The sequence below is a fragment of the Streptococcus sp. FDAARGOS_192 genome (assembly GCF_002073815.2).
In the GTDB taxonomy this organism is placed as follows: Bacteria; Bacillota; Bacilli; order Lactobacillales; family Streptococcaceae; genus Streptococcus; species Streptococcus salivarius_H.
In genome coordinates, this window is record NZ_CP020431.2 from 2,015,343 (window position 1) to 2,130,685 (window position 115,343).

Below are 115,343 nucleotides of genomic sequence, written 5' to 3' on the forward strand. Positions count from 1 at the left end.
TAAACGTCACTTTGGCGTTAAAGACTCAGGCAATCTCATTCCTGGACACGGTGGTGTTTTGGACCGTTGCGATAGCTGGATCTTCGTTTTCCCAATCATGCACTTCCTAGGACTTTTTTAAGAGTGGAGGTGTCTAGATGAAAGCTATTATTACCTTTTTACTGATTTTCTGTGTGATTGTCGTCTTCCATGAGTTTGGTCATTTCTTTTTTGCCAAACGCTCAGGAATTTTGGTTCGTGAATTTGCCATTGGTATGGGACCGAAAATTTTTGCACATACAGGTAAGGATGGTACCGTTTATACTATCCGTATCCTCCCTTTGGGTGGTTATGTCCGTATGGCTGGTTGGGGTGAAGATACAACTGAGATTAAAACAGGTAGCCCTGCCAGTCTAACGATTGGATCAGATGGTAAGGTAAGACGTATCAACCTTTCGGATCGCCAGGTTGACCAGACGGCTTTGCCTATGAACGTCACTGCCTATGATTTGGAGGATAAGTTAACCATTACAGGTCTAGTCCTAGATGAGACCAAGACCTATGAGGTTGATCATGATGCCACTATCGTTGAGGAGGATGGTACAGAACTTCGTATCGCTCCTAAGGATGTCCAATATCAAAATGCAAGCATTTGGGGACGTTTAATTACCAACTTTGCTGGTCCTATGAATAACTTCATTCTTGGGGTGCTTGTCTTTATTATCTTAGCCTTTGTTCAGGGTGGCGTTCAAGATACATCGACCAACCGTATCCAGGTAGCCGATGGAGGCGCTGCCCAGGTGGCAGGCTTGAAAAATGGTGATGCCATCGAGGCTATCAATAAGGACAAGGTTACTGATTGGGACAGCTTGAAGGAAGCATTGACAGAGAATACCCAGAAATTCTCCAAAGGTGACAGCCTTTCTGTGACAGTTAAGAGAAGTAACGGTCAGGAAGAAACAATCTCTGTTAAACCTCAGGAGAACCAAGGTAGCTACTTTTTGGGTGTTTCTCCTGCTTTAAAAACAGGTCTTAAAGATAAGATTTTTGGTGGTTTCCAAATGGCTTGGGAAGGGGCCTTCAAAATTCTCGTAGCACTTAAGGGACTTATCACCAACTTTAGTTTGAATAAACTTGGTGGACCGGTTGCTATGTTCCAGATGTCTGCCCAGGCTTCAGAAAATGGCTTGATTTCCATTCTTAACCTTATGGGGATGCTCTCAATTAACCTGGGAATTTTCAATCTTATCCCAATTCCAGCCCTTGACGGTGGAAAAATTGTTATGAATATTATTGAAGCCATTCGTCGTAAACCACTTAATCAAGAAATTGAAAGCTATATTACACTTGCAGGTGTTGCCATCATGGTTGTTCTTATGATTGCAGTCACTTGGAATGATATTATGCGTGCTTTCTTTTAATTAGAAACAAAGAAACGAAAGGAAGTCTAAGGGACTTGACCCAAGGGCCAGCCTCCTTAGTATGTAAATGATGAAACAAAGTAAAATGTTGATTCCAACACTTCGTGAAATGCCAAGTGATGCTCAAGTTATCAGTCATGCCCTTATGGTACGTGCGGGTTACGTGCGTCAGGTTTCTGCTGGTATCTATGCTTATATGCCATTGGCAAATCGTGCTATCGAGAAATTCAAAACCATCATGCGTGAGGAGTTTGAAAAAATCGGTGCGGTTGAAATGTTGGCGCCAGCGCTTTTGACAGCAGATTTGTGGCGTGAGTCAGGCCGTTATGAAACTTACGGTGAAGACCTTTATAAACTTAAAAACCGTGATAAATCTGACTTTATCCTCGGTCCAACTCACGAAGAAACGTTTACAGCCTTGGTTCGTGATGCGGTTAAATCATACAAACAATTGCCACTTAATCTCTACCAAATCCAATCAAAATACCGTGATGAAAAACGTCCTCGTAACGGTCTTCTTCGTACACGTGAATTTATCATGAAGGATGCTTATAGTTTCCACCAAAACTATGAAGATTTGGATGTCACTTATGAAGACTACCGTAAAGCTTATGAGGCTATCTTTACACGTGCTGGCCTTGAATTTAAGGGTATCATCGGTGATGGTGGTGCCATGGGTGGTAAGGATTCTCAAGAATTCATGGCGGTTACTCCTGAGCGTACAGATCTCAACCGTTGGGTAGTTCTTGACAAGTCAATTGCTTCATTGGATGAGATTCCAGAAGATGTCATGGAAGAAATCAAGAAAGAATTGACATCGTGGTTGGTATCTGGTGAAGACACAATTGCCTACTCTACAGAGTCAAGCTATGCAGCTAACCTTGAGATGGCAACAAACGCCTACACACCAGCGACCAAGGTTGTGACTCAAGAAGAAGTGACTCGAGTTGAAACACCAGATTGCAAGTCAATTGATGAAGTTGCTGCTTTCTTGAATGTTCCAGAAGAACAAACCATCAAGACTTTGCTTTTCATTGCTGATGATGAACCAGTGGTGGCCCTTCTTGTCGGTAATGATCAGGTTAACGATGTGAAGTTGAAAAACTACCTTGCTGCTGATTTCCTTGAACCAGCTACAGAAGATGAAGCACGTCAAGTCTTTGGCGCTAACTTCGGTTCTCTTGGTCCAGTTAACCTTCCTGAAAATGTTCGTATCGTTGCGGACCGTAAGGTTCAAGACGTGGCTAATGCGGTCGTTGGAGCTAATGAAGATGGTTACCACTTGACAGGGGTTAACCCAGAGCGTGACTTCAAGGCAGAATACGTGGATATTCGTGAAGTTAAAGAGGGTGAAATTTCACCAGATGGTCAAGGTGTCCTTCAGTTTGCGCGTGGTATCGAGATTGGTCATATCTTTAAACTTGGGACACGTTACTCTGAAAGTATGGGTGCTAACGTTCTTGATGAAAATGGCCGTGCTGTTCCAATCATTATGGGATGTTACGGTATCGGTGTTAGCCGTATCTTGTCAGCTGTAATCGAACAACATGCACGTCTCTTTGTTAACAAGACACCAAAAGGTCAATACCGCTATGCATGGGGAATTAACTTCCCTAAAGAATTGGCTCCGTATGATGTTCACTTGATTACAGTTAACACTAAGGATGAGGAAGCCAATGCTTTGACAGAACGTTTGGAAGCTGCTCTTATGGCTGAAGGCTATGATGTCTTGACAGATGATCGTAATGAGCGTGTTGGTTCTAAATTCTCTGACAGTGACCTTATTGGACTTCCAATTCGTGTGACAGTTGGTAAAAAAGCCAGCGAAGGTGTTGTCGAAGTTAAAATCAAGGCAACTGGTGATACTATTGAAGTTAATGCCGATAACTTGATTGAGACACTTGCTATCTTAACAACAGAACAAGATGCTTAATATAAAAAAATCTTTTCTTGCAAGAGCAGGAAGAGATTTTTCTTTTGCAGTGACAATGATAAATTGAGAGAAAAGAGAGTAAATTCCAATTTGACAGAATTGTCTAAATAGTGTAAACTTAAAACTATCATAACTACGGAGGCATCACATGCTTAACAAAGCGACCCATTTGGGAAATCTTAAAGCTTTTTATTACTTTAGTTTCTTTAGATAGGACGTTTGTGTTTCAGGATACAAGCGTCAGTCAGTTTGTATCTATGAAGCTAAAGCATTTTGTGATGGATTAGCCGATTAGATGAATAGGTCTAACCGGTGACATAAGCTAGCTTGTGCTAGTCAAGATGCATAAAACCAGTTGGGCCTGTCCTAACTGGTTTTTTTCATACCGTGGTCTATTTTTAATTTTCATTTGACTCTATCGTCTCGGAAAAAAGATGAAAGAAAATTGGAAATAGATAGAATAAAAAATAGAGGTATACAAGATGAAGAAATTCTTGGTCAGTATGATGGCTGTTATTACAGCTGTCCTCTTGGTAGCATGTTCCAATGCTTCTAATAAAGATTTGGTTCACGTCGGTGTGCTCCAATATGTGGAACATCCTTCCTTGTCAGCGACACGTAAAGGGTTCATTGAAGAACTCAAAGAGGAAGGTTACGTCGACGGTAAGAACATCAAAATCGATTATCAGAATGCACAAGGAGATCAGTCTAACTTGCAGACGATTTCTCAGTCGCTTATTGAAGATAATGATGTCATGTTAGCTATCGCAACCCCAGCAGCCCAGTCTTTGAGTAGTTTGACAAAGGACAAGCCAATTCTCTTTACAGCTGTTACAGATCCAGTTTCAGCTAAATTGGTTAAGTCTATGGACAATGTTGGAGGAAATGTGACAGGGACAAGCGACATGTCACCAATCAACAAACAAGTCGAGTTGTTGAAAAAGGTCCTTCCAAATACTAAAAAAGTTGGGATTATGTACACGACCAGTGAGCGTAACTCAGAAGTTCAGGTTGAAGAAGCCAAGAAATACTTCAAGGAAGCTGGTATTGAAACGGTTATCAAAGGAATTTCATCAACCAATGATATCCAAGACACAGCCAAGAGCTTGATGAGTCAAACCGAAGTGATTTTCATCCCAACTGATAATACTATTGTTAGTGCTATTAATACCTTGGTAGATCTTTCTAAAGAGACTAAGGTTCCAGTTGTTGGTAGTGACGCTGGTAGTGTAGAAAAAGGTGTCCTATTCACTTATGGAACCAACTATGAAGCGCTTGGCCGTCAAACAGGTAAGTTGGCAGGCCGTGTTCTCCGAGGTGAGAAGGTCAAGGATGTCGATGCAGAGTATCCTAAAACCCTAAATGTTGTGGTTAACCATGACATGGCTAAAGAACTTGGTATTGATGTTTCTAGCATTAGTGACGAGGAATCTAAAGCATCAACACAAGATGACAAACCAATTGCTAAAAAAGATAAGGGTGTTATTAAGCTTAAGGTCAATAAGTCTTCTAAAAAAGGATTTTCAAATGTGGTACTAACAGCCATTTCTCAGGGACTCCTCTGGGCTATTATGGCTATCGGGGTCTTCATTACCTTCCGTATTTTGGACCTTGCTGATTTGACAGCTGAGGGGGCCTTCCCACTTGGTGCTGCTACGACAACTATCATGATTATCCGTGGGATCAATCCAATCTTTGCGACTCTAGGTGGTTTTGTAGCTGGTATGCTTGCTGGAGCTGTGTCTGGCTTTATGCATACGAAAATGAAGATACCAGCACTCTTAACAGGGATTATTACCTTAACAGGGCTCTATTCAGTTAACCTTTTGGTTCTTGGAAGTGCCAATGTCTCTCTTTCAGGACATAATACGCTTGTGACTATGGTGATGGATCTTGGTCTATCTAAGCTGAATGGTGTGATTCTATTAGGACTGATTTTTGTTAGTCTGGTAGTACTTATGTTGGTTGTTCTCCTTAATACACAGGTTGGACTTGCTCTTCGTGCAACAGGTGATAACCTTGCCATGGGTGAAGCCAATGGTATCAAGGTTGACCGTATGAAGATTCTTGGCTACATGATTTCCAATGGTTTGATTGCCCTATCAGGTGCCCTCCTAGCTCAAAACAATGGCTATGCGGATATGAATATGGGTACTGGTACAATCGTAAATGGCTTGGCTGCAATCATCTTAGCTGAGGTTATCGTCAAGTATCTACCACTTGGCAAACGCCTCTGGTCAATTGTCGTAGGAGCTGTTCTCTACCGTTTGGTCTTGGTTATTATCCTTGCCATGAACGTTGATGCTCAGATGTTGAAATTGGCTTCAGCCATCTTGCTTGCTATCATCCTTTATGTGCCAGAAGTACGACAAAAATTGAAAATCAGACCTAACAAATCCTTGACTCCAGGAGGTGACAAGTAATGGCTTTACTTAGTTTACAACAGATTCATAAAACCTTTGAAAAAGGCACAGTCAATGAAAATCACGTCCTTCGTGGTTTGGATCTCGACATTGAGCAGGGAGATTTTATCTCTGTCATTGGGGGAAATGGTGCTGGTAAATCAACTTTGATGAATTCAATTGCAGGTGTTCTTAGCATTGATGAGGGGGATATCTTGTTGGAGGGGCAATCTATTAAGAAAGCATCTGTAGATGAGCGCTCTAAAGACATTAGCCGTGTTTTCCAAGATCCTCGAATGGGGACAGCGACAAACCTTTCTATCGAAGAAAATATGGCGATTGCCTATCGTCGCGGTAAGAAACGTAGCTTCTTTAAAAAGTCTATCACTGAAAGCGAGCGTCAAGTCTTCAAGGAAGCCTTGGTAGATCTAGGTCTTGGACTTGAGAATCGTATGAAGACCGATGCTAATTTCTTGTCAGGTGGACAACGTCAGGCCTTGACACTTGCTATGGCAACCTTGGTGCGTCCAAAAATCTTGCTTTTGGATGAACATACGGCAGCCCTAGATCCTAAGACAAGTGACATGGTCATGAATTTGACACGTAAGATTGTTGAAGAACAAGAATTGACAACCCTTATGATTACCCATAATATGGAACATGCTATCGAATATGGGAACCGTCTGGTCATGCTCTATCACGGAAAAATCGTCGTCGATGTGCGAGGTGAGGAAAAGAAAAACCTCACTGTTGCAGAACTTATGGACCTCTTCCACAAAAATAGTGGACAAGTCCTCAATGACGATGCCTTGGTGCTCGGTTAACAAACAAAAAAAGAAACTATCCAAAGTTCAGATTTTGGGTAGTTTTTTCTTGACTATTTTTGACCAAGTGCTAAAATAAATATATGGATTAGCACTCGTGGTTTATGAGTGCTAAAAATGACGTTTCACACGTTACTAATAATAAATAACATTTGGAGGTAATTGGTATGGCATTGAAACCATTGGGTGATCGTATCGTTGTCCGTTTTGAAGAAACAGAAGAAAAAACAGCTAGTGGCTTTGTATTGGCAGGAGCTAGTCATGAAGCTACAAAGACTGCTGAGGTTTTGGCAGTAGGTGAAGGAATCCGTACTCTTACTGGTGAATTGATTGCACCTAGTGTTGCAGCAGGCGATAAAGTTCTTGTTGAAAATGGTGCAGGTGTCAATGTTAAAGACGGAGATGATTCCGTTTCAATTATCCGTGAAGCAGATATTTTAGCAGTCCTAGCTTAGGTCTATGCTAATCAGATATAAAGTAAGATAAAGAAGGAGTAACTATGGCAAAAGATATTAAATTTTCATCAGATGCACGCGCAGCAATGGTCCGTGGAGTTGATACTTTGGCTGATACAGTTAAGGTAACGCTTGGTCCTAAAGGTCGTAACGTGGTTTTGGAAAAAGCTTTTGGCTCACCTCTTATCACTAATGATGGTGTGACAATTGCTAAAGAAATTGAACTCGAAGATCACTTTGAAAATATGGGTGCTAAGCTCGTCAGCGAAGTGGCTTCAAAAACGAATGATATTGCCGGTGACGGAACAACGACAGCTACTGTTTTGACACAGGCTATCGTCCGTGAAGGTCTTAAAAATGTAACGGCTGGTGCTAATCCAATCGGTATCCGTCGTGGGATTGAAGCAGCTGTAGCTACAGCTGTGGAAGAGCTTAAAGCCATTGCTCAACCAGTTGCTAATAAGGAAGCTATTGCCCAAGTCGCAGCGGTTTCATCACGTTCTGAAAAAGTTGGTGAATACATTTCAGAAGCTATGGAACGCGTTGGTAATGACGGTGTTATCACTATTGAAGAGTCTCGTGGTATGGAGACTGAACTCGAAGTGGTTGAAGGTATGCAGTTTGACCGTGGTTATCTTTCTCAGTACATGGTTACTGATAATGAAAAAATGGTCGCTGACCTTGAAAATCCATTTATCCTTGTGACTGACAAGAAAATTTCAAATATTCAGGATGTCCTTCCACTCTTGGAAGAAGTGCTTAAGACAAGCCGTCCACTCTTGATCATTGCTGATGATGTGGATGGTGAAGCTCTTCCTACACTTGTTCTTAACAAGATTCGTGGAACTTTCAATGTCGTTGCTGTTAAGGCACCTGGCTTTGGTGACCGTCGTAAAGCGATGTTGGAAGACATTGCCGTATTGACAGGAGCAACTGTCATTACTGAAGATCTTGGTCTTGAACTTAAGGATGCAACTATGGCAGCACTTGGTCAAGCTTCGAAAGTAACTGTGGATAAAGATAGCACAGTTATCGTTGAAGGTGCAGGAAGCACAGAAGCGATTGCTAACCGTGTTAACCTCATCAAGTCTCAATTGGAAACAACAACATCTGAATTTGACCGTGAAAAACTTCAAGAACGTTTGGCTAAATTGTCAGGTGGGGTTGCAGTTGTTAAGGTTGGTGCGGCCACTGAAACAGCCCTTAAAGAAATGAAACTTCGTATCGAAGATGCCCTTAACGCTACTCGTGCCGCTGTTGAAGAAGGTATCGTAGCAGGTGGTGGTACAGCCCTTGTTAACGTCATTGCTAAGGTTGCTGAACTTGATCTTGAAGGTGACGACGCTACAGGACGTAACATTGTCCTCCGTGCCTTGGAAGAACCAGTTCGTCAAATTGCTTATAACGCTGGTTATGAAGGTTCAGTTATCATCGATAAATTGAAGAACAGCCCAGTTGGTACAGGCTTTAACGCTGCTAACGGTGAATGGGTAGATATGGTCGAAGCAGGAATCATTGATCCAGTTAAGGTCACACGTTCTGCTCTCCAAAATGCCGCTTCTGTAGCTAGTCTTATCTTGACAACTGAAGCAGTCGTTGCCAACAAACCTGAACCAGAAGCTCCAGCAGCACCAGCTATGGATCCAGGAATGATGGGCTACTAAGAGTTTAAAAAGCAAAAGAAAAAACCTAGGAAAAGTTGAGAAACTTTTTCTGGGTTTTCTTTTTTTCATTTATTTGTTGTTAATTACTGAAAAGGGTTAAATGTATCAGAACTTCCTTGTTGACCTGCCATTTGCATCATCATTTGTTGCTGTCTAATGCGTTCTGCTTCCTTATTCGTATTGATAGAAACAGCAAGAAGGATGATCCAACCGATGAATGTCCAGCCTAGAAGAAAGGATAGGATAAAGATTGGCCATTTTTTATCTGTTTTATTTAGAAGAGCTGGTAATATAAGAAGTACAACCAAGGGGAAATTAATGATGACGGAGAGAAGAGCCGTGATCAATCCGGCACTAAGATCATCACTGGCAATTCCTAAGAGTATCATTCCAAGAGCCCAGAGGATAGCTGGGATGGAAGCGACGGCTAACATGATGAGGTTTGTTTGGGTTTTCTTGTCTTGTTTCTTCCAAGTTTCATTTAGATTTTTGCTTGCTTGTTGGAAAGTTTCACCAGTTTGATTCGCAAATTGGTTAACAGTCTGACTGGCAGTTTCTACAACAGGTTTAACTTGTTCCTGGAAGGTCTTTGATTGATTTTCTTGAGCTAGGTTAGTTGCTTGGAAAGTCTCTTCTTCATCTACCATAGAGTTAGTGAGTGGCTCTTCAGCAACATCATAGCTGTCAACATCTTTTTCGGCAGTTTCTACAACCTCTGTTGATGGTACAGGTTTTGTAGGCTCAACGACTTCTGAGCCGTTCGTTGTTTCTACAGTCTCTTTTTGTGAGACAGTTTCTGTTACTTCTACAGTCTGTTTGGGAGTTTCTCGGACAAACTCGCCTTTCTGAGCTGCTTCAGCCATTTCTTGAATACTTGGATTACGACCATTAACTGCTTGGAAAAAATCGATCCAATCTTGTTGCTTCATGTGTATAACCTCCAGATATCTTGATTATAAAAATTTCAATAATTACAATTATAGCAATAGTGTAAGGGGACTGCAATGGGAGTGGGATAGTAGTCTTTACTTTATTTCCTTATAATCTTCTTATCACTAAAGATGGGGAAGAGAAAGAAATAGGTTAGGATATAGACCACTAGAGGATATATCAGTGGATTATAGTCCCAGGCTCCCTGCCAATCTAAGTGTAAGAGTCTGATACTAGCGCGTGTTAGGCCTGCACTCCAACCTTTAAGGCCAAATGGTCTTAGGATTAAACTGAGTGGTGTTGGAAGATGTAAAAGGTAGACTCCATAAACTGCCACTGAAACTAAGAGATATAATCTAAAAAAACGCTGGTGGTAGGCCCACAAGCGTGTAAAATAGTTTTTCATTAGCCAATAACTGCAAAGAGTTTTTGAGCGTTTGATTGGCGAGTAGCATCCATGATAAGGAACCAGTCAACGATTGTCCAGATACCACAGCCACCGCATGTCAATAGTTTACCAACACCTAAGCCAACGTGTCCTAAGATAAAACGGTCAATTCCAAGAGAACCACCGAAAAGTGAGATAACCAACATCATGGTTGGGTCTTGAAAACTAAGTGTATAGAGTAATTGGACTTGTGCCTCTGGAAGAGCTTCAATACGTTGGCGAATATATTGGATTTGTTCTGCTGGAAAATACTTGGCATTGATAGCTAACCATTGATCTGCTGGATTCATAATTAAATACTCCTCTAATTTATATGATATGTAAAGCTTAACATAATGTCCAGGGAGATTCAAGGTGGTCAAGTCTTTTGAAGTCAATAAAAGCAACTTATTTGCAAGCTTCCACTGTGTCATAACTAGAGGATCATTAGGATAATCCTTCCGCACTATGCTTGAGAATGAGCCTACTTCTATTATTTGTGATTTCTTAACCCTTGTTCAAAACTGTCTGAGCTCGCCTTAACAGTGATTTTGTCGAGTGTTAAGGGATGGGTGAAACTAAGGGTGTGAGCGTGGAGCATGAGTCGAGATGCGGGGCGGTGGCTATAAAGAGGGTCCCCCAGAATGGCATGCCCATGGTGGGCCAGATGCACACGAATTTGGTGGGTTCGGCCGGTTTTTAGTTGACAGTTGACCAGACTAGCTCCTTTGAAGGCTTTGAGGCGCGTGATGGTTGTATAGGCAACCTGCCCTTTTCTAGGATCAACCACTCGTTTTCTACGGTCATGGCGGTCGCGTCCAATCTTGTCTTTGTACACAGTCTCCTTGGTCTGAAATTTACCTTCAGCCAAAGCCCAGTATTGACGCTGAATCTTCTTATCTTCCAAGAGTCTATTGAGAATTGGCAGGATAAACGGATTTTTTGCGAAGAGTACAGCCCCACTAGTTTCCATGTCTAGTCGATGAACGACGTAACAGGTTTGCCCACAATAGGCCGAAACATGGTTAAGTAGAGCAATTTCTGTGGGTTCATTACCATGCGTCTTCATTTCTTCAGGCTTATTGACCACGATGAGATGCTGATCCTCATAAAGAGGCTCTACCAGACTGGCATTTCCCATAGGGATAATTTTTTCAGGGTAGTCCTCTGTATCAAAGGTCAGGCTAATCTTATCACCTTTTTCAACAGGACTCTGCCAATTAATAGTCTTTCCATTGATGAGGACGTGCTTTTTCGTACGTAGGAAATGACGAATCTTACGAGGAATGAGGAGCTTAGTTTCGAGCAAGTCTTTGACAGTTGTTGCAGGATAGGGATTGATAATTTCTACGTGTAAAGTCATGGTTTCATTATATCATGAACGTTTAAAAGAGGACAGAATCTGTAAAAACTTGGTATAATAGGGTTATGACATTTTTTGATAATCTAAAAAACAAACTTTTTAAAGAAGAAAATAGCGGAAAGGGCAAGGATTCCCAGCCTGCTGAAAAATCGAAGAATTTACAAAATAAGATAAAGGGACTCTTTGCTAAGAAACCTGATGAGGTTGAACAAGCTGTTGAAGACCTAGATATGTCTCAGGAAAGTCAAGAGACGTCACGTTATCAACGTTCTAAGCAAAAGAAACCTATTGATACCACCAAACCTTTAGGTAAGTTTCAGGCGTTCTTGAGCAAGTTTACACTTTCACCAAGAAATCCTATTCGTCGTTTCTGGCGTCGTTATCATATTGGTAAAATTCTCTTTATCATGGTAGCAGTGCTGGTTCTGACAGTAGGTTCCTACCTTTTCTATATTGCCAAGACGACCAATGTTTCAGATCTTCAAGATGCCTTGAAAGCTACGACGGTTATCTATGACAAAGAAGGTAATCAAGCTGGTTCTTTGTCAGGGCAAAAAGGGACTTATGTGGAGCTAGATGCCATTAGTGATAGCCTAGAGAATGCTGTTATAGCAACTGAGGACCGTACCTTCTATGAAAATAGCGGTGTTAACGTCAAGCGATTCCTCTTGGCCATTGTATCTATGGGACGCTTTGGTGGTGGTTCGACCATTACCCAACAGTTGGCTAAAAATGCCTTCTTGACACAAGAACAGACAGTCACTCGTAAGGCCAAGGAATTCTTCCTCTCTTTGGAATTAACCAAGAAATACAGCAAGCAAGAAATCCTTACCATGTACCTCAATAATGCCTACTTCGGAAATGGGGTTTGGGGTGTTGAAGATGCTAGCCAAAAATACTTCGGGACAAGTGCTGCCAATCTAACCGTTGATGAAGCAGCGACCCTCGCTGGTATGCTTAAGGGACCTGAAATTTATAACCCAATCGATAATATCCAAAATGCGACCAACCGTCGAAACACTGTCCTCGCCAATATGGTTGATGACAAGAAGTTGAGTCAGGCAGATGCCGACAGTGCGGCTGGAGTTGATATGGCTAGTCGTCTGGATGATACCTATCAAGGGACTGGCGATGACTACAAGTATCCGTCTTACTTTGATGCCGTCATTGAAGAAGCTACGAAAACTTATGGCTTGAGTGAGGATGAAATCGTTAAAAATGGTTACAAGATCTACACAGAGATGGATGCCAACTCACAAGCTAACATGCAGCAAACCTACGAAAATACCTATCTCTTCCCTACATCAGAAAGTGATGGTAGTACAGCTCAGTCAGCTAGTGTGGCACTTGATCCAACAACTGGAGCTGTCCGTGGTCTGGTAGGTCGTGTAGGTGGTACCAGTGATACAACCTTCCGTAACTTTAACTATGCAACCCAAGGGAAGCGTAGTCCTGGTTCAACTATCAAACCTTTAGTGGTCTATGCCCCAGCTCTGGCTTCAGGATGGAGCATCAATAAGGACCTTCCGAATAAACCAATCGACTATAATGGCTATACCCCAACCAACTACGGTGGTGTTGAGACAGAGGATGTGCCCATGTATCAAGCTTTGGCCAACTCCTACAATATCCCAGCAGTTTACCTCTTTAACCAAATCGGTATTCAAAAAGGGATCAGTTACGGTCAAAAATTCGGTCTTAACTTTGACAATGTTCCAGAAGAACTGGGAATTTCACTTGGTGGTGGTGTGACAGCCAGTCCTCTTCAAATGGCTCAGGCTTATGCGACCTTTGCTAATGGTGGTGAGATGAACACAGCTTATTTCATTACTAAAATTGAAAATGCCAGTGGTGACATTATTGCTACCCATAGTAAGAAGTCTAAACGTGTTATCAGCCAGTCAGTAGCTAACCAGATGACCAGCATGATGCTTGGTACCTTCTCAAATGGTTCTGCTGTGAATGCTAACTACACAGGTTACACGATGGCAGGTAAGACAGGTACTGTGCAGGCTGAATTTAACAAGGATTTGACTAGTGACCAGTGGGTGATTGGTTATACTCCTGATGTGGTTATGACGACCTGGATCGGCTTTGATAAGACTGACGAGAGTCACTACCTAACAGGAGCTAGCTCGGGAACAGCTTCGACAATCTTCAGCTATATCGCTGCGGATGTTTTGCCAAATACACCAGGGACTGAGTTTACCGTTGAAAATGCCTATGCAGCTGACGGTCAAACACTAGACTATACGGCAGATCCAAATGACTCGCGCAATAGCAGTAACAAGTCATGGACAGACAAGGCGTCAGACGTTGTGAATGACGTTAAAGATCAGGCAAGCAGCCTTTGGGATAAGATTACAGACTCCTTCTCAGGTCTATTCAGATAGCTTGTCAATTGCATTTAAAAGTGGTAAGATAAAAGGAACGGAGGCGTTATGGCACAGAAAAAAGCAAACCTAGCGTGTGCTGAATGTGGGAGCCGAAACTACTCAATTAATGTGAGTAGCACTCCCAAACCAACACGACTAGAAGTTAACAAATTTTGTAAACATTGTAAAAAATACACCTTGCATAAGGAAACAAGATAGGAGACACCGTGAGACAAACTGGAAGTATTTTCAAAGTCTTGAAAGACACGACTTGGCCAGACCGTAAACAACGCTGGCACGATTTTATTTCAGTTCTTGAGTATACTGCGTTCTTCACTGTCATCATCTATGCGTTTGATGAATTGTTGAGTCGCGCTATGTCAGCACTGATTAACTTTTTCTAAAGAAAACACAAAAAGAGTGGGAATGCCTGCTCTTTTTTGTTATAATAAATGCAGATAAAAGCGAGAAGAAGGGCCACCAGGCTTTTTTATTACGCTTTGAATTAAACCTTAGACATTCATTTACATTTAACACTTGCATCTAGAAGATAGCTAGCCGAAGGTGTTTAAATGTCATTTAGAAAAAAGAAAGGAATCCTAAAATGCTAGATTCATTCGACAAGGGCTGGTTCGTCCTTCAAACCTATTCAGGATACGAAAACAAAGTTAAAGAAAACCTTTTGCAACGTGCCCAAACTTATAACATGCTTGAAAATATCTTGCGTGTTGAAATTCCAACTCAAACTGTTAATGTTGAGAAAAACGGTAAAGTTAAAGAAGTGGAAGAAAACCGCTTCCCTGGTTACGTTCTTGTTGAGATGGTGATGACAGACGAAGCATGGTTCGTTGTTCGTAATACTCCGAACGTTACTGGTTTCGTTGGTTCTCACGGTAACCGTTCTAAACCAACACCACTTTTGGAAGAAGAAATCCGTCAAATCTTGATTTCAATGGGTCAAACCGTTGATGTCTTTGATACTAATATCAAGGTTGGTGACGTGGTTCAAATCATCGATGGTGCCTTTATGGGTCAAGAAGGCCGTGTTGTAGAAATTGAAAACAACAAGGTTAAAATCATGATTAATATGTTTGGTTCAGAAACCGCTGCTGAACTTGAACTTTACCAAATCGCTGAACTTTAAGATAGACAAAAAGAGGTTGGACTAAGAGACTTCAACCTTGGAAGACTATCTCATTAAACTTGAGGGGAGAGGCTAGATGCTAGATTTTTGAAATTTAGTTCTGTGTCACTCCCTTTTTTTCTAACGGATGATGATGAATTACAAACGATTTTACGATAGGATTAGCGCTCCTTTGCGTTCTTACGCTAAGGTTTTAGAAGGGTTGAACAAGCTTATAACTAGGACTTTTTACCTGCTTTTTCCTATATTTCTTATTTGGGTTTGGCTAAGGAATGGTTGGTTTGTTCTCTCTACGACGGTGCTTATTATGGGGGGAGGCTTTTTCCTTCTTTCTCTTGGTCGTAGCCTCTACAATCGACCGCGTCCATACCAGACCTGGGCTATTCAACCCCTTATTAAGAAGGACAGTCTGGGTAAGTCCTTTCCCAGTCGGCATGTTTTCTCAGCGACTGTCATTGCTATGTTGGCACTGATGCTTAACCCCTGGCTAGGTGGGGCTATGCTTTTTCTGGCGGGGGCTCTAGCTTTTTTGCGCGTGCTAGGTGGTGTTCACTATCCTAGTGATGTTTTGGCAGGCTATGCCATTGGGATTCTTGTAGGTCTCCTTCTTTATCTTTAGAAAATTTGGGTCTTCTTCGAGAGAGGAAGGCTTTTTGCGTTGAAAAAGGAAAGGCACCTCTAGGGCACCTTTCCTTTTGTTCTAAAATTCGAGTTGGCAATTAAAGGCTGTTCCCACCATTAGATATTAGCTTAGTTTAGGACATGTTCTCTAATAGCTTGAGCGACTCCATGCTCATCATTTGAAGCCGTTACTAAGTTTGCAGTTTCCTTAACCCCTTCAGGTGCATTGCCCATAGCAATTCCTAGACCAGCCAGAGCTAGCATAGGACTATCGTTGAAGTTATCTCCGATAGTCATGACTTGTTCAAGAGGAAGGTCATAATATTTGGCAACTTCAAGGAGAGCGTGTTCTTTAGAAACATGTTTGGCAGTGACTTCTAAGTAGTTATCTTTGGATAAGTAGAAGGCTGTCTGTGGAAAATCCATGCTTAGGAGTTTTTGGTGGAGGTCCTGGATAACTTCAGGCTCATCAATCAACAATAGCTTGTGGATAGGTGGTTCTGAGTCTGAGACCGTGTCTTGTAGTTCCTTCATGATAGGAGATTCACCCGTGATACTTCCTTCCAACTGAGACCATTTGTCTAGTTCGTTGGTAATCCAGTCCTTGCCAGAGTAGATATTCACAGAGACACTTGGATAATCTGTGGATAAGTAGCTAAGAAGTTCTTGAATCTCAGATTTATCCACAGGGTGCTGTATGATAGTACGATCACCCTCAAGTACTAGGGCACCGTTGTAGCAGGCGATAGGATTGTCATGAAGTCCCAGTTTATGAGCAATTGGTTGCATCCCTAGTGGCGAACGGGCAGAAGCTAAAACAAAGGGAATATTTGCCTTTTCAAGCTCTGTCATTACCTCAATCAGTTGCTCATCCACCTGGTGGTTACTAGTGAGAATGGTGCCATCAATGTCACTGATAATCAAACGAATATTACTCATAGTCGCTATCCTTTCCATCGTATAAAATCGTTACTTTATCTTTAAGAGACTCGACCAAATCAGGATCTGGTTCCTTATCTGTAATCCAGTAGTCAAAGTCTTCAATCTTGCCCAAGATATATTTGGAGTGCTTTTCATATTTATCAGATTCAGCAATAAGTATCTTGGTTCGAGCAGCTTGCATGGCTAGTTGTTTGACAGCAACGTCCTCTTCATCTTCATAGCTGACCACTCCTTGACTGAGACTAGCCGCTCCGAAGAAGGCTAAGTCAAACTGTAGATGTTGCAAGAGCTGGGCTTCGTGAAGCGAATAGTAGAAGCGGTTTTTGCTGTAAAATCTTCCTCCCAAGAGATGAAAGTCGACGCCTTCTTTACCGCTTAGGACCAAGGCATTGTCCAAAGAGTGGGAGTAGACAGTGACCTTCTTAGTCAATTTTTGTGAGACTTCAAGCATCAAGGTAGAGACATCGAAGAAGAGTAGAGATTGGTCTTTGACCAAGCTAAGCGCTAGGTCTGCCATTTTTTTCTTGTCTTCAGTGAGTCCTTTCTGACGTTCCTGGAAGCCAAGAACAGTGGTATTTTTTACTGGGAGAATGCCACCATGGGTACGCTGAGCCAGATTCCTCTGGCTGAGGCAGTCGAAATCTCTTCTGACGGTATCTTTGGAAACACCTAATGCGTCAACCATTTCCTTGACAGATAGGTTTCCGCGCTCCTCCAAAAGTGTTAATATTTTCTCTAATCGTTGTTCCTGATACATGAGTCACCTACTTTCTGATACTAGTATAGCATCTTTTTGCTTTTTTGTTACATAAAAGCGCAAAAAAACTTAAAAAGAATGAAAAAAGTACAAAATAGATTAAGGTGAATTTGCCTTTTAAAGTTCCTTTATCATCTTTAAAAATCCTTCAAAAATGCTATAATAGAAGCATTACGAATATTGGAGAGAAACCATGAGTTTTTACAATCATAAAGAAATCGAGCCTAAGTGGCAAAAATACTGGGCTGACAATCACACTTTTAAGACAGGAACAGATGCCTCTAAACCTAAGTTTTATGCGCTTGACATGTTCCCTTACCCATCTGGAGCGGGTCTTCACGTAGGACACCCAGAAGGCTATACAGCGACTGATATTCTCAGCCGTTTCAAACGTGCGCAAGGCTACAATGTCCTTCACCCAATGGGATGGGATGCCTTTGGTTTGCCTGCAGAGCAATACGCTATGGATACAGGAAATGACCCAGCAGAATTCACAGCAGAAAACATTGCCAACTTCAAACGCCAAATCAATGCGCTTGGCTTCTCTTACGACTGGGACCGTGAAGTCAATACTACAGATCCGAACTACTACAAGTGGACACAATGGATCTTCACTAAGCTTTACGAAAAAGGCTTGGCTTATGAAGCTGAAGTACCAGTAAACTGGGTTGAAGAATTGGGAACAGCTATCGCCAACGAAGAAGTTCTTCCTGATGGAACGTCTGAGCGTGGAGGCTATCCAGTTGTCCGCAAACCAATGCGTCAATGGATGCTTAAAATCACTGCCTATGCTGAGCGTTTGCTCAATGACTTGGATGATCTTGATTGGCCAGAGTCTATCAAGGACATGCAACGCAACTGGATTGGTAAATCAACTGGTGCCAATGTCACTTTCAAAGTAAAAGGGACAGACAAGGAATTCACAGTCTTTACGACACGTCCAGATACTCTTTTTGGTGCGACCTTCACTGTTTTGGCTCCTGAGCATGACTTGGTAGATGCTATCACAACACCTGAACAAGCTGAGGCTGTAGCTGATTACAAACATCAAGCTAGCCTTAAATCAGACTTGGCCCGTACAGACCTTGCTAAGGAAAAAACAGGAGTTTGGACTGGTGCTTATGCCGTCAACCCTGTCAATGGTAAAGAAATCCCAATCTGGATTGCGGACTATGTTCTTGCCAGCTACGGAACAGGTGCTGTTATGGCCGTACCTGCCCACGATGAGCGTGACTGGGAATTTGCAAAACAGTTTGACCTTCCAATCGTAGAAGTCTTGGAAGGTGGAAACGTTGAAGAGGCTGCTTATACAGAAGATGGCCTTCACGTCAACTCTGACTTCTTGAACGGTCTCAACAAAGAAGAAGCGATTGCTAAAATCGTGGCTTGGTTGGAAGAAAAAGGCTTTGGTCAAGAAAAAATCACTTACCGTCTTCGTGACTGGCTCTTTAGCCGTCAACGTTACTGGGGTGAACCAATCCCAATTATTCATTGGGAAGATGGTACTTCAACAGCTGTTCCAGAAAGTGAACTCCCACTTGTCTTGCCAGTAACCAAGGACATTCGCCCTTCAGGTACTGGTGAAAGCCCATTGGCTAACTTGACAGACTGGCTTGAAGTGACTCGTGAGGATGGTGTCAAAGGTCGTCGTGAGACGAATACTATGCCACAATGGGCAGGCTCAAGCTGGTACTACCTCCGCTATATCGATCCACACAACACTGAGAAATTGGCTGATGAGGACCTTCTCAAACAATGGTTGCCAGTAGATATCTATGTGGGTGGTGCAGAACACGCCGTGCTCCACTTGCTTTACGCTCGTTTCTGGCATAAATTCCTCTATGACCTTGGTGTTGTACCGACTAAAGAGCCATTCCAAAAACTCTTTAACCAAGGAATGATCTTGGGAACAAGCTACCGTGATCACCGTGGAGCTCTTGTGGCAACTGACAAGGTTGAAAAACGTGATGGTTCATTCTTCCATGTGGAAACAGGAGAAGAATTGGAGCAAGCACCAGCCAAGATGTCTAAATCCCTCAAGAACGTTGTCAACCCAGACGATGTGGTGGAACAATACGGTGCTGACACCCTTCGTGTCTATGAAATGTTCATGGGACCACTCGATGCTTCAATCGCTTGGTCTGAAGAAGGATTGGAAGGAAGCCGTAAATTCCTTGACCGTGTTTACCGTTTGATTACAAGTAAAGAAATCGTTGCGGAAAACAATGGCGCTCTTGACAAGGTTTATAACGAAACTGTTAAATCTGTTACTGAGCAAATCGAGTCTATGAAATTCAACACAGCCATTGCTCAGCTCATGGTCTTTGTTAATGCTGCTAACAAGGAAGATAAACTCTATGTGGATTACGCCAAAGGATTTATCCAATTGATTGCTCCATTTGCGCCTCACTTGGCAGAAGAACTCTGGCAAACAGTCGCAGAAACAGGTGAGTCTATCTCTTATGTAGCTTGGCCAACATGGGATGAAAGCAAATTGGTTGAAGACGAAATCGAAATCGTCGTTCAAATCAAAGGTAAAGTCCGTGCCAAACTCATGGTTGCTAAAGACCTTTCACGTGAAGAGTTGCAAGAAGTAGCACTTGCTAACGAAAAAGTCAAAGCAGAGATTGATGGCAAGGAAATCGTTAAAGTGATTGCGGTACCTAATAAACTCGTTAATATCGTTGTGAAATAAAAATAAATCCTTCGGAGCTTAGCTCTGGAGGATTTTTTAGGTTCAGCTTGACAAGAAATAGTAGTTTTGTTAATGTTATTAACAAAAAGAGGGACACTATGAATAAGAAAGAACTGCATAAGTTTAATAATCGTTTTAACAGTTTTGTTTTAGCCTTTGAACAGTTGAAAAAGGATCAACATCGGAACAGTATTGATAAATCAATCACTATTAATGAAGTCCATTTGATTGATCTAATAGGCCGCAATCAGCCTGTGAATCTAGTGAAATTATCTGAGTTACTTGAAGTATCTAGGAGTGCCATTACTCAGAGTGTTAGACGTTTAATCAAGAAAGACCTCGTTTCTTTTGAATTTGCACCGGATAATGAAAAAAATAAATATCTGATATTATCCCAAAAAGGGGTTGACGTTTTTAACATTCATAAAGAGCAGCAAGAACATATTGAGACAGCCATTTTTTCAGTTTTAAAAAACTATAGTGATGAGGACCTTCAAATGGTTATGAAATTGATGGATGATGTTGAAAAGGTATGGCAAGAATTACCGTGGTAAAAATCACGGTAATTTTAAAGCTATATTGTTAATTACATTAACAAAAAAGAGGAAGATATGAATATACAAATTGAACTGATCTCAGAGTCTGATTTAGCAGACGAATCTTTTAATATTGTCATTGATGGCTTAAAACCAAGAGAAATCTATCGAGTCGAAATGTTTCTATCCGATTATTATTGTATCAATGCTCCCATGCTTTTAACTCATGATGTTTTATGGAAATCAACAGCGATTTTTGTATCAGATAAGAATGGTATTATTGATATTTCACAAACTCCATCTTGTTCTGGCTCTTATGAAGACATTGCAACAATGGGGTTATTCTTTAATGCCAAACCTTTGACCAATAGGAAAAAGAAACTTCCAAACTCTCTTTCTAAAATTCCCTTATTAGATCACTTTTTTGTGGAAATCAAAATTATACAAGGTAATACTGTCGTCGCAGAGAGAACTTTCACAAGACATTACATGAGTTCGCAAATTAGTCATCAAGATATTTACGGGAAACATTTTCAAGGGAGACTCTTTTATGATAAAAAGGCAATAAAAGCACCAGCATTGATTATTGTGAGCGGTAGTGAAGGAAGGATTGAAAAGGCACAGAATATAGCTCAGCTTCTATCTTCTAGAGGTTATATTTGCCTAGCAGTTGCCTACTTTGGTTTAGAGGGGTTGCCAAAACATTTGGAACGTATTCCTTTAGAGTGCCTTGTGGAAGCAAAGGATTATCTACGTCAGCATCCTCAAGTAGATAGTGAAAGAATTGGAATCTATGGACGGTCTAAGGGAGCAGAGTTAGTTTTAGCTGAGGAGAGCATTTTTAATGACGTTCAATGTTTGGTACTAAATTCACCCTCTGATGTGGTGTATGAAGGGATAAAAGGAAAATGGAACTCCCATACTTCTTCTTGGACGTATTTGCAAAAAGAACTTCCTTATCAAAAGTTTCGACTTAGAGATTATCTGTTCAGCAAACTTTTAAAAAAATCCTTCCCTAAAGATTGCTCTGCTAGGATAGATATTGGTCAAATGCACTCACCAATCTTATTGCTCGGAAGTACTGTTGATGAAATATGGGATGCCTCGTCAGCAATTGATGATATTGTTTCATATTATAAAGGACCCCACATTACATTTAAAAAATACCATGAAACAGGTCACATGTTGACAGTGGCTTATCAACCAAATCATCGCTATCGAAAAGATTGGCGTTTATTGATGAAAGAGAGTAAGGGTTCTTGGTTGGCTACAATTCATTTTTTTGATAGGCATTTGAAGAAGCAATAACATAAGATTATAAATATGCTATAATAGTCCCAACTAAGATAAAAACACAGTTCTGGTTGGTAGTCCAGACGTAGGCAATCCTATCAGTAACCTTCCTCCTTGGTTGTCCATTCTTAGGGATAGATATAAGGAGGTGCTGTCGTGGAAACAATTTCAATTGGATTGACAGTTTATTTTGAAGATGGATTTTGGCATGGTTTGTTCGAACAAGTGTATCGAGAATCTTATCAAGTTTGTCGTGTGACATTTGGTCAGGAGCCAAAAGATGATGAAATTCTAGAGATTTTACAGACTCAGTTTACCCAATTATCTTTTAGTCCAGAGACTGCAGCTAAGCAACATGTAAAAATTAAGAATCCTAAACGATTACAGCGAGCTGTGAAGAAACAAGTAAATCAGAAAGTTTCTTCCAAGTCGAAAGAACTATTGCAGTTGCAGTACGAGGAAAGGAAAAAGATTTCAAAACATCAATCTAGTGTCCAAAAGCAATTGCTCAAACAAGAGAAATTTGAACGCAAACAGCAAAAACGAAGAGAGAAGCATAAAGGACATTAATGTGTTTCTCTTTAAAGAAACAGCTCTTTTCTAAATAGAAAGGAGCTGTTTTACTAGTATTGAAGAATAGATTTTAACTGTTTCCAAATCTAGTTACTTATCGCCAAAAGGTTTACCGATGATAGTTTCAAATTCAGGACAATACTTACTTGCCTCAAATTCAATGACATCATATTGGGCAACCTCATTTTGATAGAATGGATCGTGTATAATGATTTCTTGAACAGCTTCTTTATTTTTAGCTCTCACGAGAATGATACCGCCGGTTCTTGGATTTTTCCTTCCAGATGCGATAAATAGACCTTTTGCATAATACTGATTCAAAAAATTTATGTGTTTTTCTAAGTATTTTTCAACTGCATCAAGGGGCTTAATATAGGTAAGATTTACAATAAACATAAGTGACTCCTTTAAAATGAATGATAAATAGATTATAATACTCTACAAACAAATTGAATAGTAGGCACATTTTTGTAAGGAGAAAAAATGTTAACAAATAAAAACTGGAATTGCAGTATGTCTCGGGTCTTAGATGTGGTTGGTGGGAAATGGAGAATGAATATATTATGGGTTATAAACAAGCATAAGAAAGTTCGTTTCAATCAATTGAGAAGAGAAGTTGAAGGGATTACAACTATCAGTTTGACACGTGGACTAGATGTTTTAATAGAGAACCAATTGGTTGAGAAATATGATTTTGAAACTATGCCACTTCATACAGAATATGGGCTGACAGAAAAAGGCAAGTCACTGATGCCGATTTTAAAGGACTTGAATCAATGGGGAAAAGAATGGCTGCAATAAATTTTCTCCTCATTTTAATCTCTTCCATCTCGCCACTCATCTCTTCATTTTGACCACTTATCCCCAAAAGCCGTTTAAAAAACGGCTTTTTTGCTAGACTGGTTCTATCAAAAGGAGAGAGAACATGATATTACAAGCTAAAAACATAAGCAAACGGTATGGGAACCACCTTGTTGTTGATAATATTCAATTACAATTTAAAAGAGGGACTTTCAATGCGATTCTAGGACCAAATGGGGCGGGGAAATCAACGACAATTTCCATGTTGATTGGTTTGAAACAACCAACGCAAGGTGAAATCATCTATGAACCAGGGACTAAAATTGGTGTGGTCTTCCAAACCAGTGTTTTAGATGAGATGCTGACGGTTAGGGAAAATCTGACTATTCGTGCGAAACAGTATAAAGGCTTAAAACCCGATCGTGTGTCTGATCTCATTGGTCGGCTAGGGCTATCAGCTTTTCAAAAGCAGAAATATGGGACGCTTTCAGGTGGCCAAAAGCGTCGGGTTGACATTGCACGTGCCCTGCTCTCACAACCAGATATTCTGTTCTTAGATGAACCAACGACAGGTTTAGATATCCAAACTCGGAAGTCTATTTGGGATTTGCTCTATCAATTGCAGAGAGAAGAGGGAATGACCGTTGTACTGACCACGCATTATCTTGACGAAGCAGATGAAGCTGATCAGATTTATATTGTGGACCATGGGAAAGTGATTGCTCAGGGATCGGCATTAGATATTAAGAGCCAGTATGCAAAAAACATCTTGAAGATTCGTTTCAAGGAGATAGAGCAGATAGAAAGTCTTAAAACTTCGGGAATGTCAGTAGAGCAACAAAGTCAAATGGAGTATGTTTTTCAACCCGAGAGTGAAAGGGAAGCTATTGATTACCTGGCACAAGTTAGAGATAGAATAGCCCATTTTGAGTTTCGTCCAGGGACCATGGATGACGCCTTTATTGCACTTACAGGAAGGGAGGTTCGCTAATGCTAGCTTTACTAAAGCGAAATTTTTTATTGTACTTCAGGAATCGTTCAGGAGTTTTCTTCTCCTTGTTGGGAGCCTTGATTTCCTTTATTCTCTATATTATTTTTCTTCAAAAAAATCTAACAGATGCTTGGAATCAGCTACCCAATAGTGGTCCTTTGTTAAATAATTGGTTAATGAGTGGGGCGCTGGCTGTGACAGGGACAACGACGAGTCTGGCTGCCCTGACTCAGTTGGTAAAGGACCGTGAACATCAAGTAGATCAGGATCTTTATTTATCGAATCATGGGAAATGGCGGTTACCATTTTCGTATCTAGCGAGTGCAATCATCATTTCTTTTGCCATGCAAGTCCTAATGTATGTACTGATGTGTGGCTATTTTAGAGAAGTTCCAACCCTTTCTCTATTACCTGAGGTGCTCCTCATCATGCTGCTTAGTAGCCTGCTTTCTAGTTTAGTGAATGCCATTTTTGTTTATTTTTTCCAATCTGTAGACAGTTTGGGGAAGTTTGCGACCATAGTGGGGACAGCTTCTGGTTTTTTGGTAGGAACTTATGTACCTTTGGGCGTTTTACCTGATTTTGCACAACTACTAATGAAATGTACTCCAGCAACTTATATTGCATCACTTTATCGGCAAGTACTCATGAAAGAAACATTAAGTGAGACCTTTAAAGGTCAAGATAACCTTCTTCAAGAGTTTCAAGAAAAAATGGGCGTTCAGCTCAAGTGGCAAGGTTTATTGACAAAGGAAAATACTTACCTTATAGTGTTAGGAGGTATTCTTCTAGCAAGTATTCTTTGGATTATTTTAGTGAAAAGAACTAGTCAGAAAAAATAAGTGAGAGTTGGAATAGGAATGAAACTTCGTTTTGAAGAAAAATCAGATATTTCGGCAAAGGATCCCTGTGTGGTCATCCAAGCAGAGCGATTGTCTAATCAAGCACGAGAGGTAATGGATTATCTCGAACAATTTTCAGTTGTAAATCAAGTGGTGATTCCTATTAAAACGGATGATCATTTGGTTATGGTAAAAATTGATGACATTATCCTAGCTGAGATTGATAAGAATGTGTTGACGATTTATACCGTAAACAATACCTATACGATGAGAGAGACACTGACAAACTTTCAGCATCGCATCAATCGTCGAAGTTTTTTACAGATATCACGTCATGCTGTTATGAATATAGATCATTTGGAATCACTATCGGATAGTTTTTCTGGCAATATGATGGCTAAAATGACAGGTGGAGTGAAGTCCAGTGTCAGCCGAAAATATGTCAAATCTTTGATGGATTATTTAGGGGTGTAGGAGGAACCAATGAAACGTTTAATTGCTTATTTTGTATCCGGCGTGAGAACGGGATCGTTCTTTTACCTTGCACTCCTTTTACTTGGTCAATTATTTCCGCAGCTTATCTATCCCAAAGTTAATGTAGGAAATATTTTAGCCCTCTTTATGATGAGCGGTTTAATGGGAATGCTCTCGTGGATTTTGGAAGAGCTTGACCGCATGTCGTACAGATTTAGAGTAATCTTGCATTTCTTGTTGACGGCGATTGTACTTACAGTGACTTGTCTGATATCAGGCTGGTATGAGGCTTTAACGAACCCTGCTATCTGGATTGTTTTCATTTTTGTTTATATTATTATCTGGCTTTATCTCATTTGGCAAATGCATATGAGAACACAGCGTATTAATCAAGCTTTACTGCATCGTCGAAGCCAGAAAAAGAAAAGTAATAAATTATAGTAAACTTCAAAAAAATACTCTTTTTCCTCTTGACCCTCACGCCACGTCATAGCTTATACTCTTAATCAGAGAGGAGTTCTAATGAAATCTGTAAAAGAAGTGAGCCAACTATCAGGTGTCAGTGTGCGCACCCTTCATTATTATGACGAAATTGATTTGCTGAAACCGTCAGTTGTGGCTGAAAATGGTTACCGTTACTATAATCGCGATGCGGTTGTCCGTTTGCAGGAAATATTGCTTTACCGTGAGTTAGACTTTCCTCTCAAAAAAATTAAGGAAATCGTAGGTCAACCAGGTTATGACAAAGTTCAAGCGCTTAGGGATCAGATTAAGCTCTTAGAGCTGAAAAAGTCCCGGTTGGAAGCCGTCATAGCTCATGCCAAGGCCTTACAAATGGAGGAAGAAGAAATGTCATTTGAAGCATTTGATCAAAAAGCTGTAAAAGCCTTTCAGGAAGAAGCTCAGGCTAGATGGGGTCAGACAGAAGCTTATCAAGCTTTTGCGGCTAAGGAAGAGGAGTCCTTCCCTGAAGTTACAAAGGAGATGACTGCAATCATGTCTACCTTTGGACAGTTCAAGGAGTATAATCCTGGTGATGATAGTGTTCAGGAGCAAGTAAAGGCGTTACAAGATTATATTAGTCAGCATTTTTATCCATGTGACCAAACGGTATTAGCTGGTCTAGGTCAGATGTATCAAACAGATAATCGCTTTTCTAGTTTTATCGATAAAGTCGGAGGATCGGGTACTGCCGCCTTTCTCGCAGAAGCTATTCGTATTTATTGTCAATAAACTAAGGCCAAAGTCTATAAGACTTTGGCTTTTTTCATGCCATAGTGACATTTATGTCACTATTTTTATAATCATTCAATGTTTATAATTAATGTATCGTTTTAGAAGGCGATTAGTTAAGTGTTTCTGCTATTTTGCTTGAAATTTTCTTGCAGATAATCAGATAGAAATTGATCAAATTCTAACCTAAATCAAATTTACGGAGGGAATCATGTCCATTTTAACCATCGACCACATCTCAAAGTACTATAATCTCGACGGTACGAACCAAGAGCGCGCTTTGAACGATGTTACACTTGAGATTGCACCAGGAAAAATCACTGCTATCTACGGTCCATCTGGCTGTGGTAAGACCAGCCTGCTTAGTATTATTAGTGGCTTGGATAGTCAGTATCAAGGAAATCTTTATTTCAAAAATCAAAACATGCGTGATTTTTCAGAGCGTGACCTGACCTACTTTAGAAAGGCCCATATCGGCTTTGTCTTTCAAAATTTCAATCTTATCCCTCATCAATCAGTCCTTGAAAATGTCAAGATGCCTCTTTACGTTAAAAATATGACTGATAAAGAGATGGCAGAGATTGCGGAAAGGGAGCTTAGCCGTCTTGGAATCGGGGACTTTATCAAGAAAAATGTTAAGCAGCTTTCTGGTGGGCAAAAACAACGTGTGGCCATTGCCCGTGCCCTGGTCAACAATCCAGAAATGATTGTGGCTGATGAACCGACAGGTTCTCTTGATTCTCAGTCTCAGGAAAATGTTCTCGAAATTTTTAAAGAGCTAGCCGAGGCAGGTAAAACTGTGATTATCGTAACCCATAACCCTGAAGTGGCGGATTATGCGGATGTTGTCATTAAAATGAAGGATGGTGAAGTCGTTGAAACAATCGAAAAATAAGGGGTTGACCCTCAAGAATAAACTCAAATTGTCATTGAACAACTTTATGGAACGTAAGTGGCGTAATCTTTTGATTGCGATGGCAACTTCCATTGGTTTTATCGGTGTCTTGATTTCCTTTGGTTTGGGAAATGCTATTGTTGGTATGATTAATGACAGTACCGATGGTGGCAACATTCCATCCCAAATTCAGATTAGTCTTAGTGCTAAATCAGCAGCCAGAGGGGTTCTAAATGCGGATGACGAGAAGTTTATTCGTAGCCAGATTAAGAGTGATGACATTAAGTATTTGGAGAGTCCCTTTGGAATGAACATGGCAAGTCTTACCCTTGATGGCAAGACCATGGATTTCAGTAAGGACCTTCCTAACTATTCTCAGGTTATCAGTCTTTACAAGAACACAAAAATCTCTACATCTCGCAATGATAAGGATAAAATTTCAGCTGGGAAATCTTTTAAATCTGAAGATGAAAAGGGCTTAACTCTTCCGATGAGTTTTGTCAAACGCTATAACCAAGAAACAGGGAAGAAGCTCAAGGCTAAAGACTTTATCGGTAAAGAAATTTCAGCTCAGATTGTTGAAAATACTGCTGAGGGAACTAAAGTAGCGGATATCAAGACTAAGATTGTCCGTATTGTTGATGATAGCGAGGATGCTGAAGAGAGCAATAGCTATATGCCAGCCAAACAATTGGAAGAATTGCTCAAAGAAAATGGCTTTACCAAAACAGTCTCTTACATGCTTTTGGAGCTCAAGGATCCAGCCAAGACTAAGGAAGTCACTAAAAAATTGCAGAAAAACAAGAAGTATCTGGTTCTTTCACAGCAGGCTATTCTAGATGTCATTATTAAATTCATCCGTGTGATTCAGGCCCTCTTGATTATCCTTTCGTCACAAGCTATCCTAGTTTCAGCTGTCATGATTGGAATTATCATCTATATTAACATCATGCAACGCTCAAAAGAGATTGGTGTTATGAAGGCCGTCGGTTACCTTAATCGTGACGTGAAAGCTATCTTTGTTTATGAGGCCCTCTGGATTACGGGTATCTCACTAGCTCTAGCTCTCCTTGTATCGCAGGGTATTGGAAGCTTGGCCAACATGATTGTTTCACATCTCTACCCAAGTGTCAGCAAGGTGTTTGATCTAAATCTGACCTCAATTCTCATCATGTTTGGCTTCTCACTCTTGATGGGCTATGTGTCAGCCTACCTTCCAGCCCGTAAAATCAGTAAAATGGATCCTGTCGAGTCCCTAAGATATGAATAGAAATGAAGAGTAGTCTCCCTAGGCTACTCTTTTTTTGTCAAAACAAGCATTAGAAAATTCAGAAAATCCAAACAATAATTAACTTTCTGAAAAGTGGAGACAATTGCTCAAAAATGCTATAATAGTCAGCATATACAGGCTATTAATAATAAAAAAGAAGTACCTATTCGATTGGAGGAGTTCCATGTATAAAGATGATAGTTTAACCTTGCACACTGACTTGTATCAAATTAATATGATGCAGGTCTACTTCAACCAAGGTATTCACAATAAAAAGGCCGTTTTCGAAGTTTATTTCCGTCAACTTCCGTTTAAAAATGGCTTTGCTGTGTTCGCAGGTCTGGAGCGTATTGTCAACTATCTTGAAAATCTGACTTTCTCAGAAACTGATATTGCTTATCTGAAAGATTTAGGTTATCCTGAGGATTTTCTGGATTATCTAGCCAACCTAAAACTCGAGTTGACTATCAATTCAGCACTTGAGGGTGATTTGGTATTTGCTAATGAACCGATTTTCCAAGTGGAAGGTCCCTTGGCTCAGTGTCAGCTTGTAGAGACTGCCTTGCTAAATATCCTCAATTATCAGATTCTTATTGCTACCAAGGCAGCTCGTATTCGTTCTGTCATTGAGGATGCTCCTCTGTTGGAATTTGGGACACGTCGTGCACAAGAGATGGATGCAGCAATCTGGGGAACACGTGCAGCCGTGATTGGTGGTGCTGACGCAACGTCAAATGTACGTGCCGGTAAGATTTTTGGCATCCCAGTTTCTGGTACACATGCCCATGCTCTTGTTCAAGCTTATGGTAACGATTATGATGCCTTTAAAGCCTATGCATCTACTCATAAGGACTGTGTATTCCTTGTAGATACCTATGACACCCTTAAGATTGGTGTACCTAATGCTATCCGTGTCGCTAAAGAGCTAGGTGATAAGATTAATTTCTTGGGTGTTCGTCTTGATTCAGGTGACTTGGCTTATCTATCGAAGCAGGTCCGTAAGCAACTGGATGCAGCTGGTTTCCCTGATGCCAAGATTTACGCTTCAAACGACCTTGATGAAAATACTATCCTTAACTTGAAGATGCAGAAGGCTAAGATTGATGTTTGGGGAGTAGGTACTAAGCTTATCACTGCCTATGACCAACCAGCCTTGGGTGCTGTCTACAAGATTGTTTCAATCGAGGATGATCAGGGAGTCATGCATGATACTATCAAATTGTCCAATAATGCTGAGAAGGTTTCGACACCAGGTAAGAAGCAAGTTTGGCGTATTACGAGTCGTGCTAAGGGCAAATCAGAAGGTGACTATATCACTTTCGCAGATACGGATGTTAATGCTTTAGATGAAATTAATATGTTCCACCCAACATATACCTACATCAATAAGACTGTTCGTGATTTTGATGCAGTGCCACTCTTGGTCCCAATCTACGACAAGGGGCAACTGATCTATGACTTACCAAGTCTTGATGAAATCAAGGCTTATGCGACTAAGGAATTGGACGAACTTTGGAATGAGTACAAGCGCGTGCTTAACCCTCAAGATTATCCAGTTGACTTGGCTAAAGATGTCTGGGATAACAAGATGACCTTGATTGATAATGTCCGTAAGAAAGCCCATGACTTGTCAGAGTAAAAGGAGAAATTATGACTTTGCAAGAAACTATTATTGCTCAACTAGGCGTTAAACCTAGCATTGATCCAAAGGAAGAAATTCGAAAATCCGTTGATTTTTTGAAGGCCTACATGCTCAAACATCCATTCCTTAAAACATATGTTTTGGGAATCTCAGGAGGTCAAGATTCTACATTGGCTGGCCGTCTGGCACAACTTGCGATTGAAGAGCTCCGTGCAGAGACAGGAAAAGACTATCAGTTTATCGCTATTCGTTTACCATATGGAGTTCAAGCAGATGAAGATGATGCCCAACGTGCTCTTGCTTTTATCAAGCCAGATGTGAGTCTTACGGTTAATATCAAAGAGGCTGTTGATGGTCAGGTTGCTGAACTTGCCAAGGCAGGTGTTACCGTTTCTGACTTCAACAAGGGAAATATCAAGGCCCGCCAACGTATGATAACCCAATATGCGGTTGCTGGTGAAAATAGTGGGGCAGTTATCGGGACAGACCACGCCGCTGAAAACCTTACAGGCTTCTTCACAAAATTTGGTGATGGTGGTGCAGATATCTTGCCACTCTTTCGTCTAAACAAACGTCAAGGTGCAGCCCTTCTTGCAGAACTTGGTGCGGACAAGGCCCTTTATGAAAAAGTACCAACAGCTGACTTGGAAGAGGACAAACCAGGAATCGCTGATGAAGTGGCACTTGGAGTGACCTATCGTGAAATTGATGACTACCTTGAAGGTAAGGAAGTCTCAGCCAAAGCTCAGGAAACGATTGAGTCTTGGTGGCGTAAAGGTCAACACAAACGTCACTTGCCAATCACTATTTTTGATGATTTTTGGAAATAAGAGGAGAAATGAGTTATGATCAAAGCTTATATTGATTTTTGGAAGCGTGCTTTTGACTTTAGCGGCCGTTCGACTCGTCCAGACTACTGGTGGGCTTACTTGGTTAATGTCATTATTATTACTATTCTTACTGTTTTTTGTGTTCTTATTCCTTTCTTCAGTAATGTTGATTTTAGTGACCCAGCTCTGTTGAATAATTCGACTGAACTGCAAAAAATAATTATTACCTATGCTTGGCCACTAATGCTTTTTAGCTTAATTGAACTTATCCCTCAATTGTCTCTACAAATTCGTCGTTTGAGAGATGCAGGATTTCATCCGGCTTGGGTACTTCTAAGTTATATAGGGCTTGTACCAATCTTGGCTATCTTCTCATTGATTGGAAGCATTGTCCTCCTTATCATGTCTTGTCAACCAACGAAACCAGCACCTGAAACGCAGTTTGATAAAGTGGAATAAGATTGTCATAACCCTAGGTTTAACCTAGGGTTATTTTTAAATTGAATTTTCAGAAATTAGTGATAAAATAGAGAGGAATAAGGCTTAAAAGGAGGAATCTTATGACTTCACTATCAACAGATTTCACAGATAAACTATTTGCAGACTATGAGGCCAATGCCAAGTACAGTGCTATTGAGAATGCTGTAACTCATAATGGCTTGCTCAAATCCATCGAAACACGTCGATCAGAAGTTGAAAATGACCATGTTTTCTCAATCGATTTGACTAAAGATGAGGTGTCTAACCAAAAAGCTTCAGGACGTTGCTGGATGTTTGCGGCACTAAATACTTTCCGCCATAAATTAATCTCAGACTTCAAATTGGAAAGTTTCGAGCTTTCTCAAGCCCACACCTTCTTCTGGGACAAGTATGAAAAATCAAACTGGTTCTTGGAACAAATTATTGCTACAGCAGATCAAGAGATTGGCAGTCGTAAGGTTAAATTCCTTTTGGATACCCCTCAACAAGATGGTGGACAATGGGATATGGTCGTATCACTTTTTGAAAAATATGGTGTTGTACCAAAATCAGTTTATCCAGAATCTGTAGCTTCAAGCAATAGTCGTGAGCTTAATCAATACCTCAATAAGCTTCTTCGTCAAGATGCTCAAATCTTGCGTGATTTGATTGCTGGTGGTGCTGATCAAGCTACTGTTCAAGCTAAGAAGGAAGAACTTCTTCAAGAAATCTTCAATTATCTTGCCATGACCCTTGGTTTACCACCACGTCAGTTTGATTTTGCCTACCGAGATAAAGATGACAACTATCAATCTGAGAAAAATATCACACCACAAGCTTTCTTTGAAAAATATGTGGGGCTTAAACTCAGTGATTATGTGTCAGTTATCAACGCTCCAACAGCTGATAAACCTTACGGGAAATCTTATACTGTTGAGATGTTGGGTAATGTTGTAGGTGCGCCAAGTGTGCGTTATATTAACCTCCCAATGGATCGTTTCAAAGAGCTTGCCATTGCACAGATGAAGGCTGGAGAGACTGTTTGGTTTGGTTCAGATGTTGGTCAAGTTTCAGACCGCCAAAAAGGTATTCTTGCAACTAATGTTTATGACTTTACAGCTAGCATGGATATTAACTTGACTCAAGACAAGGCAGGACGTTTGGACTACAGTGAATCTCTCATGACTCACGCCATGGTATTGACTGGGGTTGACTTGGATGCTGATGGCAAACCTGTTAAATGGAAGGTTGAAAATTCTTGGGGAGACAAGGTCGGACAAAAAGGTTACTTTGTCGCTTCTGATGCCTGGATGGATGAATATACTTATCAAATCGTTGTCCGTAAAGACTTCCTTACAGCTGAAGAATTAGCAGCCTATGAAGCAGAGCCACAAGTACTTGCTCCTTGGGATCCAATGGGAGCCCTTGCTTCAAAATAAGACAATATATGAAACCACTGGAAAATGATGCCAGTGGTTTTTCATAGCTTCTTTAAAATTTATCGGTAAAAAAAGAGTTATCCATTCGGATAACCCTTTTTATTTCTTATTCTTCTGCTGTAGCAGTGTTTGAATTTGAATGTTCAGAGCCATTAGAGGCTGATGTCGATGGATTTGTTGAAGCATCAGGACCGTACTGTTGACTATCTTGTGAACTTGATGAGTCACTGCTTTGGCTTGAGTCTAAACTTGATGATGAGCTAGATGTTCCAAGTGATCCTGTGTAAACATTTGATGTTGAAGAACCAGTAAGGAAGACATAGCTACCATTATTATAAACACCGCTAGGCATATCGAAATCTTCAGAACCCGCACCATACATCTGGTTAAGGTAGCTACTTGTTACACCATAGATTTGTTTAGCGATATCAAGGTCTGAACCATAAAGTGGTGTTTTACGGTTTTTGTAACCTGTCCAAATCGCCATTGCATACTTAGTATTGTAACCAACGAAAGTTTCATCCGGAACCATAAGGTCAGCATAGACACCACTTTCTTTTTGTACTTTATAGTACTCATCGTCACCGTAGTTAGATGTACCAGTCTTACCAGCATTGATTGTACCAGGAACATAAGCTTCAGTTGCTGTACCACCTGTCAATACTTGTTTCAACATACTAGACATCATGTAGGCTGTTTGCGGTGACATGGCTTCGACACCTTTAGAATCAAATGATTTAGTTGAACCATCTTCAAATTTGATTGATTTAATGTAAGAAGGTTTATAGTAAGTACCACCATTTGCAAAGGCTGCATAAGCTGCGGCCATTTTCTCACTTGATGCACCATACTTAGAATCTGATGATGATGTTGAAGATGAGATGGCATTTGAGTAGTACATTTCTGGATACTCGATACCCAAATCCTTCAAGAAGGATTGAGCATATTCCAAACCGGCAGCTTGGAGAGCTTTAACGGCTGTAACGTTACGTGATTGTTGAAGTGCATAAGTCAATGAAATGCTTCCGTAATACTTACGGTCCCAGTTGTAAACTGGTGTTGAAGAACCTGGGAAATTGTAAGGATTATCGTAAACAGTCGTACCAGTGTTTGTATAAACACCTTTTTCAATAGCAGGAGCATAGTCAGTGATTGGTTTCATTGTAGAACCCCAGTCACGGTCTGTTTGAACAGCTTGGTTGGTACCAAGTGCAATGTTTTCGTCTTGGTGACGTGAACCCAATTGGGCAACGACACGACCATTAGTAACATCAATAATAGTAGAAGCAACTTGGAGACTATCGTTTGGATAGTATACGTAGTCGTTAGTATTATAGACGTTCCAGATATATTTTTGAATATCTGGATTAAGGTTAGTGTAGACGTCGAGACCTGCTGAGTAAATATCAGCGTTGGCATCGGTAGATACCTGTTCAATAACTTGTTTGATGTAGTTATCTAAGTATGGCTCATAGCTAGCTTTCTTCGTAAGTGGAAGAAGGCCATCTGATACATCAGTTGCTTTAGCTTGCTCGTACTCTTCTTTAGAAATATTCTTGTCTTCATACATTTCGTCAAGAACAGTGTTACGACGTTCTTTGGCAGCATCTGGATTAGCATAAGGGTCATATTGTGTAGGTGCTTGTGGAATACCAGCAAGAAGAGCTGCTTGGGCAACAGAGAGGTCGCTCAAGTCCTTACCAAAGTAAGATTTAGCTGCAGTCTTCATACCGTAGTAACCATTACCCATATAAACCTTATTAATATAGAAGGTCAAGATTTCTTGTTTTGTGAATTGACGCTCCATTTGGAGTGACAACCAGATTTCTTGTGACTTACGTTTAAGGGTTTGGTCAGAAGTGTTAGTTGAGAAGTAAGCCAACTTAATCAACTGTTGGTCGAGCGTAGACCCCCCTTGGGTGCTGCTACGACGAAGGTTGTTAATAGCTGCCCCCATGATACGGTAGACGTCAATTCCACGGTGAGTGAAGAAACGTTTATCCTCGATAGAGGTGATGGCATTAACTAGAGTTGTTGGAATTTCATCTGTTGATGCACTCTCACGTTTCTCAGCTCCCAAGTCGGCAACAAGACTACCATTAGCGTCGTAAATCTTACTTGAGTTTGTTGATTGCAGTTTGTTCTCGGTAAGTTTAGGAACACTGCTAACATAGTAGGCAAAGAGGCTACCACCAGCGATGACACAGACTACAAAGAAAGTAAGAAGTCCAATAAATCCGTATTTTGCAATACGCCAGCCCAAACTTTGGTCTGAAGCAGCAGAGCGTTTTCCTTTGCCATAGCGAGAAGAATCTGAACGCTTGACCTTGATGTTTTTAGCACGTTTAGTCAAACCGTTAAGTGATTCTTTAAAGTTGCTGAAATTAAATTTAGCCATTATGTGTTACCACCTAATAATTTTTCAATGATTTCTAAGTAAGGAACTTGAGGATAAGCTGCTTCTGCAATTGCATAGCCTCTTTTTTTGATATAATCAAGAGGCATTGATTTCGTCCCTTTATCAATCTGATAAAAAGCGATTAAGTCTTTGGCAGGCAGAAGGTAGGTTTCCTTAAGCGTCGAGAAGTGAAGTAGCACGAAGCAGATCCCATCTTGACTGATGACCTGAGACATGTGCTCAATTTGATGCGCATGAAAGTTTTTCATAGGCATGGATGTCTTTTGTCGTGTCTCTTTGGCTTCAAAATCAATGTAGTATCCTTTGTAAACGCCGGAGTAGTCGGTAGTAGAAGCTTGTCTAAAGTAAGCTTCTACAATCTTTGCCCGTGAGCGTTTGGGATAATCGACTTTGACAATTTGAACAGGGGTAGGTTTTTTATGAATAACGGCTAAACCACGCGACAAATAGTAATCATTAGTCGCATTAATAGCAGATTCAAAGCTCATCCCCCGATTGGCAAAGTCAACTCTATTTGATTTTTTAGGACGTACTTGTGCTATCTTACGAGATATCTGATGGGGATAGTTTACCATTTCTTTCCCTTCTTCTTTATAAGATATGCATAAAGACTATTTTATTATACCATAAAATGAACGAGGAAAACAATAAATGACATCACTACTGGTAACTGGTTATAAGAGCTTTGAACTTGGTATTTTTAAAGACAAGGACCCTAAAGTAACCATTATTAAGAAAGCAATTAAACGTGATTTTAAGCGTTTCTTGGATGATGGTGTGAATTGGATGATTTTTACCGGCAACCTCGGTTTTGAATTTTGGGCACTAGAGGTGGCCAAAGAACTTCAGCAAGACTATCCTTTAAAGTTAGCGACACTCTTCCCTTTTGAAACGCACGGTCAGAATTGGAATGAAGCGAATCAGACAAAACTGGCAGCCTTTAAGCAGGTTGATTTTGTCAAGTATAGCTTTCCCGCTTACCAATCTCCAGCCCAGTTTAAACAATTTAATCAGTTTCTCATTGACAATACAGATCAGGCTTATTTATTTTATGAACCTGAAAATGAAACAAATCTGAAATATTTTTACGGTATGATGATAGAAGCAAGGGATTATCCCGTATCTCGACTGACTTTTGATGACCTCAATGAGGTCATGTCGGAATAGGATATAATTGAGTTTTAAACTTGCATTTTTATCTTTTTTTCTGTATCATAAAAACATTAGACAGTAAAGTATTAGTAAGTTAGATAAGACAAGTATTGGAGAATAAAAATGGCTAAGATTAATTTAACGCCCAAGAAAATCTACGAACAAGAATTTAAAACAAGCATGCGTGGATACGATAAAAAAGAAGTTGATGAGTTTTTAGATGATGTAATCAAAGATTACGGTGTCTATATTGCTCTAGTTAAGGAATTGCAAGAAGAAAATGCAAAACTTAAGGCTAAAACTTCATCAGCTCCTGCAAGTCGCCCAGCATACGCAAGTGTGACAAGTGAGCCATCACGTGCGAATGCCAATGTTGCTTCGGCTTCAAACTATGATATCTTAAAACGTATCAGTCGTTTGGAAAAAGAGGTCTTTGGAAAACAAATCGTCGAATAAAACTGGTTTGTGCAATTTTTGGATAATCGCATGGTTGCTAGTCTTCCATGAGGAAAGTCCATGCTAGCACTGGCTGTGATGCCAGTAGTGTTTGTGCTAGGTGAATTAATAAGCCTAGGGACTTGATTTTCAAGTTACGGCGAGTGAACTGGCTAAGTCTTCGGATAGGTTTTAGTAGCTCTGAAAGTGCCACAGTGACGGAGTTTTTAGGGAAACCTAAAAAGTGGAACGCGGTAAACCCCTCAAGCTAGCAACCCAAACTTTGGTAGGGGCATGGGATGGCTGGAAACGAACGGACCATCCTGACTGCTTTGCAGTAGACAGATGATTATCGAAGGAAGTGGTACCTAGTCACTTCTGGAACAAAACATGGCTTATAGAAAATTGCATATAGGTGAGGCTGGGACACATGTCTCAGCCTTCTTTTAGCAAGAATTCTCTCTTTTATAATTAAAGAAAAGAGTGGGAAATAAGCTATCGGTTAAGAAAGTTTGTACGCGTAACAATGAGATAAAAGGATGACAATGAAAGAAACATTTACATTAGTAGCAACTGCAGCAGCAGGTCTTGAGGCTGTGGTTGGACGTGAATTGCGTGAGTTAGGTTATGACACGCAGGTTGAAAATGGTAAGGTGCGTTTCCAAGGTGGTGTTCGTGCAATTGCTGAAACCAACCTTTGGTTGAGAGCAGCAGATCGTATCAAGATTGTAGTGGGTGAATTTCCAGCACGTACCTTTGAGGAACTCTTTCAGGGAGTTTTTGCTTTAGACTGGGAAAATTATCTTCCGCTAGGTGCAAAGTTCCCAATTTCTAAGGCTAAATGTGTTAAATCAAAGCTTCATAATGAGCCATCTGTTCAGGCGATTTCAAAAAAAGCTGTCGTTAAGAAATTGCAGAAGTATTTCCACCGTCCAGAAGGAGTGCCTCTCCAAGAAACAGGAGCGGAATTTAAGATTGAAGTCTCTATTCTGAAGGATAAGGCTACGGTTTTGATTGATACCACAGGTGCTAGTCTCTTTAAGCGTGGCTACCGTACTGATAAAGGTGGAGCACCGATTAAAGAAAATATGGCGGCTGCTATCCTTGAACTTAGTAATTGGTATCCGGATAAACCATTGATTGACCCGACTTGTGGTTCAGGGACCTTCTGTATTGAGGCTGCAATGATTGGCATGAACATTGCACCAGGATTTAATCGTGATTTTGCCTTTGAAGCATGGAATTGGGTGGATAAGGATTTAGTACAGTCGGTACGTGATGAAGCAGATAGCAAGGCAAACTACGATATTGAATTAGATATTATGGGTTGTGATATTGATGGCCGTATGGTTGAAATTGCAAAAGCCAATGCTCGTGAGGCAGGTCTTGAAGATGTTATTAAATTGAAACAAATGCGTTTACAGGACCTGAAAACAGATAAAATCAATGGTGTCATTATTTCAAACCCTCCTTATGGTGAGCGTTTGTTGGATGACAAGGCTGTGGATATCTTGTATAATGAAATGGGTCAAACTTTTGCGCCACTTAAAACTTGGAGCAAGTTTATCTTGACCAGCGATGAACAATTTGAAAGCAAATACGGTATGAAAGCCGATAAAAAACGTAAGCTTTATAACGGAACCCTCCGTGTTGATTTATATCAATATTTTGGAGAGCGTGTTCGCCGTTCTGAGGCTAGAAAGGTAAATTAAACGTGTCAGAAGATAAAACACAAAATGGCTATGAAGGTAGCCAAGAGCTAGATTTCCAAGATGCCAAGGAAATGACGGTCGGTGAGGCTGTCCGAAAAGAAGCCGAGATTAATGCTGGTGTAACAGAAACAGATAGCATTTTGGATAAGTATATCAAGCAACACCGTGAAGAAGTTGCCTCACAAAAATTTTCAAAGAAAATTGAAGCTGATGGCGATACATCACCTTTGGATGCTTTTATTCAAAAGCAACGTCAGGAGTTTGCGGATTCAGGTTTGATTGGTCAATCAATGGCTAATGAGTCAATCAACTCAACAACAGCTACTGAAGAAGTAACACCGGTCACATTTGGTTTTGGTGCTACAGATAACCAGGCTGATGAAACTCAATCTCATATTGACAAGCAGTTGCCAAATGCCCCTGTTGAACCTGAGGTTATTGCAGAACCAGAAAGTCAAAGTTCTGAAGTTATCATTACGTCAACAAATGCTGATCGTTTCATCACGTCAGAAACAGAAAAATTTGACCTTGGTGATGCACTCGCTGATTCATCTACTTCAACTAATCAGCCAGCCTATAACGATGCATTGGTAGATAATATTGATGATAACAATCCTTTGATTGCTAACATTGATGATCCAGAACCACAAAATCCTGCTGTTGCCAATATTGACGGTACTGAGCCACAAGCTTCAAAACCTTTGTTGGATGATGCTGCTATTTCAGACACTATTGATTTGGCAGCTATTGCATCAACAGTGGCAGGGGTAACTGGAGCAAAAGCTGATGAAGAAAAGACAACACCAAAAGTGTCTATGGCAGTTAATCGCCCATCTGCAGAAGACAGAATCTCTTCAGAGTTTATTTCACCATCGCATAAGAGTGCCTTTGATGGTGACATTCCAGTTTACCGTCGTAAAGGTGTTGTTATCGGTGCTCTAGCAGTTCTTGCTTTAGCTATTATCGGTGGTAGCTATGCTCTTTATAAAGGAACACATAGCCAATCGGCGAAAACAACAAGCACAGCTTCTTCAGCAGTGACATCATCATCAAGCAAGGATACGTCAGCTGCTGATAATAAGGCCTTTGAAGAAATGTATAAGAATTTCTTCACAGATGACGAGCAAACAAAACTCGCTAATGATCAATTTGGTAAGTTATCAGATTTGGAAAAACTGCTCAAGAAATTGGAGAAAACCAAGTATTATGATGCAGCTAAGAAAAAATATGATAACTTGAAGAAACAAATTGAAGCTGTACAAAAGATTAACAGTCAGTTTGAGTCAGATGCTCTTGTAGATGGTAGCTATAATGCCTCTATTGCTGTTAAATCAGATGCTAACTTTAATAATCTTCCAGAAAGTGTAACAACAACTGGAAATGCGAGTCTCGACAGCACTGTCCAAGAAGCTATTAAGGGTGGTAAGACTCAGCTTGAAGAAAAAGCTAAGGCTGCGAGCGCAACATCTGCAGCGACAGCTGCTGCCAGCGCCAATACTGCTAGTCCTGCTACACCTTCAGGTGATAACACATCTGGAGCAGCTTCTAATGGTGATGGTGCGGCCGCAGCCAATACTTCTGGAGCGCAAAATGGAGCAGCTAACTCAGCAGGTTCAGCAGGTTCAACTGGTGCGACTGGAGGAACTACTGGTGGCTCAGCTGCAGCTTCAACAGTTGTAACACGCGGAATCACAAATTATAACCCATCAATCCTTCAACGTGATCGCTCACGTGTGCCTTATAATGCAAACGTAGTAGCAGATACAAGTAACCCAGCTTGGACATGGGCTGATGGTGTTCTTGAAAAGATTATCGAAACATCACACTCACGTGGTTACTTCTCAGGAGATAACTTCATCCTTGAGCCAGTCAACATCATCAATGGTAATGGTTACTACAACTTGTACCTTCCAGATGGAACCTACCTCTTCAGTATTAACTGTAAGACAGGTTACTATGTTGGTAATGGTTCAGGTCACTCAGATAAACTTGATTACGAATAATAATCTGCGACACTCCTTCGGGAGTGTTTTTTGTTTTATCTTGGTGAAGGCCTAGTTTATAAGGATTTTGTGCTATAATAGAGGGATAAGATAGGGGTGAATACTATGGCAAAATTGATGCCGGGCAGAGTCCGTAATGAGGGTATTGAACTTTTTGAAAAGGATCTCATTACCATTCATCAGGTCTCAGAAACTCAGTTGGATACAACAGTTGACCAACATCATTTAATTTATGCACTCAATGATTCTGAAATCACGTGTGACTGTGATTATTTCGCTCAAAAAGGCTATTGTCCCCATTTGGCAGCTATTGAGTATTATCTAAAAAACGATAAAGAAGGCCAGCGTCTATTGGCAGAATTGGAAGAGGAACAAGAGTCCTCTCAGGGACAAGAGCGAGGACACTCTTTTGGTGGTTTATTTTTAGAAGGCCTTTCCCTAAATGAGGATGATACTGTTAGATATAGCTTGATGGTAGAGGGAGAGGAATCTACCTTTGGTTCAGAGATTTGGTGGAGTATACGTTTACGTCGCTTACCAGATGAACGTTCTTATGTTATTCGAGATATTCCTGCCTTTCTCAAACTTGTAGAGGCTGAGGGTTATTATCAGATAGGTAAGAACTATTATGAACCCCTATCGCTTATTCAATTTGACCAGACTTCACAGGCATTTTTAGACTTCTTAGGACGGATGATTCCAGATGAAGCCAAGACTAATTTAGACTTTATTTTACCGAATAATGCACGTCATCTTTGTCTCCCCTACGGTTTTTTTGAGGAAGGTTTGAGACGGATGCAAGATTTGGATGGCTTTAGGTTTGAATGGGAAGGAACCGAATATCACCGACTTTTGGTTGAGGATTTGACTGCTGATGCCCATCTCTTCTCGTTTGATATTTCTGTCGAGCCTAAGATGATTGAATTGACTGTTGCTGAGAAGAATAGTCAGGCCTTTTTTAATAATCGTATTCTCTTTTATCAAGGTGTTTTTTATCGTTTGAATCGAAAACAACAAAAACTTTTGGTTGGTTTACGCTCTCTTCCAATCGGAAGCGATTTGAATAAGCATGTCAGCTTTAATCTCGATGAACAAGTCATCTTGGCTGCTAGTCTTTTTGATTTTAGGACTATGGGACCAGTTAAAGCTCCTAAAGCCTTTAATATCAAGGATTTTACACCGAGATTTCACTTTGACCTGAAAAGTGACAGTGAGGTTATACTTACATTAGCCTTTGATTTTGATGGTTTCCTAGTCCATAATCGACAAGAGTTGAGTCATTTAGGATTTACGAGTAACTATCGTCATGAGCAGGCTGTTTTCCGTTTGATGGCTAAGCATGGATTCACCCCTGATTTTCAGTCATCTAAACGATTAGATAGCAGTCAAGAGCTCTATGATTTCTTTACGAATACTCTAGCAGAATTTGAAAATACAGGGACGGTTCTGATTGGGCAGGAGTTGCGTGACTTACGGGTTGAACAGAGTCCACAGGTTCAGGTAGAGCGTCAGGGGAATTTATTAGATATTTCCTTTGATTTTTCAAGTCTTGACGATGAAGATGTGGATCATGCTTTAGTAGCTTTGATGGAAAGTTCGCCCTATTTTATCAATCGTAGTGGTCAGTTGATTGTTTTTGACGAGGCGACGCATCGTATTAGTGAGAGTCTCAAAACTCTAAGAGCTCGATATTCAGGGCAAGGTCACCTAGAACTAAATCAATTGACTGCCTATCAATTAATGGATGTTCTTTCAGAAAGTGATTCTGTTCGTTTTTCAAAAGATTTCCAACTCTTAACGCAACATTTGAGTAAACCAGAGACCTTTGATTTGCCAACTTATAAGGTAGAAGCTGACCTTCGTCCCTACCAGGAAAAGGGTGTTCAGTGGCTATCTATGCTGCATCACTATGGTTTTGGCGGTATCTTGGCCGATGATATGGGGTTGGGGAAAACCTTGCAGACCATTGCCTATCTCTCTGCACATTTAGAAGAAGAGCAACGAGTCTTGGTTTTGTCACCATCAAGCCTGATTTACAATTGGCAGGATGAGTTTAAAAAGTTCTCTCCTAAGTTAGATGTAGCGGTTTCTTATGGACTCAAGCCAAGACGTGATGACATCATTGCTGAAGACCACCAGATTATTATTACAAGCTATGCTTCCTTCCGTCAGGATTTTGATGCCTACAAGGCTGGTAAATATGACTATCTCATTCTCGATGAGGCTCAGGTCATGAAGAATACACAGACAAAGATTGCCCAATATCTACGTGATTTTTCTGTTCCACATTGCTTAGCACTATCTGGAACGCCTATTGAAAATCATTTGTTGGAGATTTGGTCTATTTTCCAGATTATTCTACCAGGACTTTTGCCAACTAAGAAAACCTTTCTTAAGTTAACACCAAAGGAAGTGGCTAGGTATATTTCTCCCTTTATTCTAAGACGTAGGAAAGAAGAGGTCCTTCCTGATTTACCAGATTTGATTGAAATCACTCACCAAAGTGAATTGTCAGATGCTCAAAAAGCTATCTATTTAGCGCAATTGCAACAGATGCAGCAAGGTTTAATTTCTGCAAGTGATCAGGAAATCAACCGTCGTAAGGTGGAAATTTTGTCAGGAATTACCCGCTTACGACAAATCTGTGATACCCCAGCTCTTTTTATGGACTATGCTGGAGATAGCGGAAAATTAGATAGCCTAAGAGAATTGCTTAGTCAAATTAAGGAATCAGACCACCGTGTTCTTATCTTTTCACAATTTCGTGGGATGTTAGATATTACAGAGGAGCTCTTACAAGAACTAGGTATTTCCTCTTATAAGCTAACAGGGTCAACGCCATCTGATAGTCGTCAAGAGATGACTAGAGCCTTCAATCAAGGAAGTCGAGATGCCTTTTTGATTTCTCTAAAAGCAGGAGGAGTGGGACTGAATCTAACTGGTGCTGATACGGTTATTCTGATTGACCTTTGGTGGAATCCAGCGGTAGAAATGCAGGCTATTAGTCGTGCGCATCGTATAGGTCAGGAACAAAATGTCGAAGTTTACCGTTTGATTACAAGAGGAACTATTGAAGAGAAAATTCTTGAGCTTCAAGAAGGCAAGAAGAACCTGGTGACAACTGTCTTGGATGGCAATGAAAGCCGTGCCAGCATGACTGTTGAGGATATTAAAGAGATTCTTGGTATTGCAATATCTTAATTTGTTATATTTGATATTTGAATACTAAGATGTGAAAATGCTACTAGGCAAATCTTTTGAATTAGGCTATAATAGAATACTGCAAGACGTATCTTCCCATTCCCGATTGTTTATATTAAGATACGCATCATCTCGAAAACGAAAGGAAGTCTTTTATGCATCGCCAAAGACGACAATTTCCGCTGATTCCAGACGGGGAATCTTGCTTGCAAGAACCGGTCTCTATGCGCCTATATGAAAATGAAGATTTAATCACAAATATCCGTGGCCCTTACCAAGATAAGGACTACAATGATTTGTTGCCGAACTATGATTTCTTGTCAGCTAAGCCTAGCAATCGTAAGCAGGCTTCAAAACGAGTGGAGACTCAAGAAGCTGGCATGACTTATGCAGAGGAAGCCCGTGAAAAGGCTAAGCGTGATGTCCGTGAGAAACGCCAAAAATTCCTCCGCCAAGAAGTTCAACAAACCAAACATACTAATAGCCGTCAACTAACTGCTAAGCCTAAGGTAGAAGCTAAGCCAAGCTTTGAGGCTACTGTTGAGCCAGCTGCTGTAACAACGGATAAAGGGCCAGTGACAGCATCTATCTTGGGAGCTCCTGTAAGTGCTATCAAGCGAACTTTAGCACCTAACGGGAAACACTCAAAAATCCATCACTTGGCAAATCGTCTGCAACAGGATTCTTACATCTTGGCAGAAGTGGCGCCAACCTATCAACAGCCTAGTAACCCATCTCGTAAGAACGTCAAGAAAAATAGCTATGACTTCTTGAAACGTAGCCAGGTTTATAATTACCCAGAACGTCAAACTTACCGTGAACACCGAGTTGCTCAAGAATTAAATTTGACGCATTTAGAAGACGCAAACTAATCGCAGTGCGATTGTAAGGAGAAACTATGTCAAAAACTTATCATTTTATTGGAATTAAAGGATCTGGTATGTCAGCTTTGGCTTTGATGCTCCACCAAATGGGACACAAGGTTCAAGGTTCAGATGTGGAAAAATATTACTTCACACAACGTGGTCTTGAGCAAGCAGGTATTCCTATCCTTCCTTTTGATGAAAAAAACATCACAGAAGATGTTGAATTGATTGCTGGGAATGCCTTTCGTGAAGACAACAACGTTGAAGTTGCTTATGCGATTAAAAATGGCTACAGCTTTAAGCGTTATCACGAGTTCTTGGGTCACTTCATGGATCAATTCACTAGCTTTGGTGTGGCAGGTGCACATGGTAAGACTTCTACAACAGGTCTCTTGTCACATGTTATGAAAAATATCACCGACACGTCATACCTTATCGGTGACGGAACTGGTCGAGGTTCTGCTAATGCACAATACTTTGTCTTTGAGTCTGATGAATATGAACGTCATTTCATGCCATACCACCCAGCATACTCAATCATCACTAACATTGACTTTGACCATCCTGATTACTTTACAAGTATCGATGATGTGTTCTCTGCCTTTGATGATTATGCTAAGCAAGTGCAAAAAGGACTCTTTGTTTACGGTGAGGATCCACACCTTCGTAAGATTACAGCCAATGCGCCAATCTATTACTACGGTTTCGAAGAAAATGATGACTTTATGGCAACAGACATTGTTCGTACAACGACAGGGTCTAATTTCAAGGTAAAACACGATGGACAAATTCTTGGAGAATTCCATGTGCCAGCCTATGGTCGTCACAATATCTTGAATGCAACTGCGGTTATTGGGAACCTCTATGTAGCTGGTTTCGACATGGACTTGGTTGCAGAACACCTTAAAACTTTCTCAGGTGTTAAACGTCGTTTCACAGAGAAAATTATCAGTGGTACTGTTGTCATCGATGACTTTGCTCACCATCCAACTGAAATTATTGCAACGCTTGATGCAGCACGCCAAAAGTACCCATCTAAAGAGATTGTTGCTATTTTCCAACCACATACCTTCACACGTACCATTGCCCTTCTTGATGAATTTGCTGAAGCTTTGAACGAAGCAGATGCTGTTTATTTGGCGCAAATTTATGGTTCAGCGCGTGAAGTTGACCATGGTGATGTTAAGGTTGAAGATCTTGCTGCTAAGATCAATAAACCGGTCAAAGTGGTTACAGTTGAAAATGTCTCACCTCTCCTTGACCATGACAATGCTGTTTATGTCTTTATGGGAGCTGGGGACATCCAACTTTACGAACGCTCGTTTGAAGAGCTCCTAGCAAGCTTGCAAACACACATGTAATATATTAAGGGCTGTAGCGATTTCGCTCAGCTCTTTCTCTTAATAGAAAGGAATTTAATATGCTTATTCGACATGCCCGAGAGGATGATTGGGCTGATGTTGTCCGTATCGAACAAGATAATTTTTCACCCGAAGAGGCTGCAACTCCAGAGGCTATTGCGGAGCGTTTAAAGACGATTTGTGATACCTTTCTAATTGCTGAAATTGATGGTGTTGTAGCTGGCTACATTGAAGGGCCTGTGATTGCGGAACGTTATCTTACAGATGACTTGTTCCATAAGGTGGTTCCTAATGCTAGTCAAGGAGGCTTTATTGCGGTTACTAGTTTGTCTATCTCCAAAGATTTTAAAGGGCAAGGTATTGGGACAGCTTTGATTGCTGCGCTTAAAGATCTGGCTATTGCTCAAAAACGCCAAGGTATTAGCTTGACTTGCCATGATTACCTGATTGCCTACTATGAGATGAATGGTTTCACTGATGAGGGAGAATCAGAATCAAATCATGGTGGAAGCTCTTGGTATAATATGGTCTGGGAGAACCCAGAAACCCATTGATTTCAGTGTTACGTTACTGTGACAAAGGACCAATTGATTTGCATTAACTGACTTTTTAAGATATAATGGCGTTTGTTACTATAGAGGAGGTATGCCTTGACGGACAAGTTTAATGAACACTCAGAATCTGCTGAAGATAGCCTAAGCTTCAAAAATCAGATTCTCCGAGACTTACAAGAAGCGACACGGCTCCGTTCTCTTCGTGAGGAGGAGCATAATAAAAGTGCAACTATGCCCGAGACACCACTTTCAACGTCAGCTGAGAGCGCTACAACTCGTAGTGATTCAGCGTCTAATAAAGTAAGTAACCAAGATTTTAGTTCACATTCTGTTTCTCACAGTGTCTTTGCTAAATCTATGACTTCTGAGACAGCCCGAGATTCTCAACAAGATAGTCTTGGCTTGTTTTCAGATTCTCAAGCGGAGTCTTTAGCATCTGATGCTCATTCAAACCTAGCGTCTATTCCTAAAGAGCCAATTGAGGAGGCGAAAAAGGTAAATATTCCTCAGGAGACTGAAACGTCGAAACGCCGTTTTAAACGTCCAGTTTGGGAGACTAGTCTTAACGAAGCATCTGAAGAGGAGTATATTCCTGCAGATGTGGCTAAGGAGCTCATTGAAGCTAAGTCTAACGAAGCTATTTATACAGACCCTAAAGAATTGGAGGCCAAATTGACCTCAGAACGTCAAAAAGAAGCATTCTTGCAGGAACATCATGCAACAAGTGACCAAGCTTCGCAAGAAAAGGTTCAATCAGAGCTAGTAGCTGATGGTAATGAGGATGATGAGAGTATTTCTCTAGAACCCTCTGGAAAACCTAAGAAAAAGAAAGGCAAGAAAGTGAAGAAGAAAAAGTCTTCGCCAAAAGATGTTAAACAGGCTGATATTGTCGACGAAGAGCCGATTTCACGTTCTAACCGAAATCACAAACGCAATAAAAATAACCGTCGTGCTGGTAAAATTGCAAGAAACATTATTATCTTCTTGCTACTTATCTTGTCAGTAGCTACATTCTTTGGTTATCGCTATGTTAGTGATGCTGTTGGCGCAAAAGATGTTAATTCAACTAAGTTTGTTAGTGTTGAAATTCCCGAAAATTCAGGTAGCAGTTATATCGGACAACTCTTGGAATCAGCTGGTGTTATTAAGTCTGGTAAGGTCTTTAATTACTATACCAAGTTTAAGAACATCTCAAATCTGAAAAGTGGTTATTACAACCTTCAGGCTAGCATGACCATGGATGAAATTATTGAGGCACTTCAGAAAAAAGGAAGTGATAAACCTCAGGAGCCATCTCTTGGTACGGTCTTGGTCAAAGAAGGATATACCATCGATCAAATTGCCAAGGCAGTTGAAGTTAATTCTTCAGCTAAAAAAGGCAAAAAATCATCAACTGGACTTAAGGCGAAAGATTTCTTGAAATTAATGAAGGATGATGCTTTCATTACTAAGATGAAAGCGAAGTACCCAACCTTGTTGGCAAACCTTCCGAATTCTACGGATGCTAAGTATGTCCTAGAGGGTTATCTGTTCCCAGCGACTTATAACATTCATGATGATACAACGGTGGAATCTTTGGCAGAGGAAATGTTGTCAACGATGGACACCTACCTATCACCTTACTATGCGACGATTTCATCTAGTGGACATAATGTTAATGAGATTTTGACCCTAGCTTCTCTCGTTGAAAAAGAAGGAGCTACAGATGACGACCGTAAAAATATTGCTAGCGTCTTCTATAATCGTCTAAACTCAGACATGGCTCTACAAAGTAATATCGCAGTTCTTTATGCTCTTGGAAAACTTGGTCAGGAAACGACCTTGAAAGAAGATGCAACTATTGACACAAACATTGACTCCCCTTATAATGATTATGTTCATAAGGGGTTGATGCCAGGTCCTGTGGATAGTCCTAGTCTGTCTGCGATTGAAGCGGTTATCAATCCATCATCTACCAAGTACATGTACTTTGTGGCAGATGTAACCACTGGTAATGTCTATTTTGCTGAAAGCTATGAAGAGCATCAGCATAACGTTGAAACTTACATTAACAGCAAACTAAAAGATAAATAGTCTGATTGGCTCATTAAAATCAAGCAAACGAATAGTGATTTTGATGATACAGCCAACGGCTCAAAAAATAGAAAAGAGAAAAAAATGGCAGAAAAAACATATGTAATGACACAAGCAGAGAAAGAACAACTTGAAGCGGAATTGGAGGAGTACAAACTCGTCCGTCGTCCAGAAGTTGTAGAACGTATTAAGATTGCACGTTCTTATGGTGACCTTTCAGAAAACTCTGAGTATGAAGCAGCCAAAGACGAGCAAGCCTTTGTTGAAGGACAAATTCAGATTCTTGAAACAAAAATTCGTTATGCAGAAATCGTTGATAGTGATGCTGTTGCTAATGACGAGGTTGCAATTGGTAAAACTGTTGTTGTTCAAGAAGTTGGTACAAACGACAAAGATACTTATCATATCGTTGGTGCAGCCGGTGCTGATATCTTCTCAGGTAAGATTTCAAATGAAAGCCCAATTGCTCAAGCTTTGATTGGTAAGAAAGTTGGCGACAAAGTCGCTATCGAATCACCAGCAGGTAGCTACTCTGTAGAAATCCTTAGTGTAGAAAAAACAGCCTAAGTGACTGTTGGCATTAAGGTGTCCAATATTTGAAACTAGTGGGAGTGAGACAAAACAGTTGTTCTGTCGCACTCCCTTTTTGGTTGCCGGCGTTATTAGGAGTTAGGCTAGTCTGAATTAATCTATAAGAAAAGCACTCTTGGTATTTGCCAAGAGTGCTTTGTAGCTTATTTACGATTTTGCTTACCGGCGTTACGGTTTTTCTTTGGTTTACTTGCAATTGCTTGAGTATTTTTTGGTGTCACATCTTTACGCTTGATTGGTGTTGTACGAGGTGCTTTTGGAGGGTTCTTTTTGAACTCTTCAGCAACTTTTTCTTTCAAGCGAGGTTTGATGATGTAGTTGGTAATCAACTGTTGGATAATAGAGAAGATACCACCAACAAACCAGTAGAGGATTACGGCTGCAGGTGAGCTAATACCAAAGAAAATCATCATGATTGGCATACTGTACATCGTCGCTGCCATTTGTTTACGTTGCTCTTCAGGAACTTGTTGAATAGACAACCAAGATTGGAAGTAGTAAAGAGCTGCGATGATGATAATCAATGGGAAGTCACGGTGACCAAGGTTAAACCAGAGGAAGTTATCTTGGAGTACACCAGGAGTGTAACGTGCTGCGTAGTAGAGTGCTGAGAAGAATGGGAACTGAATCAATAGAGGAAGACAGCCGACACCACCCATCAAGCTTAGACCGTTTTCACGCTGAGCTTGCATGAGTTCAGACTGGGCAGCCATTTTTTCTTCTTGAGTTTCGGCGTTACGCAAACGTTCGTTGATTGGTTCCAAGATAGGCGCAAGGTACTCACGTTTTGCTGATTGGTAGGCTGCGCTACGAGATTGGTGAAGACCAAGTGGCAAGATAATCAAACGAACAATGATGGTAACAAAGATAATACCAAGACCAAAGCCGAGACCAAGATTATCTGCGAAGTAGGTGATGACGTGGCTCATAGGGCGACCAAGGAGGTTCCAGACCCAACCAGTAGGATTACCAGACTTATCAAGGCTCACACATCCTGATAGGAAGAGTAGCATGCTGGCAGCAAGCCCCATCAGGGCTAGACGTTTTTGATTTTTATTCACAATATCATTCCTTTTGTTTTTTAGTTATACTTGTCTATTTTACCTTTTTTTAAGAAAGAGAACAAGCTAAAAACGGTGGCTTCCTCTTAATTAGCCATCCGAAAATCGCTGTAATTTGAGAAGTTTGCCATGGTCACATCGACATAGGTTACTTTAGACCATTTTGAAGGTCCTTTTCGAACTTCTTGAATAAACTTAGCTAACTTAGCAGGATTGTCTGACTGAGCTAGGATTTCAACAGTTCCATCGTCATTATTCCAAACCCGACCGTATATTTCTCCAATATCTAGTGCCAGAGCATAGGTTGAATAACGAAAACCAACACCTTGTACTCTTCCTGAGACTAATAATCGTACTTTTTGCATGGTCCATGACCTCCTTTTGAAAGCTCTTTCCTTTAGTATAATCCTTGCTATAAAGTCGGTCAAGTCCAAGATTTATCAAGGAATTTCTGGTATAATGAGTGTATGGAAATCATTCAATCAAAGCAAAATGCTAGCATTAAGTCTGCTAGAAAATTATTGCAGCGCAAGCACCGTAAAACTAGTTATCTTTTAGAAGGATGGCATCTTTTTGAGGAAGCAAAGGCAAGTGGTGCCGATATTCTTCAAGTTTTCGTGCTTGAGGAAATGGCTGATCGTGTGGCTAAGATAGCTAAGGTGAAGTTGGTTAGTCCGGAGGTGCTCAAGGAGCTCTGTGAAACTCAGACCCCCCAAGGGATTGTGGCAGAAGTTGCTAAACAATCCCAAGCTTTGCCAGAGTCTCTCTCAGGGAAGTATCTGCTCTTGGAGGATGTTCAGGATCCTGGCAATGTTGGAACAATGATTCGAACAGCAGATGCCGCAGGTTATGATGGAGTCTTTTTGTCAGACAGATCAGCTGATATTTATAATCAAAAGACCTTGCGTTCTATGCAGGGAAGTCATTTCCATCTTCCAATCTATCGTGGACCTATTCTTGACATGGTTGAGACTTGCAAAAAGCAAGGGGTACCCGTCTTGGCAACGACTCTCTCAGATGTTTCCGTTGACTATAAAGCAGTTAAGACAGATGGCAATTTTGCTTTAGTGATGGGAAATGAGGGGCAAGGAATTAGTCAGGATATGGCTAAGTCTGCTGATCAACTCGTACATATTAGCATGCCAGGTCAGGCGGAGAGTCTGAATGTTGCTGTTGCAGCAGGAATTCTCATGTTTAGTCTCTAGGTCTCAAGGATGATTTTAGGAGAAAACAACTGACTTTTAAAGTAATTTTAAGCACTAGTGGTATAATGAAGAAGCATTAGAAACATTAATGAGGTATTATTATGAAACGACCAGAAGATGATAAAGAATTCATGGAAGTTGTGGGACATTTGATTTCACACCCACGTTTTCAAAAATTGGATGGGATTGTACAGCACCATCATTCGACACGTTTAGAACACTCGGTTAATGTTAGTTACACCAGCTATAAGATTGCTAAAAAATTTGGCTGGGATGCCAAGAGTACTGCTCGAGGCGGTCTCTTACATGACTTTTTCTATTATGATTGGCGAGTGACTAAATTTAACAAGAGTCATGCTTGGGTACACCCACGTATTGCTGTTCGTAATGCTAGAAAGCTTGTTAATTTGAACAAAAAAGAAGAGGATATTATCCTCAAGCATATGTGGGGAGCAACGATTGCACCGCCGAAGTATAAGGAATCTTATATTGTTACTATGGTGGATAAGTATTGGGCGGTTAAAGAAGCAGCGACACCCTTACGAAATCGAATTAAAAATCGTAAGTTTTTCCGTCGTAAGACCCTACAAAGCCACCACCAATAATTCATTATTTTTAGGAGATAACTATGGAATCAAATGCAATTTATACGACTAGTGATGCGGGCTTAAGCCGCTTTTTCGGAAAGATTTATGGCCTTGTTGGTATGGGAGTGGGACTTTCAGCAGTCATTTCTTATCTGATGCTCTTCCCTCTCTCTCATGTTTTTGTCAATATTCTCATGAATCATTCTTGGGTTTACATGGCAGCCCTCTTTTTAGAGTTTGGTTTGGTCTTTTTGGCTAGCGGTGCTGCACGAAGAAATACACCTGCAGCCCTACCTTTATTTTTGGTTTATTCCGCTTTGAATGGATTTACACTTAGTTTTATCATCGTTCAATACACGCAAGCTATAGTTTTTCAAGCTTTCCTTAGCACTGCCATTGTTTTCTTTATCATGGCCCTTATCGGAGTTAGCATTAAGCGAGACCTATCAGGCATGGCTAAGTTCCTTATGGCAGCCTTGATTGGGATTATTGTGGCTAGCTTGATTAATATTTTCTTTGCAAGTAGCATGATGAGTTTTGTGATTAGTATTGTATCAATTCTTATTTTCTCTGGTTTAATTGCCTACGATAACCAGTTGATTAAAAAGGTTTACTACGGTGCCAATGGTCAAGTCACAGATGGATGGGCAGTTTCTATGGCACTTAGTCTTTACTTGGATTTCATTAACTTATTCTTGAATATCTTGCGACTCTTTGCTAGACGTAATTAGTAAAAAAATCAGCCACCTGGCTGATTTTTTTTAATGTCTAATAGTTTTTTGTAATTGTCCCTTGCTGACCTGTGTAAGCGTAGAAGAGTGGGTAGTACTCCCATTTTCCGACATAGCTATCTTTATCTGGGAAGGCCCACTTGTCGTCTTTTTTAGTAAGCTCGACTGAGTAATTATCAAAGATATTTGTTCCTTCTGTCTTTGGTGCTGATGGGCTTACTTCTTTGATTGAATTCGGTAGGTAAGTTTCCATGTAGTATTGTCTTGTTAGTTGGTCGACATTTCCAGCGTTGGCACCATTGCTTTGTAGGTAGTTTTTAAGGTCATCTGTGAGATTTGGGTGATTAGCACCATAGGCATCGTCTGCAGCTTTCATACTGATAGTTGACATGCTGACGTTAAACTCTGCTTTATCTTTAGCGACGATAATGTTATCAACAGTGTAGCTACCGCGTTCACGGTTAGCAGTTTGGACCCAACCAAAAACTTTTGGAATTTCATCACCGGTTGGTTTGATATGATCAGTATCATCATAGCTGTATTGAAGGCTATCTGAGAAATATTGGTTAAGTTCGCCCTTGGCTTTATCCAAGTCGTTAGAAACAAATTTGCTGTAGTCTTTGCTTTCACCACCTAGAAGAACTGCATTGAAATAAGCGTCAATAGCCTTTTTAACATTGGTAGTTGTTTTACCATCGAAATCTTTTAGGCTAGTAGAAACTGTTTGTCCCTCTGTTTTCTCATCTTTTGATTCAAAATAGAGTTTATAGCTTTCATTGTTGTTAACTTCGAAAAAGAGTGAGACAGTCTTGTAGTCGTCAGCTTCAAGCTTTCCAAAGTCATCTGTAGCGTCCTCTACGTTCTTATTTTTATTGAAGAGAGTAGGTAGGTCGCCCTTATCGAGCTTGCTTGCTGTAACTTTTTTACCATCTTTATCTTTGAGGTAGAATTGTTTAGCAGATGTTTTGAGCTCATTTTCCATATCTTCCGAAGTATTCTCGAGTTTGAATGAAACTTCGACTAGGGTTTGGTCATCCTTGAGCTTGAGGTCGCTTCCTGACATATAGACAATATCGTTAACAGAAAGCTTGGCATCAAGTTTTGGCTTGGCACATGCTGAGAGCGTTAAGATGGCTGCTAGAGCAAGAGCCCCAGAGTAAAGATATTTTTTCATAAATAATCCCCCATTATTTTATTTAGGTTATAGGTCTATTGTATCATGAAATATGCCTTGAGATTATTAGAAAATTGGGTTTCAAGCCTTTTCTTATGCTATAATAGGATTACTATTGTAAAAAATGGAGAATCAAATGACAAAAACACCTTTTATTACGGCTGATAAACTTGAACAAATCACTGCAGAATTTCCAACACCTTTCCATCTTTACGATGAAAAAGGTATTCGTGAAACAGCGCGTGCAGTTAACGCAGCCTTTTCGTGGAATCCAGGTTTTAAAGAATTCTTTGCTGTAAAAGCTACACCTAATCCAGCAATCCTCAAAATCTTGAAGGAAGAAGGGTGTGGCGTCGATTGTGCGACCGATACAGAGCTTGTCATGAGTAAGAAAATTGGTTTTGATAGTAGCGCCATTAGCTTTACGTCTAATGATACACGTGCAGAAGAGTTTGTTTACGCTCGTGATATTAATGCGACAATTAACCTTGATGCTTACGAAGATATCTTTTTCTTGCAAGAGGCTGCAGGACTTCCTGAAACCCTTTCTTTGCGCTTTAACCCAGGGGGCGTCTTCTCTCTCGGTACTGATATCATGGATCATCCTGAAGAATCAAAATTTGGGATGACTAAGGAACAGCTCTTCAAAGGCTATGCTTACCTTAAAGAAAAAGGAGTGAAATCATTCGGCTTGCATGCTTTCTTAGCATCAAATACAGTAACGAATGAGTATTACCCAACCTTGGCTGCTCAACTGTTTGAATTGGCGGTAGAAATCAAGAATGAACTTGGTGTTAGTCTTGACTTTATCAACTTATCAGGTGGTGTTGGAGTGGACTACACACCAGCCAATAAACAAAATGATATTGCCGTTATCGGTGAAGGGGTTCATGCTAAATTTGATGAAATCCTTGTTCCGAATGGTCTTGGACATATCAGTATTTACACTGAACTTGGGCGTTTCATGACAGCACCTCATGGCCTTGTCGTTACTAAGGTTCTTCATATTAAGGACACTTATCGTCGCTATGTTGGTGTAGATGCTTCTGCGGTTAACTTGCTCCGTCCAGCTATGTACGATGCCTACCATCACATCACGAATATGACTAATCCAGATGGTGATATTCAAGTAGTTGATGTGACAGGCTCGCTTTGTGAAAATAATGATAAGTTTGCTAAGAACCGTGAATTGCCAGAAGCTCGTATTGGAGATACCTTGGTTATCCACGATACAGGTGCTCATGGTTTCTCAATGGGTTACAACTATAACGGACGTCTTCGTTCTGCAGAAATTCTCTACCAAGAAGATGGCACAGCTCGTATGATTCGTCGTGCAGAGACGATGAATGATTACTTTGCCACTCTTGATGGTTTTGATTTTGATATTTAACAAAAAAATAAGCTAGGCCTTAAAGGCTCTAGCTTATTTTACTTTAATGATGACAGCTTCAAGAATGATATCGGCTAACTCCTCAGGGGATTCGATACAGCCTTCTTTGAGCCATAGTGTTAAAATGGTAACAATGGTGCTAACATAAACTTCCAATGAATATTTGGCAGGGATATGATAGCTTTGTTCCATGAGCTCTGTAACATTTTCAATATCAGAGTTAAGGATAGTCTCGATAATGAATTCACGAATCATCTCATTGATGTTTGGAATGTGTGTCATCAAGGTGAGACAGAGTTTTTGATTTTCCTTAAGATATCGTAGCATTTCAGTGACAACACCCTCTTGGTAGGTCATGTCTTCCTGAAGAATACTTGAGATTTTATCTAAAATCTTTGAGAAGGTTGTTTCAACCAAATCTTCCTTATTTGAATAGTAGTAGTAGAAGGTCGGTCTGCTGAGATTTGCCTTCTTGATGATATCTGTGATGCTGATTTGTTCGAGTGAACTCTCCTCTAAGAGTTCAATAAATGCGTTGACAATTTTTCGTTCGGAAATAGTTGCTTCCTTGAGCATAAATAAACCCCTTTATATAAACATAATAATAATTCCACAACCTATATAATAACCTATTTTTGTTCTAGAAATCTTACAAGTCCTTTACAGTTGTAAGTGAAAAATACTGAAAGTCTCATTTTATCGGTATTTTAAACGAAAAAACTATTTTTCTAGACGTTTTTAAGAATCAACGTCTTATTTGTCAGTAGGGGCCATTTTTGCTATAATATAAGGTAAATCAACGTTATAGGAGAAATGAATTTATGAACACCGTCCTTTGGATTATTCTTGTTTTTGTAGCCCTTTTGGGTGGTTTTTATGGAGGCGCTTACTTCGCCCGCAAACAAATGGAGAAAGAATTGGCTGAAAATCCTCGTTTGAATGTGGACGCTGTTCGTACCATGATGTCAGCTGCGGGTCAAAAACCAAATGAAGCAAAAGTGCGTCAAACATATAACCAAATTATCAAACAACAAAAACAAGCACTTGCAGATAGCAAGAAAAAGAAAAAATAATGGTGGGGAGCTGGGACGTGAATCTCAGCTTTTTACATGTAACCTAGGGGATAAGGAGGCAAGATGGATAATCGACCTATAGGATTTTTAGATTCTGGTGTCGGAGGACTGACGGTGGTACGTGAACTTAAACGTCAGTTGCCTCACGAGTCTATTGTTTATATTGGTGACTCTGCTAGGGCACCGTATGGTCCTAGACCAGCAGAACAAATCAGAGAGTATACCTGGCAGTTGGTTAAATTCCTTCTGACCAAAGATGTAAAGATGATTGTTATTGCCTGTAATACAGCAACGGCAGTAGTTTGGGAGGAAATCAAAGGAGCCTTGGATATCCCAGTGCTAGGTGTGGTTTTGCCTGGTTCTAGTGCAGCTATTAAGTCTAGCCAGTCGGGTCATATTGGCGTCATTGGGACTCCAATGACGATTGCCTCTAACATCTATGAACAAAAAATTAAGCATTTGGCACCACAAATGAATGTCTTGAGTTTATCTTGTCCTCGCTTTGCCCCTATTGTTGAATCCAATGAAATTAACTCAAGTGTGGCTAAAAAGATTGTTTATGAAAGCATGGCACCCTTAGTCGGTAAGGTAGATACCTTGGTTTTGGGTTGCACCCATTACCCACTTTTACGTCCTATCATCCAAAATGTTATGGGGCCAAGTGTCAAGCTAATTGATAGCGGAGCTGAAACAGTTCGTGATGTTTCTGTTTTGCTCAATTACTTTGAAATTAATCGTAGCCGTGAAGTCGAAGACAAGACGGAAGAATATTACACCACAGCTAGTGTGCTAGGTTTTAAAGAAATCGCAGAACAATGGCTGGGTGAAGAAGTTGCTGTCCAACATGTCGATTTGGACAAGGAGTTAGAAAATGACTAAATCAATTTTTGAATATAAAGACGAACAAGACTGGTATTTGGCTAGTTTAGGAAGCTACAATCACTTGACTTGTTTTGGTGGTGATGAGGCCTATGAGCAATTTGTTGACTTTTTCCAAGCCTTGACTAACGTTTTGGCTGTTAGTGGCCTTCAGTTACATATTGCTAAACATTCTTCAGACCTTCGCTTAGTATCCTTTATTTTGGATTGCTTGAAAGAGGAAACTGGTCGTGACTTAGCTGTTACGCAACATCAAGGGGCTTTGGTAGTTAGTGAAGGAGATAAGCTTGTCTATGTGCATGTTCCTAGAGAAGGTGTCACCTTGAGTGATTTCTTTGGTTCTGATAATAAATCAGACTTTGGTGATGTCCTATTGATTGCGACACGCAATGAAGGAAAAACCAAGGAATTTCGTAAACTATTTGGAAAACTAGGCATTAAAGTAGAGAATCTTAATGATTATCCAGATCTTCCTGAAGTTGCCGAAACGGGTATGACCTTTGAAGAAAATGCACGCTTGAAGGCGGAAACCATTTCTGAATTAACTGGTAAAATGGTCCTTTCAGATGACTCTGGTTTGCAGGTAGATGTTCTTGGAGGTTTACCAGGAGTTTGGTCTGCACGCTTTGCAGGTCCTGATGCTACGGATGCTGAAAATAATGCTAAATTATTGCACGAGCTGGCTATGGTGCTTGATGATAGCAAACGTACTGCGAACTTCCATACGACCCTAGTTGTTGCAGCCCCTGGATGTGATAGTTTGGTTGTTGATGCCGACTGGAAGGGTTATATTGGCCGAGAACCTAAAGGTGACAATGGTTTTGGTTATGATCCACTCTTTTTAGTTGGTAATACGGGTAAAACGGCAGCAGAGCTTTCTGCAGAAGAGAAAAATGAACAATCTCACCGTGGACAAGCTGTTAAGAAACTTATGGAGGTCTTCCCAGCATGGCAGAAAAAACAATAATCGTAATGAGCGACTCCCATGGAGAACGTGATATTATAGTAGATATAAAAAATCGTTATCAAGGGAAGGTAGATGCTATTTTCCACAACGGAGATTCTGAGTTAGAATCAAGTGATCCTGTTTGGGACGGTATCCATGTGGTTCGTGGTAACTGTGATTATGATTCAGGTTATCCAGAACGTTTGGTCGTTAAACTTGGTGATGTGATTATTGCACAAACACATGGTCATCTTTATGGCATTAATTTTACCTGGGACAAGTTAGATCTTTGGGCGCAACAAGAGGATGCAGATATTTGTCTCTATGGCCACTTGCATGCGGCAGCAGCTTGGCGAAATGGTAAGACAGTGTTTATCAACCCAGGTTCTGTTTCGCAGCCACGTGGGCCTATCCATGAGAAACTTTATGCTAAGGTGATTATAAACAGTGCAAAAATTCGTGTAGAATATTACACACGTGACCATGAACTTTATTCAGAACTTACACAGGAATTTGAACGATGATTGCTAAAGAATTTGAAGATTTTTTGTTGGCTCATTTAGATAATTATTTAATTCCATCAGATCAGGTTGCTATTTTTATTGATAGTCACAACGCTGATCATGTGGTCTTGCTTTTGACAAGCAATGGTTATTCGCGCGTTCCCGTTTTGACTAAGGATAAGCACTATCTTGGGACCATATCTTTGACAGATATTAAGCGTTATCAAGATGAACATAACTTGCAAGAGTGGGAGATGGTTAACCGTGATATCGGGCCGATGACATCAGATGTCGTGGAAACAGTGGAAGATAATGCCAATCTAAATGAGGTAATGCATAAGCTAGTTAATAATCCTTTCCTTCCTGTGGTTGACAGCCAAGGTATTTTCAAAGGAATTATCACACGAAAATCGATTCTAAAGGCGGTTAATAGCCTCTTACATGACTTTACACATGACTATATCATCATTCCAAAAACAACTGACAACTCAGATCACTGATTTTCTGGCTACTAAGATCATTTCGGAGAGTTCAAAGCAAGCTTATGCTTATGATCTTAAGCAGTTTGCAACATCGATTTCAGGACAAATTGATCAAACCAGTCTTAAGCTCTATGAAAACCAACTGAAGGAATGGAAGCCATCTGTACAAAAGCGTAAGCGCTCTGCGGTCAATCAATTTTTGCTATACCTCTATCAAAAGGGTGAATTAGAGAAATTTTTCAAACTATCAGAGAAGGTTACGATACCTTCTCAGGAGGATAAGTTGCGAATACTGGATCTTTCATCGCTTTATGAGGGGCGTGAAGGGGTTGGTAAGCTGGCTTGTCTGCTGATTCTAGAGTTGGGGCTCTTACCTTCAGAGATTTTGGAGTTGGACTGGGCCGATATTGACTTGGATTTTGGTGTTGTAACTGTGGCCAAGGGAAGCACTAAGCGTGTTCTCAGACTTGAAGCAGATGTGAAACAGTATTTGTTGGCTATTAAAGATGTGAACAGTCAGGGCTTGCTTTTGGGTAAGGTATATACTCGACAATGGCTGTATAAGCAAATCCAGACTTATGTTAGTGACTGTGGCTTATCGAATGTAACCGCTCAAGTCTTGCGTCAGCAATTTATTCTTAGACAGATTGAAAAGGGAACGGGCGCCTTTGAACTTGCTCGTTTACTGGGACTAAAAAGTCCAGTGACCTTGGAGAAATACTATAAAACCTAATGGATATTAAGTTAAAAGATTTTGAGGGGCCACTGGATTTGTTGCTCCATCTGGTTTCTAAGTATGAGGTAGACATTTACGATGTTCCCATTGTTGAGGTTATCGAGCAATACTTGGCTTATTTGGCAACCTTGCAAGCCATGAAGCTTGAAGTTGCTGGGGAATATATGCTTATGGCTAGTCAGCTCATGCTGATTAAGAGTCGTAAGCTTCTGCCCACAGTGGTGGAAGCTGAGCCTGAAGCAGATGATCCAGAACTAGAGCTCTTGAGTCAATTGGAAGAATATGCACGCTTCAAAGCAGCTAGTCAAGAGTTGGCTAAGCAGCATGAGGTACGAGCTCAGTATTTTTCAAAACCAAAAGTTGAATTGGTTTATGAAGATGTGACGCTGAATCAGGATAAGACCATTCAAGACATTTTCTTGGCTTTTTCAAAAATCATGGCTGAAAAGCAGGAAGAAATTCGTCGCAATCACACGACCATTGCGCGTGACGATTATAAGATTGAAGACATGATGTTGATTATTGAGGAAGCATTCGGCTCAAAAAATGAGCTACATTTAGATGAACTTTTCACAGATGCTAAAGATATGAATCAAGTAATTACCCTCTTTTTGGCAACTCTTGAATTGATTAAGGTACATCGCATATCAGTACAGCAGGAAACAATTTTTGGTACAATCACATTAAGAAAGGAATGGACGAATGAGTAGTCACTTAGCACGATTAGAAGCTTTACTTTTTGTGGCTGGTGAAGATGGTCTTAGTCTACGTGCTATGGCACAGCTTTTGGAAATGCCAGTGACGGGTCTGACTCAGTCCTTGGAGAAATTACAAGCCAAGTACGAGGCAGACGAGGATTCAGCTCTTTGTTTATTGGAATCGTCAAATACCTATAAGCTGGTGACTAAGCCAGATTTTGCAAGTCTCCTTCGTGACTATTCTAAAACGCCTATTAACCAGAGTCTATCACGAGCGAGTCTTGAGGTCCTCTCTATAGTTGCTTATAAACAGCCTATTACACGTGCTGAAGTCGATGACATCAGAGGTGTTAATTCTAGTGGTGCTATTGCTAAACTTCAGGCCTTTGATCTCATTCAAGAGGCTGGTAAAAAAGATGCTGTCGGTCGTCCTAACTTATATGCGACTACTGATTATTTCCTAGACTATATGGGAATTAACAGTTTAGACGAACTTGTGGCGATTGACCAACTAGAACTTGAAGAGCAGGAAACAAGTCTCTTTAGGGAAGATGCTTCAGAAGAGCTTGAGGACTCGGACAATTAAGAGTAAACCTTGTTGAAACTAATCATTAAAAATAAAGAAACATAGCAGAGATGCTAGGTAGAAAGGATACAGCTTAAGCTGTAGAAAAAGAATGCGAATTAATAAATATATTGCCCACGCTGGTGTGGCCAGCCGTCGTAAGGCTGAGGAACTGATTAAAGAAGGTCGTGTGACCCTAAATGGGAAGACCGTTACGGAATTGGCAACCATTGTCAAAAATGGTGACATTGTTGAGGTAAATGGTAGTCCAATTTATAATGAAGAGAAGGTCTATTATCTTCTTAATAAACCACGAGGGGTTATTTCTTCGGTGTCTGATGAGAAAAATCGTAAGACGGTGATTGACCTTATGCCCCACGTTAAGGAACGTATCTATCCTGTTGGTCGTCTTGACTGGGATACGACTGGTCTTCTTATTTTGACTAATGATGGTGACTTTACCGATAAAATGATTCACCCACGTAATGAGATTGACAAGGTTTATTTGGCGCGTGTCAAAGGTATTGCGACCAAGGAGAACCTCCGTCCATTAACTCGTGGTGTGGTCATTGATGGCAAGAAAACCAAGCCAGCACGTTACAATATTATCAAAGTTGACCATGAAAAGAATCGTTCAGTTGTCGAATTGACAATTCATGAAGGGCGTAACCACCAGGTTAAGAAAATGTTTGAATCAGTGGGCTTGCTCGTTGATAAGTTGTCTCGTACACGTTTTGGGACCCTTGATTTGACAGGTCTTCGTCCAGGTGAATCACGCCGTCTAAATAAGAAAGAAATCAGCCAGCTTCATAACGCTGCTGTCAATAAGGTCAAATAATGAAAAGATTTCTGATTGCCTTGGTCAGGGCTTATCAGAGATGGATTTCTCCCCTATTTCCACCGTCTTGTCGTTTTCGTCCAACTTGTTCGGTTTATATGATCCAAGCAATAGAAAAGCACGGCTTAAAGGGAGTTCTTATGGGGATTGCCCGTATCTTAAGATGTCACCCTTTATCAGAGACTGGAGATGATCCAGTGCCAGATTATTTTAGTCTAAAACGTAATAAAACTCCTTTGGATAAATGAATCCAAAGGAGTTTTTCTATGCTTAAGTTTTTGACCAAGTTTTTGGTAGGAAGAGGAGTAGTAAAGGATAGATTTCCAAACGTCCTGCAATCATAGCAAATCCCATGATAAGCTTAGATAAAGGACTGAAAATAGCAAAGCTATCAGTCGTTCCAAGTAATGGTCCAATGTTGTTAAAGGTTGAAGCAGCAGCACTTGTCACAATCAAGAGGTCTTGATTATCCAGTGACAAAACAGTGACTAAACTTAGTATAATGAGTACATATACAGCTAGATATTTAAGAACACTGTGCTGAGTTTCTTTATCGAGAACACTTCCATTAATATGAAGTGACAGGATACGATTAGGATAGAGGCTAGCTAGGGTCTGATTTCGTGCAATCTTAGCAATAATCATAGCACGGATAACCTTGAAACCACCAGCTGTAGACCCTGCTGACCCCCCGATAAACATCAGGAGGAGTAGGATATACTGAGAAAAGAGTGGCCATTTGGTAATATCTGTCAGACCAAAACCAGTTGTTGTGATAATGGTTGACACTTCGAAAAATGAGTATTTGAAAGAGTCAGCCAAATTGTGGTAGATTCCAAAAATATTGAGGATAATCAAACCAGTTGAAATAGCCACAATCGCAAAGTAGGTACGTAGTTCTTCATCTTGGAAGAAAAACTTAATTTTACGAAGTAGAATATAAAAGTAAAGGTTGAAGTTAACCCCAAAGAGTAGGGTACCAACAGTAACCACATAGGTAATTAGATCGCTGTGGTAGTGGGCGATAGAGTCGTTATAGACAGCAAATCCCCCAGTACCTGCGCCCCCCATAGCAGTGATGATACTATCAAAGATTGGCATACCGCAAAGCCAGAGAATAACAGCAAAAATAACGAACATGGTTAAATAGATGATGTAAAGAATTTGAGCTGTATTTTTGAGCTTGGCCACGACCTTACCAAAAACTGGACCAGGCACCTCTGCACGCATAACCTCATGGTGACCATTTTTACTGTTGTTCATGATGGCTAGGGCAAAGACCAATACCCCCATCCCTCCAATCAAGTGGGCGAAGCTTCGCCAGAAGAGGAGGGAGTGGGTGAGTACTCCAGTATCTGTGAGAATAGTAGCCCCCGTGGTTGTAAAACCAGAGCTCATCTCGAAGAAGGCATCAATGACACTTGGAATCTGACCGGCAAAGACGAAGGGCAATCCTCCAAAGAAGGACCAGAGCACCCAACAGAGGGCTACAATAAGCATCCCTTCTTTGGTGTAAATATGGTAGTTCTTCGGTTTAAAGAGAGTACCAAGCACTCCGAGAAAGAGGAGAATCCCCATCGTACCCAAGATGCTGGCAAATACTTTGGCATCTTCATGATAAATGAGGGCAACGATAAGTGGTACAACCAAGAGAGCAGCCTCAATAAGCAGGAGCTTGGCAATAAGAAAACGGACAATAGATCGATTCATGGCAGCTTACCTCTTCAACAAGTCGTAAATATGAGTTACATTTTGTAAGAGTGTAACGATCACGATTTTATCCCCAATAGCGAGTCTGTCTTCTCCCGTTGGGAAAATAGATTTTCCATTGCGGATAATAGCAGCGATAAGGACACCATTAGCAAATTCAAGCTCAGAAAGTTTCTTCCCAGCGATTTTGTTGTTTTCCTTAATTTGGAATTGCAAGGTTTCGATACGACCATTAGCCACATGGTGAAGGGCATCGAGGCTAGAATCTTTAGCATTATAACGCCCACGGACAAAGTGCATTACAGTGTCAACGGCAATACTCTTAGGTGTGACAATTGTTGTTGTCTCACGTGTATCGATAATCTCTAAAAGACTGGTACGATTGACTTTAGTAATATTCTTGTGAATACCAAGGCTTTCGAGGAACATAGAGGTGATGATATTTTCCTCATCTACTCCAGTTAGGGTAGCTACGGCATCATAACTGGCTGCACTTTCCTCGAGAAGAAGGTCTTTAGCAGTACCGTCACCTAAGATAACAGAAACTTCAGGGAAGACCTGACTAAAGGTTTGTGCACGGTCCATTTTTTGCTCAATCAATTTGACCTTAATACGATTGTTTTTCAAGATATTGAGCAAGTAGTAGGAGATACGTCCAGCACCAATCAACAAAAGTTTTTTGATACTTTTTGGCTTGATGTAACTGTGGAAAAGTGCCATATCAACACGTTTACCAGTGACATAAATTTTATCCCCAATTTGCATGGTAGCATTCCCATCTGGAATGATGAGTTCACCTTGACGGTCAATCGTACAAACTAGGATATTGCCGAATTTCTTACGGAATTGCTCCATTGTCATACCAGACAATTGGCTATTTTCAGTGACTTTAAATGCCATAAGAATAACGCGTCCGTTAGCAAAAGTTTCTACTGATAGAGCATTTGGAAATTCAACCGTATTGGCAATATAGCGAGCGGTTAAAAGTTCAGGGTTTACGACTAATGAGAAGCCAAGGAAGTTTTTATCCTTGAAATAAGCATTTGAGTATTCTGGGTTACGCACACGAACAATGGTTTCTTTGGCACCCATTTGTTTAGCCAGAACGGCTGAAATCATGTTTACTTCATCTTTATCAGTCATCGCGATAAAGACATCGCAGTTACTAACCTCGGCTTGTTCCAGAATTTTAAAATTAGCCCCATTTCCAGCAAAGCCCATAACATCATAACGTTTGCTGAGGCGTTTGAGGACCTCTTCCTTTTCTTCAATTAAAATAACATCGTGCTTCTCTTCAACAAGAGAACGGCAGAGTGCGGTACCGACTTTACCGGCACCTACGACAATAATACGCATGAGTTACCTCCAAATAATCATTACTATGATACTCTATTTTAGCGGAAAAATCATCCTTTTCAGCTAGCTTTATCAACTATTCCTATTTAAGGGAATAAAGGTAAAATTTTTCTTTAAATAGTCTTGACTTTTAGACTAAAAGTGCTAGAATATATTCAAAGATTCGTTATTTTAAATCTAACCTGTCATGATTTAAGCTAATGAACGTCCACAACCATGTCGTCTGCTGAGCTTGACTCCGGGCGACATGGTATTTTTTATGTCTAGGAGAATTGAGATGTCACGTAATCATATTGTCTTGTTTGAACCTCGTATTCCACAAAACACCGGAAATATTGCACGTACCTGTGCAGCGACTAATAGCCCTCTTCATATCATCCGTCCTATGGGCTTTCCAATTGATGACAAGAAAATGAAACGTGCAGGTCTGGACTACTGGGATAAGCTTGACATCACTTATTATGACAATTTGGCAGATTTCATGTCCAAAAATCAAGATGGTCGTTTGCATCTAGTCACAAAGTTTGCGGATAAGACCTATTCAGACGAGAATTATGCTGATGGCGGGGACCACTATTTTATGTTTGGTCGTGAAGATACGGGTCTGCCTGAAGATTTTATGCGTGAGCATCCTGAAAAAGCTATTCGTATTCCGATGAATGATGAACATGTGCGTAGTCTAAATGTGTCCAACACTGTTTGTATGATTGTTTACGAAGCACTTCGTCAGCAACAGTTTGAGGGCTTGGAGCTGAGTCATCGTTATCAGCATGACAAGTTAAAATAGAGGTCTATTTTCTCTTATAAGAGTATCTATAGTCATTGACTATCAACAGATTAGAAATCCATAATTTGAGAACCTTGTCACCAAGGTTTTTTTATGTTATTCTTAAAAGGTCTTCAGGGCAGGGTGAAACTCCCGACCGGCGGTGATTCTATAGATAAGTCCGCGAGCGCAAGCTGATGAGGTGTGATTCCTCAACCGACAGTATAGTCTGGATGGAAGAAGACCAGTCTTTTTGCGTAGGCTTTTTTGGCATAGGCAAATCCATTGGGAACTTCTTTCAAATTGTTAAAATTTGGAGGAATTTTTTTATGACAAACACACGTAAATTGGCTTACATTGCCATTTTATCCGCAGTTTCATTCTTGTTGCTTTATTTTTCATTTCCATTGATTCCAGCAGCAGACTTTTTGAAGGTTGATTTTTCAATCCTTCCTGTTCTTATTGCCTTGGTTATCTTTGATTTTAAGAGTGCCATTGGTGTTCTCTTGCTTCGTTCATTGTTGAAGCTTTTGCTAAACAATGGTGGTCCAGGATCAATGATTGGACTTCCTATGAATTTCGTTGCTCTAGGAGTCTTTGTTTGGGGCCTAAGCTATTTTTGGAAGAAAAATCAAACAAGCAAGAATTATATTCTTGGTTCTGTTGTAGGAACTGTCTTGCTTACAGTTGTTATGGTTATTCTTAACTATATTTATGCAGTACCACTCTATGCTAAATTTGCCAACTTCGATATTGCGCAATTCATAGGTCTCTATAAATACCTTTTCGCTATGGTAGTACCTTTCAATGTACTTCAAGGATTGATTTTTGCGGTAGCCTTTGCTCTTATTTATGCTCCGCTTAAGTCTATTCTAGTAAAATTATAAATATGAAACACAAACACACACATTATATTTATGCTTCTTTTGCCTTATTGTTATTTGTTGCTCTCGGTTACATGGTTAAGTTCTATCCTGAAGCCTTAACAGGATTTGATAGCAACATTCAAACTTGGGTTCGAGGAGACTTACCAGTAGGATTGACACGCTTTTTTAAAACGATTACCATACTTGGGAATACGCCCGTACAGGCTATTATTGCAATCGTAGCAGTAATCTGGCTTTATCTACGTCAGTATAAAGCAGAAGCTATCTTTGTAGGAGCCAGTGGGCTTCTCGCTAGTATCTTGATTGTAAGTTTAAAGTATATTTATCAGCGTCAACGCCCATCAATTACGCATTTAGTGCATGCTAGTGGTTATTCTTTCCCTAGTGGTCACTCTTTGGGAACTTTTATGATTCTTGGAGCAATTGCCATTGTTCTTGCTCAGCGTTTGGCGAAAAAAGAATCTAAAATAGTAGTTTATGGTATTACTGGGCTTCTGATTTTCCTTGTTGGACTTTCGCGTATTTATGTGGGTGTTCATTATCCAACAGATGTTTTAGCTGGCTTTACCTTAGCCTTTGCTTTGCTTAATGCTATCTATCCAACTTATGACCGCATTCGCTTTGAATGGCGATTCCAAAGTAAACAGAAATAAAACAAACATGTAGTTTTTGAACTGCATGTTTTTTTGATGCAAAGGAAGGCCCTTCTTATATAAAATGTATAAAAATAGCTTTTTTTGACTAATATTCTGTTAAAATCATATTAACTGTATATTAATTATATTACAGTTGTGATATAATATTTTTAAATTTTTGAAATAAAGGAGAGTCTCTTGAACATAAAAGACAGCATTGGACTAAGAATCAAAACTGAGCGTGAACGTCAGCAGATGTCACGTGAAGTGCTATGTTTAGATGGTGCGGAATTGACTGTGCGTCAGTTAATTCGCATTGAAAAAGGGGAGTCGCTCCCGTCTTTGGATAAATTATCTTATATTGCAAAACGTCTAGGAAAAAATATGGCCGATTTATTGGATCATGACAATATTACCATTCCTGACGAATATTATGAGATGAAGAATCGTTTGATTAAGTTTCCAACGTACAGAAATCCAGAAAGAATAAAGGCTAAACTTGCCTTAATTGAGGAAGTCTATGAGAAATTCTTTGAACTTCTGCCAGAAGAAGAGTTGTTAACTCTAGATATTTTGGAAAATATTTTGAGTTTTACTAATTGGGAGGAGAGCCCAAAGGTTGAAGAAATATATGAAGACTTGTTTGAACAAGTCAAAAGGAAGAAGAAATTCTTAACTAACGATTTATTAGTTATTGACTATTATTTCTTCCATCTCTATGGAAGAAAACAGTTTGACAAAAAACTTTTTGAAAGGATTGTAAAGAGAGTATTAAATCAGGAAATTTGGACAGACGATGTCTATAATATTGTTTTATTTAATGATTTGATGGCTATCGCTGCTTTGAAGATTTTTCACAATTCCTTTTCAGACTTCTTAACAGTTGTGGATAAAGCATTAGCCGTTATAGAAAAATCACAATTCTATAGCTATAAACCTAGTGTTTTTGTTCTCAAAGCTAAATATGAACTTCTGCATAAGGGAAATAAGAAAAAGGCTGCAGAGAATTACGATAAGGCCATAATGTTTGCTTCCGTTTTAGAAGACTCGGTTTTAGAAGAAAGTATAAGAGCAGGGAAAGCGGCAGATGGTTTATAGAAATGGTGGTGACATAAATGTCACTACTTTTTTAATGGTTAAATGTTTACTATAGAAACATAAATAACAGTTAAAAGGAGTTTTATTTTGAAAAAACTAAAATTATTTACACTATTCTCACTACTTATCACTATCTTGCCTTATTTCACAGGTTGTCTTTAATAAGGAGTCACCATGTCAAAATATCCATATATTTCACAGGTTGATCAGCGTGATTGTGGTGTCGCTGCCTTGGCCATGATTCTTAAACACTATGGTTCATCTTATAGTTTAGCTTATTTGCGGGAGTTGGCTCAGACTTCTCGTGAAGGCACTTCTGCGCTTGGTTTGGTTGAAGCGGCCAAGCAGTTGGGCGTTGAAACTCAGGCTATTCGTGCGGATTTAGACTTGTTTAAACAAGAAAGCCTATCTTATCCTTTTATTGCACATGTGGTTAAAGAAGGTGGATTGCAACATTATTATACGGTGTTTGGTCAAATCAAGGGGAAGCTTGTTATTGGTGATCCAGATCCTAGCAAGAAGGTCATTAAAATGCCCTTAGAGGAGTTTGCCAAAGAGTGGACGGGAGTTGCTCTCTTTTTTGTTCCAGGAGAAACTTACACTAAATACAAAGAAGATGTGCCTGGGCTTCTTTCATTTTTACCAATTTTGTTTCGTCGTAAGGGTTTGATTGCAGTTATTGTCTTGTTAAGTTTTCTAGTGACCCTTGTTAATATTATTGGTTCTTATTATTTGCAATCTATTATTGACCGCTTGATTCCTCAGGAGGCCTACACTCTTCTAACCATGATTTCGCTAGGCCTATGTATCTCTTATCTAGCTCAACAAGTATTTACTTTTTTCAAAGATTATCTTCTACATCGATTGGGGAATTACTTGTCCATTGCTGTCATTCTTCCTTATATTAAGCATGTCCTTTCCTTACCTATTAGTTTCTTTAGTTCACGTCGTACTGGTGAAATAACGTCACGTTTTGGCGATGCTAACACTATTATCGATGCTCTAGCTTCAACGATTTTATCGATTTTCCTAGATGTGACCATTGTGATGACTCTAGCTGTGGCTCTTATTTTACAAAATCAGTCACTTTTTGTGATGACTCTCACGGTAGTGCCTCTTTATGTTTTAATCATTTTGGCCTTCTATAAGCTTTTTGAAAAGGAAAATTATCAATTGATGGAGGCAAATAGTCAGGTCAATACCGCTGTTATTGATGATTTGCGAGGCATTGAAACCTTAAAATCCTTGAGAGTTGAAGAAAGACGCTATCAGGAAATTGAGGTGAAATTCCATGACTATTTGAAGAAGTCTTTGTCTAAGGCCAAGTGGCAATTAACACAGGATGGTTTAAAGACAGGGGTTCAGTTAGTTTCCAATGTCTTTATCCTATGGTATGGGGCACAATTGGTCATGGAAGGACAGCTATCTGCAGGTCAGTTGATTACCTATAATATGTTGCTGAATTATTTTACAACTCCTTTAATTAATATTATCAATCTCCAATCTAAAATTCAGCAAGCCAAAGTAGCCAATAATCGTCTTCAAGAAGTTTATGTTGTGGATAAGGAAGAAAAAGGAAAACTTAAAGAGTTATCCTTTAAACAACTTGCTCTTAAGGGTGTTAGTCACCGTTTTAGTTATCAGCAAGAGACGCTTAGTAAGATTGATTTAACGATTCATAAGGGGGAGAAAATCGCCCTCATGGGTAAAAGTGGATCTGGGAAAACGACCTTGGCTAAAATGTTGTCGGGTTATTACACAAAATCTAGTGGTCATGTAACCCTAGATAAAGATGCTATTAGCCATGCGGAGCTGCGTCAAATGGTGACTTACGTTCCCCAGCAGACCTATGTGTTTACAGGCACTATTTTAGAAAATCTGCTATTAGGATTTGAAGGAGAAGTTGACGAGAAAAAGCTTCTTAAAGTTTGCCAACAAGCTGATATCTTAGAGGATATTCAAAAAATGCCACTAGGTTTTCAGACCCAAGTATCTGAAGATGGTGGTCTATCTGGTGGTCAAAAACAACGCTTGGCGATAGCGAGAGCCCTCTTGTCCCAGCAGCCTATCTTGATTTTTGACGAAGCTACCAGTGGTCTCGATAGTGATACTGAAAGCAGGGTCATGGCTAATCTTGCTAAGATTAAACGAACAATGATTTTTATTGCTCACCGCAATAGTGTTCGTCAACATGTCGGTCGTGTGGTGACCATGGTGAGTGGCCAGATTGAGTCGGACAGTCCTAATTTCAATCCATTCCAGTTTATTTAAAATAATCTTCCTATTATATATGTAGAATTATATATGTAGAAAACTTAAGTAGTCTAAATATTCACATCTTGCACCTATCTCCTTAATATAGTATACTGGTAGCATACTATTAAGAGGTGTAAACATGTTAGAGGCATATAAAAATTTTTGGTTAGGCTATATTGATTTTTATGGTCGTACAAAACGATCAGACTATTGGTGGGTTGTCTTGATTAATGGAGTTATTGGTACTTTAATTTTCCTACTGATGGACTTCCTTGGAGAAACAAAGGCTGCTGGCTTTACATTAACAGCTTTCATTTTATTTATAGCAGCAACGGCGCTTCCTACCATTTCTATGCAGATTCGTCGTCTACGTGATGCCAATTTCAATGTTGCATGGATTGTATTAAAAGCGACACCACTCCTGGTAGTGCTTTGGGTGATGTATGCCTTTCCTACAAGAGATTCAAAATAACTTCAATATAAAAAGAGTGAAACTAGTTAATCTAGTTACACTCTTTTTTTCTTATAAAATAAAGCTACCTAAGAGGCTAACGAGGGTGAAGCTGATAGTTGCATAAAATACAGCGAGACGAGTTGCCTGAATAGGTTTATAAAGTCGAATTAGTGTTAGGACACACCAAATAAAGAGTACTGTGACAAACCAACCTGACAGTAAGCGACGTGGCGTCACACCGTAGAGTGCCATATAAACACCAAAGAGTTTCCAGCCAGCGATAAGGGCAAAGAGGCTAGCAAAAGTAAAGAGTAGGGTGCTTAAGAAACGAAGCCCTTTGTGGGTGAAGAAATTTTCTTTAGAAAAAATGTAAAGTCCAGCTAGGATTCCTAAGTTGAGGGTAGAAACTCGAACCAATTGCCAGAAGCCTTGAACCGCAATATGTGAGGCTTGATGGGCTGGAATGCTGGCTTGGTTGAGAGAAAGGAGTTCTCCCATTTGACTAGTGGCAGTTAATATGAATAGGGCATAAGTGAAGCAGAGGCTTCCGAGTACGATATAAGCTGCTACTTTTGGGAACTGACGGGTCGCTTTAAGATGGCCTTCAAATCGTTTTTGACTGAGTGGCTTTTCTTTTGCCAAATAGGTTGCAGCGAGTTGAGCAAAAAGTCCTAGAGCCAGAGGGATACTGGTGATTAAACGAGAGAACAATAATCCGTTGTCCTTGAAGGTGATAGTGAAATCAAGTAGAGTAGCAAGTGTCTGGAAGAACTGTCGCCAAAGTTGTCCGAAAGCAGGTAAGACCTGACTAAGCTGACTAGCAGCGAATACAGTTAGTACCAAGGCAATCATGATACTAATGAGAATCATCCATTTGTGGTTCTTGATTACGTGTTTTTCTTCTTCGGAGAGTTCTTGTTTAGGTGCTGTTTTATATAGGAGTGTCCAGGCTCCGATAAAGAAATATTTTAGCGGGAAGATGCAGCTGGTGTATATGAGGTCTAGCCAAACCATAATTCCTAAACGATCTTGACTACTTTGTCCAGTGCGTGCCATTAAGTAAAGGAGGATACTTGCATGAAGGCAAAGAATCTGAGCGCTGCCCCAGTTGTCGTGCAGACCCCAGAGACTAATTTGCAAGCCTTGGAGGAGACTAGTGACCATAAATATTCCCGATTCAAGTCGCATTCCCTTTGCTTTTCCACCTAATAGGCGACAGCCTAGCTCAATCGTACTGATCAAGACAAGGGTTGCTGGAAAGGCAAAGGAAAAATGGGTCAAGTAAGTGACATACAGGAAGCAGGACACAAGACAGGCGACAATCAGTCCCTTAATTTTCCAAATGTCTTTTGGTGAAAAATGTTCCAAGAATTTCTTGGTTTTGGTTTGAAGACTAGTCTTTTCGTCGGAATATTCCTGGGAGACTAGCTGTAAATCAGTAGTGTAGTTATTTGTTTCCATCATAATTCTCCTTTTGGATTTTTGTCCAAAAAAGACTTTATCATAAAAAACGTTTGACTTTGTTACCCAACTGTAAAATTACTAAAAATAGGTCTATGGACTTAGGTCTGGAGAATGAGTTGGAAAAATAGGCGAGAAAAAAATATAATGCTCACATTGGATGATAGATTGTACGGACTATATTGTCAGAAACAGTCAAATACTAAAGGAAGCTTTTTATAGATTAACTGTTTATTTATCTGGGATTAAGCAAAGGACTCCTATTGAGAATTACCAAATGTAATGTCATTTTTTGACACCACATGTTAGCTTGACTAATATGTAAATGTTGCAAAATTTCTGAAAATTCGTTGACATGTGTTGTCAAAGTAGTATGATATTAACATAAAAAACTTAGGAGGTTCTTATGTTAGGTGTCATCCTACTCTATGTTGGTATGGTTTTGATGAGTAATGGACTCCATCGTTTAGAGGGTATTCCTGATAAGTCAAATGTTGTCATGAATATCTTTACGGGTGGTTTGGGGTTGATTCTCAACATTATTGTCATTGCTTATGGAGCTTGTACAGGGCAAGGCGCTGAATGGTTTTATGGTAGCGCCACTGGCCTTTTATTTGCCTTCACCTACCTTTACTCAGCTATCAATACGATTTTCGATTTTGATCAACGTTTGTATGGGTGGTTTAGTTTATTTGTGGCGATTAATACGCTACCAGCAGGGATTCTTTGCTTAACATCTGGATACGGTGGTAATGCTTGGTATGGTATTATTTGGTTCTTGTGGGGTATTCTATGGCTAACTGCCTTTATTGAAATTAACCTTAAGAAGCACCTAGGGAAATTTGTCCCTTACCTAGCTATTTTTGAAGGAATTGTAACAGCTTGGATTCCAGGGCTTTTGATGCTTTGGGGCAAGTGGTAAGCATTGATTTAAGGAGGAAAAACGATGCAATTGACAATGCGTGAGCAGGAAAAAATGATGATTAGCCTTGCGGCTATGATTGCTCAACGACGTAAAGATAAAGGAATCAAATTGAATCATCCAGAAGCGGTTGCTTTGATTACAGACTATGTGCTTGAAGGTGCAAGAGAAGGTAAAACTGTTGCCCAATTGATGGATGAAGCTCGCAATCTTTTAACACGTGAAGATGTTATGGAAGGTATTGCGGAAATGATTCCAATGATTCAAGTTGAAGCTACTTTTACGGACAGTACAAAACTGGTTACTGTTCATGATCCTATTCAGTAAGGAGAAATGTAATGATTCCAGGTGAATACCATGTGGCGAGTGAGCCAATTGATTATAACGGTGGTTACGAAGCCATTAGTCTTGAAGTGAAAAATGTGGGTGACCGTGCTGCTCAAGTGGGCTCTCACTACCATTTTTATGAAGCAAACGAAGCTGGTCTTCAGTTTGATCGTGAAAAGGCGCGAGGCAAACGTCTAGATATTCCAGCAGGTACAGCCATTCGTTTTGAGCCAGGTGAAACGAAAACAGTACAACTTATTGACTTTGGAGGGAAACGTCGTATTTTTGGTTTCAATAACAAGGTCAATGGTTTCTTAGACTAGAAAGAGGACAAATCGATGAGTTTTAAAATGGATCGTGAAGAGTATGCTCAACACTACGGACCAACTGTAGGTGATAGCGTACGTCTTGGAGATACCAATCTTTTTGCAGCCATTGAAAAAGACTTTACTGTTTATGGACAGGAATCTAAGTTTGGTGGCGGTAAAGTTTTGCGTGATGGTATGGGTGTTAGTGCTACGGAAACACGTGACAATCCATCAGTTGTTGATACCATTATTACAGGTGCAACCATCATTGACTATACAGGTATTATTAAAGCGGATATCGGTATTCGTGATGGTAAGATTGTTGCTATCGGTCGCGGTGGTAACCCAGATACAATGGACAATGTGGACTTTGTTGTGGGTGCTAGTACAGAAGCCATTGCTGCTGAAGGTTTGATTGTGACTGCTGGTGGTATTGACCTTCACGTGCACTATATTTCTGCCGACCTTCCTGAATTTGGTTTGGATAACGGGATTACTACCCTCTTTGGTGGTGGTACTGGTCCTGCTGATGGAAGTAATGCAACAACATGTACACCAGGTAAATTCCATATTACTCGTATGTTGCAAGCTGTTGATGATATGCCTGCTAACTTTGGTTTCCTTGCCAAAGGTGTTGGTTCTGAGACTGAAGTGGTTGAAGAGCAAATTAAGGCCGGTGCAGCAGGAATTAAGACACACGAGGACTGGGGTGCGACTTACGCAGGAATTGATAATTCCCTTAAAGTTGCGGATAAATACGATGTTTCTTTTGCGGTCCACACTGACTCTTTGAATGAGGGTGGATTTATGGAAAATACTTTGGAATCCTTCCAAGGTCGTACCGTTCATACCTTCCACACCGAAGGTTCAGGTGGTGGACATGCTCCAGATATTATGGTCTTTGCTGGTAAGGAAAATATTTTGCCATCATCAACTAACCCAACTAACCCATACACTACAAATGCTATTGGTGAGTTGTTAGATATGGTTATGGTTTGCCACCACTTGGATCCAAAAATTCCAGAAGACGTCTCTTTTGCTGAATCACGTGTACGTAAACAAACAGTGGCTGCAGAAGACGTTCTTCATGATATGGGTGCCCTTAGTATCATGACTTCAGATGCCATGGCTATGGGACGTGTCGGTGAAGTAGCCATGCGTTGTTGGCAACTAGCTGATAAGATGAAAGCTCAGCGTGGTCCGCTTGAAGGGGATTCAGAGTTTAACGATAATAACCGTATCAAACGTTACGTGGCTAAATATACAATTAACCCTGCCATCACTAACGGTATTGCAGACTATATCGGTTCTGTAGAAGTTGGTAAATTTGCAGATTTGGTTATCTGGGAACCAGCACAATTTGGTGCAAAACCTAAGTTGGTGCTTAAGGGTGGTATGTTAACTTATGGTGTTATGGGTGACGCTGGTTCAAGTCTTCCAACACCTCAACCACGTATCATGCGTAAATTATATGGTGCTTACGGTCAAGCGGTTCATGAAACAAATCTTACATTTGTCTCTCAATATGCTTATGATCACGGTATCAAAGAAGAAATTGGTTTGAATAAGATTGTTCTTCCTGTTAAGAATACGCGTAACTTGACTAAGCGTGATATGAAGCTTAATGACTACGCTCCAAAAACAATCCGTATCGATCCACAGACCTTTGATGTCTTTATTGATGATGAGTTGGTTACTTGTGAACCAATCCATACGACATCATTGTCTCAACGTTATTTCTTGTTCTAAGGAAGACGCTATATAAATGAGGCTGGAATTTTTCCTCCAACCTCTTTTGTATTTTATAGCCATAACATTTTTAGCGCTTAATTAAGTTGCTATATGAGTTTGATGCTAGATTTTTAAAATGTAATAGAAAAGGAAAAAGTATGATTTTTACAAAAGTAGACGCTCTTGTTAAAGATATCGATGTGGACAAATACCATATTGAAACAGTCATTCTTTCGAGTGATGACCTTAACAAAAAAATTATTCGTGTGAAGAGTGATCACGGGAATGAATTTGGTATTCGTCTTGATAAGGGACAAAAATTGCAAAATGGCTCTGCCTTTTTTATCGATGATCACCATGTCCTAGCTATTGGTGTTGAGTCACAGGATTTGATTGTCATCTCACCTAAAGATATGGATGAAATGGGAATCACAGCTCATATTCTTGGGAATACTCATAAACCGATTGAGGTGAAAGATGCCAAGATTTATTTAGAGGTTGACCCAGTTGTAGAGCAAGTCTTGACTCAAAAAGAGATTGCCTACACGATTGAAGAAGTGGTCCTTGATAAGCCCCTACGCCATGTGAATTTAACTGCCCATGAACATTAATCCTTTTGCTAATGTGTCTTTGCAAGATTATCTTGAAATTGTGCAAATTGTCGATTCAACCTTTCCAATTGGATCGTTTAACCACTCTTTTGGGATGGAAAATTATCTGCGCGAAGACACTGTAACAGATGATAAAGGTTACGAAGAGTGGCAAGAAGCCTATTTAGCTAGTCAGTTTAAATATGGTGAAGGTCTTGTAATCAAACTGGTTTATGATGCTATGGCTACAGACAACTTAGAGCAGGTTTGGCATTATGATAAGGTCTTGACAGTTTCGACGCAAGCGCGTGAAACAAGACAGGGGACTAAAATGATTGCTAAGCAAATGCTTCGACTCATTCAAAGGCTTCATGCTATTCCGGTATTGGATGACTATCAGTCCAAAATACGTAAGGGTGAGGTCTTCGGCAATCCAGCTATTGTCTTTGCGCTCTATGTGTTTAACAAGGGCTTGGGATGTAGTGAAGCCATTGCACTTTATGGCTATAGCGTGATTTCGACGATGGTTCAAAATGCTGTTCGTGCCATTCCACTTGGACAGTTTGCTGGACAAGAGATTGTTTTACGTAGCTTTTCGCAATTAGAAAAAATGACACAGGAAATTCAAGAACTGGACGCGTCCTACCTTGGGGCCAATACGCCTGGTCTTGAATTAGCTCAGATGAAACATGAAACACAGGTATTCCGCCTATTCATGTCCTAAAATATCAACAAGGTTGAGAGGAAAAAACAATGACAAAACGTACTGTAATTATTGGAGTTGGTGGACCTGTTGGTTCAGGTAAAACTCTTTTACTTGAGCGTCTTACACGACGTATGTCCGACTTAAATTTAGCAGTTATTACTAACGATATCTATACAAAAGAAGATGCTCTTTTCTTGGCTAAAAATTCAAGCTTAGATGAAGACCGTATCATTGGTGTAGAAACTGGTGGATGTCCTCATACTGCGATTCGTGAGGATGCTTCTATGAACTTTGAAGCGATTGAAACTCTTCAAGAGCGCTTTGACCATGATTTGGATGTTATTTTCCTTGAAAGTGGTGGGGATAACTTAGCTGCGACCTTCAGTCCTGATTTGGTTGATTTTACGATTTATATTATTGACGTTGCTCAGGGTGAAAAAATCCCACGTAAGGCTGGTCAAGGGATGATTAAGAGTGATTTGTTCTTGATCAATAAGACTGACCTTGCACCTTATGTTGGAGCTAACCTAGATCGTATGCGTGAAGATACCCTTCATTTCCGTAACGAAGATTCTTTCATTTTCACAAATTTGAATAATGATGACAATGTTAAGGAAGTGGAAGAATGGATTCGTAAGAATTTCCTACTAGAGGACTTGTAAGATGACACAAGTATACGATGGCTTTGTCCATCTTGGATTTTCAAACCGAAATGGTCGTACAATTTCCCACAAGAAATACCAAGAAGGTAACTCTCGAGTGTCAGCGGATAATTCAGATGCCAATGGTGTTCCTTACTATTTCCTAATTAATATGGGTGGGGGCTTTGTCGAGGGTGAGCAGTATCAAGTGACTATTGATGTTAATAAAGATGCTCATGCCTTGGTAACAACCCAAACACCTACCTATGTTTACAAGTGTGAAAGAGGGCAGTTGACGCAACAACATACGTCCATCACACTTGAAGAAAATAGCTATTTGGAGTACATGGCTGATGAAGTTATTCCCTATTTGAAATCACGCTATTTCCAAACAAGTCGTATTGATATGGACAAGTCTGCCCACTTGATTTATTCAGATGGTGTGACGGCAGGTTGGTCTCATGAGGATTTGCCGTTTCAATACCATTATTTTCGTAATTTGACACAAATCTACCAAGATAATGAGCTTGTTTATAGCGATCAGACCCTCTTAGAGCCTCAGAAACAAGATATGTTTAAACTTGGTTATTTTGAAGGCTGGCGTAATTATAATAGTTTGGTAATGGTGTCACCAAATATTGACGAGGCTTTTGTTAAGGCTTTGCAGAAGCACTTAGAAGATCTGAATTTAGAGTCTGATTTTGCTATTTCATCCTTAGATATCCCAGGTCTGGTGTTACGTATCTTAGGAAAAACTGCTGAGGATAATCGTCGCGTCATTTATGCCTGTGCAGACTATTTTAGACAAGAAATACATGGATTAACCCCTTTGAATTTGAGAAAAAATGATATGAGGAGATAAAAAATGCATATTCCTGAAAATTACCTAAGCCCTACGACTTGTGCGGCAATGGGGGCAGTTATGTTGCCTATTTGGTATAAGGCTGTCAAGGAAGTAAAGGTTAAAGTTGATACGGATAAAAAAACGATTCCTATGTTGGGAATCGGGACTTCCTTGTCCTTCCTTATCATGATGTTTAATCTTCCAGCCCCAGGTGGAACTAGTGCCCATGCTGTTGGAGCAGTGCTAATTGCTATATTGTTAGGGCCTTGGGCCTCCTGTTTAGCAGTTAGTGTGGCCCTGGCTATGCAGGCCTTGCTCTTTGGTGATGGTGGAATCTTGGCCTTTGGTGCTAACGCCTTTTGTATGGCCGTTGTTATGCCATTTGTAGGTTATGCTGTTTATAAACTCTTGAATAAGTGGACAAAGAACAGGATAATTGCCAGCTTTTTTGGAGGTTATATTGGGATTGTAGCTGCGGCTCTGACTGTTGCAGTTTTATTAGGAATTCAGCCTATTCTCTTTAAAGATAGCAGTGGTAATCCGCTTTACAATCCATACCCTTTGAGAGTGACACTTCCAGTAATGGGCTTGACTCACCTCCTCATCGGTTTGGTAGAAGGATTCTTCACAGCTGGTGTTCAAGAATTCATTGAACGTTTGAATATTGATAATACTCAGGAACTAACGACTAAAAAACTACGTCCGTTATTGCTCTTTATCCTAGCCTTGATTATCCTAACACCACTTGGTTTATTGGCGACGGGAACAGCTTTTGCGGAATGGGATGTCAAAGAGTTGGTGGAAAAATTGGCTCATTATCATGTGGAAGCCCAAGCGCCAAAAGGAATGTTGAATGGTTTCTCATTCAATGCTCTCTTCCCAGATTATAGTATTGCAGGTATTCCAGAAGTCTTGGGTTATGTCTTGAGCGCTGCTTCTGCTGTTTTGATTTTCTTCATCCTCTATCGCTTGATTTTCGGTAGAAAGGTTGAAAAATGATTCTGCCAGATTGGATGTCGGAAGAGCGCCCGGTAGTCACTAAAGTCGGTAGAAATAACTTTCTTATCCGGAATCGTCACCATCTGGAAGCTCTTCTTCAAAAGTTTGAAACGCCTCCTTTAAAAGTAGCATCAGTCTTTCATCCAACTGCTAAGGTTTTACTTCTCTTTTTCTTACTTATTTCAGTAGGAATTAGCCGAAATCTCACAGTTTTGTGGATTCTAGCCTTGTTTTTAGGAGCTGGAGTGGCTTTTCTGCCACATTCTATTTTAGTAAGAACCTTGAAAAAGACCGTAGTGTTGTTGATTTTTCCTTTAGTTCTTTATCTACCACATCTCTTACTTAGCGGAGGTCAATCGCTCTTTCTCTTTAGACTTCCTTTGATTGCTGTAGCCATTGCTTATTATTCAGAGACGAGTACAATAAGTGAGATGTTAGCGGCATTAAAAGGATTGCATTTTCCTGATCTTGTTCTGCTCCAGTTAGATATCACCATAAAATATATCGATGTCTTTGGAAAACAATTAATGGATTTGCTCAAAGGGATTGAAGCACGAAGCTTTGGTGGCAATCATCGTTTCCGGATTGGAAGTAATATCTGGGGGATTTTATACCTTAAAGCTATTCGCTATGGTGAGGAACTGACTCAAGCCATGGAAGCACGTTGCTTTGTTGGTGAGTATGTCAAGTCATCACAGTCATTCACATGGAAGGATTGGCTGGCCTTGATAAGTCTAGTAGCAGTGATTTTAGGACAGATTCTGTTAGGAGGATGAGATGTTTCAATTGAATCAAGTGGCCTGTGCCTATGAACAAAAAAAGGTCTTTACTGGTCTTGATTTGGAGATTAGACAAGGACAATATGTGATGTTGATGGGAGAAAACGGGACTGGGAAATCAAGTCTTATCAGTTTATTAACCGGCTTCAAGCAGGAAGAATCTGGACGCATTCTTTTCTTAGGTAAGGACCTCAAAGAATGGCTGAAGGACAAACGTCAAAAACGAGATTTTTATAGCCGCCTCGGAATCCTCTTTCAGGATGTGGATAGTCAGTTATTTAATAGTACTGTCTATGATGAGATTGCTTTTGGTCCTCGTCAGCTAGGTCTGACCGAAGAAGAAGTCTCACAGCGGGTCCAAGACACACTATCCCTGCTGAAAATTGAAGATTTAAGGGATCGCGTTCCCTATCAACTGTCTGGTGGAGAAAAGAAGAAAGTGGCCTTTGCCAGTATCATGGTAACGAATCCAGATGTCTATATTCTTGATGAACCCTTCAATAATCTTTCTAAAGAATATGAAGAATTTTTTAGGGAACTTCTACATGAGCTTCATTCATCTGGGAAAACCATTATCATGTCTGCTCATCACTTTAAGCACCTTCATCATGAAAAGGCTGATGTTCTTCTTTTTGAAGATGGCAAAGCTGATTTCTTTCCTGCCCAGGAAGTGCTCAATAACCAGCAAGTGATTGAGCGTTTGTCACATTATTAATTAGGAATAAGGTAGAAAATCGTTATTGGTTTTCTACTTTTTTCTTGTCAAACAATTGATATTTTTAGGTGATAGTATTTTCTTATCACCTTGATTATGTTTAAGTATTAGTTAAGCTTAGTGAATTCTGTTACAATAAAAACAATCAATCTCAAAGGAGAATATTATGAAACTTAAAAAAATTCTTGGAATTACAGGTGTAGCCATTGCTTCAGTAGCATTGCTTGCTGCATGTTCATCTAAATCATCAAAAGAAGCATCTAAATCTTCAGGTGCTAAAGAAACAATTAACTTTGCCACAGTTGGGACAACAGCACCGTTCTCATATGAAGAAAACGGTGAATTGACTGGTTACGATGTGGAAGTGGCTAAAGCAGTCTTCAAGGACTCTGACAAATATGAAGTGAAATTCCAAAAAACAGAATGGTCTTCAGTCTTCACAGGTCTTGACTCAGCTAAATACCAAATGGCTGGGAACAATATCTCTTATTCAGAAGAACGTGACCAAAAATACCTCTTCTCATATCCAATTGGGACCACACCAGCTGTTTTGACTGTTCCAAAAGATAGTAATATTAAGAAATATGATGATATTGCTGGACACTCAACGCAGGTTGTTCAAGGGACATCGACAGCGACACAATTAACTGAATTTAACGATAAACATTCAGACAAGCCAGTTGAACTTAACTACACAAATGAAAATATTACACAAATGTTGACAAGTTTGAATGAAGGCAAGTACGACTTCAAGATCTTTGATGCACCAACTGTTAATGCAATCATCAAAAACAATAAATTGAGCAACTTGAAGACGATTGAACTTAAATCTGATCAACAACCATACATCTACTTCTTGTTCGCAGATAACCAAAAAGATCTTCAAACATTTGTAAACAAACGTTTGGAAGAACTCCAAAAAGATGGTACTTTGGCTAAGTTGGCTGAAAAATTCCTTGGAAATAAAGATTATATTCCAACTAAAGATGCTTTGAAAGTTCCTAGTAAAAAATAATAAGGAAGGCTGGGAGTGATTCTCAGCTTTTTCATATAATTAAAATCTAGGGCGAGTTATAGTTAAAAACTATAGATATATACAATTATAAACAATTTGATACAATTCTCATCCTATGGGATAATAATTTTATACTTAAAACAATTAAAGGGAGTTCGTTATGAAACTTAAAAAAATTCTCGGAATTACAGGATTGGCAGTCGCTTCAACAGTAGCTTTGGCTGCTTGTGGTGCTGGTGGTAATAAATCAGCTAAAGATGATAAAACTTTGACAGTTGGTATCATGACTTTGGATGATACAACTGAGCCATTGTGGGATAAAGTCAAAGAATTGGCTAAAGACAAGGGTGTTACTATCGAGTTGAAAGAGTTCACAGACTACAACCAACCAAATGAAGCCCTTAAAAACGGTGAAATCGATGTTAATGCTTTCCAACACATTTATTTCTTGAACAACTGGAACAAAGAAAATAAAGGTGATGTTGTTGCGGCAGCTGACACACTTCTTAGCCCAATCCACCTTTTCTCAGGTACTGAAAACGGAAAAGCTAAGTATAAAGATGTTAAAGAGCTTCCAGAAGGAGCTACAATCTCAGTACCTAACGATGGTACAAACGAAAGCCGTGCTTTGACACTTCTTCAAACAGCTGGTTTGATTAAGTTGGATGTTAAAGATGGTGAATTGGCAACTATCAAGAACATTTCTGAGAATCCAAAGAAATTGGACATCAAAGAAATCTCAGCTGAACAAGCTGCCCAAACGCTTTCATCAGTAGATGCAGCGGTTGTTAATAACTCATACGCACAACAACAAAACGTTAACTATGATACAACTCTCTTCCAAGAAGAACCAAGTCAAGATTTGAAAGATTGGGTTAACGTCATTGCAGCTAATAAAGATTGGGAAAAATCAAATAAAGCTGATGCTATCAAGACTTTGATTAAAGCATACCAAAACGATGAAGTAGCACAAATCATCTATGATGCATCTAACAAGGTTGACCTTCCAGCTTGGAAAGGTGCCCCAACACAAGATCAATTGAAAGCTAATTCAAAGAAATAAGCTAAAGACAGAGGGCGTGTGAGAGCACGCCATTTTGTCGTGTATGAAGGAGACGATTTGATGGCATTTTCAAGTGAAGAAGAGCAGTTACGAAAATTTCGTAACGATGAAATTGCTCAGCACTATTTTGAAGTCTTGCGGACTTTGATTTCTAAAAAATCTATTTTTGCTCAAAATATTGGTCTCTATGACGTGGCTGCTTACCTTGGTGAGATTTTCTCTGGTGTTGGTGCAGAGGTGACAATTGACGAGACCTATACGGCACCATTTGTCTTGGCAAAATTCAAGAGTCCAAATCCAGATGCGAAAACAATTATTTTCTATCAACACTATGATACGGTTCCTGCGGATAATGATCAGCCATGGACAGATGAACCTTTCCGTCTGACAGTTCGTAAGGGCTACATGTATGGTCGTGGTGTTGATGATGATAAGGGGCATATTACAGCTCGTTTGACAGCCCTGCGGAAATATATTCGAGAGGTTGGCGACCTTCCTGTAAATATTACGTTTATGATGGAAGGGGCTGAAGAATCTGCATCAACTGACCTTGAAAAATATTTGGAAAAATACCGAGATGACCTTCTTCCAGCAGACCTATTGGTTTGGGAGCAAGGAAATCGAAATAGTAAAGGTCAATTGGAAATCACAGGGGGCAACAAGGGGATTATTACCTTTGACTTGTCTGTCGAGAGTGCTGATGTTGATATCCACTCTAAATTTGGTGCAGTGATTGAATCGGCTTCGTGGTACTTGCTCAACGCTATCTCAAGCATGAGAGATGATCAGGGACGTATCCTTATCGACGGTATCTATGAAAAGATTGTCCAACCAAACGAACGAGAGATGGATCTTATTGAAACTTATGCCATTGAAAATGCAGATAGTCTTCGTAAGATTTACGGCTTAAAACTACCCATTTTAGAAAGTGACCGCCGAGCTTTCTTAAAAACTTACTATTTTGAACCTGCCCTTTCCATTGAAGGCATTTCAACAGGTTATCAGGGGCAAGGGGTTAAGACTATCTTACCAGCCAAAGCCAGAGCTAAGATGGAGATGCGTTTGGTCCCTGGCTTGACGCCTGAGTACGTTTTGGAGTGTATCAAGGCACACCTCAAAAAAGAAGGATTTGACCGTATCAAGGTGACCTTCACTCTTGGTGAAGAAAGTTATCGTAGTGATATGTCTGATCCAGCTATTGTCAATGTTATTGAGTTAGCAAAAGGCTTTTATGAAGAAGGCGTTGCTGTGCTTCCAACGGCAGCAGGTACAGGGCCTATGCATATGATTCATCAGGCTTTGGGTGTTCCTATGGCAGCCTTTGGTATAGGAAATGCCAACAGTCGTGACCATGGTGGGGATGAAAATGTCAGCTTAGCAGATTACTACACCCACATTGAACTAATTAAGGAGTTAATTGCAAGTTATGAGTAATGTCATTATTGATTTGAAAAATATTGATATCACCTTTACGCAGAAACGCCGCACTATTCAAGCGGTTAAGGATGTGTCTATCCAGATTGAAAAAGGTGATATTTACGGAATTGTTGGTTATTCAGGGGCTGGTAAATCTACCCTTGTGCGTGCGATCAATCTTTTGCAAGTGCCTACAGCTGGTAAAATCACTATCGGTAAAGATGTGACTTTTGCAGATGGTAAGGTCCAATTGTCGACAAAAGAATTGCGTCAGAAACGTCAAACGATTGGGATGATTTTCCAACACTTTAACCTTATGGCTCAAAAGACGGCTTATGAAAATGTAGCCTTTGCCCTTCGTCATTCTAAACTAAGCAATGAAGAGAAAGACAAAAAAATTCGCGGTCTTTTGGAATTGGTTGATTTGGCTGATCGTGCTGAAAACTATCCTGCACAATTATCAGGTGGTCAAAAACAACGTGTAGCGATTGCCCGTGCCTTGGCTAATGATCCTGAAATCTTGATTTCAGATGAGTCTACATCAGCTCTTGACCCTAAAACAACTAAGCAAATTCTTTCACTATTGCAGGATTTGAATAAAAAACTTGGGTTGACAGTGGTTATGATCACCCACGAAATGCAAATTGTTAAAGATATTTGTAACCGTGTTGCCGTTATGCAAAATGGTCAACTTTTGGAAGAGGGCAGTGTACTTGATATCTTCTCAAATCCTCAAGAAGATTTGACACAAGAATTTATTGAAACTGCAGCAGGGATTGAAGATGCCTTGGCTAAGATTAATGCACAACCTTTGGTGAAAAACTTACCAAGCTCAGCCCTTCTCGTTCAACTTAAATATGCTGGTTCTTCAACAGATGAGCCACTCTTGACCGAACTTTTCAAAGAGTACGGAGTTTCAAGTAACATCCTTTATGGTAACGTTGAGATTCTAGGTGATACTCCTGTTGGTGAATTGGTCGTTGTCTTGGATGGTGAAGCGGATCAGGTTCTTGCTGCTCAAAAAGCGATTGAAAATGCAGGTGTCAGCTTGCAAGTACTTAAGAAAGGAGCCCAATAATGGCAGATTGGATTCAACAAAACTTTCCAGATATTTATCGTATCGGTATGCAGGGGGTTAACTCTTGGCCAGACGCCATCTATGCGACTCTCTACATGACGGTTATTTCCTTCATCATTGGGGGACTTCTTGGTCTTGTTATGGGGCTCTTCTTGGTATTGACAGGTCCTCGTGGAGTTATTGAAAATAAATTTGTTTTCCAAATCTTGGATAAAATCACTTCAATCTTCCGTGCCATTCCTTTCATTATCCTCTTGGCGATTTTGAAAGGATTCACTTACTTTATCGTGGGGACTAACCTCGGTATGACAGCGGCCTTGGTTCCATTGTCAGCTGCAACCTTCCCATTCTTTGCACGTCAAGTACAGGTGGTGCTTGCAGATCTTGACCGTGGCGTTATTGAAGCAGCACAAGCTAGTGGTGCAACACTTTGGGATACGATTAAGGTTTACCTTAGTGAAGGTCTACCTGAGTTGGTTCGTGTATCAACCGTAACTCTGATTTCCCTAGTCGGTGAGACTGCAATGGCCGGTGCTATCGGTGCCGGTGGTCTTGGTTACATCGCCATCTATTATGGATATAACCGTTCTAGTACATCAGTTACCATTTTGGCAACTTTCTTGATTTTGATTTTGATTTTCCTTATCCAATTCTTGGGTGATTTCTTGACTCGTAAATTGAGTCATAAATAGGATTTGAGAGCCTGTTTGCTACAGGCTTTTCTCATGTCTTGACGATTTCAGATATTTATCATAGTATGGAAGCTATCGAATGCTTATGGTTAAGCTAACCATAAAAAAGGAGTTAATGAGTTATGAAACGTTTTATTTCAACTTGGAATAGGACCAGTCTAATTAAGCGTATTGCCATTGGTGTGGTAGTGGGTGCTGTGCTTGGTTTGCTTGTTCCTAAGTTTACGGTTATTGGTCTCTTGGGAGACATGTTTGTTGGTGGTTTGAAGGCAATTGCCCCACTTTTGGTCTTTGCCTTGGTTGCCAATGCCCTTTCCCAAACGCGAGAAGGTCAACAAAGCAACATGAAGACAGTTATTGTTCTTTATCTCTTTGGGACCTTTGCGGCTGCTTTGACGGCAGTTATTTCTCACTATATTTTTCCAATTTCTTTGAAGTTGGGAGCAGCTGCAGCGACTAAAGCAACGGCACCTCAAGGTGTGGGAGAAGTTTTTAAAGATTTATTGCTTAAGATGGTAGATAACCCTGTCAATGCCTTGGCTCAAGCCAATTATATTGGTGTTTTGGTATGGGCAGTTGTCTTTGGTTTCGCCATGCGAACAGCTAGCAATCATACGAAGGATTTGCTTAATACCTTGGCAGAAGTGACGTCACAAATCGTTCGTTGGATTATCAACTTGGCCCCATTTGGTATCCTTGGTCTTGTCTTTAATACTATTTCTGAGAATGGTGTTGGTGTTTTGGCAGATTATGGTATCCTAATCCTTGTTTTAGTGGGAACAATGGCCTTTGTTGCCTTGGTTGTTAATCCAATCATTGCTTTTGTGATGATGGGCAAAAATCCTTTCCCACTAGTTTTCCGTTGTTTGAAAGACTCTGGGATTACAGCCTTCTTTACTCGCTCGTCAGCAGCCAATATTCCAGTTAACCTTCAACTTTGTAAGGATCTTGGTTTGAATCCTGATACCTATTCGGTTTCTATCCCTTTGGGGTCAACTATTAATATGGCTGGAGCAGCCGTGACAATCAATGTCTTAACGCTTGCTGCAGTAACGACTTTGGGAATTCAGGTCGACTTTGCGACAGCACTCATTCTTAGTGTGGTTTCAGCTATTTCTGCTTGTGGTGCCTCAGGTATTGCTGGAGGATCCCTCCTATTAGTGCCAGTAGCATGTAGCCTCTTTGGTATCTCAAATGATTTGGCCATGCAGGTTGTCGGTGTCGGCTTTATCGTAGGTGTCATCCAAGACTCCTGTGAAACAGCCCTTAACTCTTCAACAGACGTTCTCTTTACAGCAGTAGCAGAAAAGAGCCGTTGGAAGAAAGCATAGCTAATTGTATAAGGTCGGCCTATTTGGCTGGCTTTTTGATTTTAGAGAAAACATAGTCAAAGACTATAGCTAGCTCAAGGATCTATCATCTTTAAAAAGCCCATAAAATATGGTAAAATAAACCGTTCAAAGAGAAAAAGTGAAACATTTATGACTAATAATTTATTGGTGCTTCAATCAGACTTTGGTTTGGTTGATGGTGCTGTTTCGGCCATGATTGGTGTGGCCCTTCAGGAAGAACCTAGTTTGGGAGTTCATCATCTGACACATGAGATTACCCCCTACAACACTTTTGAGGCTTCTTATCGTCTGTTTCAGACCGTTGAATACTGGCCTGAGGGGACAACCTTTGTTTCGGTAGTTGATCCGGGTGTAGGTTTCTCACGTAAAAGTGTGGTTGCCTTAACAAAGACGGGGCAATATATCGTCACACCAGATAACGGGACACTTTCTTATATCAAAAAGGTTGTTGGTATCGTGGCTGTTCGTGAGATTTCAGAGGTTGAGAATCGTCGTAGCAATACAGAACTTTCTTATACCTTCCATGGTCGTGATGTTTATGCCTATACAGGGGCTAAATTAGCTTCTGGTCATATCAGTTTTGAAGAAGTCGGTCCTGAGTTACCTGTGGACAAAATTCTAGAACTTCCAGTGGTTGAAACCATCATAGAGGATAATTTAGTTCGTGGTGCGATTGACATTTTGGATGTCCGTTTTGGCTCTCTTTGGACCTCTATCACACGTGATGATTTTTACGCTTTAGACCCAAACTTTGGTGACCGCTTTGAAGTAACCATCTTTAACAATGATATGTTGGTTTATCAAAATCAGGTTACCTATGGAAAATCATTTGCGGATGTTCGTATTGGTCAACCAATTATTTATATCAATTCCCTCTATCGTGTCGGTTTAGCCATTAACCAAGTGTCTTTTGCCAAGGCATATAATATTGGTGTAGGCTCTAACTGGCACATTGAAATTAAACGTTTAGGAGATTAAAGTAAGATTATGAAGAATAATTCAATTCGTACAGTAGTTGCGACAGGTATTGGTGCAGCACTCTTTATTATCATTGGTATGTTTGTTAATATTCCTATTTTTGGGAACACTAGCATCCAACTTCAGTATGCTGTTCAAGCACTATTCTCAGTTGTTTTTGGGCCTATTACAGGTTTCTTTATGGGCTTTATTGGGCATGCGCTTAAAGATGGCATTCAATACGGAAATATCTCATGGGCTTGGGTACTTGCAAGTGCTATTACAGGTCTTGTGATTGGTCTATTTAGTAAAAAATATGACGTCACAACTGGCAAGTTCTCTTTGATGAGTATGATTTGGTTTAACCTAGTACAAGCATTGGCCCTCCTTATTGCCTATGGTATCGTTACTCCTATTGGTGATAGACTCCAATTTGCACAAGCCTGGTCATACCTTTATGCACAAAGTTTTGTAGCTGGCGTAGCTAACTTTATTACAATTGCAATTGGAGGAACCCTCCTTCTTGCAATCTATGCTAGCTCACGTACACAATCTGGTAGTCTTACCAAAGACTAGCATGAATCATAGGAGAGTGGGACTGTCAGTTTGTTTTGATACCTCCTCTCTTTTTTAGTAGAAACATGGATAAATACATTAGTTTTAATCAGTTTACATTTCAATATGATGCGCAAGCAGAAGCGACGCTTAAAGATATCAGCTTTGATATTGCCAAGGGCGAGAAAGTCCTAATCTTAGGTCCTTCTGGTAGTGGAAAGTCGACTCTAGCTCAGTGTCTCAATGGTATCATACCTAATATTCATAAAGGTCAGGCACAAGGCCAGGTAAGGATAGATGGTCAGGATATTTTTAAGCAATCTATCTATGATAAGTCACAGTTGGTATCGACGGTATTGCAGGATCCAGATGGTCAGTTTATTGGCCTAACAGTAGCCGAGGATTTGGCTTTTGCTTTGGAGAATGATTGTGCTGATCAAAGTGAGATGAAAGATAAGGTAGCCCTCTGGGCTGAGCGTCTAGACTTGACCTCTCTTTTAAACCACCGCCCTCAAGATTTATCAGGTGGCCAAAAGCAACGAGTCAGTTTGGCTGGTGTCTTGATTGATGAGAGTCCTATTCTTTTATTTGATGAGCCTCTGGCAAATTTAGATCCTAAATCAGGGCAGGAAACCATTGACCTCATTGATAAGATCCACAAGGAGGTGGGAGCTACGACGATTATTATTGAGCATCGCCTAGAAGATGTTCTTTATCGTCCCGTTGACCGCATTTTATTGGTCAATGATGGAGAGCTCCTCTTTAATGGTAGCCCAGATGAGCTCTTATCGAGTACGCTCTTGCTAGAAAATGGGATTCGCGAACCTCTATATGTGACGGTTTTACGTCAGTTGGGATTTGACACAAGGAGTGCACAAAATCTTAGTCAATTAGATGCTTTAGACCTATCTGACCTTGCTCTGCCAGACAGAGTTTTGAAGGATAAAAAAGACAGTTCGAGTGACTCTATTTTGAAGGTTGAGAGGCTTAGCGTTTCCTATGGAGATAATCCAGCAATCATAGAGGATCTGTCCTTTAGCTTGAAAAAAGGTGAGCGACTAGCGATTGTCGGTAAAAATGGGGCTGGAAAGTCGACGCTTGCCAAGGCTCTATGTGGTTTTGTCCCAAGTCAAGGAAAATTGACTTACAAGGGTCAGGATATTAGTCAGGATAGCATTGCCGAGCGCTCAGAACGTATAGGCTTTGTTTTGCAAAACCCAAATCAGATGATTAGCCAAACTATGATTTTTGATGAGGTCGCTCTTGGTTTGCGTTTGCGAGGAATTGAAGAGGCTGAGGTTGAAGAACGTGTTTATGAGGTCTTGAAGACTTGTGGTCTCTATAGTTTTCGTAAATGGCCCATTTCTGCGCTTTCCTTTGGTCAGAAAAAGCGCGTGACCATTGCGTCTATCTTAGTTTTGAAACCTGAAATCATTATCTTGGATGAGCCAACGGCTGGTCAAGATTACAAGACTTACACAGATATCATGAATTTCTTGGACAGTCTTCAAAAGCAAGGTCATACGATTGTGATGATTACTCATGACATGCAGCTCATGTTGGAATATAGCGATCGTTGTCTCGTTGTGGTTGAGGGTGAAATCATTGCAGACGACAAGCCTGTTACAATTCTTAATCAGAAGGATTTACTAGAGTCAGCTAATCTCAAGCAGACCTCTCTTTATACTTTGGGTCAGAAATTGTCAAGTGATCCAGTAGAAGTAACCCAGTATTATATCGAAAAAGGAGGCCCTAATGTCTAATCGTTTAATTGGTTATCAGTCAGGTCAAGGTTTCCTCTATGATTTGTCTGGGGCAAGTAAGATGCTTTTCTTTATCTTGGTTTCAGTTGCCTGTATGGCAACCTATGACCCACGCTTTATCCTAGCGGTAGGCTTACTTTCCATTTATCTCTTTTATTTGGCTAAGATTCGTTGGCGAGATATTTCTTTTGTTGTTAAGATTATTGGATCCATTGCCCTCTTTAATTTACTTATGGTCTACCTTTTCGCACCTGGTTATGGTGAAGAAATTTACGGGGCAAAGACAGTTCTTATTGAAGGCTGGGGGCGTTTCTATCTAACCAGTCAGGAGCTTTTTTACCTTGCAAATCTATTGCTTAAGTATTTTTCAACGGTCCCTCTTGCCATTCTTTTTCTTATGACCACTCATCCGAGTCAGTTTGCGGCTAGTCTTAATCAGATTGGAATTCCTTATAAATTTGCCTATTCCGTTAGTTTAACCTTGCGTTATATTCCAGATGTCCAAGAAGAATTCTTTACGATTCGTAAGGCTCAAGAGGCTCGTGGTTTGGATTTGTCGCAAAAGTCGGGATTGGTCAAACGTATTCGCGGGAATCTCCAAATTGTTCTTCCACTAATTTTTTCATCTCTCGAACGAATTGATACCATATCGACAGCTATGGAGCTACGTCGATTTGGTCGCTATAAAAAACGTACCTGGTATGTGCATAAATCTTTGATGAAACAAGATTACCTTGTCATCGTGTCAGCTATTCTTTTATTGGGGATTAGTATAGGCTTAATCTTCCTCAATCATGGTCGTTTTTACAATCCATGGGGATGATATTCTTGGCTTTTAGTAAAAGTATGCTATTAAGCACAACTAAAAACGTTCCAGTCTTGTCTAGATGAACGAGATTGGAACGTTTTTTGTTATTTTAAATATCCTAAATAATCAAATTTTTCTAGTGTTCGATTGTCAGCGACAACTAGTATGATCCCTTCATCAGGTAGTTTCTTACTTGGGTCAAAGTGGGTGTTTAACTTGCCACTTTTCTCATCTCTAAAACCAATAACATTGACGTTATAATTTTGTCTTAGATTTAAAGTATGCAAGGACTTTCCAGCCCATTCACTAGGAATTTTAAGTTCAATTAAAGCTACATCGTCCTCTAAATGAAAAACATTTGATATGTTATAGCGGAGGATATTTGAAGCCAATTCTTTTGCTGTGCTACGTTCAGGAGTGATGACCCAGTTAGCACCCATTCCGTAAAGGACTTCCTCATAATTGTTATTCATAGCTTTGGCAATAATATTCTTAATACCAAGTTTTTTGCACTGCAAGAGCGCTAGCGCAGACGATTCTAGGTGTTCTCCAGTTGCAATAATGACTGAGTCGCAAGTATCGATACCAGCAGAACGTAGAAATTCAATGTCAGTAATGTCCCCAACAGCAGCCTTAGTCACCTGATCAGCAAGGAAATCAATTGTTGTAGCATTATTATCTAAGGCAATAACATCTTGTCCAAAAGAAGAGAGTTCGGTTGCAATAGTTTGTCCAAAGATTCCCAAACCAAGGACCCCAATAATTTGTGTTTTCATATAAAATCCTTTCAGAATATTGTCAATTAATAAAATAGTTTAGCCGACTGAAATGTCAGTTGGGGCATAAGAGATATGTTTTTCTTTTTTGGTCATCAAGCTCAAGAGAACAGTGATAGGTCCGACACGGCCAATGAACATCAGAGCCATGATAACAAGGCGTCCTAGGGTATTTAGATTAGGGGTCAAATCCATTGAAACACCAACGGTAGCAATGGCTGACACACTCTCAAAAAGTAGGCCTAGTGGAGAGAGAGTAGGATTAGTTTCCAGCAAAATAACATAGCCGACAAAGAGCATCGTTAGGAAAAAGAGTATAACTGTGAATGCTTGCAAAATGGTTTTGTTAGATATAATACGGTTTCGAAAAACCACGCTCGAGTTACCAGATAGCTCTGACTTAAAAAGTAGGAACATGATAGAGGCAGTTGTCACCTTGATACCACCCGCAGTTCCTCCAGGACCACCCCCAATAATCATTTGAATCATAAAAAGAAGATTTGTGGAGAAATCTGCATTGGTATAGGAAATAGTTGCAAAGCCAGCGGTACGCATGGTTACAGTCTGAAAGAAACTTACCAGAAGTTGTTGCCAGACATTGAGAGTACCGATTGTCTTAGAGTTATCCATTTCCAGTAACCAAGCAAGCAGTGTTCCTCCTAATAGGAGACAACCCGTACTTATAAGCACAAGACGGCTTTGATTACTGAAAGGTCTCCAAGCTAATTTCCAATTCCTTGGACGATCTTTAATATAACGTCTCATTAGTTGAATCAAATCAATCCAAACTGCAAATCCCAAGCTTCCAGACATGATGAGAAAAGCTACAGCAAGGTTAATGGTTGGATTGGTTGCATATTCTTGTAAACTGTTAGAACCTAAGTTATCAAATCCAGCATTACAAAAGGCAGAGACAGCTAGAAAGAGACTATTAAAGATGCCATGACCAAGTCCAAAACGAGGAATGAAATCAGTCATAATCACAAGTGCTGCCATAGCTTCAATAGAAAAAGTTATTTTATAGACCTTAAAAAGATAAGCCTTCAAATCTTTTTGGTTATCCCTACTAAGTGCGGATTGAAGAAGATCTTGATCGCTCAGTCCTAATTTATTTTTAAGGGTATAGGTACTAAAGGCTATAAGAGAGACTAGTCCAAGTCCTCCCGTCTGCATGAGAAGCATAGAGAGAATTTGACCAAGACCATTGTAAGCCTTACTGACCGGGACAACAGAAAGTCCAGTTACACAGACCATTGACACAGTATTGAAGAGATGGTCTAGGTAGCTTGTTTCTGGACTGTTAGCATAGTGGCTCATGGGAAGGCTAAGTAAAATACTCCCCACTATAATGACAAAGACAAAGCTGAGCACAAGCTTTTGCGTGACAGAAAGACGATTTATCAATGAAAACCTCCGAGTTATCATAAGAATAAATAATAGTCCAAGGAGCAAGAAACATCCTTGGATAAACGTTATAACGGCTTCTTGTTAGGCATCCCAGCACGACGTGGGTACTTATTTGGGGTTTCTTTTTTCTTATCGACAATGGTGATATTACGTCCATCCCCATTTGGCAGTTTATAGTTCTCGTTGAGAACAGGCTTGGCAAAAAGCAAGTTCAAGGCATTTTTAGCATCGGCTAGCTCTTCGTCAGCTGCTGCAGCTTTAAGTGCAATAAGCTGTCCACCCACCTTTAAGAAAGGAATGGTCAATTCTGAGAGAACCTGCATGCGTGCAACGGCACGGGCAGTTACAATATCAAACTGAGCACGGAAGGCCTTGTCTTGTCCAAAATCTTCTGCCCGTCCATGATAGAAGTGAACACCGCTGAGCTCAAGTTCATCGGCCAATAGATTTAGGAAATTGATGCGTTTATTAAGAGAGTCAATGATAGTCACATCAAGATCAGGACAAAGGATTTTCATAGGGAGACTTGGAAATCCAGCCCCAGCTCCGATATCGAGAAGTCGAATAGTCTGAATTTTAATATGTCCTTGGAGAACAGGAGCTAGGGAATCGTAGAAATGTTTGAGGTAGACCTCGTCTCTTTCTGTGATTGCAGTAAGATTAATCTTTTCGTTCCATTCTACCAAGAGCTCAAAGTAGCGTTGGAATTGGTCTTTTTGTTTTTGGCTGAGATCGAACCCCAGTTCTTTCAGAGCCTTGTAAAAATCTTCAGGTGTCATTTTATATTCCTTTTATCTAGTTTCAATGCTCTTATTTTACCATAATTAAGAGCTTTCATCTAACGCTATAAGACAGATGGAAACTAGGTCTGAGTAAGTTTCTCATTAGCTTTGAAAAAAGTTCTAAGTTTAAGAAATATGTAATATTAAAGGTGTTATTTTTTCTTAAAAATTTGATATAATACTAATTAAGTCTAAAATCATAATCATGCTCTCTAATGAAAAGTGAATGTGGGGGATTATGGTCTTGTGGATTGAAAATAGATCCCTATGGGGAAATTTAATTTGAGGATTAAAAATGATTTATCTTTCAGAAGTTAGAAAGTCTCCAGAAGGGCTCGCCTTTAACGAAGCACCTTCTTTGTTGGAGTCTATTAAAGAACGCTATGATCAAGTTTTAAATCTTGAACAGATTCAAGCAAGTGGGCAGGTAGCCTATGACAATGGTTTGTACCTTTTGGATTATCAACTTAGCTATGATATTACCTTGCCATCTAGCCGTTCACTTGAACCTGTGACACTTAGTTTTAACTATCCGGTTTCAGAAACCTTTATACAAGAGGCAGATGCTGCTCTTCAAAAAGAATTAGTCGAAGAAAATCTGGTTCTTATCTTGGATGGGGATACCATTAATCTTGATGAGAGTATTCTAGATAATATTCTTCTTAATATTCCTTTGAGAGTACTAACACCTGAGGAAGAATCAGGACAAATTTCGCTCTCTGGGAATGACTGGGAAGTCTTGTCAGAAGAGGACTTTGCCGCACTTCAACAGGAGAAAAAAGAGGCAAGTAATCCCTTTGCCCAATTGAACGGTCTTTTTGATGAAAATTAATTCAAAAAAACAAACTAAAAATGTTTGACAATTTTAAAAATCTATATTATTATATCATTAGAAGTTAATTTTCGGATTTATTCATTGGGTAGATCTACAGACTTTTTAAGGGAAATGGAAGTCAAAAAATTTTAAGAAAGTGGTAAATACTTATTATGAGCAAACGCATTTTGATTGTTGAAGATGAGAAAAACCTTGCTCGTTTTGTCTCTCTTGAACTTCAACACGAAGGATACGACGTTGTGACAGCAGACAACGGACGCGAAGGACTTGAAATGGCACTCGAGAAAGATTTCGATCTTATTCTCTTGGACCTTATGTTGCCTGAGATGGACGGTTTTGAAGTAACGCGTCGTCTCCAACAAGAAAAAGATACTTATATTATGATGATGACAGCTCGCGATTCAATCATGGACATTGTTGCTGGTTTGGACCGCGGTGCTGATGACTATATTGTAAAACCATTTGCGATTGAAGAACTATTGGCACGTATCCGTGCAACCTTCCGTCGTCAAGATATCGAAGCTGCTAAGAATGCACCAGCAAAAGCATCAACTTATCGTGATTTGAAATTGGATGTTCAAAACCGTACAGTTGTTCGTGGTGATGAAGCAATTCCATTGACAAAACGTGAGTTTGATTTGTTGAACACACTTTTGAGCAATATGAACCAAGTGATGACCCGTGAGGAACTCTTGCTTCAAGTTTGGAAATATGATGACGCCATCGAAACAAACGTTGTAGATGTTTATATTCGTTACTTGCGTGGAAAAATCGATGTTCCAGGTAAGGAATCATATATTCAAACAGTACGAGGAATGGGTTACGTTATCCGTGAAAAATGAGTAAATTACAAGATAAATTATTTGGTAAAGTAACCATTAGAAAAAAGTTGACCATGACAACTGCTGTGGTCTTCTTTCTTGTATTGTCGATGTTCACTCTGGTTGTTGTTTTCTCAGCCAATACGCTACTTTTGCAACGTGAACGTCAAAATGTAAACACTACAATCTCAAAAGTTGTTACTTATATCGAAAAGGACTGGGACTCCGACGAGGAGTTGAGTCCAGAACCGCTTTTAGCGGCCCTTTATTCACCTAAAAATATCTATGCATCGATCATTAATGGTGTGCTTTCCGAAAAGCACTCTTTGGATGGTCAGGTTGCGATTTCTAATAAATTATATTCTAACCAATCTGTTTTTGTTTATGACAAAAAGGGAACGTTTATCTTTACTTCTGAGGAGAATACAGATTCGCCTCCAGGTATGTCCGAGGTAAACAAACTGAAGTCAGTTTCTTATAAAGGGAAGCGTGGTTTCTTGCTGCAAGTTCCAATCTACGGTAAAGATAAAAAGACCATCGTTGGTTATGCCCAAATTTTCCATGATTTGGAATTCTACTATGCTCTTAAAGAGCGTTTGATTTTCTTATTGATTTTCCTAGAAGTGGGGATGACGGTCCTAGTTATCGCAGCGACTGTAGTTGTCCTGACATCTATTCTTCGTCCGATGAGACAGTTGCACGAAACGATGGGAGTTATCACCGATTCGCCAAGTGATTTGGAACTTCGTTCTAAGATTGAAAGTCACGATGAAATTGGTGATTTGGCGGTTAACTTTAACCGTATGATGGATAAAATCCAAGAAAATAATCAGATGCAGATGCGTTTCTTGAGTGACGTCAGTCATGAATTGCGTACACCGATTGCGGTTATCAAGGGGCATATGGACCTCTTGCAACGTTGGGGTAAAAATGACCCTGAAATCCTTGAGGAAAGTCTTGAGGCTGCAAGTCACGAGGCCAACCGTATGACGATTATGATTAATGATATGTTGGATTCTATCCGTGTCAAAGGATCATTTGAAAATCACAGAAACGATACTTGTGATTTGAATTCTTCAATCCGTACGGTTATCGGTAACTTCCGTGTCTTGCATGAAGACTACCAATTCTATCTCAATGATTTCGAGAGCTCAGAGCGCCCTGCACAGATTTACAGCCAACACTTTGAACAGGCGATTACGATTTTGATTGATAATGCGGTCAAGTATTCTCCTGTTAACAAGGAAATCCAGGTTACAATTAAGGCTCTGGAAGATGAGATGTTGGTCCAAGTGCAAGATAATGGTGAAGGAATCTCTAAAGAAGATATTGAGCATATCTTTGAGCGCTTCTACCGTTCAGATAAGGCACGTAATCGTACGACAACGCAATCTGGTGTTGGTATTGGTTTGTCAATCCTTTACCAAATTGTGGAAGCTTATCGCTGCCGTATCGATGTTAGTTCTGAACTTGGTGTTGGAACACGTTTCGACCTTTACATTCCATTTGCAGATGGAGAAACGACGACACCTCAACTTGAGCTTTAAATCAATTTATAAGAGTCTTAGAGTGATTCTTGGTCGTGAGCACGCCTCGTTTAGAGCGTGCTTTTTGTGTGTTTTTATGGTAAAATAGAGTACCGAATTTCAAAGATTGGTGGTGAAGTGCATGCGTTGTCCAAAATGTCAACATAATAAATCTAGTGTTATCGATAGCCGTCAGGCAGAGGATGGGAATACCATTCGTCGTCGTCGTGAGTGTGATTCTTGTCATGCTCGTTTTACAACTTTTGAGCGTGTGGAAGAAGTTCCACTTTTGGTTGTCAAAAAAGACGGTACTCGTGAACAATTCTCTCGCGATAAGATTTTCAATGGTATCTTGATGAGTGCTCAGAAGCGTCCGGTTTCTAGTGAGGATATCGAAAATGCCATCACCCGTATTGAGCAAAATATTCGACGTAACCATGATGGAGAGGTTGATAGTGATGTCATTGGGAATTTAGTGATGAAAGAACTCGCTGACCTTGATGAAATTACTTATGTACGTTTTGCTAGTGTCTACCGTTCTTTCAAAGATGTTGATGAGATTGAAGAGTTGCTTCAAGAAATCACCAAAACTGTACGTGCGAAAAAAGAGTCTAAAAAATGAGACCTATTGAAGAATTTGTCTATGTTGGCAATCAGGTTATCGTTCCCGATCAGGCAAGTTTGATGCGTTGCTATTATCCCATTATTGGGAGTGAAGGATACGCTCTCTACCAGTATTTCGTGGCTTTTTATGACAATGGTAATCACCGCCATAAGTTTGCGGCTATTCTGAACCATCTTAACTTTGGAATGCAGCCCCTTCAGGAAGCACTGGCGGTTCTGACAGCAGTAGATCTCTTGGCCTTTTACCACTCACCTCAAGGGGTTTATGTTATAGAGCTTAAGTCTCCCTTATCAATTGAGCAGTTTCTAAAACATGCCGTTTATAGTTCACTTCTCGAGCAAAAGATTAGTGAACCAGCAGTAGATGCTTTGAAACCGGCAGGTCTACAAGGCTTGCAAGATTTATCTAAACGTTTTTCGGATGTCTTTACCGATGAGCGTTTGGCTCAAAAGTCTGTGTCTGAAATCAAGCCTAAAAATTCGTTTGATTTAAGCAGTTTCAGGAATCGTATGCAGGCTGACGGACTTGTATTTACAGATGAAAAGACAGATGTGCCAGAAATCTATAAATTGTCTGAAACTCATGGCATGAATTGGTATGATACCTATCTCTTAGCGAAAAAGACAGCCGTGAACCACCAGATTATTGTCAAGCGTATGCAGGTGCAATTAGAACAGGCTCAAGCTCAAACATTGGGTGGTGATTCTGCTTTGACGGAGACGGAGAAAAAGATTCTTAAAGCGGTTAGGTCCGAAAAGCCTATAGATTACTTGCAAAGTGCTAAAGGCCCAAGCGGGACTGTGACTAATTCTGAGAAGCAGATTCTCACGGATTTGGCACAAAGAGGCTTTATGGATGAGGTAATTAACCTCATGGTTGCCTACAGTTTGGGACGGACACGTTCAACGAATGTAAATCGAGAGTATATCTCTAAACTTGCCAACGATTTTGCCTTTAAGAATATCGTCACTGCTGAACAGGGGCTTTTAGCTTTGCGTAGTGGTTACGATAAGAAATCACAGCAAGCAAAAGCTGATTCTAAGAAGAAAACAAATGTGCCGAGCTGGAGTAATCCAGATTATGATAATCAAACCAGTCAGGCTGATCAGGCCAAGTTGGATGAAATTAGACGTCGAGCTTTGGCAAAACTAGAAAAAGGAAAGGAGTAGCCTATGGAAAGAGTTGGACAAACCCTAAACCGAACAGGGCATCATGGGTCTGGCAATGCAACAGATTTAACGAAGCAAATTTTAGCGGATCCAAGAGTGGCTAGCTTTATTCAAGAGCATAGCCTAAGCCAGGATGAAATCAAGCGTAGTCTTCCTAAGTTTAATCAATTCCTGGTGGAATGCCGTAAGGTAAAGGAAGGTGATGCCTCGTATATTGCCAAAGGGTATGAACCGATTCTGACCATGAATGAAGGCTACGCTGATGTCACCTATAAGGAGACGCGTCAGCTCAAAGAGCAACAAGAACAGCAGGCTATTGCTAAACGGATTAATTTGGTGAGTCTGCCTCAGTCTTATCGTAAGATTACCTTTGCGGACATTGCTCTAGATGATGTGGCTCGTGTTGATACCTTTGAGAGTCTCGTGGATTTTGTGGCGAATTACCCTAGTCCAGACCAGAAAGGCCTTTATATCTACGGAGACATGGGGGTTGGAAAATCCTTCATGTTGGCTGCTATGGCTCATGAACTTTCAGAGACCAAGAAGGTTGCGACGACCATTATTCATTACCCATCATTTACTATTGATGTTAAAAATGGAATCAAGGATGGTTCTGTCAAGGAGCAAATTGATGCTGTCAAACAGGCGGAAGTTTTGGTTCTAGATGATATTGGTGCAGAACAATTCTCTTCTTGGATTAGGGATGATGTTTTGCAAGTTATCCTCCAGCATCGCATGATTGAGGAGCTACCTACCTTCTTTACGTCTAACTATAGTTTTGCGGATTTAGAAGCTAAGCTATCCAATGGACGTCAAGGAGACGAGACTTGGCAGGCCAAACGTGTGATGGAGCGTATCCGTTTTCTTGCCAAAGAGGTTCACTTGAAGGGTGTTAATCGCCGTTAGGGTGATCCTAATAATGATAAAGAATAAGAGAGTTTGCTTTCCTTGGTGGAAGTGAGACTGCTAAATGAAGAAAGGAATCCCTATTTAATCAGGGACTTAAACATATGACATTACCTACAGTTGCTATCGTGGGTCGCCCAAACGTTGGGAAATCGACCCTATTTAACCGAATTGCGGGTGAACGTATCTCTATCGTCGAAGACGTTGAAGGGGTAACACGTGACCGTATTTATACCTCTGCTGAATGGCTTAATCGCCAGTTTAGCTTAATTGATACAGGTGGTATTGATGATGTTGATGCACCATTTATGGAACAAATTAAGCACCAAGCTGACATTGCCATGACTGAAGCTGACGTTATTGTCTTTGTCGTTTCAGGTAAGGAAGGCGTGACAGATGCGGACGAGTACGTTGCTCGTATTCTCTATAAGACCAACAAGCCTGTTATCTTGGCGGTAAATAAAGTGGATAACCCTGAGATGCGTGCAGATATCTATGATTTTTATTCTCTTGGACTTGGTGATCCTTATCCAGTTTCATCTGTTCACGGTATCGGTACAGGGGATGTTCTCGATGCTATCGTTGAAAACCTCCCAACAGAAGTTGAAGAAGAAAATCCAGATATCATTCGTTTTAGTTTGATTGGACGTCCAAACGTCGGAAAATCAAGCTTGATTAACGCCATTTTGGGTGAGGACCGAGTGATTGCCAGCCCGATTGCTGGTACTACTCGAGATGCCATTGATACAAACTTTGTGGACAGTGAAGGTCAAGAGTATACCATGATTGACACCGCTGGTATGCGTAAATCTGGTAAGGTTTATGAAAACACAGAAAAATACTCTGTCATGCGTTCAATGCGTGCCATTGACCGTTCTGATATCGTCCTTATGGTTATCAATGCCGAAGAAGGTATCCGTGAGTATGATAAGCGTATTGCTGGTTTTGCCCATGAAGCTGGTAAAGGGATTATCATCGTAGTTAACAAATGGGATACGATTAAGAAAGACAATCATACCGTTGCTAACTGGGAAGCAGATATCCGTGATCAGTTCCAATTTTTGAGCTATGCACCAATTATCTTTGTATCGGCTGAGACGAAACAACGTCTTAACAAGTTGCCAGAGATGATTAAACGCATCAGTGAGAGTCAGAACCGTCGTATTTCATCAGCTGTTTTGAATGATGTTATCATGGATGCCATTGCCATCAACCCAACACCAACTGACAAAGGAAAACGCCTTAAGATTTTCTATGGCACACAAGTTTCGGTTAAACCACCAACATTTGTTATCTTTGTCAATGAAGAAGAGCTTATGCACTTCTCATACATGCGTTTCTTGGAAAATCAAATTCGTCAAGCCTTTGGTTTTGAGGGAACACCAATCCATTTGATTGCTCGTAAACGTAAATAAAAAAAGAGACCAACCGGAATAGAATCGTTATGGGTTGGTCTTTTATCATTGTAAGGAGAAAACGATGTTAGAAAATATTCAATCTTATTTATCTAAACAAGGGGTTAAGTATATCAAACCTGAAAAAGCGGGCCCACATAAGGAAGAGATGGAAGACCTCAAGGCACTTGGTCAAGCAGCTCGTAAGGAGATGCAGGCTTTAGCAAAACTTCTAGAGGAGCGTTTGGCACCCTTTAAGATGGATCGTGTCAGTAATTGGGCTAATCAAGCACAAATATGCCGGCCACACTTTTGGTGCTATTACAGGGCCCCTGAGGATAGTTTAGACGATGTTGCCATGGCGATTCGACTTTATGGTCAGCCTGAAAAATGGGGGATTTCAGTAGAAGTTAGCTTTGTCGAACGTAAAAAATCAGATACCACTCTAGCTAAGCAACATAAGGTCCTAGACTTACCGATTGCACCCTCTCTATACTATTTTGCTCAGGAAAATGGTGTTAGTCATCGTGTGGAAGGAACTGAAGAGAATCGCCAGATGCTTAAAGAAGCAATTAGAGATGGTCGTGTTCGTAAGGTCTTGGTCAAGTATGATGTCCCTGTGACTGCTAGTGAAACAATGGAAGAGTTGGTAGAAGAACTCGCTGATGGATTCTATAAGTTGAAACCATACTACGAGGAAGCTAATCAAAACTAAAAGAATCTCCAGTTTTTTCTGGAGATTTCTCTTATTTATTTTGGTGAAATCACTTCAGCACCACCCATGTAAGGGCGAAGAACTTCAGGGATAGTTACTGAACCATCTTCGTTTTGGTAGTTTTCAAGGATAGCGGCTACTGTACGTCCAACAGCAAGTCCTGAACCGTTAAGAGTGTGAAGAAGTTTTACCTTACCATCAGCTTCGTCACGGTAACGGATTTGTGCACGACGGGCTTGGAAATCTTCTGTGTTTGAACATGAAGAAATTTCGCGGTAAGTGTTTTGTGCTGGAATCCAAACTTCCAAATCGTAGGTTTTAGCAGCTGAGAATCCCATATCGCCAGTACATAAAGTGATGACACGGTATGGTAAGTTAAGTTTTTGAAGGATATTTTCAGCGTTAACTACCATTTTTTCCAATTCATCGTATGAGCTTTCTGGTTTTGAGAATTTGACCATTTCAACCTTGTGGAATTGGTGAAGACGGATCAATCCACGTGTATCACGACCAGCTGAACCAGCTTCTGAACGGAATGAAGGGCTCATGGCTGTGAAGTAGATTGGCAATTCTTTACCATCAAGAATTTCACCGCGGTAGTAGTTTGTCAAAGGAACTTCAGCGGTTGGGATAAGGACATAGTCAGTACCGTCAAGCTCGAAAGTATCTTCCTTGAATTTTGGATATTGACCAGTACCGAACATTGAGTCGTGGTTAACCATGTAAGGTGTGATCATTTCAGTGTAGCCTTCTTTAGCGTGCTCATCCAACATAAAGTTGTAAATCGCACGTTCCAATTTTGCTCCAAGTCCTTTGTAGAAAAGGAAGCGAGAACCAGTGACTTTAGCACCACGTTCCCAATCTAGGATACCAAGGTCTTCCCCAAGATCCCAGTGAGCTTTAACTTCAAAATCAAAGTCACGAGGTGTTCCCCAACGGCGAACTTCTACGTTTTCGTCTTCGTCAGCACCTACTGGAACAGAGTCGTTTGGTGTATTTGGAAGTGTCACAACGATGGCATTAAGCTTTTCATCGATAGCAGCAAGTTCGGCATCAATTTCCTTAATTTCTGCAGAAACTTTTTGCATGGCTGCAATTTGTTCTGAAGCATCTTCTTTGTTACGTTTAGCTTGAGCGATACCATCTGAAGCGATATTACGTTGAGCTTTGAGTTCTTCAGATTTGATAAGAAGCTCACGGCGTTTAACATCAAGCTCTTTAAGTTCATTTAAAGTTTCAGCGGCAACCCCACGTGTAGCCAATTTTTCGGCAAGGGCATCGAAGTCGTTACGAATACGTTTTACATCTAACATAAGTTCCTCCAAAAAGTAAAACACTCCAGTGAAAGTGTTGGAGTGACATGAGCCACGGTTCCATCCAACTTCACAGGAGTGCACTTGTTTATGTTTTTAATTATTAGAAACGGTAGAATTTCGTAGGTTAACCCTACCTGCTCGCAGCAACCGCAGGCTTTCTGAAAGGATCTAGCTAGTACTTATCCGTCTGTTATATTATACAAAAATTATGATTTTTTGGCAAATAAACCTTTGAGTCGAGTGCCGATAGTTTGAATGAGAGTTGGTAACTTGACGACTTTTTCATTGCCAAGATGTTCCCTAGCAATCTTTAGAATCTTTCCAGAATCTTTAGAAGCAAAGAGGAATTTGCTCTTGTCTGTCAACACTTCAAAGTGGCGGCTAATTCTCTTTCCTGATACATTTGCACCGATTTGAGTGATGCTAGTCCATGGAATTTGAATGTATTGCTCGACATTGACATCTGGGTAGAATTCAAGAGCCACATCTCCGATTAGAAATTTACCGACTTTCCCCCCGATAGCCATGTAGGAAACGCCTGTTGTATGTAGTTCAACTGTTTTGTTTAGTGATTGTGCCATATCTATCTCGCTTTTTGATTGTAGTACCTTTATTATAGCATAAGAAAAGAGTTCAGCTTTGCTAAACTCTTACTCTTTTTACATGATTCCGAAGAAGCTTGCAACAATACCAACTACAAAGAGTCCGATGATGATTGTGATTGGTGAAACTTTCTTCTTAAGCAACCACATACATGCAAAAGTAAGGAGAAGTCCCATCAAACCTGGAATCAATGAATCCAATTGTTTTTGGAGGGTATCCACTTGAATCTTATCGAAGCTAAGTTTGTCATTAACTTGGCCGAGGATAGTCTTAAGTTGGTCACCGCTAACATTGCCTTTAGGCCATTCGATATAGGCACCTTTAGACAAAACTTTACCTGGAAGGTTTACAGTGAAGACGATAGAAACCCAACGTTCAACAAGGACAGCCAAGATGAACATACCAAGGATTGATGCCCCTTTAGTAATATCTTTCAAGATACCACCAGACATGTCTTTAGTGATTTCTGAACCTGCTTTGTAACCAAGTTCTTGAGTGTACCACAAGAAGGCCATACGGATAAGGTTCCAACCGATGAAGAAGATAAGTGGACCAGCGATGTTACCAGCTTGTGCCAATGATGCACCGAGGGCACCAAGGATAGGACGAACTGTGAACCAGAAAACAGGGTCACCGATACCGGCAAGAGGTCCCATCATACCGATTTTAACCCCTTGGATAGCAGCATCTTCGATGTCAGTACCGTTAGCTTTTTCTTCTTCAAGAGCCAAGGTAACACCCATGATAGGAGCAGCTACGTAAGGGTGGGTATTGAAGAATTCCAAGTGACGTTTAAGAGCTGCGGCTTGGTCTTCTTTGTTAGTATAGAGTTTTTTAATAGCAGGAATGAGTGAGTAAGCCCAACCCAAGTTTTGCATACGTTCATAGTTCCATGAACCTTGCAAGAATTGTGAGCGCCACCAAACCTTTTTACGATCCGCTTGAGATAATTGAATTTTTTCAGCCATGAGAGCACCCCTTCCTAGTAGTCTTCCAAGATATCGCCGATTGGGTCGCCTGAACCAGTTGAAGTTCCGCCACCATTTCCGCCACCTTGTTTAGAAAGGTTGAGGTAGATGAAGGCAATAGCGACACCGATAGCACCAAGAGCGATAAGTGTCAATTGGCTAATAGCAGCAAAAGCAAAACCGATGGCGAAGAATGGCCAAACTTCACGAGTTGCCATCATGTTGATAACCATGGCGTAACCAACGGCTACGACCATACCACCACCGACAACCATACCGTGGTTGAGCCAGTCAGGCATCAATCCAAGGGCATGTTGAACAGATTCTGCTGGGATAGCAAGAAGAAGGGCAGCTGGCACAGCGATACGCAAACCTTGAAGAAGGAGGGCGAGGTAGTGTGCACGTTCAACACCAGCGATGTTTCCGCTTTCTGCTGCTTTATCTGCAGCGTGAACAAGGGCAACAGATGCTGTACGAACAAGCATAGTTAGGAAGAGACCGGCAACCGCAAGTGGGATAGCTGTTGCAGTCGCAACACCGATACCTTCAGTTGTGAAGTTACCACCTTTAACCAAAATAATGGCAGCAGCAACAGAGGCAAGGGCAGCGTCAGGAGCGACAGCGGCACCGATATTAGCCCAAGCAAGGGCAATCATTTGAAGAGAACCACCAAGCATGATACCTGCAGTGAGGTTACCTGTAGCAGCACCGATGAGGGTACATGCAACAAGTGGTTGGTGGAATTGGAATTGGTCAAGGATACCTTCAAGACCAGCAAGGAAGGCAACAACTACGACCAAAATTGCAGAAATAATTGACATATCTGACATGGTAATAATTCCTTTTCTATTGAGTTGTGATTAGCTGAGATTATCAACTAATTTATCCGAATGAAGGTTATTGAACGTTAGCTTTTTTGATAAGGTCGAACAAATCTTTCTTAGAATCATTTGGTACCTTACGGACGTCGAATTCAACGCCAAGGTCACGCAATTTTTCGAAGCAAGCAACATCGTCTTTGTCCATAGACAAAACGTTGTTAACCATTGTTTTACCAGTTGAGTGAGCCATAGAACCAACGTTAAGTTCTTTGATTGGCACGCCACCTTCGATAGCACGAAGTGCGTCTTGAACAGTTTCGAACAAGATAAGCGCGTGTGTGTTACCAAAGCGAGGGTCCTTAGAAGCATCAATCAATTTTTGAATTGGAACAACGTTTGCTTTAACCCCATTTGGTGCTGCTTGTTTGATCAATTCTTTACGAAGCTCATCTTTAGCAACGTCATCTGAAGCAACAATGATACGGTCTGCTTTAGAAGCAGGTGTCCAGTTAGTTGCTACCTGACCATGCAAGAGACGTGTGTCCAAACGTGCCAAGTTAATCTTGAGTTTACCATCTCCGATAACTGTCCCTTCTGGGATAGCTCCTTGAGGTGCAGCAGCTTCTACAGGAGCTGCTGCTGTTTCCTCAGCTGGATTAAGCTCCTCTGGAAGTGCCTTGATACCACCCTTAGCTTCCTTGATGATATTAGCAGCAACTTGCTCTGCAGTAGCGTTAGCATCCATCATACGTTCAGTGTATGCTTGGATTAGCATTGGCAAGTTAAGTCCTGTGATGATAGCAATCTTGCGATCTGGATTTTCTCCAGCAATTCGGCTAGCTTGGTTAAATGGTGAACCAGACCAAAGGTCAGCCAAAACAAGAATTTCATCATCAGCATCGAATTGTGCAATGGCGTCGTTGAAGTGAGCGTACAAATCATCAGGACCTTCACTTGGCATGAAAGTTACGACTTGAACTTTCTCTTGGTCTCCAAAAATCATAGAGCCTGATTGGTGGATCCCTTCAGCGAACTTACCATGGCTGGCAATAATAATACCGATACCCATTCGTGTTCTCCTCCTTATAAATTATTATTTCCTAGGCTTAAAAAGACTATCTCCGATTTTTTTCAAGACGCTAAAAAAAGCGTCTCTCAATCTTTTTAAACATAAGAAATCAAGAACAATTATATTGTAAAACGCTTTCACGTAAATGTCAATAGCTAGTGAGATAAAATTTCAAAAGAAGTCAATTTCTTTCAAAAATGAGCAAAATATTATAAAAAGATTGCCCAACTATTAGATTGGACAATCTTTTTATAATATTCGGAGATTATTTCTTCTTGACAATGAGTCGGAAAAGATTCTTAAAGCCTTGTTTGAGAACAACGATGAAGCTAGGTGCTTTTCTTAAACTTTCTCGAGGAATTCTTTTTTGAATTTCTTTCAAAGTTATTCGGCTTTTTCGACTGGCAAAACGGAAACGTCCATTTTGCTTAGTACGGATTTCAAAGCGTGGGATGAATTTACCACCGAAGTAGACATCGGCAATCACATAAGTGATTTCATCCCAAGGAATTTGAACGTAGTCTTGTAACTTCGTATCATTGTAAAATTCGAAAGCCTTATCTCCGACCATGATATTTCCGTAAATAGGCCCTTCACGAAACCAAGTTCCCTTAGTTGTGTGAGCCATTTCGGTATTGAGCGATTTAACCATACCTTGCTCCGATTAGAGTACACCAATAATGTGGAGCACAATAGCTAGAACAAAGATACCCAAAATGATAACGATTGGAGAAACTTTTCTCTTAAGAAGGTACATACAGAGGAAAGTCAAACCAAGGGCAGCAAGACCAGGAATCAATTGGTTCAAGTTATCTTGCAATGTTGTTACCTTGTTGGCTTCGAGTGATTTACCAGCAGCTTGTTCTAGGAAGGCTGCTTTAACACCGGCAATACCTTTTGGAAGTTTATCCCAATCGATATAAGCACCTTCTTGTTGTTTAACAACAGAGACAACTGGTGTGAAGGTAATGCTTACCCAACGTTGGATAAGAGAACCGATAACGAACATCCCCATCATTGATGCGCCACGAGTTACTTGTTGGAGAAGGTTACCTGACAAGTCGTCTGTAATCGCAGTACCAGCACGGTAACCAAATTCTTGAGTATACCATTTAACAGCGGCAACCATAACGTTCCAGAGAACGAAGAAGACGATTGGGCCTAGGACGTTACCTGAAACAGCCAAACCTGCTCCTAGTGAAAGGAAGATTGGACGAAGGGTAAACCAGAAGAGAGGGTCACCGGCACCTGCAAGAGGTCCCATCATACCGACCTTAACCCCTGAGATAGCCGCATCATCGATCTCAGCACCGTTGGCACGTTCTTCTTCCAAGGCAAGCGTAACCCCAAAGATTGGGTTGGCCATGAAAGGTTGTGTATTGAAGAATTCCAAGTGACGCTTAAGCGCAGCAGCACGGTCTTCTTTAGTTTGATAAAGTTTTTTGATTGCAGGAATAAGGGTGTAAGCCACACCACCATTTTGCATACGTTCATAGTTGAATGAAGCTAAAAGGAAGTATGAGCGCAAGAAAGCTTTGAAACGATCTGCTTTTGTTAATTTAATTTTTGAATCAGCCATTTTCTTTCCTCCTAATTAAAAGTCTTCCAGAATTTCACCGAGGGGATCACCTGATCCTCCATCATTTGAAGAACCATTTGAACCACTAGCTTCAAGCGCAAGGTACATAACGGCAAGACAGAGGCCGATGATACCCAAGCTAATCAAGGTCAACTCTTTGAGGGCAGCCAAAGCAAAACCAAGGAAGAAGAATGGCCAAACTTCACGACTAGACATCATGTTGATAACCATGGCATAACCAACGGCTACAACCATACCACCACCGATTGTCATACCTGATTTTAACCATTCAGGCATAGCTTCAAGACCAGATTGTACGAGGTGAGCAGGAATCAAGAGCAAGAGGAGGGCAGGGATAGCAACACGGAGACCTTGGAGGGCCATACCGATAAAGTGCCATCTTTCAACACCAGCGATATCAGCAGCTTCTGCACGGCTATCCATAATATGAGCGATGAAGACAGTTGCTGTACGGACAACCATTGTCAAGGCAAGACCGGCAACAGCCAAAGGCACCGCAAGGGCGATGGCAGGACCAATCCCTTTAGTTCCTTGACCACCCAAGATAAGGATGATTGTAGAAGCTACAGCGGCAAGTGAGGCATCTGGTGCCATGGCAGCACCAACGTTAGCCCATCCCATAGTGATCAACTGTAAGCTACCACCCAACATTACGCCGAGTTCGAGATGACCAGTAACAAGACCGATAAGGGAACAAGCCACAACTGGTTGGTATGTTTCGATTTGGTCGTTAACTGAGCTACAACCGATGATGAAAGCAACAATTACGACTAAAATAATTTGTACTAAACTCATTTATGCATCCTCCAAAATTATTTCTTCTCTGCTAATTTAGTTTCAGCTGACTTAATCAAGGCATCAACGTTTGCTGGGCTATCACTTGGTACCCCACGAACGTCAAATTTGACACCCAATGATTGCAACTCTTTGATAGCATCCACATCTGTTTGGTCAAATGAAAGAGCTTTAGTAACATTGACTTTTCCTTCTTTATAAGCTGAAGAACCAAGGTTGATTTCTTTAACATCAACACCTGCTTTAACAGCAGCAAGAGCATCTTCAACAGATTCAAAGAGAAGCATAGCACGTGTATCACCAAAACGTGGGTCATTGTTTGCTTTAACCATGTTTTTAATTGGGATAACGTGAACTTGAACACCAGATGGAGCGGCTTGTTTAATCATGTTTGTACGAAGTTTATCATGACAAACAGTGTCTGAAACAACGATGATACGGTCTGGGTGAGTTGAGTGAGTCCAACCAGTCGCAACCTGACCGTGGAGGAGACGTGTGTCAACACGAGCCAAAACGTATTTGATTTTTCCATCACCAAGTACTGTTCCTTCAGGAATGGTACCCTTAGGAATAGAAGGTTTAGCGTCTGCTGGTTTAGTGTCTTCTTCAGGAATAAGGCCTTCTGGAAGGACTTTAACGCCTTCTTTTGTTTCCTTATAAATGTTAGCGACAATCTCTTCAACCCCAGCATCAGGAGCTACCATACGTTCCGTATATGCTTGGATAAGCATTGGTAAGTTGAGTCCTGTCACGATAACCATCTTGCGATCAGGATTTTCTTCCTTAATTCGGCTTGCCTGGTTAAATGGTGATCCAGACCAAAGGTCTGCAAGGACTAGAATTTCGTCGTCAGCGTCAAATTGAGCAATGGCATCTTTGAAGTGAGCGTACAAGTCGTCAGGACCTTCATTTGGCATGAAAGTAACCACTTGAACTTTCTCTTGTTCACCAAAAATCATAGAACCTGATTGGTGAATACCTTCAGCGAATTTACCATGGCTAGCAATAATAATACCGATACCCATTAGTGTTCTTCCTCCTTTTATATATTGTTTCTTAGGAATAGAAAAATGATTATTGGTATTAGCATTCATGACATGAAAATGACAACAATATTTTTTTAGTCCCTCGAAAATTAGAACACTCTAATTATAGAACGTTACCATGAATTTGTCAATGGTTTTCGTAACAAAAGTGTCATATAATTGAAAAAAACATCAAATTATTGCAAATATACTTTTTTTTCAGACAATAAGTGTTAAGTATAGTTTTAAGCTATATCTAACTAGGGGGAATAGGATTAAGAAAAAATGAGATAAAAGCTTGTAATAGCTGGTGTTGGCTGCTATAATTTCTTCAATTAACTATTTAAGGTTAAATCTATAAGAAAAGAGGGCCTCCTTATGTCAGATTTACTAAGTATTTATAATGAATTGCAATCTAAGAAATGGGTTGACTTGACCCACAAAATTAATGCGGAAAGTCCACATTTCCCAGCCCTTCCTGCTTTGAAACAAGAAGACCTTTTCACATTAAAAGATGGTTTCCATGTTCAAAAATTTACAGTAGTTGGTCAATACGGAACGCATATTGATGCACCGATTCACTTTGTAGAAGGTGGTCGTTGGTTGGATGAGATTGCTCTCAAAGATCTTCTTTTACCACTCTATGTTATCGACAAGTCTAAAGAAGTTGCTGCGAATCCAAACTTTATCTTGAGCAAACAAGATATCTTAGACTTTGAAGCAGAGCATGGAAAAATTACTGAAGGGGCCTTTGTCGCTTTTCGTAGTGATTGGTCAAAACGTTGGCCAGATCAAGATGCTATGCGCAACCTTGATGAAAATGGGGTTCAACAAAGTCCAGGGTGGAGCCGTGAAGCTCTAGAATTCTTGATTCATGAACGCCATGTTAAGGCTGTCGGTCATGAGACTTTTGATACAGATGCTGGTATTCCAGCAGCAGAACATGGCTTGGTTAACGAATACTACCTCTTGGAACAAAACATTTATCAGGTAGAAGTCTTGAATCAATTGGATCAAGTTCCAGCTGTTGGTGCTTTGATTTCAATTGCATTTCCTCACTGGGACAAGGCGACAGGTTCCCCAGTGCGTGCAGTGGCTATTTTACCTTAATCATAAGAAAAACACCGAAGAAATTTTCGGTGTCTTTTGTTATTTATAAAAAGAGTTCCTGGAGTTTGCGAGCAACGCCATCCTCTTCATTAGTCCACTCAATTTGTTCGTTAGCGTGGGGGAGAAGGACAGAGCTAGCATTCTTCATGGCATAACCAGTTTTAGCAAGCTCCAACATCTCTGTGTCGTTGTGTTCGTCCCCAAAAGCAATCAGATCATCCGTTGATTTGCGCATGGCCTTAAGTAAGTAGTTTAGGGCGTAGGCCTTGTTTATGCCTTTAGGCGAAAATTCCAAGATATTAAGCGGGCCACCCCAAGAATCAACTTCAATTTCTTCCTTGAAGTCCTTCTTGATGTCATCGGCAAGTTGGTACTTATCCTCATGACGAGTTTGCATAAGGAGAGCGTTAGGGTTGCGCGTGATTTTAGTTGGTTCTAAACGCATAGCCTCAATAATTTTATCAACACCAAAGAGTTGTGGTTGAATACGCTCCGGGTGATTCATAGTGATATAGAAGTGTTTTCGATATTCACTAGCCAGAAAATCCATCTCTAACTCATCATGGCGTTGTAAGAGGCTAATCAGATATTTCTTATCTAATTTAACCGAATGCTCATAAGCCCAGTTTTGGTCTGGAAGATTGGTCAAAGAGCCGTTGAAGGTGATGAGTGGTGTTTCTAACCCTAGTGTTTTGTAATGGTCAATAGCCATACGATAAGGACGACCTGTAGCAATAACAACTTGGTGTCCTTTATTTTGTACATCTTTAATCGTTTTTTGTGTGAATTCTGAAATAGTTCCATCTGGGCGCAAGAGCGTTCCATCAAGATCTAGTGCAATCAATTTTTTTGTCATGTTCCTATTATAGCAAAAATCTGTCCTTTGTTGGTGATTAAGAAAGAGCTTTCTAAGAACGTTCGGTTTTTCATAAGAAAAGTCTCAGGAAATAAACCTTGCACCGTCAAATAATTTCATGTAGAATAGTAATGTTGCATTCTACGTGAGAATGTTCCGAAATTATTCGGATTTTGACAATATTTTTTATTAAGGAGTCTAAACTTTCATGGAAAAGTTTTTCAAATTGAAAGAACATGGTACTGACGTCCGTACAGAAGTGACTGCCGGATTGACAACTTTCTTTGCCATGTCTTACATCCTCTTTGTTAACCCAGCGATGTTGGCCCAAACAGGAATGCCTGCACAAGGTGTTTTCTTAGCAACAATTATTGGTGCGGTTGCAGGGACATTGATGATGGCTTTTTATGCTAACCTACCATACGCTCAAGCGCCTGGTATGGGGCTTAATGCCTTCTTCACCTACACAGTGGTCTTTTCTTTGGGTTACACTTGGCAAGAGGCCTTAGCAATGGTCTTTCTATGTGGTGTTATTTCATTGATTATCACAGTAACTAAAGTGCGTAAGATGATTATTGAGTCTATTCCAACAGCCCTCAAATCTGCGATTTCAGCAGGTATCGGTGTTTTCCTTGCCTATGTTGGGATTAAAAATGCTGGTTTTTTGAAATTCTCAATTAATCCACACACCTACACTGTAGCAGGTAAAGGTGCTGATATGGCCAAGGCTTCAATTACAGCTTCATCGTCAGCTACACCAGGTTTGGTTGCTTTCAATAACCCAACTGTAATTGTAGGTTTGATTGGTCTTGTGATTGCGATTTTCTTTATTGTTAAAGGTATTCGTGGTGGTGTTCTTCTTTCAATCCTTGTAACGACTATCATTGCTATTTTTGCTGGTGTTGTTGATCTTGGAAGCATTGACTGGCACGCAGCTAGCTTGACATCATCTATTAAAGACCTTGGTCAGGTCTTTGGTGCAGCGCTTGGATCTAAGGGATTGGGATCACTCTTTGCAGACGTTTCTCGTTTGCCTGGTGTCTTTATGGCTATCCTTGCCTTCTCATTGACTGATATCTTCGATACTATCGGTACCTTGATTGGTACTGGTGAGAAGGTTGGTATCATTGCTTCAACAGGTGATAACAACGAATCAAAAGCTCTTGACCGTGCTCTTTACTCTGACCTTGTTGGTACAAGTATTGGTGCCATTGCAGGGACTTCAAATGTTACAACTTACGTTGAATCTGCAGCAGGTATTGGTGCTGGTGGACGTACTGGTTTGACAGCTCTTGTGGTTGCTGTACTCTTTGCCATCTCTAGTTTCTTTAGTCCAGTGGTATCAATCGTTCCTAATGCTGCCACAGCGCCTATCCTTATTATTGTAGGTGTTATGATGCTCTCTAACCTTAAGAGTGTCGATTGGGAAGATTTGTCTGAAGCTATTCCTGCCTTCTTCACTTCTATTTTCATGGGATTCTCATATAGTATTACCTATGGTATCGCAGCTGGTTTCCTTACTTATACTTTGGTCAAAATCGTCAAAGGTCAAGCTAAGGATGTCCACTTTATTATGTGGATTTTGGATATCTTGTTTATCCTTAACTTCATCAGTATGGCTGTGTTCTAAAGGTTGAAAGTTAAAAGTCTGTATATTTGTCAGGCTTTTTCTTTTGCGATTTTATCTGGGGAATGTGAGAGAGTTTTTTTGATTAACTTTCAAATCTATAGTAAGTTTTACAAAACGATTTCTAATCTATGAGTGATTGATGTGGTTAAAATAAATTGAAGATTAAAATACATATCTTAACTTCTTACTTAAATGATTCAATATTTATAAGTTTCTACTGTATTTTTACAGTGGATTCTAGTCCATATTTTTATTTTTTGATATA

118 protein-coding genes, 1 other RNA gene and 1 riboswitch (1 of these 120 only partly in view) are annotated in these 115,343 nt (G+C 40.3%); of the genes, 90 read left to right on the forward strand and 29 right to left on the reverse strand.

Annotated features, from left to right (window positions below):
* From A6J31_RS10405 to groL, 7 genes are all read left to right on the forward strand, one after another.
* Window positions 1–121 carry the 3' portion of a phosphatidate cytidylyltransferase gene (locus A6J31_RS10405; RefSeq protein WP_080611136.1) on the forward strand. 674 nt of this gene lie to the left of the window's left edge, so the window shows 121 of its 795 coding nt (coding positions 675–795); its start codon lies beyond the left edge, outside the window; it ends in the stop codon at window positions 119–121.
* Between the two features lie 16 nt (window positions 122–137).
* Window positions 138–1,400 (forward strand): RIP metalloprotease RseP, encoded by a 1,263-nt coding sequence (rseP, locus tag A6J31_RS10410; RefSeq protein ID WP_064525471.1) that lies wholly within the window; start codon window positions 138–140, stop codon window positions 1,398–1,400.
* Between the two features lie 70 nt (window positions 1,401–1,470).
* On the forward strand, window positions 1,471–3,333 hold the full coding sequence (locus A6J31_RS10415; protein WP_096832809.1) for a proline--tRNA ligase: 1,863 nt from the start codon (window positions 1,471–1,473) through the stop codon (window positions 3,331–3,333).
* A 482-nt stretch (window positions 3,334–3,815) separates the two neighbouring features.
* The gene (locus tag A6J31_RS10420; protein ID WP_002883690.1) at window positions 3,816–5,756 is read left to right on the forward strand and encodes an ABC transporter substrate binding protein; all 1,941 of its coding nucleotides are present in this window, start codon (window positions 3,816–3,818) and stop codon (window positions 5,754–5,756) included.
* A complete protein-coding gene (locus A6J31_RS10425) occupies window positions 5,756–6,559 on the forward strand; it encodes an ABC transporter ATP-binding protein (RefSeq protein ID WP_002883592.1) in 804 nt (267 codons plus the stop codon). The genes A6J31_RS10420 and A6J31_RS10425 overlap by 1 nt, the downstream gene beginning before the upstream one ends.
* Window positions 6,560–6,726: 167 nt before the next feature.
* Entirely contained in the window at window positions 6,727–7,014 is a 288-nt protein-coding gene (gene groES, locus A6J31_RS10430) for a co-chaperone GroES (protein ID WP_002883604.1), read from the forward strand.
* 44 nt (window positions 7,015–7,058) lie between these two features.
* The gene (groL, locus tag A6J31_RS10435) at window positions 7,059–8,678 is read left to right on the forward strand and encodes a chaperonin GroEL (protein WP_038675221.1); all 1,620 of its coding nucleotides are present in this window, start codon (window positions 7,059–7,061) and stop codon (window positions 8,676–8,678) included.
* 83 nt (window positions 8,679–8,761) lie between these two features.
* Here the strand turns inward: groL and A6J31_RS10440 are convergent, their stop codons facing one another.
* The 4 genes from A6J31_RS10440 to A6J31_RS10455 form a co-directional block, all read right to left on the reverse strand.
* Window positions 8,762–9,607, reverse strand: coding sequence for a superinfection immunity protein (locus A6J31_RS10440; RefSeq protein WP_080611138.1), 846 nt, complete (start codon window positions 9,605–9,607; stop codon window positions 8,762–8,764).
* 101 nt (window positions 9,608–9,708) lie between these two features.
* A complete protein-coding gene (locus A6J31_RS10445; protein ID WP_022496566.1) occupies window positions 9,709–10,014 on the reverse strand; it encodes a DUF2752 domain-containing protein in 306 nt (101 codons plus the stop codon).
* On the reverse strand, window positions 10,014–10,346 hold the full coding sequence (locus tag A6J31_RS10450; RefSeq protein WP_080611142.1) for a TM2 domain-containing protein: 333 nt from the start codon (window positions 10,344–10,346) through the stop codon (window positions 10,014–10,016). Before A6J31_RS10450 ends, A6J31_RS10445 begins: the two co-directional genes overlap by 1 nt.
* 182 nt (window positions 10,347–10,528) lie before the next feature.
* A complete protein-coding gene (locus A6J31_RS10455) occupies window positions 10,529–11,398 on the reverse strand; it encodes an RluA family pseudouridine synthase (protein ID WP_080611144.1) in 870 nt (289 codons plus the stop codon).
* A gap of 65 nt (window positions 11,399–11,463) precedes the next feature.
* Between A6J31_RS10455 and pbp2a the strand changes: the two genes are divergently transcribed.
* The 5 genes from pbp2a (at window position 11,464) to A6J31_RS10480 (ending at window position 15,536) form a co-directional block, all read left to right on the forward strand.
* A complete protein-coding gene (gene pbp2a / locus A6J31_RS10460; protein ID WP_080611146.1) occupies window positions 11,464–13,791 on the forward strand; it encodes a penicillin-binding protein PBP2A in 2,328 nt (775 codons plus the stop codon).
* A gap of 48 nt (window positions 13,792–13,839) precedes the next feature.
* On the forward strand, window positions 13,840–13,992 hold the full coding sequence (rpmG, locus tag A6J31_RS10465; protein WP_080611148.1) for a 50S ribosomal protein L33: 153 nt from the start codon (window positions 13,840–13,842) through the stop codon (window positions 13,990–13,992).
* Window positions 13,993–14,000: 8 nt separating this feature from the next.
* Window positions 14,001–14,177, forward strand: a complete 177-nt coding sequence (gene secE, locus A6J31_RS10470; RefSeq protein ID WP_002883656.1) for a preprotein translocase subunit SecE — start codon at window positions 14,001–14,003, stop codon at window positions 14,175–14,177.
* Window positions 14,178–14,377: 200 nt separating this feature from the next.
* Window positions 14,378–14,917, forward strand: coding sequence for a transcription termination/antitermination protein NusG (nusG, locus tag A6J31_RS10475; RefSeq protein ID WP_002883644.1), 540 nt, complete (start codon window positions 14,378–14,380; stop codon window positions 14,915–14,917).
* Between the two features lie 130 nt (window positions 14,918–15,047).
* Window positions 15,048–15,536 carry a phosphatase PAP2 family protein gene (locus tag A6J31_RS10480; protein ID WP_080611150.1) on the forward strand — a complete coding sequence of 163 codons (489 nt, stop codon included), beginning with the start codon at window positions 15,048–15,050 and terminating at the stop codon, window positions 15,534–15,536.
* 131 nt (window positions 15,537–15,667) lie between these two features.
* Here A6J31_RS10480 and A6J31_RS10485 read toward each other — a convergent pair whose 3' ends face one another.
* Both A6J31_RS10485 and A6J31_RS10490 read right to left on the reverse strand, forming a co-directional pair.
* Window positions 15,668–16,477 carry a Cof-type HAD-IIB family hydrolase gene (locus A6J31_RS10485; RefSeq protein WP_080611151.1) on the reverse strand — a complete coding sequence of 270 codons (810 nt, stop codon included), beginning with the start codon at window positions 16,475–16,477 and terminating at the stop codon, window positions 15,668–15,670.
* Complete coding sequence (locus A6J31_RS10490) at window positions 16,470–17,237, reverse strand: DeoR/GlpR family DNA-binding transcription regulator (RefSeq protein ID WP_080611153.1); 768 nt, start codon at window positions 17,235–17,237, stop codon at window positions 16,470–16,472. Before A6J31_RS10490 ends, A6J31_RS10485 begins: the two co-directional genes overlap by 8 nt.
* A 193-nt stretch (window positions 17,238–17,430) precedes the next feature.
* Here A6J31_RS10490 and leuS point away from each other — a divergent pair, with 193 nt between their 5' ends.
* The 4 genes from leuS to A6J31_RS10515 all read left to right on the forward strand — a co-directional run bounded on the left by leuS (window position 17,431) and on the right by A6J31_RS10515 (window position 22,331).
* Complete coding sequence (gene leuS, locus A6J31_RS10495) at window positions 17,431–19,932, forward strand: leucine--tRNA ligase (protein ID WP_049553851.1); 2,502 nt, start codon at window positions 17,431–17,433, stop codon at window positions 19,930–19,932.
* A 98-nt stretch (window positions 19,933–20,030) separates the two neighbouring features.
* Window positions 20,031–20,486 carry a MarR family winged helix-turn-helix transcriptional regulator gene (locus A6J31_RS10500; protein WP_080611250.1) on the forward strand — a complete coding sequence of 152 codons (456 nt, stop codon included), beginning with the start codon at window positions 20,031–20,033 and terminating at the stop codon, window positions 20,484–20,486.
* A 57-nt stretch (window positions 20,487–20,543) separates the two neighbouring features.
* Entirely contained in the window at window positions 20,544–21,776 is a 1,233-nt protein-coding gene (locus tag A6J31_RS11580; RefSeq protein WP_192573927.1) for an acyl-CoA thioesterase/BAAT N-terminal domain-containing protein, read from the forward strand.
* 141 nt (window positions 21,777–21,917) lie between these two features.
* Entirely contained in the window at window positions 21,918–22,331 is a 414-nt protein-coding gene (locus A6J31_RS10515) for a YjdF family protein (RefSeq protein ID WP_049554241.1), read from the forward strand.
* A 93-nt stretch (window positions 22,332–22,424) separates the two neighbouring features.
* Here the strand turns inward: A6J31_RS10515 and A6J31_RS10520 are convergent, their stop codons facing one another.
* A complete protein-coding gene (locus A6J31_RS10520; protein WP_080611155.1) occupies window positions 22,425–22,730 on the reverse strand; it encodes a YciI family protein in 306 nt (101 codons plus the stop codon).
* 87 nt (window positions 22,731–22,817) lie between these two features.
* Between A6J31_RS10520 and A6J31_RS10525 the strand changes: the two genes are divergently transcribed.
* The 12 genes from A6J31_RS10525 (at window position 22,818) to pepC (ending at window position 33,210) form a co-directional block, all read left to right on the forward strand.
* Window positions 22,818–23,135, forward strand: a complete 318-nt coding sequence (locus tag A6J31_RS10525) for a winged helix-turn-helix transcriptional regulator (RefSeq protein ID WP_060972206.1) — start codon at window positions 22,818–22,820, stop codon at window positions 23,133–23,135.
* A gap of 124 nt (window positions 23,136–23,259) precedes the next feature.
* Window positions 23,260–24,126 carry an ATP-binding cassette domain-containing protein gene (locus A6J31_RS10530; protein ID WP_080611157.1) on the forward strand — a complete coding sequence of 289 codons (867 nt, stop codon included), beginning with the start codon at window positions 23,260–23,262 and terminating at the stop codon, window positions 24,124–24,126.
* Window positions 24,126–24,968 carry an ABC transporter permease gene (locus tag A6J31_RS10535; RefSeq protein WP_080611161.1) on the forward strand — a complete coding sequence of 281 codons (843 nt, stop codon included), beginning with the start codon at window positions 24,126–24,128 and terminating at the stop codon, window positions 24,966–24,968. The genes A6J31_RS10530 and A6J31_RS10535 overlap by 1 nt, the downstream gene beginning before the upstream one ends.
* 18 nt (window positions 24,969–24,986) lie before the next feature.
* Window positions 24,987–25,442 carry a LytTR family DNA-binding domain-containing protein gene (locus tag A6J31_RS10540; protein WP_080611162.1) on the forward strand — a complete coding sequence of 152 codons (456 nt, stop codon included), beginning with the start codon at window positions 24,987–24,989 and terminating at the stop codon, window positions 25,440–25,442.
* Window positions 25,443–25,451: 9 nt separating this feature from the next.
* Window positions 25,452–25,883, forward strand: a complete 432-nt coding sequence (locus A6J31_RS10545) for a DUF3021 family protein (RefSeq protein WP_049545114.1) — start codon at window positions 25,452–25,454, stop codon at window positions 25,881–25,883.
* 81 nt (window positions 25,884–25,964) lie between these two features.
* Entirely contained in the window at window positions 25,965–26,675 is a 711-nt protein-coding gene (locus A6J31_RS10550; RefSeq protein WP_080611164.1) for a MerR family transcriptional regulator, read from the forward strand.
* 211 nt (window positions 26,676–26,886) lie between these two features.
* A complete protein-coding gene (locus A6J31_RS10555; RefSeq protein ID WP_014633851.1) occupies window positions 26,887–27,570 on the forward strand; it encodes an ABC transporter ATP-binding protein in 684 nt (227 codons plus the stop codon).
* Window positions 27,539–28,840: an ABC transporter permease gene (locus tag A6J31_RS10560; protein ID WP_080611165.1), complete on the forward strand. Its 1,302-nt coding sequence runs from the start codon at window positions 27,539–27,541 to the stop codon at window positions 28,838–28,840. The genes A6J31_RS10555 and A6J31_RS10560 overlap by 32 nt, the downstream gene beginning before the upstream one ends.
* A gap of 184 nt (window positions 28,841–29,024) precedes the next feature.
* Complete coding sequence (locus tag A6J31_RS10565; RefSeq protein WP_037597395.1) at window positions 29,025–30,479, forward strand: nicotinate phosphoribosyltransferase; 1,455 nt, start codon at window positions 29,025–29,027, stop codon at window positions 30,477–30,479.
* Window positions 30,480–30,490: 11 nt separating this feature from the next.
* Window positions 30,491–31,312, forward strand: coding sequence for an ammonia-dependent NAD(+) synthetase (gene nadE / locus A6J31_RS10570; RefSeq protein ID WP_002889841.1), 822 nt, complete (start codon window positions 30,491–30,493; stop codon window positions 31,310–31,312).
* 15 nt (window positions 31,313–31,327) lie between these two features.
* The gene (locus tag A6J31_RS10575) at window positions 31,328–31,771 is read left to right on the forward strand and encodes a DUF805 domain-containing protein (protein WP_002889843.1); all 444 of its coding nucleotides are present in this window, start codon (window positions 31,328–31,330) and stop codon (window positions 31,769–31,771) included.
* Between the two features lie 101 nt (window positions 31,772–31,872).
* Window positions 31,873–33,210 carry an aminopeptidase C gene (pepC, locus tag A6J31_RS10580; protein WP_002889851.1) on the forward strand — a complete coding sequence of 446 codons (1,338 nt, stop codon included), beginning with the start codon at window positions 31,873–31,875 and terminating at the stop codon, window positions 33,208–33,210.
* Between the two features lie 106 nt (window positions 33,211–33,316).
* On the opposite strand, the gene pbp1a is transcribed toward pepC, so the two are convergent.
* Entirely contained in the window at window positions 33,317–35,608 is a 2,292-nt protein-coding gene (gene pbp1a / locus A6J31_RS10585; protein ID WP_080611167.1) for a penicillin-binding protein PBP1A, read from the reverse strand.
* Window positions 35,608–36,204, reverse strand: coding sequence for a Holliday junction resolvase RecU (gene recU / locus A6J31_RS10590; protein WP_002886506.1), 597 nt, complete (start codon window positions 36,202–36,204; stop codon window positions 35,608–35,610). The genes pbp1a and recU overlap by 1 nt, the downstream gene beginning before the upstream one ends.
* 76 nt (window positions 36,205–36,280) lie before the next feature.
* Here recU and A6J31_RS10595 point away from each other — a divergent pair, with 76 nt between their 5' ends.
* The 11 genes from A6J31_RS10595 to greA all read left to right on the forward strand — a co-directional run bounded on the left by A6J31_RS10595 (window position 36,281) and on the right by greA (window position 49,553).
* On the forward strand, window positions 36,281–36,796 hold the full coding sequence (locus A6J31_RS10595) for a DUF1273 domain-containing protein (RefSeq protein WP_080611169.1): 516 nt from the start codon (window positions 36,281–36,283) through the stop codon (window positions 36,794–36,796).
* A 108-nt stretch (window positions 36,797–36,904) separates the two neighbouring features.
* Entirely contained in the window at window positions 36,905–37,237 is a 333-nt protein-coding gene (gpsB, locus tag A6J31_RS10600) for a cell division regulator GpsB (protein WP_080611170.1), read from the forward strand.
* A gap of 14 nt (window positions 37,238–37,251) precedes the next feature.
* An RNA gene (gene rnpB / locus A6J31_RS10605) (RNase P RNA component class B) lies at window positions 37,252–37,619 on the forward strand.
* Between the two features lie 142 nt (window positions 37,620–37,761).
* On the forward strand, window positions 37,762–38,928 hold the full coding sequence (locus A6J31_RS10610; RefSeq protein ID WP_064525716.1) for a THUMP domain-containing class I SAM-dependent RNA methyltransferase: 1,167 nt from the start codon (window positions 37,762–37,764) through the stop codon (window positions 38,926–38,928).
* 2 nt (window positions 38,929–38,930) lie between these two features.
* Window positions 38,931–40,931: a cell division site-positioning protein MapZ family protein gene (locus A6J31_RS10615; protein WP_080611172.1), complete on the forward strand. Its 2,001-nt coding sequence runs from the start codon at window positions 38,931–38,933 to the stop codon at window positions 40,929–40,931.
* Window positions 40,932–41,036: 105 nt separating this feature from the next.
* Window positions 41,037–44,132, forward strand: a complete 3,096-nt coding sequence (locus A6J31_RS10620; RefSeq protein WP_080611174.1) for a DEAD/DEAH box helicase — start codon at window positions 41,037–41,039, stop codon at window positions 44,130–44,132.
* A 155-nt stretch (window positions 44,133–44,287) separates the two neighbouring features.
* Window positions 44,288–45,004 carry a hypothetical protein gene (locus A6J31_RS10625; protein WP_002886515.1) on the forward strand — a complete coding sequence of 239 codons (717 nt, stop codon included), beginning with the start codon at window positions 44,288–44,290 and terminating at the stop codon, window positions 45,002–45,004.
* 26 nt (window positions 45,005–45,030) lie between these two features.
* A complete protein-coding gene (gene murC / locus A6J31_RS10630) occupies window positions 45,031–46,359 on the forward strand; it encodes a UDP-N-acetylmuramate--L-alanine ligase (RefSeq protein ID WP_064525544.1) in 1,329 nt (442 codons plus the stop codon).
* A gap of 59 nt (window positions 46,360–46,418) precedes the next feature.
* Window positions 46,419–46,913, forward strand: a complete 495-nt coding sequence (locus A6J31_RS10635; protein WP_048673905.1) for a GNAT family N-acetyltransferase — start codon at window positions 46,419–46,421, stop codon at window positions 46,911–46,913.
* A gap of 96 nt (window positions 46,914–47,009) precedes the next feature.
* Entirely contained in the window at window positions 47,010–48,986 is a 1,977-nt protein-coding gene (gene mltG, locus A6J31_RS10640) for an endolytic transglycosylase MltG (protein ID WP_070655643.1), read from the forward strand.
* An 84-nt stretch (window positions 48,987–49,070) separates the two neighbouring features.
* Window positions 49,071–49,553: a transcription elongation factor GreA gene (gene greA, locus A6J31_RS10645; RefSeq protein ID WP_002883697.1), complete on the forward strand. Its 483-nt coding sequence runs from the start codon at window positions 49,071–49,073 to the stop codon at window positions 49,551–49,553.
* Window positions 49,554–49,720: 167 nt separating this feature from the next.
* Here greA and yidC read toward each other — a convergent pair whose 3' ends face one another.
* Complete coding sequence (yidC, locus tag A6J31_RS10650; protein WP_002886520.1) at window positions 49,721–50,638, reverse strand: membrane protein insertase YidC; 918 nt, start codon at window positions 50,636–50,638, stop codon at window positions 49,721–49,723.
* 86 nt (window positions 50,639–50,724) lie between these two features.
* Entirely contained in the window at window positions 50,725–51,003 is a 279-nt protein-coding gene (locus A6J31_RS10655) for an acylphosphatase (protein ID WP_014633865.1), read from the reverse strand.
* Between the two features lie 102 nt (window positions 51,004–51,105).
* Between A6J31_RS10655 and A6J31_RS10660 the strand changes: the two genes are divergently transcribed.
* The 3 genes from A6J31_RS10660 (at window position 51,106) to A6J31_RS10670 (ending at window position 53,161) form a co-directional block, all read left to right on the forward strand.
* Window positions 51,106–51,843, forward strand: a complete 738-nt coding sequence (locus tag A6J31_RS10660; RefSeq protein WP_080611175.1) for a TrmH family RNA methyltransferase — start codon at window positions 51,106–51,108, stop codon at window positions 51,841–51,843.
* A gap of 101 nt (window positions 51,844–51,944) precedes the next feature.
* Window positions 51,945–52,448 (forward strand): HD domain-containing protein, encoded by a 504-nt coding sequence (locus A6J31_RS10665; protein WP_002883682.1) that lies wholly within the window; start codon window positions 51,945–51,947, stop codon window positions 52,446–52,448.
* Window positions 52,449–52,471: 23 nt separating this feature from the next.
* Entirely contained in the window at window positions 52,472–53,161 is a 690-nt protein-coding gene (locus tag A6J31_RS10670; RefSeq protein WP_045771718.1) for a Bax inhibitor-1/YccA family protein, read from the forward strand.
* A gap of 37 nt (window positions 53,162–53,198) precedes the next feature.
* On the opposite strand, the gene A6J31_RS10675 is transcribed toward A6J31_RS10670, so the two are convergent.
* The gene (locus A6J31_RS10675) at window positions 53,199–54,335 is read right to left on the reverse strand and encodes a DUF5105 domain-containing protein (protein WP_080611177.1); all 1,137 of its coding nucleotides are present in this window, start codon (window positions 54,333–54,335) and stop codon (window positions 53,199–53,201) included.
* A gap of 136 nt (window positions 54,336–54,471) precedes the next feature.
* Between A6J31_RS10675 and A6J31_RS10680 the strand changes: the two genes are divergently transcribed.
* Complete coding sequence (locus A6J31_RS10680) at window positions 54,472–55,725, forward strand: diaminopimelate decarboxylase (RefSeq protein WP_080611179.1); 1,254 nt, start codon at window positions 54,472–54,474, stop codon at window positions 55,723–55,725.
* 33 nt (window positions 55,726–55,758) lie between these two features.
* Here A6J31_RS10680 and A6J31_RS10685 read toward each other — a convergent pair whose 3' ends face one another.
* Window positions 55,759–56,301, reverse strand: coding sequence for a TetR/AcrR family transcriptional regulator (locus A6J31_RS10685; protein WP_002883702.1), 543 nt, complete (start codon window positions 56,299–56,301; stop codon window positions 55,759–55,761).
* A gap of 245 nt (window positions 56,302–56,546) precedes the next feature.
* On the opposite strand from A6J31_RS10685, the gene A6J31_RS10690 reads away from it, so the two are divergent.
* From A6J31_RS10690 to yidD, 10 genes are all read left to right on the forward strand, one after another.
* Window positions 56,547–56,798 carry a YneF family protein gene (locus A6J31_RS10690; RefSeq protein WP_002883695.1) on the forward strand — a complete coding sequence of 84 codons (252 nt, stop codon included), beginning with the start codon at window positions 56,547–56,549 and terminating at the stop codon, window positions 56,796–56,798.
* A gap of 63 nt (window positions 56,799–56,861) precedes the next feature.
* Complete coding sequence (gene racE, locus A6J31_RS10695; protein WP_037598968.1) at window positions 56,862–57,677, forward strand: glutamate racemase; 816 nt, start codon at window positions 56,862–56,864, stop codon at window positions 57,675–57,677.
* Window positions 57,670–58,644 (forward strand): nucleoside-triphosphate diphosphatase, encoded by a 975-nt coding sequence (locus tag A6J31_RS10700; RefSeq protein ID WP_080611180.1) that lies wholly within the window; start codon window positions 57,670–57,672, stop codon window positions 58,642–58,644. The genes racE and A6J31_RS10700 overlap by 8 nt, the downstream gene beginning before the upstream one ends.
* A complete protein-coding gene (locus tag A6J31_RS10705; RefSeq protein ID WP_080611182.1) occupies window positions 58,626–59,147 on the forward strand; it encodes a metallophosphoesterase in 522 nt (173 codons plus the stop codon). Before A6J31_RS10700 ends, A6J31_RS10705 begins: the two co-directional genes overlap by 19 nt.
* Window positions 59,144–59,626, forward strand: a complete 483-nt coding sequence (gene cbpB, locus A6J31_RS10710) for a cyclic-di-AMP-binding protein CbpB (protein WP_002883680.1) — start codon at window positions 59,144–59,146, stop codon at window positions 59,624–59,626. The genes A6J31_RS10705 and cbpB overlap by 4 nt, the downstream gene beginning before the upstream one ends.
* Complete coding sequence (gene xerD / locus A6J31_RS10715; RefSeq protein ID WP_060973154.1) at window positions 59,580–60,341, forward strand: site-specific tyrosine recombinase XerD; 762 nt, start codon at window positions 59,580–59,582, stop codon at window positions 60,339–60,341. Before cbpB ends, xerD begins: the two co-directional genes overlap by 47 nt.
* On the forward strand, window positions 60,341–61,054 hold the full coding sequence (locus A6J31_RS10720) for a segregation/condensation protein A (protein WP_003092139.1): 714 nt from the start codon (window positions 60,341–60,343) through the stop codon (window positions 61,052–61,054). Before xerD ends, A6J31_RS10720 begins: the two co-directional genes overlap by 1 nt.
* On the forward strand, window positions 61,047–61,628 hold the full coding sequence (gene scpB / locus A6J31_RS10725; RefSeq protein WP_002883678.1) for an SMC-Scp complex subunit ScpB: 582 nt from the start codon (window positions 61,047–61,049) through the stop codon (window positions 61,626–61,628). Before A6J31_RS10720 ends, scpB begins: the two co-directional genes overlap by 8 nt.
* 91 nt (window positions 61,629–61,719) lie before the next feature.
* Window positions 61,720–62,445 (forward strand): pseudouridine synthase, encoded by a 726-nt coding sequence (locus A6J31_RS10730; protein WP_002883686.1) that lies wholly within the window; start codon window positions 61,720–61,722, stop codon window positions 62,443–62,445.
* Entirely contained in the window at window positions 62,445–62,693 is a 249-nt protein-coding gene (yidD, locus tag A6J31_RS10735) for a membrane protein insertion efficiency factor YidD (RefSeq protein WP_013990033.1), read from the forward strand. The genes A6J31_RS10730 and yidD overlap by 1 nt, the downstream gene beginning before the upstream one ends.
* Window positions 62,694–62,715: 22 nt before the next feature.
* Here yidD and A6J31_RS10740 read toward each other — a convergent pair whose 3' ends face one another.
* Together A6J31_RS10740 and trkA are read right to left on the reverse strand one after the other, a co-directional pair.
* Window positions 62,716–64,155 carry a TrkH family potassium uptake protein gene (locus A6J31_RS10740; protein ID WP_049553980.1) on the reverse strand — a complete coding sequence of 480 codons (1,440 nt, stop codon included), beginning with the start codon at window positions 64,153–64,155 and terminating at the stop codon, window positions 62,716–62,718.
* 6 nt (window positions 64,156–64,161) lie between these two features.
* Window positions 64,162–65,511, reverse strand: a complete 1,350-nt coding sequence (gene trkA / locus A6J31_RS10745; protein WP_014633874.1) for a Trk system potassium transporter TrkA — start codon at window positions 65,509–65,511, stop codon at window positions 64,162–64,164.
* A 277-nt stretch (window positions 65,512–65,788) separates the two neighbouring features.
* Here trkA and A6J31_RS10750 point away from each other — a divergent pair, with 277 nt between their 5' ends.
* The 6 genes from A6J31_RS10750 to A6J31_RS10775 all read left to right on the forward strand — a co-directional run bounded on the left by A6J31_RS10750 (window position 65,789) and on the right by A6J31_RS10775 (window position 71,625).
* A complete protein-coding gene (locus tag A6J31_RS10750) occupies window positions 65,789–66,298 on the forward strand; it encodes a tRNA (cytidine(34)-2'-O)-methyltransferase (protein WP_070655612.1) in 510 nt (169 codons plus the stop codon).
* Window positions 66,299–66,403: 105 nt separating this feature from the next.
* Window positions 66,404–66,526: riboswitch (FMN riboswitch) on the forward strand.
* An 80-nt stretch (window positions 66,527–66,606) separates the two neighbouring features.
* The gene (locus A6J31_RS10755) at window positions 66,607–67,164 is read left to right on the forward strand and encodes an ECF transporter S component (RefSeq protein WP_070849311.1); all 558 of its coding nucleotides are present in this window, start codon (window positions 66,607–66,609) and stop codon (window positions 67,162–67,164) included.
* 2 nt (window positions 67,165–67,166) lie between these two features.
* Window positions 67,167–67,817 (forward strand): phosphatase PAP2 family protein, encoded by a 651-nt coding sequence (locus A6J31_RS10760; RefSeq protein ID WP_073687416.1) that lies wholly within the window; start codon window positions 67,167–67,169, stop codon window positions 67,815–67,817.
* Window positions 67,818–67,997: 180 nt separating this feature from the next.
* Window positions 67,998–68,897 carry a helix-turn-helix transcriptional regulator gene (locus A6J31_RS10765; protein ID WP_073687415.1) on the forward strand — a complete coding sequence of 300 codons (900 nt, stop codon included), beginning with the start codon at window positions 67,998–68,000 and terminating at the stop codon, window positions 68,895–68,897.
* Window positions 68,898–69,071: 174 nt separating this feature from the next.
* Window positions 69,072–71,168, forward strand: a complete 2,097-nt coding sequence (locus tag A6J31_RS10770; protein WP_080611183.1) for a peptide cleavage/export ABC transporter — start codon at window positions 69,072–69,074, stop codon at window positions 71,166–71,168.
* Between the two features lie 124 nt (window positions 71,169–71,292).
* Window positions 71,293–71,625, forward strand: a complete 333-nt coding sequence (locus A6J31_RS10775; protein WP_014633880.1) for a DUF805 domain-containing protein — start codon at window positions 71,293–71,295, stop codon at window positions 71,623–71,625.
* A gap of 51 nt (window positions 71,626–71,676) precedes the next feature.
* Here the strand turns inward: A6J31_RS10775 and A6J31_RS10780 are convergent, their stop codons facing one another.
* Window positions 71,677–73,068, reverse strand: a complete 1,392-nt coding sequence (locus tag A6J31_RS10780) for a DUF4153 domain-containing protein (RefSeq protein WP_048790673.1) — start codon at window positions 73,066–73,068, stop codon at window positions 71,677–71,679.
* 406 nt (window positions 73,069–73,474) lie between these two features.
* On the opposite strand from A6J31_RS10780, the gene A6J31_RS10785 reads away from it, so the two are divergent.
* From A6J31_RS10785 to A6J31_RS10885, 21 genes are all read left to right on the forward strand, one after another.
* Window positions 73,475–73,990, forward strand: a complete 516-nt coding sequence (locus A6J31_RS10785; RefSeq protein WP_048790674.1) for an AmiS/UreI family transporter — start codon at window positions 73,475–73,477, stop codon at window positions 73,988–73,990.
* A 24-nt stretch (window positions 73,991–74,014) separates the two neighbouring features.
* The gene (locus tag A6J31_RS10790) at window positions 74,015–74,317 is read left to right on the forward strand and encodes an urease subunit gamma (RefSeq protein WP_002886558.1); all 303 of its coding nucleotides are present in this window, start codon (window positions 74,015–74,017) and stop codon (window positions 74,315–74,317) included.
* Between the two features lie 11 nt (window positions 74,318–74,328).
* Complete coding sequence (locus A6J31_RS10795) at window positions 74,329–74,640, forward strand: urease subunit beta (RefSeq protein ID WP_002886559.1); 312 nt, start codon at window positions 74,329–74,331, stop codon at window positions 74,638–74,640.
* Window positions 74,641–74,655: 15 nt separating this feature from the next.
* Window positions 74,656–76,374 carry an urease subunit alpha gene (gene ureC / locus A6J31_RS10800; protein ID WP_002886560.1) on the forward strand — a complete coding sequence of 573 codons (1,719 nt, stop codon included), beginning with the start codon at window positions 74,656–74,658 and terminating at the stop codon, window positions 76,372–76,374.
* Window positions 76,375–76,514: 140 nt separating this feature from the next.
* The gene (gene ureE / locus A6J31_RS10805; RefSeq protein ID WP_002949549.1) at window positions 76,515–76,967 is read left to right on the forward strand and encodes an urease accessory protein UreE; all 453 of its coding nucleotides are present in this window, start codon (window positions 76,515–76,517) and stop codon (window positions 76,965–76,967) included.
* A complete protein-coding gene (locus A6J31_RS10810; protein ID WP_002886562.1) occupies window positions 76,957–77,670 on the forward strand; it encodes an urease accessory protein UreF in 714 nt (237 codons plus the stop codon). Before ureE ends, A6J31_RS10810 begins: the two co-directional genes overlap by 11 nt.
* Before the next feature lie 29 nt (window positions 77,671–77,699).
* Window positions 77,700–78,314, forward strand: coding sequence for an urease accessory protein UreG (ureG, locus tag A6J31_RS10815; RefSeq protein ID WP_048790675.1), 615 nt, complete (start codon window positions 77,700–77,702; stop codon window positions 78,312–78,314).
* Window position 78,315: 1 nt separating this feature from the next.
* Window positions 78,316–79,155 carry an urease accessory protein UreD gene (locus tag A6J31_RS10820; RefSeq protein WP_070655601.1) on the forward strand — a complete coding sequence of 280 codons (840 nt, stop codon included), beginning with the start codon at window positions 78,316–78,318 and terminating at the stop codon, window positions 79,153–79,155.
* A gap of 3 nt (window positions 79,156–79,158) precedes the next feature.
* Window positions 79,159–80,136: a cobalt transporter CbiM gene (cbiM, locus tag A6J31_RS10825; protein WP_048790677.1), complete on the forward strand. Its 978-nt coding sequence runs from the start codon at window positions 79,159–79,161 to the stop codon at window positions 80,134–80,136.
* Window positions 80,133–80,912, forward strand: coding sequence for an energy-coupling factor transporter transmembrane component T (locus tag A6J31_RS10830; protein ID WP_048790678.1), 780 nt, complete (start codon window positions 80,133–80,135; stop codon window positions 80,910–80,912). The genes cbiM and A6J31_RS10830 overlap by 4 nt, the downstream gene beginning before the upstream one ends.
* A gap of 1 nt (window position 80,913) precedes the next feature.
* A complete protein-coding gene (locus A6J31_RS10835) occupies window positions 80,914–81,630 on the forward strand; it encodes an energy-coupling factor ABC transporter ATP-binding protein (protein WP_002886569.1) in 717 nt (238 codons plus the stop codon).
* Between the two features lie 166 nt (window positions 81,631–81,796).
* On the forward strand, window positions 81,797–82,645 hold the full coding sequence (locus A6J31_RS10840; RefSeq protein ID WP_002886570.1) for an amino acid ABC transporter substrate-binding protein: 849 nt from the start codon (window positions 81,797–81,799) through the stop codon (window positions 82,643–82,645).
* Window positions 82,646–82,805: 160 nt separating this feature from the next.
* Entirely contained in the window at window positions 82,806–83,708 is a 903-nt protein-coding gene (locus A6J31_RS10845) for a MetQ/NlpA family ABC transporter substrate-binding protein (RefSeq protein ID WP_002886572.1), read from the forward strand.
* Window positions 83,709–83,768: 60 nt separating this feature from the next.
* A complete protein-coding gene (locus tag A6J31_RS10850; protein ID WP_080611185.1) occupies window positions 83,769–85,142 on the forward strand; it encodes a M20/M25/M40 family metallo-hydrolase in 1,374 nt (457 codons plus the stop codon).
* Window positions 85,135–86,202, forward strand: coding sequence for a methionine ABC transporter ATP-binding protein (locus A6J31_RS10855; protein WP_013990051.1), 1,068 nt, complete (start codon window positions 85,135–85,137; stop codon window positions 86,200–86,202). The genes A6J31_RS10850 and A6J31_RS10855 overlap by 8 nt, the downstream gene beginning before the upstream one ends.
* Window positions 86,202–86,894 carry a methionine ABC transporter permease gene (locus A6J31_RS10860; protein WP_013990052.1) on the forward strand — a complete coding sequence of 231 codons (693 nt, stop codon included), beginning with the start codon at window positions 86,202–86,204 and terminating at the stop codon, window positions 86,892–86,894. Before A6J31_RS10855 ends, A6J31_RS10860 begins: the two co-directional genes overlap by 1 nt.
* A gap of 122 nt (window positions 86,895–87,016) precedes the next feature.
* Entirely contained in the window at window positions 87,017–88,225 is a 1,209-nt protein-coding gene (gene sstT / locus A6J31_RS10865; RefSeq protein WP_013990053.1) for a serine/threonine transporter SstT, read from the forward strand.
* Window positions 88,226–88,375: 150 nt separating this feature from the next.
* Entirely contained in the window at window positions 88,376–89,224 is an 849-nt protein-coding gene (locus tag A6J31_RS10870; RefSeq protein WP_048790679.1) for an S-adenosyl-l-methionine hydroxide adenosyltransferase family protein, read from the forward strand.
* A gap of 9 nt (window positions 89,225–89,233) precedes the next feature.
* A complete protein-coding gene (locus tag A6J31_RS10875) occupies window positions 89,234–89,779 on the forward strand; it encodes an ECF-type riboflavin transporter substrate-binding protein (RefSeq protein WP_048790680.1) in 546 nt (181 codons plus the stop codon).
* A 65-nt stretch (window positions 89,780–89,844) separates the two neighbouring features.
* Window positions 89,845–91,521, forward strand: a complete 1,677-nt coding sequence (locus tag A6J31_RS10880; protein WP_064520711.1) for an ABC transporter ATP-binding protein — start codon at window positions 89,845–89,847, stop codon at window positions 91,519–91,521.
* Window positions 91,514–92,344, forward strand: coding sequence for an energy-coupling factor transporter transmembrane component T family protein (locus tag A6J31_RS10885; protein WP_021143559.1), 831 nt, complete (start codon window positions 91,514–91,516; stop codon window positions 92,342–92,344). The genes A6J31_RS10880 and A6J31_RS10885 overlap by 8 nt, the downstream gene beginning before the upstream one ends.
* Window positions 92,345–92,433: 89 nt before the next feature.
* Here A6J31_RS10885 and A6J31_RS10890 read toward each other — a convergent pair whose 3' ends face one another.
* From A6J31_RS10890 to rsmG, 3 genes are all read right to left on the reverse strand, one after another.
* Entirely contained in the window at window positions 92,434–93,105 is a 672-nt protein-coding gene (locus A6J31_RS10890) for a potassium channel family protein (RefSeq protein ID WP_048790682.1), read from the reverse strand.
* 39 nt (window positions 93,106–93,144) lie between these two features.
* Window positions 93,145–94,509, reverse strand: coding sequence for a TrkH family potassium uptake protein (locus A6J31_RS10895; RefSeq protein WP_080611186.1), 1,365 nt, complete (start codon window positions 94,507–94,509; stop codon window positions 93,145–93,147).
* A 68-nt stretch (window positions 94,510–94,577) separates the two neighbouring features.
* Complete coding sequence (gene rsmG, locus A6J31_RS10900; RefSeq protein ID WP_048790684.1) at window positions 94,578–95,291, reverse strand: 16S rRNA (guanine(527)-N(7))-methyltransferase RsmG; 714 nt, start codon at window positions 95,289–95,291, stop codon at window positions 94,578–94,580.
* A gap of 298 nt (window positions 95,292–95,589) precedes the next feature.
* Here rsmG and A6J31_RS10905 point away from each other — a divergent pair, with 298 nt between their 5' ends.
* The 8 genes from A6J31_RS10905 (at window position 95,590) to A6J31_RS10940 (ending at window position 103,285) form a co-directional block, all read left to right on the forward strand.
* A complete protein-coding gene (locus tag A6J31_RS10905) occupies window positions 95,590–96,126 on the forward strand; it encodes a DUF177 domain-containing protein (RefSeq protein ID WP_002883813.1) in 537 nt (178 codons plus the stop codon).
* Window positions 96,127–96,281: 155 nt separating this feature from the next.
* Window positions 96,282–96,971: a response regulator transcription factor gene (locus tag A6J31_RS10910; protein ID WP_002883757.1), complete on the forward strand. Its 690-nt coding sequence runs from the start codon at window positions 96,282–96,284 to the stop codon at window positions 96,969–96,971.
* Complete coding sequence (locus tag A6J31_RS10915) at window positions 96,968–98,497, forward strand: HAMP domain-containing histidine kinase (RefSeq protein WP_002883784.1); 1,530 nt, start codon at window positions 96,968–96,970, stop codon at window positions 98,495–98,497. The genes A6J31_RS10910 and A6J31_RS10915 overlap by 4 nt, the downstream gene beginning before the upstream one ends.
* 121 nt (window positions 98,498–98,618) lie before the next feature.
* Window positions 98,619–99,098: a transcriptional regulator NrdR gene (gene nrdR / locus A6J31_RS10920; RefSeq protein ID WP_002883820.1), complete on the forward strand. Its 480-nt coding sequence runs from the start codon at window positions 98,619–98,621 to the stop codon at window positions 99,096–99,098.
* The gene (locus tag A6J31_RS10925) at window positions 99,095–100,270 is read left to right on the forward strand and encodes a DnaD domain protein (protein WP_048790686.1); all 1,176 of its coding nucleotides are present in this window, start codon (window positions 99,095–99,097) and stop codon (window positions 100,268–100,270) included. The genes nrdR and A6J31_RS10925 overlap by 4 nt, the downstream gene beginning before the upstream one ends.
* A 3-nt stretch (window positions 100,271–100,273) precedes the next feature.
* Window positions 100,274–101,176: a primosomal protein DnaI gene (gene dnaI / locus A6J31_RS10930; RefSeq protein WP_002883792.1), complete on the forward strand. Its 903-nt coding sequence runs from the start codon at window positions 100,274–100,276 to the stop codon at window positions 101,174–101,176.
* A gap of 104 nt (window positions 101,177–101,280) precedes the next feature.
* Window positions 101,281–102,591, forward strand: a complete 1,311-nt coding sequence (gene der / locus A6J31_RS10935; RefSeq protein ID WP_002886596.1) for a ribosome biogenesis GTPase Der — start codon at window positions 101,281–101,283, stop codon at window positions 102,589–102,591.
* Window positions 102,592–102,655: 64 nt separating this feature from the next.
* Entirely contained in the window at window positions 102,656–103,285 is a 630-nt protein-coding gene (locus A6J31_RS10940; protein WP_048790688.1) for a hypothetical protein, read from the forward strand.
* A 35-nt stretch (window positions 103,286–103,320) separates the two neighbouring features.
* Here the strand turns inward: A6J31_RS10940 and serS are convergent, their stop codons facing one another.
* The 9 genes from serS to A6J31_RS10985 form a co-directional block, all read right to left on the reverse strand.
* A complete protein-coding gene (serS, locus tag A6J31_RS10945; protein ID WP_080611188.1) occupies window positions 103,321–104,598 on the reverse strand; it encodes a serine--tRNA ligase in 1,278 nt (425 codons plus the stop codon).
* A gap of 209 nt (window positions 104,599–104,807) precedes the next feature.
* Entirely contained in the window at window positions 104,808–105,182 is a 375-nt protein-coding gene (locus A6J31_RS10950; protein ID WP_060972160.1) for a DUF956 family protein, read from the reverse strand.
* A 78-nt stretch (window positions 105,183–105,260) separates the two neighbouring features.
* The gene (locus A6J31_RS10955) at window positions 105,261–106,172 is read right to left on the reverse strand and encodes a PTS system mannose/fructose/sorbose family transporter subunit IID (protein WP_002883717.1); all 912 of its coding nucleotides are present in this window, start codon (window positions 106,170–106,172) and stop codon (window positions 105,261–105,263) included.
* Window positions 106,173–106,186: 14 nt separating this feature from the next.
* Window positions 106,187–107,002: a PTS mannose/fructose/sorbose transporter subunit IIC gene (locus tag A6J31_RS10960; protein ID WP_048790689.1), complete on the reverse strand. Its 816-nt coding sequence runs from the start codon at window positions 107,000–107,002 to the stop codon at window positions 106,187–106,189.
* A gap of 67 nt (window positions 107,003–107,069) precedes the next feature.
* A complete protein-coding gene (locus tag A6J31_RS10965) occupies window positions 107,070–108,062 on the reverse strand; it encodes a PTS sugar transporter subunit IIB (protein WP_080611189.1) in 993 nt (330 codons plus the stop codon).
* Window positions 108,063–108,327: 265 nt separating this feature from the next.
* Complete coding sequence (locus A6J31_RS10970) at window positions 108,328–108,714, reverse strand: DUF956 family protein (protein WP_014633902.1); 387 nt, start codon at window positions 108,712–108,714, stop codon at window positions 108,328–108,330.
* Between the two features lie 12 nt (window positions 108,715–108,726).
* Window positions 108,727–109,641, reverse strand: a complete 915-nt coding sequence (locus A6J31_RS10975; protein WP_014633903.1) for a PTS system mannose/fructose/sorbose family transporter subunit IID — start codon at window positions 109,639–109,641, stop codon at window positions 108,727–108,729.
* A 15-nt stretch (window positions 109,642–109,656) separates the two neighbouring features.
* The gene (locus A6J31_RS10980; RefSeq protein WP_002886606.1) at window positions 109,657–110,457 is read right to left on the reverse strand and encodes a PTS mannose/fructose/sorbose transporter subunit IIC; all 801 of its coding nucleotides are present in this window, start codon (window positions 110,455–110,457) and stop codon (window positions 109,657–109,659) included.
* A gap of 17 nt (window positions 110,458–110,474) precedes the next feature.
* Window positions 110,475–111,482 carry a PTS sugar transporter subunit IIB gene (locus A6J31_RS10985; protein ID WP_002889985.1) on the reverse strand — a complete coding sequence of 336 codons (1,008 nt, stop codon included), beginning with the start codon at window positions 111,480–111,482 and terminating at the stop codon, window positions 110,475–110,477.
* A gap of 378 nt (window positions 111,483–111,860) precedes the next feature.
* Between A6J31_RS10985 and A6J31_RS10990 the strand changes: the two genes are divergently transcribed.
* Window positions 111,861–112,592, forward strand: coding sequence for a cyclase family protein (locus A6J31_RS10990; RefSeq protein WP_045768765.1), 732 nt, complete (start codon window positions 111,861–111,863; stop codon window positions 112,590–112,592).
* A 43-nt stretch (window positions 112,593–112,635) separates the two neighbouring features.
* Here A6J31_RS10990 and A6J31_RS10995 read toward each other — a convergent pair whose 3' ends face one another.
* A complete protein-coding gene (locus A6J31_RS10995) occupies window positions 112,636–113,448 on the reverse strand; it encodes a Cof-type HAD-IIB family hydrolase (RefSeq protein WP_014633905.1) in 813 nt (270 codons plus the stop codon).
* A 208-nt stretch (window positions 113,449–113,656) separates the two neighbouring features.
* On the opposite strand from A6J31_RS10995, the gene A6J31_RS11000 reads away from it, so the two are divergent.
* The gene (locus A6J31_RS11000; protein WP_014633906.1) at window positions 113,657–115,078 is read left to right on the forward strand and encodes an NCS2 family permease; all 1,422 of its coding nucleotides are present in this window, start codon (window positions 113,657–113,659) and stop codon (window positions 115,076–115,078) included.
* The last annotated feature ends 265 nt before the right edge of the window (window positions 115,079–115,343 follow it).

Coding starts and splice junctions, on each gene's coding strand:
- rseP (WP_064525471.1), top strand. CDS start 138: ATGAAAGCTATTATTACCTTTTTACTGATTTTCTGTGTGATTGTCGTC.
- A6J31_RS10415 (WP_096832809.1), top strand. CDS start 1,471: ATGAAACAAAGTAAAATGTTGATTCCAACACTTCGTGAAATGCCAAGT.
- A6J31_RS10420 (WP_002883690.1), top strand. CDS start 3,816: ATGAAGAAATTCTTGGTCAGTATGATGGCTGTTATTACAGCTGTCCTC.
- A6J31_RS10425 (WP_002883592.1), top strand. CDS start 5,756: ATGGCTTTACTTAGTTTACAACAGATTCATAAAACCTTTGAAAAAGGC.
- groES (WP_002883604.1), top strand. CDS start 6,727: ATGGCATTGAAACCATTGGGTGATCGTATCGTTGTCCGTTTTGAAGAA.
- groL (WP_038675221.1), top strand. CDS start 7,059: ATGGCAAAAGATATTAAATTTTCATCAGATGCACGCGCAGCAATGGTC.
- A6J31_RS10440 (WP_080611138.1), bottom strand. CDS start 9,607: ATGAAGCAACAAGATTGGATCGATTTTTTCCAAGCAGTTAATGGTCGT.
- A6J31_RS10445 (WP_022496566.1), bottom strand. CDS start 10,014: ATGAAAAACTATTTTACACGCTTGTGGGCCTACCACCAGCGTTTTTTT.
- A6J31_RS10450 (WP_080611142.1), bottom strand. CDS start 10,346: ATGAATCCAGCAGATCAATGGTTAGCTATCAATGCCAAGTATTTTCCA.
- A6J31_RS10455 (WP_080611144.1), bottom strand. CDS start 11,398: ATGACTTTACACGTAGAAATTATCAATCCCTATCCTGCAACAACTGTC.
- pbp2a (WP_080611146.1), top strand. CDS start 11,464: ATGACATTTTTTGATAATCTAAAAAACAAACTTTTTAAAGAAGAAAAT.
- rpmG (WP_080611148.1), top strand. CDS start 13,840: ATGGCACAGAAAAAAGCAAACCTAGCGTGTGCTGAATGTGGGAGCCGA.
- nusG (WP_002883644.1), top strand. CDS start 14,378: ATGCTAGATTCATTCGACAAGGGCTGGTTCGTCCTTCAAACCTATTCA.
- A6J31_RS10480 (WP_080611150.1), top strand. CDS start 15,048: ATGATGAATTACAAACGATTTTACGATAGGATTAGCGCTCCTTTGCGT.
- A6J31_RS10485 (WP_080611151.1), bottom strand. CDS start 16,477: ATGAGTAATATTCGTTTGATTATCAGTGACATTGATGGCACCATTCTC.
- A6J31_RS10490 (WP_080611153.1), bottom strand. CDS start 17,237: ATGTATCAGGAACAACGATTAGAGAAAATATTAACACTTTTGGAGGAG.
- leuS (WP_049553851.1), top strand. CDS start 17,431: ATGAGTTTTTACAATCATAAAGAAATCGAGCCTAAGTGGCAAAAATAC.
- A6J31_RS10500 (WP_080611250.1), top strand. CDS start 20,031: ATGAATAAGAAAGAACTGCATAAGTTTAATAATCGTTTTAACAGTTTT.
- A6J31_RS11580 (WP_192573927.1), top strand. CDS start 20,544: ATGAATATACAAATTGAACTGATCTCAGAGTCTGATTTAGCAGACGAA.
- A6J31_RS10520 (WP_080611155.1), bottom strand. CDS start 22,730: ATGTTTATTGTAAATCTTACCTATATTAAGCCCCTTGATGCAGTTGAA.
- A6J31_RS10525 (WP_060972206.1), top strand. CDS start 22,818: ATGTTAACAAATAAAAACTGGAATTGCAGTATGTCTCGGGTCTTAGAT.
- A6J31_RS10530 (WP_080611157.1), top strand. CDS start 23,260: ATGATATTACAAGCTAAAAACATAAGCAAACGGTATGGGAACCACCTT.
- A6J31_RS10535 (WP_080611161.1), top strand. CDS start 24,126: ATGCTAGCTTTACTAAAGCGAAATTTTTTATTGTACTTCAGGAATCGT.
- A6J31_RS10540 (WP_080611162.1), top strand. CDS start 24,987: ATGAAACTTCGTTTTGAAGAAAAATCAGATATTTCGGCAAAGGATCCC.
- A6J31_RS10545 (WP_049545114.1), top strand. CDS start 25,452: ATGAAACGTTTAATTGCTTATTTTGTATCCGGCGTGAGAACGGGATCG.
- A6J31_RS10550 (WP_080611164.1), top strand. CDS start 25,965: ATGAAATCTGTAAAAGAAGTGAGCCAACTATCAGGTGTCAGTGTGCGC.
- A6J31_RS10555 (WP_014633851.1), top strand. CDS start 26,887: ATGTCCATTTTAACCATCGACCACATCTCAAAGTACTATAATCTCGAC.
- A6J31_RS10560 (WP_080611165.1), top strand. CDS start 27,539: ATGGTGAAGTCGTTGAAACAATCGAAAAATAAGGGGTTGACCCTCAAG.
- A6J31_RS10565 (WP_037597395.1), top strand. CDS start 29,025: ATGTATAAAGATGATAGTTTAACCTTGCACACTGACTTGTATCAAATT.
- nadE (WP_002889841.1), top strand. CDS start 30,491: ATGACTTTGCAAGAAACTATTATTGCTCAACTAGGCGTTAAACCTAGC.
- A6J31_RS10575 (WP_002889843.1), top strand. CDS start 31,328: ATGATCAAAGCTTATATTGATTTTTGGAAGCGTGCTTTTGACTTTAGC.
- pepC (WP_002889851.1), top strand. CDS start 31,873: ATGACTTCACTATCAACAGATTTCACAGATAAACTATTTGCAGACTAT.
- pbp1a (WP_080611167.1), bottom strand. CDS start 35,608: ATGGCTAAATTTAATTTCAGCAACTTTAAAGAATCACTTAACGGTTTG.
- recU (WP_002886506.1), bottom strand. CDS start 36,204: ATGGTAAACTATCCCCATCAGATATCTCGTAAGATAGCACAAGTACGT.
- A6J31_RS10595 (WP_080611169.1), top strand. CDS start 36,281: ATGACATCACTACTGGTAACTGGTTATAAGAGCTTTGAACTTGGTATT.
- gpsB (WP_080611170.1), top strand. CDS start 36,905: ATGGCTAAGATTAATTTAACGCCCAAGAAAATCTACGAACAAGAATTT.
- A6J31_RS10610 (WP_064525716.1), top strand. CDS start 37,762: ATGAAAGAAACATTTACATTAGTAGCAACTGCAGCAGCAGGTCTTGAG.
- A6J31_RS10620 (WP_080611174.1), top strand. CDS start 41,037: ATGGCAAAATTGATGCCGGGCAGAGTCCGTAATGAGGGTATTGAACTT.
- A6J31_RS10625 (WP_002886515.1), top strand. CDS start 44,288: ATGCATCGCCAAAGACGACAATTTCCGCTGATTCCAGACGGGGAATCT.
- murC (WP_064525544.1), top strand. CDS start 45,031: ATGTCAAAAACTTATCATTTTATTGGAATTAAAGGATCTGGTATGTCA.
- A6J31_RS10635 (WP_048673905.1), top strand. CDS start 46,419: ATGCTTATTCGACATGCCCGAGAGGATGATTGGGCTGATGTTGTCCGT.
- greA (WP_002883697.1), top strand. CDS start 49,071: ATGGCAGAAAAAACATATGTAATGACACAAGCAGAGAAAGAACAACTT.
- A6J31_RS10655 (WP_014633865.1), bottom strand. CDS start 51,003: ATGCAAAAAGTACGATTATTAGTCTCAGGAAGAGTACAAGGTGTTGGT.
- A6J31_RS10660 (WP_080611175.1), top strand. CDS start 51,106: ATGGAAATCATTCAATCAAAGCAAAATGCTAGCATTAAGTCTGCTAGA.
- A6J31_RS10665 (WP_002883682.1), top strand. CDS start 51,945: ATGAAACGACCAGAAGATGATAAAGAATTCATGGAAGTTGTGGGACAT.
- A6J31_RS10670 (WP_045771718.1), top strand. CDS start 52,472: ATGGAATCAAATGCAATTTATACGACTAGTGATGCGGGCTTAAGCCGC.
- A6J31_RS10675 (WP_080611177.1), bottom strand. CDS start 54,335: ATGAAAAAATATCTTTACTCTGGGGCTCTTGCTCTAGCAGCCATCTTA.
- A6J31_RS10680 (WP_080611179.1), top strand. CDS start 54,472: ATGACAAAAACACCTTTTATTACGGCTGATAAACTTGAACAAATCACT.
- A6J31_RS10685 (WP_002883702.1), bottom strand. CDS start 56,301: ATGCTCAAGGAAGCAACTATTTCCGAACGAAAAATTGTCAACGCATTT.
- A6J31_RS10690 (WP_002883695.1), top strand. CDS start 56,547: ATGAACACCGTCCTTTGGATTATTCTTGTTTTTGTAGCCCTTTTGGGT.
- racE (WP_037598968.1), top strand. CDS start 56,862: ATGGATAATCGACCTATAGGATTTTTAGATTCTGGTGTCGGAGGACTG.
- A6J31_RS10700 (WP_080611180.1), top strand. CDS start 57,670: ATGACTAAATCAATTTTTGAATATAAAGACGAACAAGACTGGTATTTG.
- A6J31_RS10705 (WP_080611182.1), top strand. CDS start 58,626: ATGGCAGAAAAAACAATAATCGTAATGAGCGACTCCCATGGAGAACGT.
- cbpB (WP_002883680.1), top strand. CDS start 59,144: ATGATTGCTAAAGAATTTGAAGATTTTTTGTTGGCTCATTTAGATAAT.
- xerD (WP_060973154.1), top strand. CDS start 59,580: ATGACTATATCATCATTCCAAAAACAACTGACAACTCAGATCACTGAT.
- A6J31_RS10720 (WP_003092139.1), top strand. CDS start 60,341: ATGGATATTAAGTTAAAAGATTTTGAGGGGCCACTGGATTTGTTGCTC.
- scpB (WP_002883678.1), top strand. CDS start 61,047: ATGAGTAGTCACTTAGCACGATTAGAAGCTTTACTTTTTGTGGCTGGT.
- A6J31_RS10730 (WP_002883686.1), top strand. CDS start 61,720: ATGCGAATTAATAAATATATTGCCCACGCTGGTGTGGCCAGCCGTCGT.
- yidD (WP_013990033.1), top strand. CDS start 62,445: ATGAAAAGATTTCTGATTGCCTTGGTCAGGGCTTATCAGAGATGGATT.
- A6J31_RS10740 (WP_049553980.1), bottom strand. CDS start 64,155: ATGAATCGATCTATTGTCCGTTTTCTTATTGCCAAGCTCCTGCTTATT.
- trkA (WP_014633874.1), bottom strand. CDS start 65,511: ATGCGTATTATTGTCGTAGGTGCCGGTAAAGTCGGTACCGCACTCTGC.
- A6J31_RS10750 (WP_070655612.1), top strand. CDS start 65,789: ATGTCACGTAATCATATTGTCTTGTTTGAACCTCGTATTCCACAAAAC.
- A6J31_RS10755 (WP_070849311.1), top strand. CDS start 66,607: ATGACAAACACACGTAAATTGGCTTACATTGCCATTTTATCCGCAGTT.
- A6J31_RS10760 (WP_073687416.1), top strand. CDS start 67,167: ATGAAACACAAACACACACATTATATTTATGCTTCTTTTGCCTTATTG.
- A6J31_RS10770 (WP_080611183.1), top strand. CDS start 69,072: ATGTCAAAATATCCATATATTTCACAGGTTGATCAGCGTGATTGTGGT.
- A6J31_RS10775 (WP_014633880.1), top strand. CDS start 71,293: ATGTTAGAGGCATATAAAAATTTTTGGTTAGGCTATATTGATTTTTAT.
- A6J31_RS10780 (WP_048790673.1), bottom strand. CDS start 73,068: ATGGAAACAAATAACTACACTACTGATTTACAGCTAGTCTCCCAGGAA.
- A6J31_RS10785 (WP_048790674.1), top strand. CDS start 73,475: ATGTTAGGTGTCATCCTACTCTATGTTGGTATGGTTTTGATGAGTAAT.
- A6J31_RS10790 (WP_002886558.1), top strand. CDS start 74,015: ATGCAATTGACAATGCGTGAGCAGGAAAAAATGATGATTAGCCTTGCG.
- A6J31_RS10795 (WP_002886559.1), top strand. CDS start 74,329: ATGATTCCAGGTGAATACCATGTGGCGAGTGAGCCAATTGATTATAAC.
- ureC (WP_002886560.1), top strand. CDS start 74,656: ATGAGTTTTAAAATGGATCGTGAAGAGTATGCTCAACACTACGGACCA.
- ureE (WP_002949549.1), top strand. CDS start 76,515: ATGATTTTTACAAAAGTAGACGCTCTTGTTAAAGATATCGATGTGGAC.
- A6J31_RS10810 (WP_002886562.1), top strand. CDS start 76,957: ATGAACATTAATCCTTTTGCTAATGTGTCTTTGCAAGATTATCTTGAA.
- ureG (WP_048790675.1), top strand. CDS start 77,700: ATGACAAAACGTACTGTAATTATTGGAGTTGGTGGACCTGTTGGTTCA.
- A6J31_RS10820 (WP_070655601.1), top strand. CDS start 78,316: ATGACACAAGTATACGATGGCTTTGTCCATCTTGGATTTTCAAACCGA.
- cbiM (WP_048790677.1), top strand. CDS start 79,159: ATGCATATTCCTGAAAATTACCTAAGCCCTACGACTTGTGCGGCAATG.
- A6J31_RS10830 (WP_048790678.1), top strand. CDS start 80,133: ATGATTCTGCCAGATTGGATGTCGGAAGAGCGCCCGGTAGTCACTAAA.
- A6J31_RS10835 (WP_002886569.1), top strand. CDS start 80,914: ATGTTTCAATTGAATCAAGTGGCCTGTGCCTATGAACAAAAAAAGGTC.
- A6J31_RS10840 (WP_002886570.1), top strand. CDS start 81,797: ATGAAACTTAAAAAAATTCTTGGAATTACAGGTGTAGCCATTGCTTCA.
- A6J31_RS10845 (WP_002886572.1), top strand. CDS start 82,806: ATGAAACTTAAAAAAATTCTCGGAATTACAGGATTGGCAGTCGCTTCA.
- A6J31_RS10850 (WP_080611185.1), top strand. CDS start 83,769: ATGGCATTTTCAAGTGAAGAAGAGCAGTTACGAAAATTTCGTAACGAT.
- A6J31_RS10855 (WP_013990051.1), top strand. CDS start 85,135: ATGAGTAATGTCATTATTGATTTGAAAAATATTGATATCACCTTTACG.
- A6J31_RS10860 (WP_013990052.1), top strand. CDS start 86,202: ATGGCAGATTGGATTCAACAAAACTTTCCAGATATTTATCGTATCGGT.
- sstT (WP_013990053.1), top strand. CDS start 87,017: ATGAAACGTTTTATTTCAACTTGGAATAGGACCAGTCTAATTAAGCGT.
- A6J31_RS10870 (WP_048790679.1), top strand. CDS start 88,376: ATGACTAATAATTTATTGGTGCTTCAATCAGACTTTGGTTTGGTTGAT.
- A6J31_RS10875 (WP_048790680.1), top strand. CDS start 89,234: ATGAAGAATAATTCAATTCGTACAGTAGTTGCGACAGGTATTGGTGCA.
- A6J31_RS10880 (WP_064520711.1), top strand. CDS start 89,845: ATGGATAAATACATTAGTTTTAATCAGTTTACATTTCAATATGATGCG.
- A6J31_RS10885 (WP_021143559.1), top strand. CDS start 91,514: ATGTCTAATCGTTTAATTGGTTATCAGTCAGGTCAAGGTTTCCTCTAT.
- A6J31_RS10890 (WP_048790682.1), bottom strand. CDS start 93,105: ATGAAAACACAAATTATTGGGGTCCTTGGTTTGGGAATCTTTGGACAA.
- rsmG (WP_048790684.1), bottom strand. CDS start 95,291: ATGACACCTGAAGATTTTTACAAGGCTCTGAAAGAACTGGGGTTCGAT.
- A6J31_RS10905 (WP_002883813.1), top strand. CDS start 95,590: ATGATTTATCTTTCAGAAGTTAGAAAGTCTCCAGAAGGGCTCGCCTTT.
- A6J31_RS10910 (WP_002883757.1), top strand. CDS start 96,282: ATGAGCAAACGCATTTTGATTGTTGAAGATGAGAAAAACCTTGCTCGT.
- A6J31_RS10915 (WP_002883784.1), top strand. CDS start 96,968: ATGAGTAAATTACAAGATAAATTATTTGGTAAAGTAACCATTAGAAAA.
- nrdR (WP_002883820.1), top strand. CDS start 98,619: ATGCGTTGTCCAAAATGTCAACATAATAAATCTAGTGTTATCGATAGC.
- A6J31_RS10925 (WP_048790686.1), top strand. CDS start 99,095: ATGAGACCTATTGAAGAATTTGTCTATGTTGGCAATCAGGTTATCGTT.
- dnaI (WP_002883792.1), top strand. CDS start 100,274: ATGGAAAGAGTTGGACAAACCCTAAACCGAACAGGGCATCATGGGTCT.
- der (WP_002886596.1), top strand. CDS start 101,281: ATGACATTACCTACAGTTGCTATCGTGGGTCGCCCAAACGTTGGGAAA.
- A6J31_RS10940 (WP_048790688.1), top strand. CDS start 102,656: ATGTTAGAAAATATTCAATCTTATTTATCTAAACAAGGGGTTAAGTAT.
- serS (WP_080611188.1), bottom strand. CDS start 104,598: ATGTTAGATGTAAAACGTATTCGTAACGACTTCGATGCCCTTGCCGAA.
- A6J31_RS10950 (WP_060972160.1), bottom strand. CDS start 105,182: ATGGCACAATCACTAAACAAAACAGTTGAACTACATACAACAGGCGTT.
- A6J31_RS10955 (WP_002883717.1), bottom strand. CDS start 106,172: ATGGCTGAAAAAATTCAATTATCTCAAGCGGATCGTAAAAAGGTTTGG.
- A6J31_RS10960 (WP_048790689.1), bottom strand. CDS start 107,002: ATGTCAGATATGTCAATTATTTCTGCAATTTTGGTCGTAGTTGTTGCC.
- A6J31_RS10965 (WP_080611189.1), bottom strand. CDS start 108,062: ATGGGTATCGGTATTATTATTGCCAGCCATGGTAAGTTCGCTGAAGGG.
- A6J31_RS10970 (WP_014633902.1), bottom strand. CDS start 108,714: ATGGTTAAATCGCTCAATACCGAAATGGCTCACACAACTAAGGGAACT.
- A6J31_RS10975 (WP_014633903.1), bottom strand. CDS start 109,641: ATGGCTGATTCAAAAATTAAATTAACAAAAGCAGATCGTTTCAAAGCT.
- A6J31_RS10980 (WP_002886606.1), bottom strand. CDS start 110,457: ATGAGTTTAGTACAAATTATTTTAGTCGTAATTGTTGCTTTCATCATC.
- A6J31_RS10985 (WP_002889985.1), bottom strand. CDS start 111,482: ATGGGTATCGGTATTATTATTGCTAGCCATGGTAAATTCGCTGAAGGT.
- A6J31_RS10990 (WP_045768765.1), top strand. CDS start 111,861: ATGTCAGATTTACTAAGTATTTATAATGAATTGCAATCTAAGAAATGG.
- A6J31_RS10995 (WP_014633905.1), bottom strand. CDS start 113,448: ATGACAAAAAAATTGATTGCACTAGATCTTGATGGAACGCTCTTGCGC.
- A6J31_RS11000 (WP_014633906.1), top strand. CDS start 113,657: ATGGAAAAGTTTTTCAAATTGAAAGAACATGGTACTGACGTCCGTACA.